The organism is [Lactobacillus] rogosae (assembly GCA_900112995.1).
Lineage (GTDB): Bacteria > Bacillota > Clostridia > Lachnospirales > Lachnospiraceae > Lachnospira > Lachnospira rogosae.
Window position 1 is genome coordinate 115,343 of sequence record FONU01000003.1, and the last position, 82,428, is coordinate 197,770.

The window sequence follows — 82,428 nt, forward strand, 5'->3', positions numbered from 1 at the left end:
ACGCTTCGGCTGTCAACGTCAAGATGTTCACCAAGCAGATATTTGAAACGGCCTGTATCAAGTACAGTTCCGGAACCAATTACCCTGTTAGATGGATAACCAGATTCTTTAAGTGCAATAAGTGTAAGAATATCTACAGGGTTAGATACAATAAGAAGAATTCCACCAAAATCACGTTTCTTGATTTCGCCAACAATTGATTTCATAATAGCCGCATTTTTCTTGATAAGGTCAAGTCTTGTTTCATCAGGCTTCTGGTTAGCGCCAGCAGTTATAACAATAATTGCGGCATCAGTAATATCATCATAATTACCAGCATATATCTGCATAGGTCTTGCAAATGATATGCCGTGGCTTATATCCATAGCTTCACCTTCGGCTCTTTTTGTATCTGCATCAATAAGAACCATTTCTGAGAACAGACCACTCTGCATAAGTGCAAATGCAGATGATGAACCAACAAAACCACAGCCAATTACAGCAACTTTTCTACTATTTACTTTCATAATTATACCTCATTTCTTATACAGCCGGATAATATAATGTCCAGTTAAGCTGGAATTATTGAACGGTATTCGTCTGTATATATTGTTATTTCTTTAACAAACATTATAGCACCACTTATAGTGTATGCAAGATTTATATTCAAAACATTTTTTTGTGCAAAATAATCATAAAATTATTATTAAAATTAACATATTCAGAAGATATGTTATTGACTAATTAGTGTAATATTAGTATTGTAATGAAATTGGTGGTAATTATATTTTGATATTCTGAGTTAATGTAAAATAAAGATTTAACATAAATGGGGGATTGCTATGAAGAATATAAAGAAGTTTGTAAAACGTAAAGGACATCACATAGCAGCAGTACTGGTAGTTGTATTGATATTAGTAACAGCCGGGGTATGTGTAAGCATACCTGTTATCAAGGTTACTAATAAAAGAAAGGCGAGCAAAGATGTTTTAGTGAGTAATACAATACAGGTAGCTGACAGCACTTATGGGATTCCTGGTAACAGTGCGGATGCAGATAATTCATATGTTGAATTAGCAGATGGTGACCCACAGTCGGATAATATGTCACAGGAATTAAGTGAGAATGGGATAGAGCTTAATATAACAACATTTTCTAATGATAATATGGCATATTCCAATGGCATTGATGTATCCAAATGGCAGGGAAAGATTGACTGGAATAAAGTCGCAGAAAGCGGAATTGATTACGCGATGATAAGAGTTGGATACCGTACAGATATATATGGAACTATATGCGAAGATGAATATGCGTCATACAATCTTGAGGGAGCACAGAAAGCGGGCATAGATATAGGTGTGTATTTCTTTTCGACAGCGGTTGACGAGGACGAAGCAATAGAGGAAGCATGCTGGGTCATAGATTATATATCAGCCTATGACATAACATACCCTGTTGTATACAATTGTGAAGATTATAATAATCCTTCAAGCAGAATGTATAATCTTAGTAATGAAGAAAGAACTAACAATGCACTTGCATTTATGGATACTGTGGACAGAGAAGGCTACGATGCCATGTTATATGCTGGCAAGGGTCAGATTGTTAATAATAAGGAATGGAATATACAGGATATAGAAGCCAGATATCCGATATGGGTGGCATCTTATAAAGATGGAACATATCCAGCAGTAGAACATCCTTCATACACAGGTGCGTGTGCTATGTGGCAGTATACTAATAATGCCAGAATAGATGGAATATCAGGATATGTTGACGTAAATGTTGCTTATTTTAATTACAATTCAAGCTTTAATTATAATTATGGCACACAGGCATCAGTGTCGGGACAGACACAGCAGAGCCTTAATACAGCTGAATTGGGAATTATCTTTAACAGTGTTAATGAGGAGGTAACTGCTAAAGAGCCGGTTAATCTAAGAAGTATCCCAGAAGTATCAGGTGATATTGTAGATGTGCTTGATAATGGAGATATAGCATTGCGAACAGGAATAGGTGATACCGGCTGGTCAAGGCTTATATATAATGGAAATGTTGTATATGCGGTTACGAGTTATCTTACAACAGATTATTAAATATCTATAATACCAGTGTAGAATTGTATGTGTGCAGTACGGAACAATCCGTAGGTATCATAAGCTGGAGGCTTTTCACCCAAGCATTATATATACAATATTTAAGAACGGAGATTTAATTAATGACAAAAAGAAAAATAACTAACAAAATACAAAGGTTAATATCACTTGCACTTGTTGTAGTTATGGTGTTTGCTTTTGTAGGCTGTGGAACTGCAACAGAAGATGTTAATGTAGATAATTCTGGTTATAATGCCGGTGCAGGTGCTTCAGCTGACAATCCATATACGTTTATAGATGATTATGGAAGAACAGTTACAGTAACTTCTTATAAAAGAACAGCAACACTTATAGGAAGTTTTGCAGATGTATGGATGTCTGCTGGTGGAAGTGTAGTGGCAACAGCTAATGATACATGGACTAATTTTGATTTAGGGCTTTCAAGTGATGTTGTCAATATTGGAAGTATACTAAATCCTAATGTGGAACTTCTTATAGCTTCAAGACCAGATTTTGTTATTGCAAGCTGTAATACAGATTCTAATATAGCACTTATGCAGACACTTGAAAATGCAGGAATAACAGTAGCATATTTTGATGTATCTAATTTTGAGCAGTATCTTAATATGCTTGACAAATGTACTATGATAACAGGCAGGAGAGATCTGTATAAGACTAATGGAACAGATGTTAAAGAGCAGATAGATACTATAAAATCAAGAGTTGATGGCAGCAATCCAAAGATATTATTTATAAGAACTTCGTCAAGCAGTGTCAAGGCAAAGCAGAGCGAAGGCTCAGTAGGCGGTGAGATATTAAAGGATTTGGGCTGTGTTAATATAGCAGACTCAGATACATCACTGCTTGATGATTTAAGCCTTGAGGCAATTGTAGTAGCCGACCCTGATTACATATTTGTTACAACACAGGGCAACGATACAGATGCGGCTATCCGTAATATAGATAAGCTTCTTACATCTAATCCGGCGTGGTCGTCATTAACTGCTGTAAAGCAGGGACGTTACTATGTTCTTGATAAGAAGCTTTATAACTTAAAACCTAATGCGAAGTGGGGTGAAGCCTACAAGCAGTTAGCGGATATATTGTACATTGATAGGTAAAATATTCAGGAGGAATTACTATGGGTTATTTTCCGTTTTTTATTGACATTAAAGGAAAGAAAGGTCTTGTTATCGGAGGAGGCAGAATAGCAGAGCATAAAATAAGCAAGCTTCTTGCATATGAGCCGGAACTTACAGTTGTTGCAAGAAAGGTAAGCGATAGCATAAAGAGCATTGAAGGCATTAATATTATTGAAAGAGAATTTGTTAATTCAGATCTGGACGGATGTTCATTCTGTATAGCTGCTACAGATGATGCAAAATTTAACGCATATGTTGCAGGCGTATGCCGCAAATACCACATTTTTATAAATGCGGTAGACGATAAGGATAATTGTGATTTTCTGTTTCCGTCTGTATACAAAGCAGGAGATTTATCTATAGGAATATCTACCCAGGGAGCAAGTCCTTATGTTGCGGCAGATATTAAGAATAGAATAGCACAGGAGCTTCCTGCGGATATTGAAGATATACTTATGTATCTTGGTTCAATTAGGGATAGTATTAAAGAGAATGTAGATGATGCCTCTATGAGAGCTGATATATTCAAGGAAGCTGCAAGAAAATGTATGGTGCTTGGCAGAGAGCTTGACAAGGACGAATTACAGGATGTTATTAATAAAGTAAGTGAGAGGATTACTGGTAAAGATAATACAAATGCTGAAACAAAGGCAGATGGGAAATATTCTTACAGCAAGGGCAAGGTTGTAATTGCTGGTGCAGGCTGTGGAACTTATGATCTTATAACTGTAAGGGCGTTAAATGCCATAAAGAAGGCACAGGTGCTTGTATATGATGACCTGATTGATAACCGCCTTATGGAATTCTGTGTTGAAAGCTGTGAAAAGATATATGTTGGCAAGAGAAATGGAAGACACAGTATGGCACAGGAAGAAATTAACGAACTCCTTTTAAAGAAAGCCAATGAAGGAAAGCTTGTTGTCAGATTAAAGGGTGGTGACCCATATGTATTCGGACGTGGTGGAGAAGAAATGCTCTATCTTAAGTCAAATGGCATAGAAACAGAAGAAATACCAGGAGTAACATCAGCAATAGCAGTTCCTGCAATGGCAGGCATACCAGTTACACATAGGGATGTAAGCAGAAGCTTTAGTGTTGTCACAGGACATACCAAAGATATGGACTCACTTTATGAAGAAATAAGAAATTCGGCTTCTATGAATGGAACTTGTGTATACCTTATGGGACTTACACATCTTGCACAGATAACTGAGGCACTCGTAAGCGGAGGTAAGCCTAAGAACACTCCAGCGGCAGTTATTACAGGTGGATTTGATGATACATACAGAATAGTCAAAGGTACACTTGCTGATATTGAATTAAAGGTAAGAGAAGCAGGCATAACATCACCGGCAGTCATAGTGACAGGAGAGGCTGTAAACATCAATTTAAAATAATTTTAAAATAAACACATAAACATATTGACTTTATAGGAAATAAGGTTTATTATATCAATAATTTCCAAGGGTTGCCAGACAGCAGCAAAGGTGTCTGGCAATATTTTTTAAGTAATAAACATACTAACACACTATGTATGTATGAATGGTGGGTATATAATAAATTTAAAGCCCATAAGAAAGGAGCAGACCTATGAAATATCTTGAACATAACGGACATTCTAATAAAAAAAGGTATAAATTATGTATGCTTCTTATTATGTGTATTACGATGACATATATAGCGGCAGGCTGTGGCAGTAAGAGAGATGGACTTACAATAACTAATGTTTCTTATGACCCTACAAGAGAGTTCTATGAGGAATATAACAAAGTCTTTGCCGATTACTATATGGCTGAATACGGAAAGCAGATAAAGGTTATACAATCTCACGGAGGTTCAGGAAGTCAGGCACGCTCAGTAGTTGAAGGCTGTAATGCAGATGTTGTTACACTTGCACTTGAACACGATATATCCCTTATAGAGAATACAGGTCTTATTGATGCAGGCTGGAAGGACGAATATGATAAAGACTCATCTCCGTATACTTCAACGATTGTATTTCTTGTAAGAAAGGGCAATCCGCTTAATATATCAGACTGGGATGATTTAATTAAAGATGGTGTTGAGGTTATAACACCAGATCCTAAGAGCAGTGGTGGAGCGTGCTGGAATTTCCTTGCGGCATTAAGCTATGCAAGAGATAAGAATAACAGTGAAGATAAGCAGAAGGAATTCTTAGGAAAGCTGTATGCTAATGTATCAGTGCTGGATTCCGGAGCAAGGGGCTCAACAACAACATTTGTTGAGAATAAAAAAGGCGATGTGCTTATTGCATGGGAGAATGAGGCACTTACATCATTAGCTTCATATCCTGATGAATATGAGATTGTCACACCATCTGTAAGTATTCTCGCACAGCCAAGTGTGGCAGTTGTAGATGATAATGTTAAAGTCAACAAGACAGAGGAGCTTGCAAGCGAATATTTATCATTCCTGTATTCAAAGCAGGCACAAAGAATAGCCGCAGATTATGGATACAGACCAACAGATGAAGAGGTATTGAATGAATATAGTGGTAAATTCAATCTTACAATAAAGCTTGATACAATAGCTGATTACGGCGGCTGGACTCAGGCATACAAGATATATTTTGATGATGGAGGCTGGTTTGATGAAATCTATAACAACTGATAGAACAATTGATAATAATAAACAGCCAGACTATGATACAGCGTTTGATGAAATAAAGAATAGCAGAAAATTCGGTAAAGATAAAAAAGTACGTGTTATACCGGGATTTCATTTAACACTTGGAATTACAGTTACTATGTTATCACTTATAGTATTAATTCCACTTGCTTCGGTTATGGTATATTCACTTAAGCTTCCACCAGCCGAATTTATAAGGCTGGTTACTAAGCAGAATGTCGTCAATGCTTTTGTTACAAGCATTGGATGTTCATTCATAGCGGCAGTAATCAACTGCGTGTTTGGAACAATAATTGCATGGACGTTTGTTAAATACGATTTTGCTGGAAAAAGAGTGCTTGACGGACTTATAGAACTTCCATTTGCACTTCCAACAGCGGTAGCTGGTATTACATTATCGAAAATGTATTCTGAAACCGGAATACTTGGCAAACCGCTTGCTTCAATAGGTATAAAGGTATCTTACACACATCTTGGACTTATTACAGCACTTGTGTTTGTAGGAATTCCATTTGTTGTAAGAGCGGTAATGCCTGTTCTTGAAAAGATGGATTCTCAATATGAGGAAGCGGCATATATGTTAGGTGCAAGCCCATCAAAGACATTTTTTAAAGTAATCCTTCCAGAAATCAGCCCGGCACTTCTTACAGGCTTCGGACTTGCATTTGCAAGGGGAATAGGAGAATATGGAAGCGTTATATACATATCAGGCAACAGTGCCAAAGAACATACACAGGTTGTATCCTATGTAATAATGCAGAAGCTTAATTATATTGATTATGCTTCGGCGACAGCGATTGCACTTGTTATGCTTATAATATCTTTTCTGATACTTCTTATCATTAATATAATACAGATGAGGCAGGCAAAGCGTACAATGTAGAGAAAATGGAGGTTAAATATGAGCGAGAATGATAAGCTTGAAAAAAGAAAAAGAAGAACAAGAAGCATATGTATTCTTATCACTGTTTTGTTTATAACAGTTATGCTGATTATGCCTCTATTATCAATAATAGCAAGTTCATTAAAAGAGGGCTTTAGTTTTTACATTAAATCAATAACAACTCCATATGTATTGAGTGCGTTGAAGGTAACAATTATTGCTACTGTTGCTGCAGTTGTTATTAATACATTATTTGGAATTATAGCGGCATGGTTACTTACAAGATTTGATTTTAAAGGCAAGCAGGTGCTTGCAACACTTATTGATATACCATTTTCTATATCACCGGTTATTGTAGGTCTTGCGTTTCTTATGACATTTGGACGACTTGGTTTTTTCTATCCTGTTATAAGATGGTTTAATGAGTTTACAGGAAGCAATATAAGAATAGCCTTTGCGATACCGGGAGTTGTGCTTGCTACAATATTTGTTACATTTCCATATGTATCAAGAGAGATAATACCAGTGCTTAACTCACTCGGAAAGGACGAGGAGGAAGCGGCGGCTTTAATGGGTGCTAATGGTTTTACAATATTTTTTAAGATAACTCTTCCTAATATAAAATGGTCGTTGATATACGGAATAATTCTATGTACATCAAGAGCATTAGGAGAGTTCGGTGCGGTTAATGCATTATCAAAGACAAGAGGAGAGACATTCACGCTTCCACTTGAGATAGATGCACTGTATATGTCGGGTACAGATACATCAATAACATCGGCATTTGCAGTATCATCAATATTAGTAATTATAGCGATTATAGTTCTTGTATTAAGGAATATATTTGAACACAGACAAAGTGATTATAAGAAAGGAGGGCAAAAGTAATGTACGTTGAGATGAAGAATATTTTTAAGCAGTATGGAAACTTTCGTGCATCTGATAATGTGAATTTCGGAATAGAAAAGGGAAAGCTTGTTGCATTGCTTGGTCCTTCGGGAAGCGGTAAGACAACAATATTAAGAATGATTGCAGGTCTTGAAACACCAAGCTTTGGAGATATATATATTGATGGAAAGAGAGTTAATGATGTACCAGCTAATCAAAGAGAGATTGGTTTCGTATTTCAGAACTATGCTCTTTTTCGACATATGACAGTTTATGATAATATAGCATTTGGACTTAAGCTTAAGAAAGTTCCAAAAGATGAGATTAAGAAAAGAGTTACAGAGCTTCTTGATATAACAGGGCTTGCAGGTCTTGAGAAAAGGTATCCTAACCAGTTATCAGGTGGACAAAGACAGAGAGTAGCTTTTGCAAGAGCGTTAGCACCTAATCCATCAGTGCTTCTGTTAGATGAACCATTTGCGGCGATTGATGCAAAGGTAAGGACAGAACTTAGAACGTGGCTTCGCAGTATGGTTACCAGGCTTGGAATAACAAGTATATTCGTCACACACGATCAGGACGAAGCTGTTGAAGTGGCTGACGAGATTATAATTACTAACCACGGAAAGATAGAGCAGATGGGAAGTCCGATAGAGATATACAAATCTCCAGCAACACCATTTGTTGTTGAATTCATTGGAAAAGCTTCAGAGGTTAATGATTATTCAAAATTAAAAGGTTTTGATGAGATACAGGGAGCTAAAAGAGCAATAATAAGACCTGAATTTGTGAAGCTTTCTAAGTATGGAAAGCTCCAGCAGTACAACAGTGCTGCTGAGGAAGGTTATGTTGAGGATATTCTTTTCAGAGGCAATCATCTTGATGTAACTGTTAATATTGGAGGAACAATGATAACAGGAGAGTGGTCACTTGAGAAAGAGCCGCTACAGGTTGGGGAAAAGGTTCACGTTCTTATATATAGAATATACGCAGTTGATGATGAAAAGACATATCTTTGCGAGAACAAGGGTATGAGGGATGATGACGTATTCTATATTTAACCAGATTAAAGTTATGTTTCTGCCAGGTTAAATGCTTTGTGTGTATACGCACAGCTTCAGATTAGTATATATCTGATAAAGACCTGTGGACAAGTTTTACAATGAGAAAGGAAAGTTTATGCAGATTAATGGTTTAAACAGATTAACAACAGATGTGCTTATTATAGGTGGTGGAACAGCAGGCTGTTATGCGGCACTTACAATAAGGGAAAAGTCAGATGCTTCAATTATAATTGCAGAAAAGGCGAATATAAAGAGAAGCGGCTGTCTTGCGGCTGGTGTTAATGCGATAAATGCTTACATAGTTGAAGGCAGAAAGCCAGAGGATTATGTTGAATATGCAAAGAAAGATGCTGACGATATTGTGAGGGAAGATTTACTTCTTACAATGTCAGAAAGACTTAACGAAGTAACAGCCAAGATGGAAAAGCTTGGACTTGTAATTCTTAAAGATGAGAATGGCAGATATGTTGCAAGAGGCAACCGTAATATTAAGATTAACGGTGAGAATATTAAGCCAATACTTGCAGATGCAGTAAATAGTCTTGAAAATGTAATTGTAATTAACAGACTTAATATAACTGATTACATAGTAAAGGATAATACAATTCTTGGTGCTGTTGGTTTTAATATTGATACTGGTGAAGCTTATGAGATAAGAGCTAAGAAGGTATTATGTGCGACTGGTGGAGCGGCTGGATTGTACAAGCCTAACAATCCAGGATTTTCAAGACATAAAATGTGGTATCCTCCATTTAATACAGGTGCTGGTTTTGCTATGGGTATTAATGCAGGTGCAGAGATGACAACGTTTGAAATGCGTTTTATAGCTTTAAGATGTAAAGATACAATAGCTCCTACAGGAACAATAGCACAGGGAGTTGGTGCAAAGCAGGTGAATTCTTTAGGTGAGGTATACGAGAACCGGTATGGACTTACAACTTCACAGAGAGTATACGGAACTGTAAGGGAGAACATTGAGGGCAGAGGTCCTTGTTACTTAAGAACAGAAGGAATAAGCAGTGAGCAGGATGAGTCATTAAAGAAAGCATACCTTAATATGGCACCAAGCCAGACACTTAAATGGATAGAGTCTGGAAAGAACCCAAGTGAGCAGAATGTTGAGATAGAAGGAACAGAGCCTTATATTGTAGGCGGACATACGGCGAGTGGTTACTGGGTTGATACTAATAGAAGGACAACAATCAATGGTCTTTATGCGGCAGGAGATGTTGCAGGAGGCTGTCCTCAGAAGTATGTGACAGGTGCTATGGCAGAAGGTGAAATTGCGGCAGAAGATATTGTTAAGGAATTGAATAGATCGGACATCACAGAGAATGCATTTTCACAGAGTACAGCTGATGAATATGCAGACAAGCTTACTGATGAAAGAATAAAAGAATATAACGAATATCTTAGGCGTGAGGATAAAGATACCATTTTCTCGACAGAAGAACTTGAGGAAGCTATGCAGAAGGTTATGGATACATATGCTGGTGGTATAGGAAGTCATTACCAGTTCAATGAAAAGCAGCTTAAGCTTGCCAAAGAAAAGATTGAACAGATAGAAACTCTTTCAGAAAAAGCTAACGCTAAAGATTATCATGAGCTTATGTTTGTATATGAATTAAAGGAAAGACTTACAGTCTGTCAGGTGCTTATAGAACATTTGAAAGCAAGAAAAGAAACAAGATGGCACAGCTTTGCGGAGAACCTTGATTACCCAGAGAAGTCAGATGAATGGCTTAAGTATGTTAATACAAGAAAGGTAGACGGAAGGATAGAAGTGAAATATAGAAATCTTGTGGGAAGAGGTGAGACATATGAGCATAGTAATTAATAAGGAGAAATGTGCTGGCTGCGGACAATGCAGTATCGTCTGTCCGGGAAGTCTTATTAAGATGGGAGAAGATAAGAAAGCATATATGAAGTATCCTAAGGACTGCTGGGGATGTTCATCTTGTATCAAGGAATGTAAGTTTGAAGCTATCGCACTTTATCTTGGAGCAGATATGGGAGGTATGGGAAGTAAGATGAGCGTTATTTCCAAAGGCGACTTCCTTAACTGGAATATAGATAAGACAGACGGAAGCAGGGAAACGATAGTAATTAATAAGAAGGAATCTAATAAATACTAGAAAGGACGGATAAAAGAATGGCAGAGTTATCACATCTTGATCAGCTTGAAGCTGAGGCAATATATATAATAAGAGAGGTGGCGGCTGAGTGTGAAAAGCCGGTTATGCTTTACTCAATAGGAAAGGATAGTTCAGTAATGCTTCATCTTGCAATGAAAGCATTCTATCCGGAGAAGCCACCATTTCCATTTCTTCATGTTAACACAACATGGAAGTTCAAGGAAATGATTAAGTTCAGAGATGAAACAGCTAAGAAGCTTGGCATTGAAATGTTAGAATATATCAATGAAGATGGTGTTAAGAAAGGAATTAATCCTTTTGACTATGGTTCAGTGTATACAGATATTATGAAGACACAGGCATTAAAGCAGGCACTTAATAAATATGGTTTCACAGCAGCTTTTGGTGGTGGACGTAGAGATGAAGAAAAGTCGAGAGCCAAAGAAAGAATATTCTCTTTCCGTAATGAAAACCACGCATGGGATCCTAAGAACCAGAGACCAGAAATGTGGAAGTTATACAATTCACGTATTAACAAGGGTGAAAGCATAAGAGTATTCCCAATCTCTAACTGGACAGAGACTGATATATGGCAGTACATAAAGAGAGAAAATATAGATATCGTACCTCTTTACTTTGCGGATAAAAGACCAGTTGTTGAAAGAGACGGAATGTTAATTATGGTTGATGATGATCGTTTCAAGTTAAGAGAAGGCGAAAAGATTGAATACAAGAATGTAAGATTCAGAACACTTGGCTGCTACCCTCTTACTGGTGGTGTTGAGTCTAATGCAACAACACTTGATGAAATTATTGATGAAACTCTTAGTGCAGTATCTTCTGAGAGAACAACAAGAGTAATTGATAATGAAGCAGCAGGTAGTATGGAAAGAAGAAAGAGAGAGGGGTATTTCTAAGATGATAGGATTATTAAAATTTATTACATGCGGAAGCGTGGATGATGGAAAGTCTACATTAATAGGACATATATTATATGATTCAAAGCTTTTATATGCCGATCAGGAAAAGGCTTTAGAGCTTGACAGTAAAGTAGGAAGCCGAGGTGGTGCTATTGATTACTCGCTTCTTCTTGACGGACTTATGGCAGAACGTGAACAGGGTATCACAATCGATGTTGCTTACAGATATTTTACAACAGATAAGAGAAGCTTTATCGTAGCTGATACACCAGGTCACGAAGAATATACAAGAAATATGGCGGTTGGTGCTTCATTTGCTGACCTTGCAATAATTCTTATTGATGCTAAGCAGGGTGTTCTTGTGCAGACTAAAAGACACGCAAGAATATGTGCCCTTATGGGAATTAAATATTTCGTATTTGCAGTAAATAAGATGGATTTAGTTGGTTACTCAGAAGAAAGATTTAACGAGATAACTAAGCAGATTGATGAATTATCTAAAGAACTTGGACTTGCAAGTGTAAAGATTATCCCTGTATCAGCAACAGAGGGTGACAATATTACAGTTAAATCTGATAATACACCTTGGTATACAGGCGAAGCACTTCTTACTTACCTTGAAAATGTGGATGTAAGCGAAAAGAAGAAGGAAGAAGGTTTTTATATGCCTGTTCAGAGAGTATGCCGTCCAGACCATACTTTCAGAGGATTTCAGGGGCAGATTGAATCAGGTGTTGTATCAGTTGGAGATGATATAATCACACTTCCTAGTGGGGAGTCAGCTAAGGTTAAGAGTATTCTTATTGGAGATAAGGACAGTCAGTCAGCACAGGAAGGACAGCCAGCTACAATCCAGCTTGACAAAGAAGTTGACGTATCAAGAGGTTGTGTACTTTCAAGCGGAACAACACTTCCAGTAAGCAAGTCACTTACAGCAACAATACTCTGGATGGACGATGCAGAACTTACAGTTGGTAAGGATTACATTGTTAAGATTGGCACTAAGCAGGTTCTTGGTGTATTAAAGAACATTCAGTACAAGATAGACGTCAATACAGGAAATTTCCTTCCAGCTAATGGACTTAGCAAGAATGAGATAGCAGTGTGCGATATTGGACTTCAGGAAGCAGTTGTTATTGATGAATTTGCAAAACATAAGACGCTTGGCGAACTTATTCTTATAGATAGAATAAGCAATATGACATCTGCCTGCGGTGTTGTCACAGATTCGAGTGCATATGATAACAAAGAAGTAAAATGTGCATTTGTAAATGGAAGCCTTAAAGGAAATGCAGATATATTTGAAGAATATTATTATAACCTTGAAAGTGCTACAGTTACAAAGGTAAGCCCATCAGGCAAGACATACAAGGTCGGAGATGTAATTAACGTAAGCGGTGAGACATACAGCTATCCAGATAACTTTGATGTAATCGTTCTTCGTGATAAAGTAGCAGTTACAGTAAGAGATAAGAAGATAGAAGCAATCACAAAGCTAGAAGAATATACATACACAGGAACACCAGTAGTCAACAGCCGTGGCTTTGAAATCAGGCTCAATGGTGAGGATGACTACAACAACCTTATAAATGACTTAAATGCCATCGAAACGGCTAACAAACCACTCAATGATGAATTCTTCAACAAGTGGACAAAATTCGATACTTACAGAAAAATCATCTTCAAGGATGAAGTATGGGAATATGTAATATAATGAGCCGTGCCTGACTTAACAGCAAAGTGATGCTTGTGCTTGCACAAAGCAGCACTTTGAAGCTAAGTCAGATAGGGCGAAGCCCGACAGTTCCAGAAGCCAGAGGCTTCTGGAACTTGCACGGTGTAAGCATCTTCTCCCACCCACCAGCCTATGAACAGTGCGTTAGCACGCCTTCATGGGCACAAATATTAAATACAAACATATATACTAACAATATCCTCTCGTCCAGAGAGAAAAAACTACCATATATGCCCCGGTAAGTCATTATCAGACTATCATTGCAATTATTACAATATTCTCCACCCCACATTATTGCGAACCAACCTAAGATTATGTATAATATTATCTATTATGATATGCATGCAGAAAGTAATTTTGCTACTCACATCATTATATTATTAATGTACGAAAGCAGGCGGATAATTATGGAGTTTGTTATATGTGATGATGATAGATTGTACGCATCCCAGTTTATTGAACAGCTTAAAGTGTTGGAAAGCCAATACGATGAGCTGTTCAATTGCGTTTATTATGACCATTATGAGAACTTTATGGAGAGCCTTAGAAATAAGGAATGTGATAAAGCCGATATATATTTTTTAGACATAGAATTTGGCGAAGTGTATGGTATGGACGTGGCAAAGATTATAACAAGAATGAACAGGAATGCCGGTATTGTGTACATTACGAATTATGAAGAATATGCAATCAAGGCATTTGTGTGCAGACCATTAGGATTTATAAGAAAAAAGCACGATGCAGAGGATATAAAAGTTACAATGGATAAGATAATATCATATATGAATGATAAAAATGTGTTGTATACCTTTAAGAATAACAGGAATACGCTTGTGTTAAATCTTTCGACAGTATTATACATAGAAATGTCCAATCATGATATGAACATATATATGACAGATGACTGCCGGGTTGTAAGGGATAAGATTTCAAGAGTAGAGAAGGAATTGGCGGCTAAAGGCTTCGTTAAGATTAACAGGTCAAGTCTTGTTAATATGGAGCATATTGTAAATATTAAAGATGATGTGGTAATAATTGATAATGGTACAAAGCTGTATATAACTGGCAATAAGCAGGAAATGATTATACGTGACTGGCAGGCGTATATTATGGGATATAGTGAGCAGTAAGAGTAAGTGATAGAAAAAGCTGAAAGAATATGCAGATATATTAAGCGTTACAGGTACATACAGTTTAGCGAATGCTGGATAGAATATACATAGTAAATGATAAAAAAGATTGGAGAAAATATGGATAAAGTTTCGTTTATAGTTGAAACACTTGCAAATATTAATCAGAGCATTTTGCTTATATATTTTTTATGCGGTACATTGAACGTTAATAAAAAGATTAATTCCAAGATTGCAGTAATATCAGGTGTTTCGATAATATTTGCATATCTGGAAATCCAGTATATGGTTGTTCCGTTTGAGGGACTTGGTGTTGGCATATTGTGGGCAATGCTTGTTATATATGCGTGCCTTTTTATGGATGGCAATATATTTCAGAAAATGTATGCTTCAATGTTTATTATAGCAACGATAATATTTGTTACGGTACTTTTGGGCAGTATAATGGGAGCATTGTATAATGTGCATTTTATAGAATTCACAGGAACAGCTTCTATGGAAAAGTGCCTGCTGGTTATTCTTATACAGATAACAATATGGATTGTTGCGGTAATACTTGTAAGAATATTAAGAAGATACAGCTATGGAGTGAATATTAAGGACACGGTAATAATTATGGCGGCTATGATAATGTCAGTTATTATCACCAATGAAGTGCAGATGATGTCAACAGACAGTTATGCTGAGAAAATGATAGTGCGCTCAATTATAATAATGATATGTGTAACAATAATGTTTATCCTGTGTGTGGCATTGTATGAGATTATACAACGCAGTACATACGCTCTTATGGAGCAGACAATAATGGAACAGGCATATAAAAGCAGATTAGAAAATGTCGAGGATATAGAAACGAATGTCGAGCGTATATCAAGAATAAAACACGAACTTAATAAGACACTGATTGCTGCTAATCTTATGCTTAAGGATGGACGTACTGAGGAGGCAAGAGAATTCTTAAGCCAGTTTGATGGAGATCTGGATAAAATAATTGTTGAGAAAATGTATACTAATAATATAATTATCAACGAGTTCCTTACAAAGAAATCTAAAGATTGCAGACAGAAAAACATAGATTTTGTGGCTGTTGTCAACGGAGAGTTAAAGCTCATTAAAAATGTAGATATATTCTGTGTGCTTTCTAATCTGCTTGATAATGCAATTGAGGCTCAGACATTTGTTGATAATAAGAGAGTTGAGGTATTTATAGATGAGAATGAGGATGTATGTTCCTTAAAAATATATAACAGCATATCAGATGATATGGTAAAAGCCTTCAAAGAAGATACTTTATTTAATACACACAAAAAGGATAAATTAATGCATGGATATGGTCTTAAAAATGTAAATGATGTTGTAAAGAAATATAATGGCAGAATTAATTATTCAATAATAGGTACTTGTGTTCTTTGCTGTAGTGTAATTCTTTACAGGGAAAAATAAATTCACGACATATAAGATATAATTCACGACACGCTTATTGAAATGATGGAAATAAATGTTAATATTAAATCAGCTTTTGTGCTAACTCGAATAAGGGATGAGAGTTGAGGATAGAATGAGAGCTGATTTATCAGCATCAGATATATTAATACTTGTAACGTCAGACGTCAGGTAGGAAAGGAGTTGGAAGATATGAAGAAGAGCAATGTATTATTAAATTGTGTTGCTAAGGCGGCACAGCATTCTGCTAAGAAGGCTGTAAACAGTGCTTCAATATGGAGCTGCTATCAGCCAAAAGAACCACAGACAGCAGCTAAGTTAAAGAAGAACAGATAATACCAATGTATTACTGAGAGGTAAGGGGATAGGGATAATGCTAGGAAGAATAGCAGATAGTATTGCAGTTCTTTTTTTGAAGAAGAACATAATTAATGAAGATGAGCTCCCTGTATACCAATATGGTATGCAGGTGCTTATCTGCAATATAGCAGGAATGTTGACAGTCCTTATTGTTGGCATATTAATATCAAGACTGGTTGAAAGCATAATATTTATTACAATCTATGCTACATTAAGAATATATACAGGAGGGTATCATGCAAGAACTCCATTAGTATGTAATATAGTATTTCTTGGGACATATTTAGTTACAGTTATGCTTGAAGCTTTAAAAGTCAATAATTCGGTTGTATGGATAATGTATTTATTATCCTGCCTTATAATATTAAGATTTTCACCAATAGAGAATGTTAATAAAGAATTAGATGAGAAAGACAAAGAAATATATCGTAATAAAAGTTTGATAATTAGTACATTATTATTGATGATATTATTAGCGGGTGACATTACAGACAGATATAGTAATGGTGCAGTTAATAATATTATGATGAATATGTATAGTGATATAAGCCTTTATATGAAGCTTGTTATAATAAGCATAGCAGTGCTTATGTTATATGCACTTTTTAAAGATAAATAGTTAATATAATAATATCTATTATAATTCCCATAGGTTATATGCTTAAAAGAGTACAAACCTATGGGATTTTTGCGTGTATAATAGATATGTGAAATTTAAGCAGAAAAGTAGTATAATGACATTTATGATGGAAATTTCAACAGGCAACTTCCATTTAGAATTTGGTATTGGTACGATACTTGCAATCATTAGTGTTGATAGGGTTATTGCTTTGTTTAATAATTTGTTTATGGAGAAGATGAACAAAGCAGTATTTGATTATTTCAAACAATAATATAAAATAAGGGTCATAATATTATGTATCTGTATTACAATTGGGAATGGAGTTATAATGAGAAAAAAGATAGTTGTGTCAGCAATAACAATCTTGGCTATATTAAATTCATTAGTTATAGTATTAATAAAATGTAATGAGCCACAGAATTCGCCTGTGATACCACAGATTATACTTGTGTATGCGGAAAATCAGGTTGAAGATTATCCTACTACAAAAGGTGCTTACGAATTTGCACGTCTTGTAAGTGAGAAGACTAATGGAAGAATTAAGATAGTTGTTAAATGTAATGGTGAACTGGGTGATGAAAAGTCGATTATCGAACAGCTTAAATTCGGTGGAATAGATTTTTCAAGAGTTTCTATATCTTCAATATCTGATGATATTCCAGAATTAAAAGTTATCCAGATGCCGTTTTTATATTCAGATGCACAGGAGATGTGGGATGTATTAAATGGCGATGATGGAAAGCAGTTTATAGATGCAGTTGGGAAAAGCAATCTTGGGGTAAGGACTTTATCCTGGTATGATGCAGGTGCAAGAAGCTTTTATTCGGTTAAACCTGTTACGACAATACAAGATTTGTATGGTTTAAATTTAAGAGTACAGGAGTCAGAGCTTATGTCTGAAACGGTAGAATTACTTGGAGCCAATCCTGTGAAGATGATATATTCAGAAGTCTATAAGGGGCTTAAGACAAGAAAAATAGACGGAGCAGAAAATAGTCTTGTATCATATATATATTCAAAGCACTATGAACAGGCGAAATACTGCATACTTGATGAGCATACAAGAATTCCAGAAGTACAGCTTGTATCAGAGTATACATGGAATAAATTAACAGAAGAAGACAGGGCAGTAATATCGGAATGTGCCAAAGAGTCAGCCATATATGAAAGGTATATATGGAAGGACACAGAAGAAGAGGCTGTAAGGACAATTGAAGATAAAGATATAACAGTAATTGAAGTCAGTGAGGAAGAAAGACGAGACTTAAGAGAAAAGTTACAGCCAATATATGACAGATATTGTTTAGATTATATGGATATAATTGAGAAAATTGAAAAAAATCAGGAGTAAATATGTCTTTAAAAAGAAAAATCCAGTATGTATACACGATAAGCAGTGCAGTTGTTGCATTTGCACTTGTGCTTGGAATATTACTTTCCATAAAAGGAATGAGTATGCTGACAGATACATTGGACAATAATGATAAAGCTTTAAAATTATATAAGGCTGTAACTAAGGAACGTAATGCTTTAAAATTATATTTTGAAGATGAGCAGGCAGAATTACCGGAACAGATTGATGAAGTAAGAAATAATACTAAAGATATTCTTGGACAGATTCCAGCTGACTATAGTTATATGAATGAGGAACAATATATTATTATCCAGTCAATACATAATATATACGATAGTTATGACAATATATATAATAGTATTGTTAATTCCAATCTAAATGACAAAGATTATAGAAGTGCGATAGACAACTGTTATAAGGTCCAGAATTATCTGGAAGATTATGCCAAAAGGTATGAAAGCATAACAGTATCTTTAGGAAATGAGCAGTATAACAGCCAGAAAAAGCTATTTTATATAATACCAGTTATATGTATTATTATTGCATTTGTAGTAATAATATTATCTATATGGATAAGGCTTTTTATGAATAGAAGCATTGTAAAACCGATATTAAAGCTTTCAGATGAGGCAAGAAGAATAAGTGTGAATGACTATTCCGGCGATGATATAATAATAGAAGGTGATGATGAAATTTCGCTTCTTATTAAAGAATTTACGCAGATGAAACATTCAACAAAGAATTATATTGTTACGCTTAAGGAAAAGCATAAGGTTGAACAACAGCTTGAGCATATGCGGTTTGAAATGCTTAAGAATCAGATTAACCCACATTTTCTTTTTAATACATTAAATCTTATTGCAGGGACAGCAGAGATTGAAGATGCCGTAACGACAGAGAAGATGATAAACACATTAAGCCGTCTTTTCAGATATAATCTTAAAACGCAGACTTCCATAATGCCATTGGAACAGGAAGTAAAGATAATGGACGATTATATGTATTTACAGCAGATGAGATTTGGACAGCGCATAAAGTATATGTGTGATGTTGATAACAGCAGTCTTGATGAGCTTGTGCCAGCATTTGTGTTACAGCCGCTTATTGAAAATGCAATTATACACGGATTATCATCTTTATCAGAAGGTGGTATTATATATGTAAGAGGTTTTAAGAAAGATGATAAAATGTGGTTATCAATTGCAGATACAGGTGTTGGAATTGAAAAAGATAAACTCGACAGCATAAGAAAATATCTTGATAATATATTTGCACTGCCTGATACTGAAACAGCTGCATCTTCTGAGAATGATAGTAATTATGCTGACAGTGAAATAAATAGAAAAACTGTAGGAGTTGGCATTGGAAATATTGCATACAGAGTAAAAGGTATGTACAATAACAGTGGTATGAAGATTTATAGCAGAAAAAATCACGGAACGGTTATACAGATATATTTTGGCAATAATAGTAAATAATGTTGGTGCAGGTGAAAGACTTATGTACAGAGTATTATTAGTTGATGATGAGCAGATTGAGCGTATGGCACTGGCTAAGAAAATAGACAGGTATTACGGAGATAAAGTGAATATATATCAGGCTGTGAATGGAAGAGAAGCGGTTGCTATGTGCAGTGAGCAGAAGAATGATATTATTATTATGGACATATCTATGCCTGAAATGAATGGCGTAATGGCAGCTAAATATATAAGACAGATGGATGATAAATGTTCAATTGTATTTTTAAGTGCGTATGATGACTTTGAATATGCAAGAAATGCAATTAAAGTAAAGGCTTTAGATTATCTGTTAAAGCCTTGTGATATTAATGATCTGCTGGCAGTTATGGATATGGCAATACAAAAGCTTGATAAAGAAAATGCTGTTAAGGAAAATACTGCTACAGATGGTAAAGGCAATATTTTTAAAGAAAATGCACGGTCTGGGAAAGAGAATGTTAAAGATACAGACATATATGCAGACAATAATAATATCAGAGATAACAGACACAAAAGAATGATAGATAATTTAAGAAATTCTGATGAGCAGACAACAGTTAAATACTTAAAGGAATATGTAGAAAATAATTATATATATGATATAACAATGCAGGAAGCCGCAGAAGAGATGGGATATTCTGATGCGTATTTCAGCAAGCTGTTTAAACAATATTTCAATCAGAATTTTACAGCATATCTTACAGAATATAGAATAAAGAAAGCAAAGGAACTGCTGGGTAATACCAATAACAGCATTAAGGATATAAGCAGAATGGTAGGGTATACTGACTCTAATTATTTTGCCAAAATATTCAAACGTATAGTTGGTGAAATTCCTTCAAAATACCGGGAGAATTTATAACATTAAGTATAAAATAGTTTTATGATTTTTAAAAATATATACTATATATAGAAGAAAATGTTAATTTATTATAAATTATAAATAAAAATAGCGGCTTCTGCCGGATATCATTACATTAATATGATATCTGACAGAAGCCGTTTTTATTTTGCTGCTTATATAGTAAAGTTGCACAATGTAATTATGTATAAACTGTGAAATATATCATATTATAACAAAAAAGTCTTCTTCTATGACAAACATTTACTGTATAAAAAGGAGGATATTACTTTTATTATATAGATAAAGAATGATGACAGGGAATTATCTGAACTGCAAATCAAAGGAATAATAAAGGGATAATTCGTGTGCATCAGTTATGGGCAAATGCCAGTTAACTCTGATAAATAGGGAGGCAATTAAATAATTAAGTTTAAAAAGTTGAAAACAAAAGGAGGAAACAGATGATTAAAAAAGTAATTAAACGCTGTACTATACTTATGTTATGTATAGTTATGACGGCAGGATTATTAGGCTGCAATCTGTCAGTAAATAACGGAAAACGTATAGTAAGAATAGCGATAGCACAGTCAGAAACACATCCAGAATATCTTGGACTTGTAGCTTTCAAGGAATATGTTGAGGAAAGACTTGGTGATAAATACGAAGTACAGATATTCCCAAATGAATTATTAGGTTCAATACAGAAAACAATAGAGCTTACACAGACAGGAGCTATTGATTTCGCAGTTGCAGGTACAGCTAATCTTGAAACATTTGCAGATGTATATGAAGTGTTCAGTATGCCATATCTTTTTGATTCGATTGAAAGCTATAAGGCGGTAATGCAGGATACAGATTATATGGAAAATATATATGAATCAACAGATTCTTCTGGTTTCAGGGTTCTTACATGGTATAATGCCGGAACAAGAAATTTCTATGGCAAGAAAGCAATAAATACACCGGCAGACCTTTCTGGAATGAAGATAAGAGTACAGCAGAGTCCTGCAAGTGTAGCGATGATGCAGGCATTCGGAGCAGCTGCCTCTCCTATGAGTTTTGGTGAAGTATATACAGCTATCCAGCAGGGTGTAATAGATGGTGCTGAGAATAATGAGCTTGCATTAACTAACAATAAGCACGGTGAAGTTGCCAAGTATTACACTTACAATATGCACCAGATTATACCAGATATGCTTGTTGGTAATCTTAAGTTTATTCAGGGGCTTGATGAAGAAGAATTACAGGTGTTTAAGGAAGCTGCTTTAAAGTCTACGGAGGTTGAACTTGTAGAGTGGGACAAGTGTGTTGAGGAAGCTAAGAATATTGCCCAGAATGAAATGGGAGTTGAGTTTATATATCCAGATATCACACCTTTTAAAGAAAAGGTTAAAAATATGCAGCAGGATATGATTAAGAAAAATCCTTCAATAGTTGATATATATAATCATATTCAGGAAGTAAATAAAAGAGTAGGGGAGGAAAAGTAATGGCTATATTAGATAATATAAGAAATGTTATGAATAAAGTAATAAGAATTGTATGTATATTACTTTTTGCATTTATGGTTATTATTGGAACTTACCAGATACTTGTAAGATACATTTTCAATAGTCCAAGTACAGTTTCAGAAGAGCTTCTGACATATTCATTTACATGGATGTCCTTGTTTGCAGCTGCCTATGTGTTTGGTAAAAGAGAGCATATGAGAATGGGATTTCTTGCAGATAAGTTAAACAAAAAGAAGTTAACAATACTTAATGCTATAATTGAAATTATAATAATAGCATTTGCACTTATAGTAATGGTTTATGGTGGCATATCTATTACAAGCCTTTCAATGACACAAAAAACTGCATCGCTTGGAATTCCAATGGGATATGTATATATCGTTATTCCAATAACGGGAGTGGTTATTGCAGTATATGGAGTATTGAATGTTATATGTCTTATAAGGAAAGGAGAAGAAGCATGAGCATAGCATGGTTATCAGGTCTTATTATATTGGTTATTCTTATTATAATGCTAATAGCAGGAGCACCAATTGCGATTTCTCTTGCAGTTTCATCAATATGTGCAATCCTTCCGGTATTGTCAACAGAACCAGCACTTGTAACGGGTGCACAAAGAATATTTTCAGGAATATCAGTATTTAATCTGATTGCTATTCCATTTTTTATTCTTGCTGGTAACATAATGAATAAAGGTGGAATTGCCATAAAACTTATTAATTTTGCAAAGATATTTACAGGAAGAATACCTGGTTCTCTTGCACATACAAATGTTGTAGCTAATATGCTTTTTGGTGCAATATCAGGTTCAGGTACAGCGGCAGCTTCAGCTATGGGGGCTATTATAGGACCAGTTGAGGAGGAAGAAGGATATGATAAAAACTTTTCTGCAGCTGTTAATATAGCAACAGCACCCACTGGTCTGCTTATACCACCTAGTAATGTAATGATTACGTTTGCAATGGTGAGTGGTGGAACTTCAATAGCCGCATTATTTATGGCAGGTTATATCCCTGGAATTCTTTGGGGACTTGCGTGTATGGTAGTAATCTACATATATGCAAAGAAAAGAGGATATACTAGCAGCAAACGTTATTTAATCAAGGAAAAGACTAAGATAATACTTGAAGCATTACCTTGCCTTCTTATGATTATTATCGTTATCGGTGGTATTATTGGTGGCATATTTACAGCAACAGAGGGTGCAATCGTTGCGGTTGTATATAGTCTTATACTTTCGCTTGTATTTTATAAGTCTATTAAAGTAAATGAACTTCCAAAGCTTCTTATGGACAGTGCTGAAATGACAGGAATAATTATTTTCCTTATCGGTGTATCAAGTATAATGTCGTGGGTAATGGCATTTACAGGAATTCCAGCAGCTATATCAGGAGTAATGCTTAGTATCAGCAGCAACAAGTATGTTATTCTTCTTATAATAAATGTTATTCTTCTGATTGTCGGAACATTTATGGATATGACACCAGCCTGCCTTATATTTACACCTATATTTCTTCCAATATGTCAGGCAGTTGGTATGAATACAATTCATTTCGGTATTATGATGATATTTAACTTATGTATCGGAACAATCACACCTCCGGTGGGAACAACCCTTTTCGTAGGTGTTAAGGTAGGTAAGACAAAGATAGAAGATGTTATAAAGCCTTTACTTTATTATTTCGCAGCAATATTTATTGTACTTTTACTTGTAACTTATATACCGGCTATTTCGTTATGGCTTCCGGGATTATTAGGATATGTAAAGTAGAAGATTGTTATATAAAATGGTACTTGAAAAATAGTAAAGAAGTTATGTAAAATATATCAGTCCACAGAGGAAATGTAATCTGTGGGCTGGTATATTTTTTATTTGTAATTAGATATTTTATATAAAGAAATGATTATGTATTGAAGTAATATTATAACTTGCAGTCGCAAATTGGTATATATTATGTATATTAGGTGCTTTAGAATAATGTATTGTGGTAATGTTGAGTTGTATTATATAATAATATATTTATAAAGAAGTGCAGGATTATAAGAAGTATATTTGAAATGTAGAAGAATGTAGTGGTGGAGAAAAATGGGTAATAAAGAGAATAGTAATATAGACGATAATATAAATAACAACTTAAATGATATTAAAAATAATAATACCAATAGCAGTACAAATAATAACATAAATTATATTAGTAGTAACAGGAAAGCTTACTTTCACCTTCCCGGTCTGTTTGAATTCTATGAGTTTTATAAAGTATTCCTGTCATTGTTTTATGAGCACAGGGAGTATTTTTATGACTGGTGTGATATAGGTTCTATATATGGTGCACCAGCGGATTGCATATGGGGCGGCGGGCGTGCCGGCTTTGGAGACGGTGAGGCAGAAAAAGTATTTTCACTTATGGCACAATATGGAATATCGGCAAGACTTACATTCAGCAATTCGCTTATCAGGAAGGAACATCTGGCAGATGTGAAATGTAATAAGTTGTGTGAATTATTAAAGGCGGCTTCGAAATTGCATAGTGATTATAAGGTTACATCTGAATATGCGTCTAAAGATTATTCTATAGATAATTCGATAAGAGATACTGCATTTAAAAATGGAATTATAGTTCACTCAGATATTCTGCTTGACTATATAAAAAATAAATATCCAGAGTTTTGTTTCGTTTCATCTACAACCAAGGTACTAACAGATTATAATGATTTGCTGAACGAGGTAAACAGAGATGATTTTAGTTATGTTGTGCCAGATTTCAGGTTGAATAAATGCTTTGATAAGCTGGGGACGATGACACAGGAACAGAAAGATAAGATTGAATTTTTATGTAACGAGTGCTGCTGGATTGGCTGTTATGACCGTAAAGCCTGTTATGAGACTGTAAGCCGTATGAATCTTGGCGAAAATTGTAACGGGCATATATGTGTGTCGCCTGAGGCAGGCGAGGGATATAGATTTTCCAAGGCAATGCACAACCCGGCATTTATAAGTGTAGATGATATCAGGAATATATATATGCCTATGGGATTTACTAATTTTAAAATAGAGGGCAGAAGCCTTGGAAGTGCACTGGTGCTGGAATTTCTTCTTTATTATATGACTAAGCCGGAATACCAGATAAATGTAAGGGAAGAGATATATCTTGATAATATGCTTGATATATTTTAATACGAATATTGCGAGTATAATTTTAATAATATTTAGGATATTAAAAATATTGAAAATAAATAATAATATACAATATTTATCAAAAAAAGGAGAATAATACTATGAAAAACTCAGCTGTTCAAAGTGCTGTTACACAGAATATTAATATGTTAAATAAGTTACATATGGCTATGATTGAATTATATAAGGGGGATTCCAGGAGAATACAGCATTTCTGTAAAGTTCACAGTTATGCCAGGTTGATTGCCCAGATGGAAAATGTAGATTACAAGACTTTGTTTATTATTGAAACAGCGGCACTGACACACGACATAGGGATTCATACATGTGAAGAAAAATATGGAGAGTGTGGCGGCAGATTGCAGGAAAAGGAAGGACCTGCACTTGCTAAAGAGCTTCTTGAAAGACTTGGATTTGAAACAGACATTTCAGAAAGAGTGCAGTATCTGATTGCACATCATCATACATATAGTAATATTGACGGGATTGATTACCAGATACTTGTTGAGGCTGATTTTCTTGTAAATATGTATGAAGATGGTGTGTCAAAAGATGCAGTGTTAAAGGCTTACAATAATATTTTTAAGACAAAATATGGGAAATATATATGTAAGGATATGTTCTTAATTGATTGAAAAAATGTTGATAAAAATATAAGTATGTAAGGTATATGATTATGAGAATCAACACATAATACATATGTATAAGAGATTGCAATGTAAATTAACAATCCTAATTCATAGTGGTGGCAGAATTGATTTCTGATATGCACATCGCAAAATAACCAGATTAAGAAAAGAGGCATATGTATGTTGTTGACTGAAAAAGAAATGTCGGTATTAAAGGATCTTCAGACACAGGAAAAGAATTGTATTGATAAGTACGAGAAGTATGCAGGACTTGCAAAGGACGATGAGTTAAAACAGCTTTTTGAAGAGCTTAAGAAAAAGGAGCAGGAACATTATAAGACGATAGGTCAGATTTTAAATGGTGAAGTGCCATCCTGCGATTGTAATGATACAGCAGGAAAGGACTATCAGCCAAAGGGCGGTTATTCAAAGAGTGAAGAGTCAGAGGATAAAAAGAATGACTGTTTTCTTGCAACAGACAGCATAGGAACAGAAAAGCTTGTATCAGGTGAATATAATTCCAATGTATTTGCGTGTACTTTAACATCTATAAGAAAAGTGCTTGCAGATATAGAGATAGAAGAACAAAATCACGCTGAAATGCTTTATAAGTATAAAATGGCGAATGGTATGCAGTAGATAGTTTGATAACTACATTAAAAACAAAGAAAATAAGTAAATACTCAGAAAAAAATAATCAAAATATAAAACGCTATGTTATCATTGTGTGATTTCATAGCGTTTTATTAAATACCACGGTTATTTAACGGCTGAATTATTTTTCTCGTCAGCTTCTTTAGTAGCCTGATGGTCTATTCGGCATCCGAATATAATACCGCCAACAATTAATAAAACAACAATTCCTACAGTTATATTTCCAACCATATAATACTCCTTTTCTGATTTAATTAAGTTAATATTTCAATTCGTTAAATTTAATGTTTAGCAAAATTATATTGTACTGTCAGCTAACTGTATATTTAGCTGACTGCACAGTTAGTCTGTTCAGATTAGTCAAATAAAGAGATTTTATATTTAACTGCTCTGAATATTTTATAGATTATGGTTACTACAATGCCTAAAGTTATGCCTAAAGTAGAACCAACAGCTATAAGACCGCCTATAGCTATGCCTATATATGTTAAAATGTTCATAATATCTCCGTTTCTTATAAAATGTATTAAATTGTTACAATATACATCGAGGCTGGTTTATTACAAATATACACATTTTATACATAATTATTTATTGCATATTATATGAATTCATTTTGAGATAATTATTTTGAACCATCCTTTTTATGGATATAATCAACAATAATCGTTGAATAAGATGGATTGATATCCAAAGAATAATTAAATGAATATATATGATAGAAATTGTCAATATTAAAGTTATTATGTAAAATAACAGCGGCAATTGAGCGTATTAATAGACGTGTTCCCATTCTTGGCAACACATTTTCTGAAGTAATAGCTGTCTGATTACCAAGCATCTCTGATGTACATGGTCTGTAATCATTTATAGAAGATTTTGGCGTAGTAATAAGCTGGAAATCGTGGAAATCAGCTTCTGTTTCATACGATATCTCAGTGAGAGCAGTCTGCACATTGTAGAAACACAGTCCGCCAAAGAACATTGCTATTATAAATATGCAGCTTAATAAGCGTAAACATCGTTTCTTCATAACAATACCGCCAATCCTTTCTATAGTCTGTTAATATGAAGATAATAGCATATTAAGAAAATTTTGTTAATAGTCAATTAGCAGGATAATAGATTAATTGCTGTTAGTTTATATCAAAAAATATGTCATACAATACGGTATATAAAATATAGTAAAAAAATGCTGGACAAATGGCATACAATAATGTAATATTAATCAAGTCGGGTGACCGATATAACAAATAAGCAGTCGTGGCGGAATTGGCATACGCGCTAGACTAAGGATCTAGTCCATATTGCTTGGGTGCGGGTTCAAGTCCCGCCGACTGCACTTGATTAAGGAACTCAGCGAGAGTTCCTTTTTTGTTGCATAATAGTATATGTTCCATATTGGATAAAGCTATGAATAAAACATTTAAAGTAGTATTCTTTTAGTATATTAATTATAAAAACACTTGCATATTATAAATTTATATGATATTCTTTATATAAAGTATACTTAATGAATTAATTCTATACACCAATACAATATATGTCCCAGTTAATCCCAATATTTAATAATAATAATCCCGAAATATTAATTATATAATAAATATTATAACAATGTGAAAATTGAGAAGAAACACCGTTATCCTAATAATATAAGAAATAACATAGTTATAATGTAAGAATAATAAAAAATAGCGTAACAGCCATAATTAATTACAGTAATGATATTTGCTGTTACAATAAATGTTTAACTATAGTTTAGTGAATGATGCGGAAAGGAAATAGAATTTGCAAAAAAGAACGAAAAGATATAATTATAGGATTTTTTTACTTAATACATATATGAATAATAATAAATTACGTTTAATAATATTAAAATGTAAGCCGTTAAAGACTGCATTTATAAGAATTACAGCAATAATGCTGTTTATTATATGCGGCGTAACAGAGTGTATGGCGGACGTTAATACATCAGCATTTTTACATAAAAAAGATGTTATTGATTTGAATAATAATAGTATTGAATTTACATACTGGGACGGCTGCGATCACAAGATTAAGACAAAGAATTATACAATATCATCAGACTGGCGCAATGCTATGCTTATATGGAGTGAGGATTTAACAGGGACAATAGGCACTAATACGACAATATATGGACCATATACATGGCTTCCGGCGGGAGATTACAGAGTAAGCTTTAAGCTTACTGCATATGGGTGGAATACTTTGAAATATTGGGATATAGGAGTTAATTTTGGACAGCAGAATACGGGATACCACAACAAGTATGACAGGTCAAATTGTCAGATTAATGCTGACACAACAGTGAGCGACATAGTGTGTGGAGGTAATGATACAGGAGGTAATTTAGATTATACTATTCATACTAATGGTGACAGTGCAGATTATGAGTTAAGGACATATTTTAACAGGGATGTTGATTTTGGGATTGGTGCACCTGAACACGAACTTGGTAAGATAGGACAATTTATAAGAGAGATTACGATATGTTCTCTGGATAGTAATACCATATATTATGATGCAGATGGTGGATTGCTTGATAAGGAGGAAGCAGGGACACTTACTGATACGAACTGGGGAGCTGACAGAGGAGATGTATCAATTCCGGCTAAGGAAGGATATATATTTGAGGGGTGGTATGGTTATAGTAAAGCATCTAATACAACTTCTAACAGGGACGAGCTTACATTTGATACAGACAGTGAATATGTTATGCTGTGGGATAGCAAGGGCAAGGCTTGCAGTAATGTATTAAAAGAAGCCAGCTACAGTGATTATACGGTATATGCCAGGTGGAAGCCGAAGGATAAAGTTATAAAATATATATCTAATACATCGTCAGTGGTAAGCAATATGCCACAGGATATTAATACGGTGTACGGTTCGGAGGTTTCATTATCGGGGCAGAGTCCGTCAAGAAAGCTGTTTAAGTTTGATGGGTGGAATACTGAGGCTGATGGGAGTGGTGATATGTATTATCCGCTGGAAGCTGTAACTGAACTTACAAAGCTTTCAGAGGACACAGTTAATCTATATGCACAGTGGCAGCAGCAAAGATTTATGTATATTAAAGCTTCATCAACGACCTATTGTGATACTCTTATTAAGAGGACACCTGATGATGAACTCTGGTATACAGGCATAGGCAGTAATACAATCCGCAGTCTGCCAGATAGTATGAATAGCTGGCAGGTGCAGAAATGGTACATTGATAAGAATGGCAGTATATATAAGGATAATTATATAAATGTATAATTACATAAAAATATAATAGTCACCCTCATCATCAGAGAATTTTTTATAGGTTGTGTGGAATACATCTTCAATAATATGTGTTTTAAGGCAGTTGGCGGGTGTGTCACTTATTGCAATCTTACGGTCGTTCATTATAACAAGATTATCAGATATTCTTATTGCATCAGATAAATCGTGTAGTACAAGAATGATTGTTTTGCCTGATTTTTTAAGTTTATTGACCATAGAGAAGAAAGTCCTCTTGCCCTCAAGGTCAAGATAAGTGACAGGTTCGTCCATAATTATAATCCGGCTGTCCTGTGCGAGTATCATAGAGAAGAATACACGCTGCCTTATTCCGCCAGAAAGTGTGTCGGTATTATCTTCAGAATAAGGCATTACATTAGTGAATTCCATTGAATTATTGACTATTTCATTATCTTTATCTGTTTTACGTCTTGTAAAGCCAAGATAAGGAAATCTGCCGTGTTCTACTAATGTTCTTACAGGAAGTACAGGGATAACGGTTCTTATTTGCGGAAGAAATGCTATTCTTTTGGCTCTTTCTTTTAATGGCAGTGACAGGATATTTTCATTATCTACTGTAATAGTGCCTGCTGTAACTTTAGAACAGCCATTAAGGCACTGAAGAAGGGTTGTTTTGCCGCATCCATTAGGACCGATTATCGTTGTTATCTGTCCTTTTGGAAATGTTATATTAATATCATTTAATATATTGGTTCTGGATACGGCTACATTAACGTGTTCATATTTAAGCATTTATTCGTCTGCCTCCTTTTTTCTTTAATAAAAGGTACATAAAGAATGGACCTCCGATAAAAGCCATAATTATTCCAGCAGGAAGTTCATATGGAGCAGCTATAAGACGACCAATGATATCACATATAAGTACAAATGAAGCACCAAGCAAAGCACTTGTTGGCAGGAGGTATCTTGCATCACTTCCGAATAAAGTCCTGCATATATGAGGAACAATAAGACCTATGAAGCTTAATAGGCCAGCAAAGCTTACAACAAGACCTGCCATTATGCTTGATAATACAAGAAGAAAGAATCTTGTAAGTGGAACATTCAATCCTAAAGAGCGGGCATAGTCATCACCTAATGAAAGTATATTAAGCGGCTTGGCCAGAATGAAGGATACAAGTACAGCAGCTATAATTCCAATTGCTGGCAGTGCTATTTTGTTAAATGTAAGTCCGGATAAAGTACCCATAAGAAAAGAAGTGATATTAAGGGTTATATCTGTATTTATTAATTTGATAGTGTTAATACCTGCATTAAGAAAGGAAGATACAGTTATTCCAGCAAGTATAATGGTTGTTCGTGAGCTGTCAGCCATATATGCAAGTGCATATATGGCAAGTGTTGTTAAAAGTGCACCTACAAATGAAGCTATAGATGTGGCATATACTGAATGAGGGAATAACATCATAGCAAGCATTACAAAGAAGCCTGCACCGGAATTGACACCTATTGTATTAGGACTTGCAAGTGCATTATTCATAACGCCCTGAAGGATAACACCAGCAACAGAAAGTCCCATACCGGCAATAATGGCACCAAGCATACGAGGAAGACGTATGTTCATTATTAATATGTAAGTCACAGAAGTCTTGTCGGGGGTAAAGAAGCATTTTAGTATATCTGCTGGATTGATATATACGCTTCCTAGCATAACGCTTAGAAAAGAAGCTGTTATTAAAAGTCCAAAGAGCAATATATATATGTATATATGTCTTGAACGGCTGTTTGATTTTGAGTTGGTTTTATTGGTCATAGTTGTTATTTTCCTTATAATAAATATATGTGAATAGAGTATCATAAACCGCTAATTTATTCAATTCATATTTACATACCGAATTTATATGAAATAACTATTGACAAATATTAACATAAGGGTTAAAATTCAATTCATATTAAACAAGTAGGTTTGTAGTTTATACGAAATGGAGATAATGATATGAGATTTAATACAGCTTTACTTCATGGCGATTTCAGAGGAGATAAGAATACTGGTGCGACACAGACACCTATATATCAGTCAAGTGCATTTGAGCATGCGAGTGCTGAGACACTCGAGAAGATATTTAATAATATGGCACCTGGATTTTCATACAGTAGAATTAGCAATCCAACAATAGAAGCATTTGAGAAAAGAATGACAGTTCTTGAGGGCGGTGTTGCGAGTGTTGCCTGTTCATCAGGTATGGCAGCAATAACGAATGCCTTTACTAATATATTACAAAGTGGTGACGAGATTGTATGCAGTGCAAGCTTATATGGCGGAAGCATTGATTTATTCAGGGATTTAGAAAGCTTTGGAATTAAGACACATTATGTTAATAATAATGATGTGGAACAGTTCAGGGCAGCTACGAATGAGAATACTAGGCTTTATTTTGCAGAGACAATTGGTAACCCAAGACTTGATGTAACAGATATCAGATTAATAGCTGATGAAGCTCATAGGGCAGGCGTTCCATTTATCGTTGATAACACAGTTGCTACAGCATATCTTATTAAGCCAATAGAGTATGGTGCGGATATAGTTGTTAATTCAACATCGAAGTATGTTAATGGCAATAGTAATTCAATCAGTGGTGTCATAACTGATTCTGGTAATTTTAAATGGGATATTATAAAATATCCTGGTATGAAAGATTTTAAGAAATATGGTCCATATGCGTATACAGCCAAGTTAAGAAATGGAATATATCGTAATACAGGGGCTTGCTTATCACCACAGAATGCATTTTATAACATTCTTGGAATGGAGACACTTGGAATAAGAATGGAACGTGTCTGTAGTAATGCAATGACATTAGCCAAGTATCTTAATGATAATTATGGTAATCTTAGTGTTAATTATCCTGGACTTGAGAATAGCGAATTCTATAATATTGCTAAGAAAGAACTTAACAATGGGTTTGGTGGCATAATAACAATCCGTACAGGAAGCAAGGAGAAAGCATTTAAGTTTATTAATGCATTACAGATTCCTCTTAACGTATCTAATATAGGTGATACTAAGACATTGGTTATACATCCAAGCTCAACAATCAGTGCTCATAGTACAGAGGGAGAGAAGAAGATTGCTGGTGTATATGATGATCTGGTGAGAATAAGCGTAGGAATAGAAGATGTGCAGGACCTTATAGAAGATTTCACACAGGCGTTAAAAGCAGCTAATTAAATATCAAAAAACGACTAAGAAAAGAATAGAAATGAGGTAGAATTATGGCTAAGATTGATTATGCAGCACTTAAAAAGGGCGGATTTATGAGACAGAAGCAGAAAGGATATTTTTCATTAAGAATACAGGTAGTTGGTGGTAATCTTACATCTGAGAATATCAGAGCTGTAGCTGACGTAGCTGATAAATATGGAAAAGGTTATGTACATATGACATCAAGACAGGGTGTTGAAATTCCATTTATTAATTTTGAAAATATTGAAGAAGTTAGAGCAGCTTTAGCAGATGGTGGTGTTAAGCCGGGTGTATGTGGACCAAGAGTTCGTACAGTTACTGCTTGTCAGGGTAATGAAGTCTGTCCAAGCGGCTGTATTAATACATATGAACTTGCTAAGAAGCTTGATGAACATTACTTCGGAAGAGAACTTCCACATAAGTTCAAGTTTGGCGTAACAGGTTGTCAGAATAACTGTCTTAAGGCAGAGGAGAATGATATCGGTGTTAAAGGTGGTATGGACGTAACCTGGGTAGAAGATAAATGTATCAATTGTGGCGTGTGTGAGAAAGCTTGTAGAATGGGTGCTATAAGCTGTGCTAATAATACAGTTACTATTGATAGAACTAAGTGTAATAACTGTGGACGTTGTGTAAAGGCTTGTCCTACAGAAGCTTGGGAAGGCCAGAGTGGTTATATTGTATCATTTGGTGGATTATTTGGTAACCAGATATACAAAGGCGAACAGCTTCTTCCACTTATTAAAGATGAAGAGACACTTTTCAGAGTAACAGATGCAGCAATCGGCTTCTTTGAAAAGAATGCTAACCCAGGAGAGAGATTCAGACTTACATTACAAAGAGTAGGTGAGGATGAATTTAGAAAAGCTATTAAAGCTGCTTACGAGGGTAAATAATAAAATTTATAGTCAAAAGATTATAAATTCGTATATGCTTACACGATAAGGCTTTTGAACTTATACGGTTTAAGAAAAAGGAGGACTAATATGGAGATTGAAGGAATTAAGATTGACGATACAGTAGATATTACAGATAAGGTTTGCCCACTTACATTTGTAAAGGCAAAGGTTGCTATCGATGAATTAGATGATGGTGAAGTTATTGCAATCCGTATGAATGACGGAGAGCCGGTAGCTAATGTTCCAAGAAGTATTAAAGATGAGGGACATCAAATCCTTAAACTTGTTAATAATAATGATGAGACATATACACTCATTGTTAAAAAAGTTGAAGAATAAGGAGAAGATTTATGGCTGAGAGAATAAAGTTATCAGATTTTGAAGAGAAGGTATTAAATAGTTCAGTTCCGGTTCTTGTTGATTTTTATTCAGACAGTTGTGTTCCTTGCAAAAGGCTTGCACCAGTTGTTGGAACAGTGGAAGATGAGAGGGCAGGAAGCCTTTCGGTATACAAGGTTAATATTAACTTTGATGCAGATGCAGCTTCTGAATATGAAGTAACAGCAGCACCTACACTTGTTCTTTTTAAAGATGGAAAGGAAACTGCAAGACATACAGGCGTATTCAGAAAAGATGAACTTACAAGCTGGATAGATGCTAATATTTAATTGATTTTAATAAAAAATAATTATGCCTAAGAGGCAGGAAAGAGGTTTAATATGCAGTTAACAGTATCAGGAGTAAAGAAAGAATATGAAGAGGGAATTACACTTCCAAAGCTTTTTGAAATTGAAAATGTTGAAACACCAGAATATGTTACAGTTTCAATCAACGAAGAATTCATTCCAGGAGACCAGAAAGAAACATACCAGTTAAAAGATGGTGATAATGTTGAATTCTTATACTTTATGGGTGGCGGACAGAGATAATTATAATAGTGTAATTAACTATAATGTCACAAGATAGTATTAAAATATCAGATTCAAGTAAGAATTACTTTAAAAGGAGTAAGATCTACTTTAAAAGGAGGTATATATGGCTTTAACAGATGAGCAGATAGAACGTTATTCACGTCATATCATTTTAAAAGAAGTTGGTGCTAAGGGACAGAAGAAGCTTCTTAATGCCAAAGTGCTTATAATAGGTGCAGGTGGACTTGGAGCACCAGCAGCTATGTATTTAGCAGCAGCAGGTGTTGGAACAATAGGAATTGCAGATGCGGATGAGGTAGATCTTAGTAATCTTCAGAGACAGATAATACATCAGACAGCAGATGTAGGCAAAGCAAAGGTTCAGTCAGCTAAAGAGACAATTAATGCTATGAATCCAGATGTAACAGTTAACACATATAGAGAATTCATTACAAGTGATAACATAATGGATATTATCAAGGACTATGATTTCGTAATCGATGGAACAGATAATTTCCCAGCTAAGTTCCTTATTAATGATGCCTGTGTAATGGCTAAGAAGCCATTCTCTCACGCAGGAATAATCAGATTTAAGGGTCAGCTTATGACTTATGTTCCGGGAGAAGGACCTTGCTACAGATGTGTATTTAAAAATCCACCACCAAAGGATGCAGTACCTACATGCAAGCAGGCTGGTGTTATCGGAGCTATGGGTGGTGTTATCGGAAGCCTTCAGGCTATGGAAGCAATCAAGTATATACTTGGTGTAGGGGATTTACTTACAGGTCATCTCCTTACATATGATGCTATAACACAGGAATTCCATAAGATTAAGTTGCCATCTGATACTGATGGCTGTGCTGTATGTGGAAAGCATCCAACTATCACAGAACTTATTGATTATGAGCAGGTAGTTTGTGAAGACCACTAATAATTATATCCAATCATAAGGACAATAAGGAGGCGTCACAAAGTGATTACATTTAATAAGAGTGATTTTGATACAATACTTGAATATGCTAAGAAGAATCTTCCAGAGGAGGCTTGTGGTCTTATTGGAGGAACAATAGAAAATGGAGATAAGCACATAAAAAAGATATATCTTCTTACTAATATTGACCATTCCAATGAGCATTTTTCAATGGATCCTAAGGAACAGTTAGCGGCAGTTAAAGATATGAGAGCTAATGGTTTAGTTCCTCTTGGCAACTGGCATTCACATCCAGAGTCACCATCAAGACCATCTGATGAGGATAAGAGACTTGCATATGACAGCAAAGCAAGTTATATGATACTTTCACTTATGAATATAGATGAACCAGTGCTTAATTCATTCCATATTGAAGGCAATGTATCAAATAAAGAAGATCTGAGAATAATATGATAAAGCATTGAGCCGTGCCGTAATAAACTATTAACCATTGCTGTGCTTGCACAAAGCGATGGTTAATAGTTTATTACGATAGGGCGAAAGCCCGGCAGTTCCATAAAGCTTTGCTTTATGGAACGTGCACGGCGAAAAAGGCGTTGTGCACGGCGAAAAGCCGGCGTGCATGGCGAAGAAGGCATTGTGCACGGCGAAGAAGCGAATAAATAGTAGTTCAGTGCGATAGGAATGGAGATTTATTATGAGTAATCTAACGGATATTTCAGATGTTATTATTATAGGAAGTGGTCCGGCAGGACTATCTGCTGCTATATATGTTGTCAGGGCTGGATTATCAGTTACTGTTATAGAGAAAGAATTTATGGGAACAGGACAGATAGCTGACAGCAGTAAAGTAGACAATTATCTTGGTATTCCAGCAATAAGCGGTTATGACCTGGGCGAAAGTTTCAGGGAACACGCACTTTCGCTTGGAGTAACAATAGAAGATAATAATGTTACTAGACTTACCCCTGTTGATGACATATGGGAATTAGAGTTATCAGACGGAAGCACTAGGAAAGCCCGATGCGTAATATATGCGGCTGGCTGTAGCCATAAAAAGTTACAGGCAGAGAATGAAGAACAGTATACAGGCAAAGGAATATCATATTGTGCCGTATGTGACGGAGCATTTTATAAGGATAAAGATGTCGCAGTAGTAGGTGGCGGTGACACAGCACTTTCTGATGCACTTTATCTTTCAGATATATGTGCCAACGTATATATTATACACAGAAGGGAAGAATTCCGTGGAGCGGCTTCACTTCTTGCAAAGTTAAAGGAACGTACGAATGTGCACATATGCACTAACAGAACAGTAAAGAAAGTGGAAGGCAGTAATAATCTTGAGAGGATAATACTTGATAATGATACAGGCATTGACGTTAATGGATTATTTGTTGCCGTTGGAATGAGCCCACAGACAGAGCTTCTTAAGGGTATTGCAGAACTTGATAATTCAGGACATGTAATAGCAGGTGAAGATTGTGTTACATCAGCCAGAGGTTTATTCGTGGCAGGTGATGTCAGAACGAAAATATTAAGACAAGTAATAACAGCCGCAGCAGATGGTGCTATGGCAGCAACACAGGCAGTACAGTACCTTAGATAAAAGGTATGTACTGCCTGCTGGCATTTATATATGTATAGCCTGGCTGTGTATATTTATATAATATGTATTTATTGTATACTTATTATGTGTTTGCTATAAATATTACTAAATATATTTAACACAATATACATTTATTATATATCTAATATATTGCTATAGATATTACTGCGTATATTTATACAATATGTATTTATTATATATATTTATTGTATCTATTATATCTAGTTATTTAGTGCGTTATAGCTTCATATATATAATCAAGAACCTTGATGTTATCTTTTTCGTGTAAAATATCGTGGCGCATATTATTAAATATCACGATATCTTTTATATTAAATCCCTGTTTAGTCATTAAATTTACGGTAGTTTTAATATTTTTTCCATATTCACTTACAGCATCATCACTGCCGCTAAGAATATATACAGGTGCCAAGCTTGCTGTCTTAGCCTTTTTAGATACACAGTTAATCATTCCTGATAATAGTTCATACATAAGGCTTGCTGTAATCTGTGCTGGAATATGAGGGTCGTTAAGATATTTATCACGTTCTTCTTCATTATAGAGAAGCCAGTCTGCACGCGATGTAGCATTTTTAATCTTATTATTGTACATTCCAAATGCAATGAACTGTATAAGCGGACTGCAATTCTGTCCGTTAGCCTGCATACAGGCGTGGTCGATATAACTTCTTATTGCTTTGAGAATAAAACGTGGCTGAGAACCAGTTCCGATAAGGAAACATCCGTCAATCTTAGTCCTTAAGTGAGGAGATAAAAGCATATCCCTTACGATGAATGAGCCCATAGAGAAACCAACAATATAATAAGGAAGTTTAGGGTAGCGTTTCTTCATTTCGGTGTAGCAGGTATGAACGTCTTTAACCACATATTCCCAGCTTCCTTTCTTGCCAAGATATGCTTTCCTGCTGCCATTCTGTAGTGAGTGGCCGTGTCCTATAATGTCAATACCGCATACAACGTATCCTTTGCTTGTAAAATACTGGGCAACTTTGTCATATCTTCCCATATATTCTGTTATTCCGTGTACAAGCTGTATTACGCCGATTGGTTTGCTTTCAGCTTTCCATACAGCTGCCTGTATAGTTGTCTTATTATCAGATGATTTAAAATTAAACATATATAACCTCAATTCTTAGCCAGTAGGCCTTTGGTACTAAAAAGCATTATACGACAAAATATTTAATAAAACTACATAAAAATTACTAATTAAAGCATATAATTATTTATTGAAAAAGAATTATAAATGTGTTATAGTCAGTATCCGTCTGAAGGGCTTGATTTGCTTAATAAAATAAAGAATATCGAGGTATATATGGGTAACGATAATACAAAAGCACTAAGCGGTATGGATATGACTACAGGTTCGATACCGGTTAAAATACTAAAGTTCAGTATTCCACTTATGCTGGCACAGATTTTGGAAGTTCTGTTTAATATGTCAGATGTGGCAGTTGTTGGTAAATTTTCAAGTTACGAGGCACTTGGAGCAGTTGGCTCTACATCATTGCTTGTAACATTATTTACAGGATTTCTTATAGGTATGGGCTGTGGTGTGAATGTAAGAGTTGCACAGCAGCTTGGTGCAGGTCAGAAAGAAAATGTACGAAAGACTATTCATACATCATTTCTTCTCTGTCTTATTGTAGGACTTACAGCGCTGGTTCTTTGTATATTGGGTGCTGAATTCTTCCTGTCACTTATGAATACTAAGACAGAGCTTATAGATGGGGCGGTACTTTATTTTAGAATATACGCACTTGGTATGCCGGCGATGGCTATATATAACTTTGGTAATGCGGTTATGAGTGCGAGCGGAGATACTAAGAAGCCTCTTATATATCTTACGTTTGCAGGCGTTGTGAATGTATGCCTTAACCTTATACTTGTTATAGGGATAGGTATGGCTGAGGATGGTGTCGCATTTGCTAGTATAACAGCCCAGTACATATCAGCAATATTTGTAGTGGTTAATCTGTTAAGAAGAAGTGACACAGACAGATGCCGGTTAAGAGTAAGAGAATTAAAGCTTTATCCAGGTGTGTCAAAGGTAATACTTATGCTTGGAATTCCAGCAGGTATCCAGAATGCTATATTTGCTATGGCTAATCTATTTATCCAGACAGGTGTTAATTCATTCAGTGCGGTTATGGTGTCAGGAAATGCCGCCGCCGCTAATGCAGATATGCTTATATATAATGTTATGATGGCTTTTTATACTGCATGCTCAAGCTTTATGGGACAGAATATGGGAGCGTGTAACAAGAAACGAATGTTAAAAAGCTACCTTATAAGTATGGCTTATGCTTTTTTAGCGGCGGCGGTACTTGGAGGACTTCTTATAATATTTGGAAGACAGTTCCTGTCATTATTTACAAGTGAACCAGAAGTTATAGATGCAGGTATGCAGAGGATTATGATTATGGGCTTATCGTATGCTGTATCCTCATTTATGGATTGTACGATAGCGGCATCAAGAGGACTTGGCAAGACTATAGTTCCAACAATAGTGGTTATTATAGGTTCGTGTGTGTTCAGAGTAGCATGGGTGTATACAATATTTGCACATTTCCACACTATACCATCATTGTTCCTGTTATATCCCTGCTCCTGGATAATTACAGCTGCCGCAGAGATAACCTATTTCGTGCATATATTTAAGAAAGTGACATTTTAAGGATAGTTACATTATGATTGCCACATAATATGTGTTAATAATATCTATATTCAGGTTCATCATCTGTAAGTTATAGCAATAACAATGCAGGACAGATTCGTTTCTTTGTTGCTGACAGCAAGGATTCGTTAATGGATACTGAAAAAGTAACTAACAAGTATGGCAGCTATACAGATTATGACTGCTATAATGTATTCAATGATGATGTAGTAAATGGTATTATTTCAAATAATAATGGTTATACATATTATAGCAGTGCATACTATGCAGGTGATAAGATTAGCTTATCAAAAGAAGCAGCAGAAAAGCTTATATCAGCAAGACGTAGAATTTCTGTGACAGCTTTTGATAAAGCTAGTAAGATATCTGGAATGACTGTTGAATTCGATGGCTATTTCCTTAATAATGAAGCTGTTTCTGTAGATATACCTAAGATTACATTAAGTAAAGATGCAAGCACATTATCAACTACATTTGCAGGCGGAACACCTGAATATGTATATAAGGTAGGAACTATACCATCAATTAAGGGCGTAAGCTTTAGAAGCATATTTTACAATTCAGGTGATGGAAGATTTAACGTATATGCTGTAGATGATGGAAGCTGTATTCCAGTGGTACAGAGAACATACGGATATACAAGGAACTTTACAGAAAGTGATTCTAATAGTGAATACTTCACAATATCTTTAGATAATGATAACTTTATAAAGACTGCAACAGTATCAGGTGGAGATTATGATGGTACAGAATATTCATATATTGCTAATCCTGATGTTCAGACAATAAAGAATATCGTTAAATACAATGCTAAGAAAAATATATCATCATCAATTAATGTATGCACAGATAAGGTTACATTTGATGCTGAGACAATTAATATGATTAAGAATGCTGAGGATGCAGGCATAACAGTTAACTTCTATGATTCTAACATCGGAAGAAGTGCAGGTTCAGCTACAACTTCAACATACAAGCTTGAAAATGTTGAAGCTAAGGATGTTACTATAGAAAGACCAGCAGTTGAAATTACATCAAACAATGCTGATTTTGAAAAGGTTATGGATCCAACATTAGCAGTAAGATATGTATCAGCAAGCAGTGCATTAGCAGATGGATTTACATATAGATTTACTGATCCAACTGTATTAAATGCTAAGTTTGATAATGAACAGACTTATGTAAAGCTTTCATTAGTAGATGGTAAATTAGTGAGAAGCGGATCTTTAGTTCCAAGCAGAACTATCGTTGTAGAAAAGAATACATATGCTTTAGTTCGCTCGGCAGATTACTCAACACCAGGTGATACACCAAGTACACCTAGTGACACACCAAGTACACCTAGTGACACACCAAGCGAACCAGAACAGCCAAGTGAGCCAGAGCAGCCAAGCCAGCCAGAACATCCTGCTCAGCCAGAGCAGCCATCTGATAATGGCGATACAACAGGCAAGAATGTTGAAGCAGAAGTTATCTCTGCGGATAAGCTTACTAATGTAGAAAATGTAAACAACGAACTTACAGAGCGTTTAACTAATTCATCTCTTTCAGAGGTAAGCATTGTAAGTGCCAAAGCAGCTCCTACACTCAGCTCTAATGTATTCTCTAAGATGAAGGAAAACCAGAAAGACATTACAGTTGGTGTAACAGATGAGAATAACAGACTCCAGTATCAGTGGAAGTTCAACAGTGATACAATTACACAGCCAGATATGGATATTGATTTAACAATTTCATTCGATACAGATAGAGAAAATGAGGTTAAGGAAATTACAGGACGTGATGATCTTATGTATCTTTCATTCAGTCATCACGGAGCATTACCTGGACCAGCTACAATCAAGACATATGTTGGTAACAAATATAAGGATGGAGATATAGTATACCTCTACTACTTCAATGAAGAACAGAACAGAGTTGAATCAGTAGGCGGTGTTAATAAGGGACTCGTTGTTAAGGACGGATATGTTGAGTATACAATTACCTACTGCTCATTATACTTCTTATCACAGGATACAGCAGAAATAATAAAGGCTGTTGACCCGGATACAGCAGATAATAATGGACAGGTAGCAGATGTGGCTGATACAGCAAAGGATTCAGCTGCAACAGGAGATACAACAAGAGTATTCTTATATGTTCTTGAAACATTAATGGCTGCAGTATTAGTTGCAGGACTTGTAGTTGCTGATGTGAAGAAGAACAGAATTAACAGGTAATTAAACAGCTATAATATAAAACAGCCGGTATAATGATAGATTAAATAGCTATCATTAACCGGCTGTTTTATATTAGCATCATATATTACTTAATGGCTTCTGCCAGATTGTACATATTGGCAATATCTTCATCTTTCATAGTAGACTTGATAGTTACTGTATCGCCACATATAGTTATGTTCTTCATTCCCTCAAATGCTGTCTTCATACATTTGCCGGCAGTAGGTGCCCACGAGCCATTTTCGATGATTCCGACTTTACGGTTCTGATAAGCTTTGTGGGAAAGACGGTTAAGGAAGTCTTCCATAGGTGGGAATACACCACCATCATAAGATGCTGCAGCAACAATAAGCCTGCTGTATCTGAAAGCATCTTCAATAGCTTCTGCCATATCATTTCTTGTAAGATCAATAAATGCAACTTTGGCAAATCCCTTTTCTTTAAGAATATCAACCATCTTTTCAGCGGCTGTCTTAGTATTGCCATGTATTGAAGCACATGCTACAAGTACGCCGTCATCTTCAGGTTCGTAACTGCTCCATGTAAGATATTTTCCAATGTAGAATTCAAGGTTCTCTTTAAGTACAGGACCATGCAGAGGGCATATAGTCCTTATATCAAGTGCGGCGGCTTTCTTGAGTAAAGTCTGTACAGGTGCACCATATTTTCCTACTATATTAAAATAGTATCTTCTTGCTTCGCAAGTCCAGTCATCAGAAGCACTTAATGCACCAAATTTGCCGAAAGCATCAGCAGAGAAGAGTACTTTTTCAGTTGTTTCATATTCAAGCATAACCTCTGGCCAGTGAACCATAGGAGCCATAATAAATTTCAGGTTGTGAGTTCCTAATGATAATTCCTGTCCCTCTGCAACTGTAATGCATTTGTCATCAAGATTATCTATAGCAAAGAACTGAGGAAGCATAGCTTTTGCTTTAGCACTAAGTACAAGCTTAGCATCTGGATATTTGTCTGAAAGTGCTTTGATATTAGCGGCATGGTCAGGCTCAAGGTGTGAGATTACAATGTAATCAACATTTCTTCCGGCAAGAACATTAGAAAGGTTATTAAACCATTCCTCTGACTTTCTTGCATCTATTGTATCCATAACGGCTACCTTTTCATCAAGAATTACATATGAATTATAGGAAATGCCGTTAGGAATGATATATTGGCTTTCAAATAAATCCAAAGTAGTATCATCAGCTCCTATATATTTAATTGACTCAGAAATTGTAACATTACTCATAATTAAATCCTCCTTATTAATGTTTAGTAATACTTGTTAGTTGTTAATTATTTAATCTATTATTTAGTGTATTAATTAATTCATCTTCTGTATTAATATTTTCATCAGCAAGATTAATACAGGCTGTTGAAATCTCAAAAGGTATCTTATTACTTTTGAATAGAATATGTTCTGGAATGGCTGCGGCTATAAGATTATTAATTCTATTTTCAAAATCTGTGTACTTAAGATTAGTGTCTAATATAAAGAATAAATCTTTGTCGTAGCGAACAAGCATCAATTCGCCATCAGATATATCTTTAAAAGTATGTGTAATTAAATTGTACAGACAGCATACAATTCCATTAGAAGCGATATCACCATATTCGGCTATTGTGTCAGCAAGATTGGTAATCTTTACAAATGCTGCATTAGACTGGTGGTTATTCTCTGCCTTATATAATTCATAAGGAAGATGTTCTGAAAGATAAGAACGGTTGTAAGCACCAGTTTCCTCGTCAAGCAGAAGGCTCCTGTTGGCATTTTGTATCAGAGATATTAAAGCGTTGTTAGTATTGTCGGTTTCAAGCTGTCGGTAAGTGTATGAGAAATGCTGGACGGTTTCAAGAACAAGCAGGGAGTTATTGACTCTTAATGGCCGCGAAGTGACATGGTATACAGTATCATCGCTTACATCAAGTTTGGATTGTATATTACCGGTAAGAAGTGTTCTTGCAGAAGTGCAGTTAATACATTGAAATATACATTTCCAAGAGTCATAACAGGAAATCGGTGTATCAGATGGTGTAAGACAAGTATCATTAATATCAATAATCTCACATTTGAATGGATTGACAAGTCGCACTACATCATATAGTGGTGATAGCAGCTCCATTTCTTTCTTTAATTCTTCAAAAGTATATTCAACAATTTCGCTCATACTTAAACCTCGTTTCCTATGTTAAAGTACATAAAGTAATATATATCATGGTGTGTTATATATATTATTCTGCATAACTTTATCTATGATATAGTGATATGAACAATGTTTTATATAGTTATATTCATATAATATGGCTGTACATATATAATTATAATAATTGATATGTGATGCAGCAATATAATAATATAACTCCATATGTATAATTGTGTTAATATATCCGTATTCATACATAACATAGATTGTATAAATTCTAACACATTTAATTAAACTTGCCAATTGAAAATTTGCATAAATAATAGATGATTAAACAAATTATTCGGCTTTATAGATACATTTATTGACATTTAATTATCAAAAATGTACTATCAATATAATAAGCGAAAGGACGTGGGTATATGATTGATAATGTGTTGCAGATATCAAGAGAACAGATAGAAAAAGCAATTGCGATATTAAATCCGTGTATGAATGATTATATTTATGTGTATGATTTGATAGATGATTATTATGTGATTTCGGAACATGCTGTGGAAAGGTTTATTCTTCCAGAAGACAAATTCTACGATGCAGCGGCAAAGCATAAAGAGTTCGTATATGAAGATGATTACGAAATGCTTAGTAAGGAACTTCAGGATATAAAGGATGGCAAGAAAGTATTTCATAATATGAAATACCGCTGGTTAGATAAGAACCACAATCCAATATGGATTAATTGCAGGGGAAGCGTGCTGTTTAAAGATGGAAGACCACATTATCTTATGGGCTGTATTAATGAGATTGGTGTTAAGCCTGAGGCAGATAACGTCAGTGGTCTGTTAGGGGATGTGGGACTTGCTGATTATATCAGGGAAGCATATGCGGCTTTAACACCTAAAGGTTTTATAATAAGGATAGGAATAGATAATTTCAGTGCCATTAATACCAATTATGGTATGGCTTACGGAGACTACATATTAAAGAAGACGGCAGATTGCATAGCAAATACACTTAATTCTAATCAGAAACTTTTTAAGCTTGTATCAGATGAGTTTATGATTGTTGATTTTAGCGGCAGCAATATAACAGAAGCAATTAAAATCTATATGAATTGTAAAAAGAATGTCAATAAATTTATAGAGGACAATAATTACAAAATAATGTATACATTATCTGCGGGAGTTATTGATGCATCACACATAAAAGATGAGGACGATTCATATATAAAATTATCTGAATTCGCCTTAAAGCAGGCGAAGGACAGTGGAAAGAATACATATTATATATATAGGAATGAAGATTTTGAGCATTACAATAGAAGAAGGGTTATTAATACAGCACTTCATAATGCCGTAGATGATGATTTTGCAGGTTTTGAAGTATATTACCAGCCTATAGTTGATACAAAGACTTACAGGCTTATAGGTGCAGAAGCACTTATGAGATTTTTCATGCCTGACCCAGATGGTGGAAGCCCACAATTTATATCACCGGTTGAGTTCATTCCGCTGTTAGAAGAAAGCGGACTTATTATACCGGTAGGCAAATGGATATTAGAACAGTCAGCCAGACAATGTGCTATATGGACAAAGCAGATAGAAAGTTTCCGTATAAATGTCAATGTATCGTATATTCAGGTCATTAAAAGTGATGTGTTCACAGATATTATGGCAGCTATCAATGACAACGGAATAAAGCCATATAATATAGGAATAGAGCTTACAGAGAGTGGTTATTTAGACTCCAATCCACATTTTAATGAATTGTGGTCAAAGCTTAAGGATAATGGTGTTGTGGTTGTTCTTGATGACTTTGGTACAGGATATTCTAATCTGCACTGCCTTAGTGATTTAAAGCCGGATTACATTAAGATTGACCGTTCATTTACAGTAAAAGCTCTTAAGAACCATTATGATTATGAATTGCTTACATATATAATTCAGATGACACACAGTCTGTCGCTTTCATTATGTATAGAAGGTGTAGAGACACCGGAGGAGCTTGATGAGTTAAGAAGAATAAATCCCGACTATATACAGGGATATTTATTTGGAAAGCCTTATCCGGCAAATGAATTCGATGAAAGATTTATGTAGTGTATCACGGGTCTTAATGAGATGTGAATATTTATGCAACGTAAAGAAAATGGTTGATTTTAGAGGTTGATATAGTGCATTTTGTCAAAAATCAGTGTATAATATCTAAAATATAGTGATACAGGGTTAGGAGAGGCTCTGCATTAGAAAAGGAGGCACTAATATAATGAAAGATAATAATTTTATAAAAAAGCTTATACTTGCGGCAGCAGCTTTTATAGCACAAATATTAATCGTTATGATTATAATATTTATATTGCTTAATAAGAATATTATTAATGTATTGACTGCTTTTGTATTAATTACAGTTGTATTTGCGATATTTGTTGTGTTAATTCTTAATATTTTAAGAAGCATAGTTGTTCTATTAAGGGGAGCAATAGCAGGTACTGCATCAAGTGATGATAAGACTGCTGAAAAGATTAAGAAGGTTTCAGCAAGAAATGATGAAGTTGGAGAAATCGTCCGCAATGTAACAGTTGCATTTGAGGGTATTACAGGAACAGTTGCTGCAATAAGAAATGCTACAGTTGAACTTGAACAGGTTTCAGAAGAATTTGTTGCAATGTTTGATACAATGCACACAGTTGCCGACAGCACCAATGCAGCGGTAACAACAATTACAGATAATACTACAGTACAGGCTGATAAGGTAGCCGATATTAAGGTAAAGACTGACTCAATAAGCAAGGCTGTTGATAATATACAGACTAATATTGAAGGGCTTAAGGAAAGCATAGATACACTTAATGAGTGTAACAACAGAGCTGCTGATATTATGAAAGAGCTTATTACAATAAGTGAAGAAAGCGGACACGCTATGGACGAGGTAAGTAATGAAACAGAGCGTACTAATGCCTCAGCCCAGGAGATTAGAAAGGTAACTGAGATTATTGCCGGTATATCTAACCAGACTAACCTTCTGGCTCTTAACGCAAGTATTGAGGCGGCAAGAGCAGGTGAGAATGGCAAGGGCTTCGCAGTTGTAGCAGAGCAGATAAGAGAGCTTGCAGATCAGTCAAGAGAGTCTACAGAGCATATTAACCAGATTGTCAATGGACTTATTGAGAATTCTAATATCAGTGTGGAAACAGCTAAGAAGGTATCGGAAGCATTTGAAAAGCAGGATGCCAAGATTAAAGATACAGAAGCTATATTTGCAACTCTTAATTCAGAGATTAACAGAGTTGGAAGTGCTGTAAGCGGCATAGCGGCAGAAGCCTCTGACTTAGAGCAGCATAAGAACACAATAGCTTATGGTGTTGATAATCTTGCACAGTTTGCAGAAGAAAATGCAAGCAGTGGACAGATTACCAAGGAGAATATGAATAATCTTGAGCAGGTTATGGAACAGTGTAAAGGTTCTACAGATAAGATTGCTAATGTATCCGCAGAGCTTGTTACACAGATAAAGAAATTCAGCGGTAACGGGTTAAAGAAGAGATAATATAATTAATATTATTTGATGAATAGGTTAAATATGCAGGTGAAATATGTTTTCGCCTGCGTATTCATTTGTATGGTTGACATATTGTACGAAAAATGGTAAAACATACAATAATGATATGAATTTTAAAATGCCTTATTTTGTCGTTAAGGTACAAAGGTTAGTAAAGGAGATATTAGAATATGCAGTATTCAGATAAAGTTATAGAGCATTTCAGCAATCCTCATAATGTAGGTGAGATAGAGAATGCAAGTGGTGTCGGTACAGTTGGTAACGCTAAGTGCGGAGATATTATGAGAATATATCTTGATATAGATGAGGATACTAAGATAATCAAGGATTGCAAGTTCAAGACATTTGGCTGTGGTGCAGCTATTGCAACAAGCAGTATGGCTACAGATATGGTTATTGGCAAGACAATATACGAAGCTATGGAAGTAACTAACAAGGCAGTTATGGAAGCACTTGATGGACTTCCACCAGTAAAGGTACACTGTTCGCTTCTTGCTGAGGAATCAATCCACGCAGCTCTCTGGGATTATTGCAAGAAGCATAATGTTGATATTCCTGGTCTTAAAGAGCCTAAGAAAGATGTTCACGATGGCGAGGAAGAAATAGAGGATGAAGAATAATATTATCAATGGATATGATAATTTACAGCACAATCTTATTGATTTAATCAGGGAAGAAGAAGCTAAGCTTGGTTACAGAAAAGAGAATATAAGATTATATTATCCTTTAAGCTCATTATGTCATATGTTTGGGTGCGATGTTAGGGATACAAGCTATAGTGATATGGTAAAGCTTCTTGAAGGCGATGATGAGGATTTCAGGCAATATACTGATATTCTTGGCGGTGTCACATTCAGTAATAAAAAAGACAGGTTCTGCTTTGAGATTAATGAAAATGGAGTGGAATATATTCACAATAATACTGACGAGAATGAGTTTATAAGAAAGCTTGTTGAACTTATTAGAAGCCATAGTACATCTATGAAAGATATAATTGAATTTTTTAATGACAGTTATGATGGAGTTATTATTGAGTATATCAAAGATGGTGAGTTTGATGTTCTTATAAAGTTTGCAGATAAAGCTGATGACAGATATTATTACTGCTTTAAAGATGAAGGATGTCATATTATATATCATAGATTTCTTCCAGAAGATTACGAAGATTTACAGTTATAATTAACTATCAATATAATAATTCAGAATTATGAGAAATATCAGAAGCCTGACAGGATTACATTGGATAATCTTGTCAGGTTTTTTTGTAGATAAATTTGGAGTAAAATAGCTGATTGAGAAAAATTAAACAATAACTTATTGAGAAAATTGTAACAATAACTTATTGGAAAATAAGTAAAAGCTATTGACAAACAATTAAACATTTGTTTAAATGTTTATATGAAGTAAAGCATAATATATAAGTGCTTCACATAATATTAAATTTATAAGCAAAGCGGGCTGGATAACAGGTCTGCAGTGTCGGTTAAGACACAGAAAGGTGGTTTGTTATGAAGAAAACATATGGTATTGAGGTTGATTGTGCTAACTGTGCATTAAAGATGGAAGATGCAGCTAAGAAGACAGCAGGTGTTAAAGATGCAACAGTTTCTTTTATGACACAGAAGATGAAGGTTGAATTCGATGAGGGAGCAGATGTGGCTTCTGTAATGCAGGACGTATTAAAGAACTGTAAGAAGGTTGAATCTGATTGCGAGATATTTCTTTAATTAATAATTAGTTAATGTTAATTAGGAGAATGCTTCGCAGGAATGGAGGATAATATGACTAAGAAGCAGAAAAAAGTATTAATAAGAATTATTATATCAGCCGTTCTTTTAGTAGCATTTAAGCTTATATGCTATCTTGCTCCGGTTAATAAATATGTGGAACTGGTGCTTTTCCTTATTCCATATCTTGTAATAGGATATGACATTTTAAAGAAGGCTGTTCACGGAATATTCCATGGTGAAGTATTTGATGAGAATTTTCTTATGGCAATAGCTACTGTCGGTGCAATAGCACTTGGTGAATATGTAGAAGGTGCAGCAGTTATGCTTTTCTACCAGATAGGTGAGCTTTTTCAGAGTTACGCTGTCGGCAAGAGCAGAAAGAATATCACAGCGCTTATGGATATAAGGCCTGACTATGCAAATATCGAGCAGGAAGGTGGGTTAGAACAGGTTGATCCGGATGATGTGGAAATCGGGACAATAATAGTAGTAAAACCTGGTGAGAAAATCCCAATCGATGGCATTGTTGTAAGTGGTGAATCTACACTTAACACAAGTGCACTTACAGGTGAGAGCCTTCCAAGAAGTGTAAAGGTCAAAGATGAGGTGATAAGCGGCTGTGTCAATCTGACAGGCCTTTTAAAGATAGAGACAACTAAAGAATTTGGCGAGTCTACAGTATCTAAGATATTGGATCTTGTTGAGAATTCAAGTATGAAAAAATCCCGTTCAGAGAATTTTATCACAAGATTTTCAAAGGTGTATACACCAGCGGTATGTATAGGAGCTTTGGTGCTTGCGGTTATTCCACCAGTAGTAAGTCTTATTATGGGCAATCCTGCTGAATGGTCAAAATGGCTTATAAGAGCTCTTACAACACTTGTTATAAGTTGCCCTTGTGCCCTTGTAATATCTATTCCTCTCAGCTTCTTTGGTGGAATAGGCGGAGCTTCTTCTAGAGGTATCCTTATCAAAGGTTCTAACTATCTTGAGAATTTATCTAAAGCCAAATATGTTGTATGCGATAAGACAGGAACACTTACTAAAGGTGTATTTGAAGTTACAGATGTTATAACTGCCAATGGATTTACTAAGGAAGATATTATTAAATCGGCAGCATATGCAGAAAGCTATTCAAGTCACCCAATCAGTAAGAGTATACGTGATGCTTATGGTATGGAAGTTGAAACCGGACAGGTTACAGATATAGAGGAGATAAGCGGACACGGCGTAAAAGCTGATATAGGCGGTAAAAAAGTATTAGCTGGTAACTTAAAGCTTATGAATAAGTACAACATTGACAGCAGTGCCGGGAAAGATAGCATAGAAAATGCTCTTGGCACACTTGTATATGTAGCTATCGGTGGCATATATGCTGGTTGTATTGTAATATCAGATGTTATCAAGCCTACATCACAACAGGCGATTGCAGCACTTAAGAAAGCGGGCGTTAAAAAGGTTATTATGCTTACAGGCGATGCTAAGAAAGTTGCAGAACAGGTTGCAGGAAAGCTTGGTGTTGATGAAGTTAAGAGTGAGCTTTTGCCGGCAGATAAAGTTATTGAGGTTGAGAAGCTTCTTAACAGCAAGGGTAAAGATGAAATGCTTGCGTTTGTCGGTGATGGAATTAATGATGCACCAGTACTTTCAAGAGCAGATATTGGTATAGCAATGGGTGCACTTGGTTCAGATGCGGCAATTGAGGCGGCTGATATTGTTCTTATGGATGACGACCCTGCAAAGATTGCTACAGCAATGAATATTTCGAGAAAGACATTAAGAATAGTTCACCAGAATATAGTATTTGCACTTGCAATAAAGATAGCCTGCCTTGCACTTGGAGCAGCAGGTGTTGCTAATATGTGGATGGCTATATTTGCAGATGTAGGTGTTATGGTGCTTGCAGTTCTTAATGCAACAAGATGTCTTTCATATAAAGATTAGCCTGCGAATAAGACAGACAGATTACAGTATGCAGATTAGGAGGAATGGGAAATGTCAGAAGTAAATCTTCCACACGACCACGGACAGAATATTGAAAAAGTTCTTGAAAGAATGCCAGACACAGATGAATGTGTAGTAGTGGCAGAAGTATTCAAGCAGATAAGTGATGGAAGCAGAATCAGGATATTATGGCTTTTATGTCATTGCGAGGAATGTGTAAGTAATATCGCGGCAGCTATGAATATGAGTGACCCTGCGGTTTCACATCATCTTAAGCTGTTGAAAAAGAGCGGGCTTATAACAAGCAGAAGAGAAGGTAAAGAGATATATTATAAACTTGCGGATAGTGAGACGGCACAGCTGCTTCATCATATAATAGAGGAGATGTTCAGGATTACTTGTCCGTTGAATTAATAATCTTCAATGGCTCTGCCAGGAGGTGTGTGGCGGACGGATGTTGTGAAGGCTGTTTATTGCCGCTGGGCACGTTCGCACTGCTTGCAGCCGTAGCGGACACGTAAGCGGCTAAAGGACAGCCGCTAAGTGCCGACGGCTGCAAAAGCACCCAGCTTGTAATATAACACGCCTGCACAACTGGGGTGCGACAGACGGCGGGATGCGATCGGGAGATTATTAATTTAACGAGGGGGCGGTGTTTGGCTGGAGTAGTGTAATGAGAGATGGTTGTAATAATTAGCGGTGGCTTTTTGGCTGCCGCTTTTTTGTGTGTTGGGTTATAGGTAAAAACTATAATAGGTTATATTTATTAGGAATAATATCTACTATTGACTTGGTAGGTTAATGGCTGTAATATAATGACAACGATAACAAACACATATATGAATTATATGCTAAGACTTATTAGACAATAGATATGGAGGATATTATTATGGCAAAGAAACATTACGAAGACAGAAATCTTAAGTTTGAAACATTACAGTTACATGTAGGACAGGAACAGCCTGATCCAGTTACAGATGCAAGAGCAGTTCCAATCTACCTTACATCATCATATGTATTCCATAACAGCCAGCACGCTGCTGACAGATTCGGTCTTAAAGATGCAGGTAACATTTACGGACGTCTTACTAACCCAACAGAAGATGTATTTGAAAAGAGAATTGCAGCACTTGAAGGTGGTGTAGCAGCACTTGCAGTTGGTTCAGGAGCAGCAGCACTTGCATATGCTTTCCAGGCACTTGCACACGCAGGTGACCATATCGTAGCAGCTAAGAATATTTATGGTGGTACATACAACCTTTTAGCACATACATTTCCAGATTACGGAATTGAAGCTACATTCGTAGATCCATTTGATTATGATGCTATCGAAGCAGCTATCAGACCTAACACAAAGGCAGTACAGATTGAAACACTTGGCAATCCTAACTCAGAAGTAGTAGATATTGAAAGAATAGCTAAGATTGCACACGCACACAACATTCCGCTTGTAGTTGATAATACATTTGCAACACCTTATCTTGTAAGACCTATCGAATATGGTGCTGATATTGTAGTTCATTCAGCAACTAAGTTCATCGGTGGACATGGTACAACACTTGGTGGTGTAATTATAGACAGTGGTAAGTTTGACTGGGTTTCAGCAGCAGATAAGTTCCCTTGGTTAGTTGAACCAAATGTATCATATCACGGCGTAAGCTTTGCAAAGGATACAGCTCCAGCAGCATTTGTTACATACATCAGAGCTATCCTTCTTCGTGATACAGGTGCTACAATTTCACCTATACATTCATTCATTTTCCTTCAGGGACTTGAAACATTATCACTTCGTGTAGAAAGACACGTTGAGAATGCATTAAAGGTAGTTCAGTACTTAAAGAATCAGCCATTAGTAGAAAAGGTTAACCATCCATCTATCTCAACTAATGCTGAGCAGCAGGAACTTTACAAGAAGTACTTCCCTAACGGTGGTGGTTCTATCTTCACATTTGAAATCAAGGGTGGAGCAGCAGAAGCACAGAAGTTCATCGATAACCTTGAGTTATTCTCACTTCTTGCAAATGTAGCTGATGTTAAGTCACTTGCTATACATCCAGCAAGCACAACTCATTCAGAGTGCAACGAAGCAGAACTTCTCGACCAGGGAATTAAGCCTAACACAATCAGGCTTTCAATCGGTACAGAGAATATTGATGATATTATCGAAGACCTTGATGAGGCATTTAAGGCTATTCAGGAATAATAATTAATAATAAAATCTTCTGATTAGATAAGTAGAATAGGACACGGGTATTATGCTGTAGTTCAATCTCAGGATTGGATATGGCGGATATCCGTGTTTTGTTGTGTAAGGTTGGAAAGTTGTTAGAAAAGTGTTGAAACTTGTATCATATAGTGCTACAGTTTATATAAGAAATTTTTTAAAAGACACGAAAGGGGTTTTTAACAATGATTTATGCATCACTTAATGCCAAGAAAGGCAATTATCAGTATCCAGCAGCTATTGCTACAGCTTTAGAGTTTCTTGCTAAGCCAGAAACAGCAGAGCTTCCAGTGGGAAGATATGAGCTTGACGGAGATAATATTTTTGTACTTATTCAGGACCAGACAACAGCTCCAGTAGAGAATAAGAGAGCAGAAAGCCATAGAAATTATATCGATATCCAGTATCTTTTCACAGGAAAGGAAGTACAGGGCTATGCACCACTTCTTCCAGGTGTTACAGGTGAAGAACCAGCAGGCAAGGATAATATTTTCTATGATACTGTAGAGAATGAGCAGTTCATAACATTACATCCGGGTGAATTCACAGTATTCTTTACTAATGATATTCATCGTCCTAACTGCACAATGGATGAACCAGTTAACATTCATAAGGCAGTTGTTAAGATTAAAGAAAGCCTCATTAAGTAATTGACAGATTATATACAGAATATATAGCTTTTTATATGAGTATTGTGACCTTTTGGTTGCAGTACTCATTTTTTGTACTTTTCTTAATAAATAATTGAAATTTTATTAAGAATGAATTAGAATATATTAAAATTAGAATAGTGATAATATAGTAAGGAGAGATATGTATGTTTAGTCAGTTATTTGGAAAATATCTTGTGGACAATAAAGTTATTACTAAGGAACAGTTGGATGAAGTTATTAGCAAGATGGAAAATGTAAGGGCAAAGCTTGGCTTTATTGCTGTATCAGAAGGTATTCTTACTAAGGAAAAGGCTGAGGAGATTAATATTCTCCAGACACAAAAGGATGCTAAGTTCGGTGATATAGCGGTTGAAGAAGGCTATATAACTAAGGAACAGCTAGAGGATATGCTTAATAAGCAGGGAAGCACTTATATCAAATTTATGCAGGTGCTTGAAGAGGTAAGTGGCCTTTCACAGAACGATATTGAAACACACATTGAAGAATTCAGAAAGAGCATTGGTTTTGCACCTGAAGAACTTGAGGCTTTAAAGAATGATGATATTGATAAGATTGTGCCTATGTTTGCATATGCTTCAAAGCCATATATAACAGATATTGCGGCACTTGCATTAAGAAATATTACAAGATTTGTTACAAGCAATTATTATATTGGAAAGATTGAGCATGTAAATAATTTTGAATATAGGGCATTTGCTGGACAGAGATGTGAAGGTGATGTTAATTCAGTGATAGGTTTTGCTGTAAAGAATGCCCCACAGGCATTTATTGATATTGCAAAAGGATATTCTAAGTCAGATGATTTCCAATTCGGACTTGAAAGCTACGATGCAGTAGGTGAATTCATTAATTGTATAGATGGACTTTTCTCATCAGCATTATCTAATGAGAATATTGATATCGAAATTCTTCCTCAGTTCGCATATGAGAATCAGATTGCCAAGGGTAATGCTTATGTTCTTCCTATATATATCAATGGCTGTGAAGTATCATTATATATTGCTGTAGATAGTGATGTTACTATAGGGCAGATGCCGGTAACAAGAAAGCTTGCTGTTAAGGCAGGTTCGGTAGATGAGGGTGATAAGCACACAGTTCTTATCGTAGATGATTCAGGTATGTCAAGAATGATGTTAAGAAATATTCTTGAAGATGCTGGATATTGTATAGTTGCAGAAGCCTCTGATGGTCTTGAAGGTGAGCTTGCTTATAAGCAGTATGCTCCGGATGTTGTTACGCTTGATATTACAATGCCTAATATGGATGGTATAGAGTGCCTTGAGAAGATTATGGACTATGATCCGGATGCTAATGTTATTATGATAACAGCCGCAGGACAGCAGAATAAGGTTATTAAGGCACTTAAAGAAGGTGCTAAGAAGTTCATTACTAAGCCTTATAATGTTGAAGATGTATTAAAGAACATTGGAGATATGGTTGAATAATATTAAACTTTCTATTAAAGTCTGTTAAATAATTATAAAAATAGACTGGTCAAAGTTAATAAATGTATGTTATAATCGAGTGTAAACGCTATATAAGCATACGTAATAATTTAAGAAACGGAGACTTAATAATGGAAAAGTTTTTTAAGGTAAAAGAACACGGCTCAACAGTAAGGGTTGAAGTTCTTGCCGGTATCACAACGTTTATGGCAATGTCGTATATCCTTATGGTTAATGCAGGTATGTTTTCTGCACTTCCAGAAGTATCCTACAATGCTATATACATTGCTACAGCTCTTTCAGCAGTTGTTGGAACATTTGCAATGGCATTTCTTGCTAACCTTCCGCTAGGTCTGGCATCAGGTATGGGACTTAATGCTTTTTTCGTGTATACAGCCTGCTTTAATTTTGGGTTAAGCTATGCTAACGCACTTGTATTAGTTCTTTTAGATGGTATTGTATTTATTATTCTTACAATAACAGGAATAAGAGCAAAGCTTTTTGCTGCTATACCTGACGCAGTAAGAATGGCTATACCAGCTGGTATCGGTCTTTTTATTGCATTTCTTGGTTTACAGAATGCAGGACTTATTGTTAATGATGAGTCAACACTTGTAAATCTTGCTTCATTTAATGTACTTAATGGTAATGCAAGCTGGGCAACAATTATGCCAAAGATTGTAACTATAGCTGCTCTTGTTATAATAGCAGTTCTTACAGTAAGAAAGATTAAAGGTTCAGTACTCTGGGGTATTCTTGGTGGAACGGTTATTTACTATGTATTAGGATTTACTATACCAGGCTTTTATGATGGATTTTTTGAGGGAATGACTCTTAATCCATTTGCTGCATTTGGTGATTGGGCTTCAATGTCATTTGGCAAGGTATTTACACAGGGATTTGATTTCTCACATTATCTTGCTAATCATACAACAGCAGACCTTGTACTTATAATTGCTACAACAGCTCTTGCTTTCTGTATGGTAGATATGTTTGATACTCTTGGAACACTTTATGGTGCATGCTCAAGAGGTGATATGCTTGATGAGAATGGACAGGTTCCTAATTTTGAGAAGGCTATGTTATCAGATGCCCTTGCAACTTGTGTAGGTGCTGTATGTGGTACATCTACAGTTACAACATTCGTTGAGTCATCATCAGGTGTTGCAGAAGGTGGAAGGACAGGTTTATCATCATTCACAACAGGATGTTTGTTCTTTGTGGCAATGTTCTTAAGCCCTATAGCAGCATTAATTCCAGGTAGTGCTACAGCAGCAGCTCTTATATACGTTGGTGTACTTATGATGGGTGGTGTAGCTAAGATTGACTGGAATGATATATCAGTTGCAGTTCCAGCATTCCTTACAATTGCATTTATGTCATTTGCATATAATATAAGTTATGGTATTGCATTTGGTCTTATATCATATATTCTTATAAAAGTATTTTCTGGCAAGTCTAAGGAAGTTAAAGCATTTACATGGGTAATAGCTATATTATTTACCCTAATGTTCTTCCTTACACATTAATCAGATGTAGAATATAAAAAATATATTAATATATGCCAGATTGGTGTCGGTTATTCACTTAAAGTGTGACCGGCACCAATGTAGCAATATGGGATTTACTAATTAACAATATTATATATGAATAAGATGTGATTTTAATTGAAATATATTAATAACAGAAGTATCGGTTGATTAATTAAGGTTTAATTGAAATGGTATTTATAAGGAATACCGATTGATTAAGAATTGAAAAGAACGTAGAGAGGAATAGAGAGTTGTATGGAAAAGCTTAAAACCTATTTAGAAGCACATAAGTTAATAACGGACGGAGCATTTGGTACATATTACTCAAGAGTTTATGATACTAATGAACTGCCAGAGTCTGTTAATATTACTATGGGCAGACGTGTCACAGATATTCACAAAGAATATATTAATGCAGGGGCAAAGCTTATAAGAACCAATACATTTGCGGCTAATACTGTTAATCTTGAATGCAATTTTGATGAGGTTAAAGCTAATATAAAAGCAGCTGTTGCCAATGCAAGACAGGCAGTTAAGGAATGTGGCAGGGAAGTATATATTGCCGCAGATATAGGTCCTATACCTAATGATAATCTTTTTGACAAGCAGACAGTAGTAGATGAATATGTAGATATTGCGAAGGTATTTCTTGAAGAAGGAATTAATGTATTCGTGTTCGAGACATTTGCAGATTTATCTAATATATCTGATGCCATAGATTATATAGGAAGTGCTGCGACTGGTGGAATTAATATAGCAGATAGTGTTTTGACAGACAGACCATTTGTTATAACACAGTTTGCAATCAACCAGTTTGGATATAGTAATTGTGGACTTAGTTCGTCTAAGCTAGTTAAGCTTGCAGATGATAATCCGTATATCGATGCTCTAGGATTTAACTGCGGAATTGGACCGGGACATATGGAACAGTTCATATTAAAGGAACGCCGTCATACTGACAAGTATTTAAGTGCACTTCCTAATGCAGGTTATCCTCAGGCAGTCAGCGGACGTATGATATTCTCTGACAAGAATATGGATTATTATTCTGATAAAATGTGTGAATTGTTAAATGCAGGTGCTGATATAATCGGCGGCTGCTGTGGAACAACACCTGACTATATTGACAGAATAGCTTCCAAAGCAGATTTTACACAGAACAGACAGGGTGAAGGCTGTGATTGGGAGACTGATAATTCAGTACAGGCAGTAAACACAGCATTTTATCACAATAAGGAGGGGAAGAAGCTTATCGCAGTTGAGCTTGCACCTCCATTTGACAGTAATGCTGATAAGCTCTTAGATGCGGCACATTATCTTAAAAGCAAGGGTGTAGATGTATTGACATTTCCTGACTCACCATCAGGAAGAACAAGAGCAGACTCTATTCTTATGGCAGAAAAAGTGTCAAGGCAGACGGGAATGTGTGTTATGCCACATCTTTGCTGTAGGGATAAAAATGCCATCGCAATCAGGTCACAGATATTAGGTGCTGATATTAATGGCATTAATAATTTTCTTGTCATTACAGGTGATCCAATACCTTCGGTAATGAGAAGCAGTGTTAAGAGCGTATTTAACTTTGACTCTGTAGGCTTTATGAATATATTAGATGATATGAATTCAGAACAGTTTGCAGACCAGCCTGTTACATATGGCGGAGCTATTAATCAGGGCAGAAAAAGACTGGATATAGAGATTGGACGAGTAAAGAAGAAAATGGAAGCAGGAGCTACATTTTTTATGACACAGCCAGCATTCTGTGATGAGGATATAGAAAGAATTGCCACAATAAAAAAAGAAACAGGTGCAAGAATTCTATGTGGAATAATGCCGTTAGTGAGCTTTAAGAATGCTTCATTTATGAAGAATGAGATGACAGGCATTAATGTAACTGATGAGGTTCTGTTAAGATACAGACCGGATATGACTAAAGAAGAAGGAGAACAGGCAGGAATTGATTTGGCTGTTGAAATTATTAATAAATCCATCGATATAGTTGACGGATATTACTTCTCTTTCCCATTTATAAGAGTACATATGCTTGATAAAATAATTAAACAGTCAGAACTATATGTTAATAACTAGATACATAAGACATATGGAGGTGGGGAATTATGAATGAGGCACAAGTTAAACATTTTATAGTTATGGAAAGACAAAAAGGTACAACAATAGAAGAATTAATATTCATTCTTCACGATAATGGTGTGCCAGAATATGAGATATCTAATTATCTTGAAATTTCAATTAAATATGTTGAGGAAATCTTAAGTGATTATTAATAAATGAAGCGGTATTAATGGTTGCAAATAAGGCATTTTGGGGATATAATCTATTAAAAGCACAGTTAATGGAGGAGTCTTATGGAAGTATATGAGATGCCTATTACGGTTGAAGAGTCAAGGAATTATCACAAGCTGTTATATCAGTTAAAAGCACTTAATCTTGTTGAATGGATTAAGACTTACATATTTACGGTTATATTTAATATGATATTTGCATTTGTTATATTTACATTTTCAACAAATTTAGCATTATATATCTGGAATAATGTACCAATGGGTATTAAGCTTCTGTTATTTGTTGTTGTATTCTTTCTTGTAGCATTGCAGAGATCTAAGAATATGCAGTTAAAAGCTATGTTACAGAAGTATTTTATTAATAATATTCCTCAGGAATTCTTATCAGGTGGAATACAGTTAAAGAAGATTAAAGTATCAAAGAATTCTTTAAAGGTGTATTATAGAAGATTTCACACACAGGATTTCCAATGATATTTCAGAATTGTAAAAGCTCCTTTTTGAATAAGAAAGGGGCTTTTAATATGCACAAGAATGGAGATAATATATGAGTTTATTAAATGTTGAACATCTTACACACGGATTTGGTGACAGAGCGATATTTGATGATGTATCGTTTAGATTATTAAAGGGTGAACATATCGGACTTGTTGGAGCTAATGGTGAGGGAAAGTCCACATTTATGAATATAATTACAGGAAAGCTTATGCCTGATGAGGGCAGGATTGAATGGGCTAAGAATATTAAGGTGGGATATCTTGACCAGCATTCTGTACTTGAAAAAGGAATGACTATAGGTTCTGTAATGCGGCAGGCATTTGATGATTTATTTGTTATGGAAGAACGAATGAATGAAATCTGTGACAAGATGATGGATGCAGATGACGAGCAGATGACTGAATATATGGAAGAATTAGGTACAATTCAGGATATGCTTACTAATCACGATTTCTATATGATAGATGCTAAGGTTGAAGAAGTTGCAAGGGCATTGGGGCTTTTGGAGCTGGGACTTGATAAAGATGTAACAGATCTTAGTGGTGGACAGAGAACTAAGGTTTTATTAGGAAAGCTGCTTCTTGAAAAGCCTGATATTCTGCTTCTGGATGAGCCTACTAACTATCTTGACAAGGAGCATATTGACTGGCTTAAAAGATACCTTTTAGATTATGAGAACGCGTTTATATTAATATCACACGATATTCCATTTCTTAACAGCGTTATTAATATAATATACCATATGGATAATCAGCAGCTTAACAGATATGTTGGTGATTATTATAAGTTCCAGGAAGTGTATGAGATGAAGCAGGCACAGATGAAAGCAGCCTACGACAAACAGCAGAAAGAGATTGCTGATTTGAAGGATTTTGTTGCAAGAAATAAGGCCAGGGTTGCAACAAGAAATATGGCTATGTCAAGACAGAAAAAGCTTGATAATATGGAGATGATTGAGTTAGCCAAGGATAAACCAAAGCCAGAATTCAATTTTAAAGTTGCTAGAACTTCCGGCAAATATGTATTTACAACTAAAGATCTTGTAATCGGATATGATGAGCCTTTATCAAAGCCTCTTAATTTCGAGATGGAAAGAGGTAAGAAAATAGTACTTACAGGTGCTAACGGAATTGGTAAATCTACATTGTTAAAGAGCCTTTTAGGTTTAATTAAGCCTTTATCAGGTGAGGCAGTAATGGGTGATTATCTTGAGATAGGATATTTTGAACAGGAGATGCCACCTGATATTAACACAACCTGTCTTGAAGAGATATGGCAGGAATTTCCTGGTTTTACACAGTATGAGGTAAGGTCAGCATTAGCCAAATGCGGACTTACAACTAAGCATATTGAAAGCAAGGTAAGAGTGTTAAGTGGTGGTGAACAGGCAAAGGTAAGATTATGCAAGCTTGTAAATAGGGAGTCTAATATTCTTGTGTTAGATGAGCCTACTAACCACTTAGATGTAGATGCCAAGGAAGAACTAAAAAGAGCACTTATAGAATACAAAGGAAGTATACTTATGGTATGCCACGAGCCAGAGTTCTATGACGGACTTGCAACAGACGTGTGGGATTGCAGTGAGTGGACGACAAGACTTTAAGTATAAGGAAATGAGGTGTGGACCGTGAAGATAGGTATATTTGATTCAGGAATTGGCGGCTTATCACTGCTTCATCAGGCAATGATAACATTGCCTGAAGTTGATTATGTATTTTATGCAGATGTTGATAATGTGCCATATGGAGAAAAGACTACAGAACAGATAAGAGAGTATGTAGACAGGGCAGTTGATTTTCTTGTATCAAAGGGCTGTAAGGCAATAGTGTTAGCGTGCAACACAGCTACTAGTGCAGCCATTACATTTTTAAGAAATAAATACCAGATTCCAATAATCGGCATTGAACCTGCAGTTAAGCCAGCCTGTGCACATAACAGGGGTAAGAGGATAATGGTTGTTGCAACTCCGGTTACGGCTAAGGGAGTGAAACTTAAAAATCTTATTATGAAGTATGATATAGACTCAAAGGTAGATGTTATTGCACTTCCTAAGCTAGTAAGATTTGCACAGCAGGATGAATTTAATTCAGCAGAGGTTATGAATTATCTTAACAATCAGTTTGCAGGACATAACTTTAATGATTATTCAGAACTTGTGCTTGGCTGTACACATTTTAATTATTTCAAAGATTCATTTGCGAAGCTGTTTCCGGATGATATTGAGATAATAGATGGTAATATCGGAGTATCTAATTACTTAAAAAATATACTTATAAAGAATGGTGTTCTTGATAATAATAATGATAAACTGTGTGGAACGGTGGAATACTATTATTCTGGAAGAGCAGTTGACGATAAGGAACTGGAACATATTAAAATGCTGCACCGCAGACTTGAGGTTATGCGTAAGATTTAATTGTGGGGAATGATTAATGCAGAATAACCATATGTATATAGCAATAGATCTAAAGACATTTTATGCATCTGTGGAGTGTGTCGAAAGAAATTTAGACCCACTTGATACCAATCTTGTAGTTGCTGATCCCCAAAGAACCGAAAAGACGATATGCCTTGCCGTGTCACCATCATTAAAGGCTTTCGGAATATCAGGGAGGGCAAGGCTTTTTGAGGTTGTACAGAAGGTCAAGGAGGTCAATGCACTAAGAAAGAGCAGGTTAAGAAACAGGCAGTTTACAGGAAGCTCATATAGTTCAGAAGAACTGAAGAATAATGAGTCTTACGAGCTTTCTTATATAATTGCACCTCCAAGAATGTCTTTATATATGAAATATAGTACACAGATATATAACATTTACCTTAAATATGTTGCACCTGAGGATATTCATATATATTCGGTTGATGAAGTATTTATTGATGTCGGGGCATATCTTAATACCTATAAGATGACACCGCACCAGCTGGCTATGACTATGATTAAAGATGTGCTTGAGTCGACAGGAATTACAGCAACGGCAGGCATAGGAACGAATCTATATCTATGTAAGATTGCTATGGATATAGTTGCCAAGCATATTCCAGCAGATAAAGATGGTGTGAGAATAGCTGAGTTAGACGAACGAAGCTATAGGGAAAAGTTATGGGGACATAAGCCTATTACAGATTTCTGGAGAGTGGGTACGGGATATGCTTCCAGACTAAAAGAGTATGGTATGTATACAATGGGCGATGTTGCGAGATGTTCGCTTGGCGGTGAGCAGGATTTCTATAATGAGGAACTGCTATATAAGCTGTTTGGGGTAAATGCAGAGCTCCTTATTGACCACGCATGGGGTTATGAGCCGTGTACAATAGCTGACATTAAGCAGTATAAGCCGGAAAGCAACAGCATATCATCGGGACAGGTACTTCACTGTGCATATGATTATGAAAAGACAAGACTAGTTGTATGTGAGATGGTAGATCTGCTTATGCTTGACCTTATAGATAAAGGACTTGTGACAGACCAGCTTGTGCTTACAGTTGGATATGATATAGATAATATATCTACAGGAAGAAGCACGGGTGAGTATAAAGGTGAGGTTGTAAAAGACAGATACGGCAGAAAGATACCAAAGCACGCTCACGGAACGGCTAATCTTTCTCGTTATACGGCTTCGGTTTCACTTGCTACGCAGGCAGTTACCAAGCTGTATGATGATATAGTAGATAAAAGGCTTTTATCAAGACGAATTAATATAACGGCTAATCATGTCATAACAGAAAAAGAAGCAGTTAATAAGAATTCTTCTTATCATCAGATGGATTTATTCACAGATTTTATTAATAAAGATGATAATGAGGAAGAAAGTGCTAAGCTTGAAAAAGAGAAGAAAGTCTTAAAGACTATGGTTGATATTAAGAAAAAATATGGTAAAAATGCAATTGTCAGAGGAATGAATCTTAAAGAAGGTGCGACAGCTATGGACAGAAACAGGCAGATTGGCGGTCATCACGAATAAAGCTGATAATTGGGAGATGAGAAATATTGTGAATGGATATGAAGATATAATTAATAAATCCCGCCCTGTAAATAACAGGCATAAAAGAATGTCTAATTATGAGCGTGCTGCTCAGTTTTCTCCATTTGCTGCACTTACCGGACTTGTAGCAGCTATATCAGAAACAGCAAGGCTTACAGATGAGAAAATAGAACAGGACGAGGAACAACTTAATATTCTTAATAATAAATTCGCCATATTACGAGCAAATATAGCCAGCCAGCCGGTTGTAACCATAACTTATTTTGTTAAAGATTTAAGAAAAGATGGCGGAGAATATGTTACAATAAGCGGCGTAATTAAAAAGATTGATGATTATCAGAAAATTATAGTTATGCAGGATAACATAATTATTAGTATTGATGATATCGCAGACATAAAATCAGATATATTTAACAGAATTATATAGAATATACTTTGAGGTAAAGATAATGAAACAGAGAGTACCATTTTATTATAACGAATTTGGATGTATAACAAGCAAATGTAAGGATAACTGCTGTATAGGCGGCTGGGAGATAGACATAGATGATGAAACCTATGAGCGTTATAATAATATGACAGGTGAGCTTAAAAGCAGGATTCTTGACAGCATAACACAGAATGAAGATGAGGAGTATTGCTTCAAATTATGTGACGGCAAATGTCCTATGCTTGATGATAATGGCTTATGTGAAATACATAAAAATCTTGGAGAAGATTATCTTGGTGTTGTATGTAAGCAGTTTCCAAGATATTCGGAATATTATGGTACAATAAAGGAATCAGGAATTGGTCTTGCCTGTGAAGAAGCAGCAAGGATTATATTGTCTGAAAATCGTCCTTTTAGTATGGAAACTGCTGCCTGTGATGAAGAATATGAACCGAGTTCAGAATATGACAGTTCATTTGCATTGCAGATATTCGCGGCAAGAGAGGCTGTATTTAAGATATTAGCCAAGGAAAGCCTGTCAATACACGAAAAGCTGATTGTCATACTTGATATGGGAAGTAAAATCCAGCAGTGTATTAACACTGATGAGTATGATAATATTAAATCTGTTGTTAATGATTACCTCAAAGAAGGAATTGCCCATACTTTAGATGAAACAAGAAATCTAAGCGATAGCGGACAATTTGAGGATATATCATTACAACAGGGTATAAGACAGATTTTGTATCCTTATGAAGAAATGGAAGTGCTTAATCCTGAGTGGGAGGTCATACTTAAGGATATTATTGACAGCCTTTTTGAGCAGATGAGTGATGAAGAATACAATATACTCAATGAGGAATTTGGAACTTATATGGTTTCAAGGGCATATGAATATAGACAGCTTTTGGAGTATTTGGTGTTCAGATATTTTGCAAAGTCAATATATGATTATGATTTCCTTGGCAAATGCCAGATGTTAGTAACTAATTTTTTTGTTATAAGACAGATGGATATTATAAGGTGGTTGGATAACCACAGAGAGTATTCTTTCAAGGATAGAATGGATGTAGTGCACATTTTTTCAAGACAGGTTGAATATTCAGAAGATAATATAGAGAACCTTTATGAAGACTTTATTTTTGATGATATTTTCAAAACTGACAGTTTAATTGCTATTTTATGGATTGACAGCGAAAACATATAGGACTAATATGTAAATAGATTTTTGAAAGGTTAGGGTTTTGGCGATGATTAAAGAAGCAATAGCTCAGTTAGTTAAAAGAGAAGATCTCACATCAGAAGTTATGGAACAGGTTATGGAAGAGATAATGACAGGAGAGGCTACAGATGCACAGAAAGCTTCATTCCTTACAGCATTATCAATGAAAGGTGAGACAATTGACGAGATTACATCAGCAGCTAAGGTATTACGTTCACACTGCGAGCGTTTCCTTAATGATATGGATGTGCTTGAGATCGTAGGAACAGGTGGAGATGGTTCTAATACTATCAATATATCTACACTCTCATCAGTTGTTGTATCTGCCGCAGGAATACCTGTTGCAAAGCATGGTAACAGAGCTGCTTCAAGTAAGTGTGGAACAGCCGATTGTCTTGAAGCACTTGGTGTAAAGATTGATTGTGCTCCAGCAAGAAGTGCCCAGATATTAAAAGATATTAATCTTTGTTTCTTATTTGCACAGAAGTATCACCCAGCAATGAGATTTGTTGGTGCTGTAAGAAAAGAGATGGGTATAAGAACATTATTTAATGTACTTGGACCATTAGCTAATCCAGCAGGTGCTACTATGCAGTTATTCGGTGTATATAGCGAAGAACTTGTTGAACCACTTGCACATGTATTAAGAAATCTTGGTGTTAAGAGAGCTATGGTTGTATATGGCAGAGATTCTATGGACGAGATTTCTCTTAGTGCAGAGACTAAGGTATGTGAATTCAAGAACGATGAATTCAAGTCATATGTTATTAAGCCAGAAGATTTAGGACTTACAAGATGCAATAAGGAAGATCTTGTTGGTGGAACACCACAGGAGAATGCAGCTATCGTTAATGATATATTAGGTGGTGCTAAAGGACCTAAGACAGATGTTGTATTACTTAACGCTGGTGCAGCTATATATCTTGCTTCAGACGGAATTACATTAAAGGATGGTATTGAGAAGGCAAGAGAGATTATTGTGTCAGGCAAGGCTAAGAAACAGCTCAAGGAGTTCATTGAAGAAACTAACAAATAATATTAAGTATTAATAAACAGACAGCCTCTTAAAGGATTGAAAATATCTTTTAAGAGGCTTTTTTAGTGATAATCAAGGCTGGCATAATATATAATTAGAAAAATGGGTTACAAAATATAGAAAATATAGTAAAATAATATAAAATAAAACCTGCAATATTCGGATAACAAACAGGGGCAGAATATATAAGCTGGTATATTTATTAAGGTATGTTAAATACAGGAAAAAGATTGGAGAATAAATGTATAATATATTAATTGTTGATGATGAGAGAATAGAGCGTAATGGAATAATAATGCTGTTAAAAAGGCTTTCAATTAATGCGGGCATAGTTGAGGCTGCTAATGGAAAGGAAGCATATGAATATTTATGCAGTGATGAAGCAGAGCATATTGATATTCTTCTCACAGATGTGAAGATGCCATTTATGGACGGAATAACACTTATTAAAAAGCTCAATGAAGATAATATAAAACTTAAAACAATAATATTTTCTGGATATAATGAATTTGAATATGCCAAGCTTGCGGTAAAGCTGGGAGTTAAAGATTACATTTTAAAGCCTGTTGACCCTGTGGAGTTTGAGAACACAATTAAGAAAGTGTGTGCAGAGCTTGATGAGGAACGTATTCATACAAGTAATTATAATAAACAGGCGGATTTTGTTAAGCAGTTCTATCTGTATTCGCTTCTTAATAAGGCTGATACCAAGGGAATATTAGAAAGCGATGATTTTCTTAGAAGCTATAACAGGCTTATTCTTATAGAATTCAATACCGATTTCTTTGGTAAATATGATGGTGGAGATGCCAATATATTAACCCTTGCGGATTGTATGGGAGATATTGAATATCAGTATCTTAATCTTAATACACAGCAGTCAGTTATACTTATTAAAGATGAAGCTAAGGCGTTAAGTATGGATTTATTAAAGAATATGCTTGAAAAGCTGCATAATTATATATTCGGTAAGACGGGACAGTTTATGTATGCAGCTGTGTCTGATATTATAGATGATTATCACAGGATATCTGATATGATGGACGAATTAGAAAACCTTATGAGCAATAAGTTCTACCAGACAAATAACTATATATTTACCAACGATATAAGTGATAAAATGCCTGTTTTCGTACAGATAGATGATGATGTTCTTATGAAGCAGATGAAGCAGGACATTAAGATGAAAGATGTAACATTTTTAAGAATACATTTTGATGCTTTATGCAAGAAATACAGAAGCCAGTCGAATTTTTCACATATATATATTAAGTTCGTATTCTCTAACCTGCTTAAAGATTTCTATGATGCACTTCCAGGGACCAATGAAGATGAATTTGCATCACAGATTGATAAGTTGTATACATCAGAAGATTTTAACTGCATAATGGATATTGTTAATCATAATATTGATATATTAGAGAAGAGTTTTATCAGTAATCCATTGACAATGCACAGAGAGATTGAAACGGTTAAGGAGTATATACATAATCATTATAGTGAGGAGTTAGGTGCACAGCAGTTAGCGGATATGGTATATCTTGCACCAAGTTATCTAAGTTCGCTTTTTAAGAAAGAGACAGGGCAGAACTTGAGCAAATATATAAAACAGTACAGAATGGAAAAGGCTAAGGAGTTGCTCACGGACACTAATATGAAGATTGTTAATATAAGTGAGAAGACAGGTTATCCGAATGTGTCATATTTCTGCCAGAGTTTCAGGGAATATTTCGGTGTAAGCCCTCAGAAGTTCAGGGATAAAGGTGAAGTGTTATGAGTGAACCATTAAAATTAAAGCAATGGGTGAATAATATAAAGCTTCAGAATAAGCTTGTTATAATATATGTCGTCACAGGTCTTCTGCCACTTATAATACTTTTTGTATTTGCGTATGGACAGATGCGCTCAATACTTATGGACAGGGATGTCCGTTCAATGGAAAGTGCATTAAGGCAGTCGGTTACAACAGTGGACGGACAGATAGAGGTATATGATAATCTGTCCAATTACATAACATTTAATGAAACTGTATCAGGAATACTTTCCTACAATTACAGCAACAAATATGAAATGTACAGCCAGATTGTTACGACATTTGACCCGCTTGTATCTTCATTGAAATATTTTCACAATGATATTAACAAGGTGACGATATACATTAATAACGGAATAAAGCACGACACTACACTTGCACCATTATCAGAGATTGAGAATGAAGCATTTTATAATTCAGCAGTTAATTCGACTAATATTAACTGGTATGTCGATAAAGATAAGAAAGAGCTTATATCAGCAAGGAAGATGTCTACGCTTGCCACTGCCGGCATTACTGGAATTATGTATATTAATGTAGATTATGACAGTATAATGGATATTTATGCAAAAGGACTTATAGATAACAGTGGCATTATAGTAACTGATGGCAATGGTAGTATTATAAGCAAAAAAGCAGCATTTTTGGATAATGCCGATAAATATATCCTTTCAGACAGCCGGTTTACTGAGTTTATAGAAAAAGCGGATTTTTCAGAAAATGTATGCAGTAATATAGCAGGTTATGTGCTTATTAAGCAGAACTCAGACGTTACAGGCTGGACAAGCTATGTGTATGCACCAAAGTCGCTTATGTTAAAATCAACTAATTCCATTATTACAATGATTGTGCTTGCATTAGTTGTTGCGTGTATTGGAATGGCTGCGGCTACAATATTTACATCTGATTTCATAACTAAGAGGATATATAAATTAAGAACAAGTATGGAAAAGGTTGAGAATGGAGATTTTGATGTTGTTATAAGGTCATCAGATAAGGATGAAATCGGTGCATTGATACACGGCTTTAATAGTATGACGGGTACGATTAATAATCTTATCAATGAGGTGTATGAGGGGAAATTAAGCCAGAAAGAGTCGGAGATGAGAGCATTAAGGGCACAGATTAACCCACATTTCCTCTATAATTCATTATCGCTTATAAACTGGAAGGCGATTGAGTACGGACAGGATGATATAAGCGGTATAACACTTGCCCTTTCTAACTATTACAGGACTTCACTTAATAAGGGTAAGAATACGCTGACTGTAAAGCAGGAATTAAGTAATATGGAGTCATATCTTAACATACAGCAGATAATGCACGATAATTCATTTGATGTTGTTATGGATATTGATGAAAATGTGCTTGAATATGAATCACTTAATCTTATATTACAGCCTCTTGTTGAAAATGCTATTGAGCATGGAATAGACCTTTTGACTGACAGAAGAGGAGTTATCACTGTTGCAGCAAAGCTTCATAACGGACTTATTCATATTGAGGTTAAGGATAATGGCATTGGTATGCCAAAAGAAACGGCTCATACATTCTTAACAAGTGAGTCTGGCGGATATGGAGCAAGAAATGTCAATGACCGTATAAGGCTGTTTTACGGTGAGCAGTATAATCTTAAAGTAAGCAGTGATGAGAATGGAACGGTTATAACAATAGAGTTCCCGGCAAGAAAGCCAGTCTGATATGCTGTATAGCTGATAAACTAAACATAATAATATACTAATTTAATTAACGGATATACTTAATGAAAAAGTATGATAAATAGTATGAGTATAAAAAAGAAATGTTGTCATTATTTGATAACATTTCTTTTTTGTTTATTTTTTATGTAAAAATTCCAATATGTTTCTAAAATTTCTTATATTTAATTTCTCATAAAATAAACATATAATTAAACTATCAAAAGAACTTGTAAATAAATTACAAAAAGATATGTACCGAATTAATTATATATAATATGTATTCCGGGTAATGGGTATTATATAAATAGATGGTACATATCAGCGGTTAAACGCATTAAGAAATGGAGGTATGTTTATGAGGTTTAAAAGATTAGCGGCTGCTGTTATGGCGGCAACAATGTGTGGCTCATTGCTTGTGGGCTGTGGAGGAAACGATAACAAATCAGCGGATAATAATGAGAATATCACAGCCACTATTAAGGTATGGGGCCCGGCAGAGGATCAGGCAGAAGAAAATGGCAAATGGCTTCAGACAATGTGCGAGCAGTTCAATTCAGAACATCCTGAATGGAATCTGACTTTTGAATACGGAGTATGTTCTGAGACAGATGCAGGTAAGACAGTTACACAGGATCCTGCGAATTCAGGCGATGTATATTTCTTCGCTAATGATCAGTTGCAGACACTTATTGATGCAAATGCTATAGCAAAGCTTGGTGGTGAAACAGCAGATTATGTTAAGAGTACTAATTCAAGTGCAATAGTTGATTCAGTATCAGTTGATGGCAGTGTATATGGTGTTCCATTTACTACTAATACATGGTTTATGTTCTATGATAAGAGCAAATTCTCAGAAAGCGATATAAAGAGTCTTGATACAATGCTTTCAAAGAACAAGGTAGCATTTAATATAACAGAAGGCTGGTATATGTCATCATTCTATCTTGCTAATGGCTGTACATATTTCGGAAAAGACGGCAAGGATAATTCAGCAGGCGTAGATATTAAGGGTGATAAAGGAACACAAGCAACCAAGGCTTTAGTTGCACTTGTTAATAATCCTAACTTTGTCAATGATTTACAGGGTGTAGGTATTGCTGGTTTAAGAGATGGAAGCGTTGGTGCTTACTTCTCAGGTTTATGGGATTATAAGAGTGTTAAGGAAATATTAGGAGATAACTTTGGTGCAGTATCATTACCAACTGTTAAGATTAACGGAACAGATAAGCAGCTTAAAGCATTTGCAGGTTCAAAGGCTATAGCAGTTAACCCTAATTGCAAGTATCAGCAGGTAGCAGTTGCACTTGCTAAATATCTTGGAGGCAAGGATGCACAGGCTAAGCATTATGAGTTAAGAAATGTTATTCCTTGTAATACAGAGTTACTTGCAACAGATGTAATTAAGAAAGATGCTCTTGTATCAGCACAGAATGATACATTTAATAAGACATCTGTAATTCAGCCTACAGTTACAGGTATGAATGATTACTGGACACCAGCTCAGAATTTTGCTAAAGCAATTGTTAACGGTGAGGTTACTGCTGATAATGCAGAAGCCAAGACATTAGATTTCTATAATCAGATTAATACATCACATCATATAATGGTCAGGAGGTGTGGTCAATGAAAGACATTACATTTCGTAATTCTATGAAATATGGCGATTTGACGACAAAACTCAGTTTATTAATACTCGGACTTGGTAATTTCAGGGGCAGACAGATAATAAAAGGAATATTATATATAGCTTTAGAGGCAGCATTTATAATATTTATGATAATAAAAGGAATCAGCTGTCTTGCAGGACTTCCTGGTCTTGGCAGCAGGGAACAGGAAGAGATATGGAATGAAAAGCTTGGAATATATGAGTATGTACAGGGTGATAATTCGCTGCTTATTCTGCTTTATGGAATAACTGTAATATTTATTATATGTGCCTATATTATTCTTGCAGTTAGTTCGTTAAAAAGTGCTTATAATGTAGAGTTAAGAATGAAACAGGGTAAGCATATTAATACATTTGTGGAAGATATTAAAGCATTGTTCAATGAAAATCTTCATAAGCTTTTACTTGTACTCCCAGTTACAGGAATACTTGTATTCACAATACTTCCGCTTGTATTTATGATTTCAATGGCATTTACAAGTTACAGCAAGGTAGACAGTCATCTTGTATTATTTGACTGGGTAGGGCTTGAGAACTTTAAGCTTATATTTAATTCAGGAAGTTCAATAGGACAGTCATTCTGGTCAGTGTTTGGCTGGACTATTATATGGGCAGTATTAGCTACATTTCTTAATTATATACTTGGAATTCTTGTGGCACTGCTTATTAATAGAAAAGGAACTAAGTTTAAGTCATTCTGGAGATTTATATTCATATTATCAATTGCAATTCCGCAGTTCGTATCACTTCTTATAATAAGAAGTATGCTGGCACAGGATGGTATTATAAATGTTGTATTAAAAAATGCTGGCTGGATAAGCAAGTCACTTCCATTCTTTACTAATGCAACATGGGCAAGAATGACAGTTATAATAGTCAATCTATGGATTGGTATTCCATACACAATATTGCAGGTAACAGGAATATTGCAGAATATTCCAATGGAATTATATGAGGCGGCAGATGTGGACGGAGCTAATGGCTTTGTCAAATTCTTTAAAATAACTATGCCTTATATGTTATTTGTAACAACACCTTACCTGATAACTACATTTACTGCTAATGTTAATAACTTTAATATCGTGTATCTGCTTACAAAGGGCGACCCAGTGCTTGCGGGACATACAGCAGGAAAGACAGATCTGCTTGTAACGTGGCTTTATAAGATGACGGTAGATTACCAGTATTATAATCTTGGAGCTGTTATAGGTATTATGACATTCGTATTTCTTGCACTCGGTTCACTTCTTGTATACAGGAGAACCAAATCTTATAAAGATGAGGAGGGATTCCAATGAAAAAGAAGAAGACTATAAAAAATATACTTGCACATACAGTGCTTACATTGCTTGCGATTGTGTGGGTAAGTCCGCTTGTATGGATAATTCTTACAAGCTTCAGGGCACAGAAGGGAGCATATACAAGCTCATTCTTCCCTAAAAGCTATTCACTTGATAATTATATTAAGTTATTTACAGATACGGGAATACTTAATTTCCCACGAATGTTTACCAATACATTGATTGTGGCTGTATTTTCTTGTATTATATCTACATTTTTTGTATTATCAGTAGCTTATTGTATGTCACGACTTAAGTTCAAGATGAGAAAAGCTATGATGAATGTTGCAATGATACTTGGTTTATTTCCGGCATTTATGGCAATGATAGCTGTGTATTACATATTAAAGGCTATCGGTTTGTCAGAGGGAAGTATGATAAGAGTGGCATTGGTGCTTGTGTATTCGGCTTCGGCTGGTATTCAGTTCTATATTGCCAAAGGCTTCTTTGACACAATACCTAAGACTATTGATGAAGCCGCATTAATTGATGGTGCTACCAAATGGCAGGTATTTACCAAGATTACAATTCCATTAAGTAAACCTATTATTGTATACACGGTTCTGACATCATTTATAGCACCTTGGGTGGATTTTATATTTGCAAGAGTAATATGCCGTGCCAATGCAGATTATTACACAGTTGCCATTGGTCTTTGGCAGATGCTTGAGAAGGAATATGTTGATGTGTGGTATACAAGATTTGCTGCTGGTGCAGTACTTATATCAATTCCAATTGCCGCCTTGTTTATGATTATGCAAAAGTGCTATAATGAGTCTATGTCAGGAGCAGTTAAAGGCTGACAGGAATAGGTGGAAAAATATTATGTTTGTGCATCATCAGATAAATAATAATTCTGGTATTAATATAATATATAAGCAAAGCAGTACCATATGTATTGCAAAGCTTTTATATACCATTATGATGTTAACAGTAATAACGCTTTTAGCCGGGTGTAACAGCCCGGCTAAAGGTGTTTATAATGACAGTGATTATAATGAAGCAGTTAGTACTGCTAAGACAACGCCATTTGGGGCTTATCCTGATACGATTGAATATACTCTTGGAAAGATGACAAGTGTCAATAATTCGAATATGCCAGCTATGGATACATATACTGATAATGCGTATACGAGATATATAAAGTCGGTTCTTAATGTGCAGAATGTAGATGTATTTGAGGCTAATGACAGTCAGTATAATACTAATGTATCAATGGCTGTTTCAATGAATAGGCTTCCTGATATTATGGTTGTGTCAAGCCAGAGTGAGCTGGAACAGCTTATAGAAAATGGAATGATAGAGGATTTGACAGACAGCTACAATAATTGTCTTACAGATAGAATAAAGAGTATGTATGCAAGTTATGGCAGTGCACTTATGGATATGGTAACATATGATGGAAAGATAATGGCACTTCCTGAGACTAATATTACTGACGGACCTAATCTTGTATGGCTCCGCAAAGACTGGATGGATATATTAGGACTTTCAGAACCGCGTACTGTAGACGATGTTGTTAATATTGTAAGGCATTTCATAACCTATGATCCTGGCAATAATGGTGTGGCAGAGGATGGCAGCAGTAATACAGTTGGACTTGTTGTAGATACATCGGTGGCAGGAGAATGTGGATATAGCAGTGAGTTCCTGCTTGATATAATATTTGCCAGCTTCAATGCTTATCCTAAGCAATGGATAGAGAATGATGACGGACAGATTGTATATGGTTCTGTAACTGATGAAGCTAAAAATGCACTTGAATATATCAACCAGTTATATAATGAGAAGATAATAGATAATGATTTCTTATTAAGGACATCAACTAATATATGTGAACTTATAGAAAATGGCTTGTGTGGCTCATTTTTTGGACCTTGGTGGGCACCTAACAATCCACTTGCCAATGCTGTCAGCATTAATCCTGATTCTAACTGGCAGCCATATCTGATATCAACAGGCGATAATGTAACAGAATACCATAGTCAAAATCCCTGCTACAAATATGTAGTTGTCAGAAAAGGCTATGAATATCCAGAGATTGCGGCTAAGATGATAAGTGTTATGTTTGATAAGATAAGATTTGATTGTGCAGACTCAGAAGAATTTGATAATTATTATCAGTTAAATGTTGAGCCAACAGCCAGACCGTTATCAATTAATGTTGACTATAATAATGCTTTATCAATATGCTATAGAAATATATCAGATGCAATTGAGGGACGAAAAGATAGTGATAATCTGGAATTGCTGGAACGCTCATATTATAATGCCTGCAAATCATACCTTAACAATACAGGTCTTGCCAATACATCTTATGAATATAATACAGATGATTCATATAAGGAATATTCACAGTCAGGAAGAAAAGGTGCAACAAGCACGCAGTGGGCGGCGTATATGTCGCGAATTAAAGCCTGCCGGCTTTTAGACGAAGGCAATATAGTGATTAAGCAGTCGTTATATTTTAAGACGACAGACACTATGAAGAATAGATGGTGGAAGCTTAAAAGTCTTGAAAAAGAAGCATACCTTAAGATTATAAGTGGGGAAGCAGACATTGATTATTTTGATACATTTGTTAGCGAATGGAACGCACAAGGTGGTATAATAATTACGGAAGAAGTTCGGGAGAATATTGTAAGGTGAATTTTGTAAGAATTATAACATTGTGAATTTAGATTAGTTATTTCATATATAATATTATGGTTCCAGCAAGGCAATATTATATATAATATGTAATAAACAGGAGGTAAAAGTTATGGAAGACATATTTAATGGAAGCAAGAAGTTAGGATTTGGTCTTATGAGACTTCCACTTCTTAATCAGAATGAAGCTTCTAGCATTGACATTGAATTAACTAAGAAAATGGTTGATACATTTATTGAAAAAGGTTTTACATATTTTGATACAGCGTGGATGTATTGTGGCTTTAAGAGTGAAAATGCAGCTAAAGAGGCACTTGTAGACAGACATAACAGAGATGAATATACACTTGCAACTAAGCTGCACGCAGGTTTTATAAAGACATTTGAAGATAGAGATAAAGTGTTTAACGAACAGCTGAGTAAAACAGGTGTTACATATTTTGATTATTATTTACTGCACGATGTTGGAGTTGACCATTATGAAGTGTATAAAAAGCTTGACTGTTTTAACTGGCTTGTTGATAAGAAGGAAAAAGGCTTAGTTAAGCATATTGGATTTTCTTTCCATGATAATGCAGATTTGCTTGATAAGGTACTTACAGAGCATCCAGAGATGGAATTCGTGCAGTTACAGATTAATTATCTTGACTGGGAAAGTGAGGCTATTCAGTCAAGAAAATGCTATGAGGTTGCAACAAAGCATAACAAACCAGTAATAGTTATGGAGCCAGTTAAAGGTGGCACACTTGCCAAAGTACCAGAAAAGGTTGAAAATGAATTCAAAGGATATAATAAAGATATGTCAGTACCATCCTGGGCTATCAGATTTGTTGCGAGTCTGCCAAATGTAAGAATGGTTCTTAGCGGTATGAGTAATATGGAACAGCTTCTTGACAATACAAGTTATATGCAGGATTTTGTACCTCTTAATGATGAAGAAATCAGGCTTGTACATAATGCGGCGGATATGATAAATGAAAGTATTGCAATACCTTGTACAGGATGTTCATATTGTACAGATGGATGTCCAATGCACATAGCAATTCCTAAATATTTCTCATTATATAATGCTGATAAACAGGAAATTGAGGACAAGGGCTGGACACCTCAGGGTGAATATTATGACAGACTTACTAATAATTTCGGTAAAGCAAGTGATTGTATTGAGTGTGGCCAGTGCGAAGGAGTCTGTCCACAGCATTTGCCAATTATTAATAATCTTAAAGAGGTTGCAAAGCATTTTGGCAAATAATCAGGTTGCTAAGCTGCAGAAAAAGTGGTAGTATAAAGATATGATAACATAACGCCGATAAATCCTGCTTTATCGGCGTTATACTATATTAAATGTATTATGTTGAATAAATTAATTATGACCACAAAGGTAAGGAAATATAAAGTATGGGAATTGATTCAGATTATTATAAGGAAAAGAATAAAAAACAGCTTACAAAGCTTCGTATGCTTGAAGCTAAGCTTCCGCCATATGTGACTTCTTATCTTGATGATAAGGAGTTGTCATCACAGGTTAATACGGTAATTGCGTATGCGTATGATTTGCAGACATTTTTCAGATTTCTTACAGAGAAAAACACTATGTTAAAAAATACCGTAATTAAGGATATAACAATAGATTTTCTTGAAAATCTTACATTTGAAGATATTAATGAGTATCAGAGATATTTAAGATTTAATAATGATGATGGAAGCACACATCAAAATCAGGATAAAGGAATAGCCCGCAGAATGGCGGCTTTAAGGGGATTTTTTGAATTTGCCTGCACACATCAGTATATGAAGAATAATCCAACAGTCGGGGCTGCCAAGCGAATTAAAATGCCTCAGAAAGACATAATAAGGCTTAATGATGAAGAAGTTAATGACCTCTTAAATGTTGTGTCCAATACGAATATTAAAGGCAATAAGCTTCAGATACAGAAGTGTCAGAAGACACAACTCAGGGATACAGCTCTTATCACATTGCTTCTTAACACAGGAATACGAGTATCTGAATGTGCAGGTCTTGATATTGATGATATTAATTTTAATTACAGAACAATCAATATTGTAAGAAAGGGTGGTTCTGATGCACATCTGTATTTCAATGAGATTACAGAAAATGCATTAAAAGACTATATTGATAATGAACGTCCGTTGCTTCTTGGTAATCCAGAGTCAGAGGAACAGGCAGTATTTATCTCAATGAAAAAAAGCCGTATGAGTGTAAGTGCAATTGAACGTATGGTAAAAAAATATGCAAAAAATGCAACACCTGATAAAAAAATCTCTCCACATAAAATGCGAAGCACATATGGTACAGCACTTTATAAAGACACAGGCGACATAAGACTTGTAAGTGATGTACTTGGGCATAAAGATATTAACACAACTGCGAAGCATTATGCGGCTATGGAAGAAGAACACAGAAGAATTGCTGCTACTATCCCACTCTATCAGGTCGATGAAGGGGCTGGGGAATAGTTATGTGTATTTAATATATGTTTCTAAAATATATTTTATATTTATGTATTTTTTAAGCTTATATATTTATATGATTTTGTATTTTGGAAGCGTATATTATTTTTATTTGTGTTATAGAAAATGTTTTGTTTATATTGATAGTTTTGTCTATATTGATATTGCTGTTTGTATGTCTGTTTATATTGTGTTCTATTTGATTATGTTAATTTATAATTCTTTATTTATATTTATAGTATAATAATGCTTGCATTTATATTTATTATGTGATATATATAATATATATTTACGCGTAATAATTTATTATAACAATAACAATTTAATTGCAATTTAACTTATGAATTGGGGTTCATAATATTTTGTTATAATACTCTTCTGCTATAGCTTTTATCTTATAGCATAATTAACAATATCTAACGGTTTAACACACTTGTCATAACAATTCCCTGATGATAATATATACATATAGTTCTTCAATTTAGTAATGTATAAATTGAATGTATATTAATAGGATAATTAATTATATTTTTTGCACAATGTGTATGATTATAATTTTATATGAAATTTTTATATGACATAGTCATATGTTTAATTGTTTATTTGTTAATTATGCAGTCAAATATTATACATATGATTGGAGAATATATGAGAACAATAGATAATGACAATACTAAACAGACGACATTTTCTGAATTCAATAATAAAAATGTCGTAAATGCAGCTATTTCTGGACATCAGCCAACAACAATAAGACAATATAAGGATAATGTATTCTGTCTTTTGTACAGGGATAAGAATAATCTTCTGGACCTTTATAATGGGTTGAATGACACTAATTATACTAATGTAGATGATTTAACTGTTACTACTCTTAAGGGTGGTGTGTATATGAAATATAAGAATGATGCTTCATTTGTGTTTGGGCAGGATTTGTATATGTTTGAACAGCAATCCAGCCGCAATCCGAATATGCCGTTGCGATTTCTGCACTATTTATCTGATGTATATAGGCAGATGTATAACAATAGTGATTTGCACAGAAGTACAATGCTTAAAATTCCAGTACCACATTTTGTTACTTTTTATAATGGTAAACAGCCGCTTGAAGTGGAAAGTACTCTTCGATTATCGGATATGTATGAGAAGAAAATGGATTGTCCGGAGTTGGAACTTATTGTAAGAGTTATTAACATTAATACTGGAGCTATTATTAATAAAAAATCATTGGATAACGAGAAGAATGATATTATTAATGGTATTAATCAATCATATGATTTTGATAAATCCAATAAGAATATCAATGCAGGTAATACCATCAATTCACGGACATACAGCTCTGAATTTCTTTCTAAATGTGAAACACTTAAGGACTATATGACATTTGTTAATAAAGTTCGAGTTAAGACTGATATTGAGAAGATTGATATCCGTACTGCTGTTATAGAAGCGGTTGATGAGTGTATAGCTGAAAATGTATTGTCGGAATTTCTAAAAAATCACAGGGAGGAAGTGATTACTGTGAGTATTTATGAATATGACGAGGAAGGACATCTTGAAATAGTTAAGGAGGAAGGACGCCAGTTAGGTATCGCTGAGGGTGAAAAACTAGGCATAATTAAAGGAGAAGAAAAGGAGCGTTCTAACGGAATAAAAGTGTTTATTAAATTATGTAAAGATATGAACCTATCAGATGAAGATACGATAAATAAACTTGTTGAAGATTACCAGCTATCCAGAGATGAAGCTATCAATGCTATAAAGAATTATTAATGAAAAACAACCCCACAATATGTGCATGGAATATAGTGTGGGGTTGTTTTTATATAATTTTTTAATAATCTGACTTAGCTGTTTTGATTATTTATTGTTATATCAGTTACTTAATAATCTAGTAGTAATATTCTAACTGATTACTGAAGAAGTGTAAGAACACCCTGATTAGACTGATTAGCCTGTGCAAGCATAGACTGTCCAGCCTGAGCTAAGATGTTGTTCTTGCTGTAGTTAACCATCTCTTCTGCCATATCTGTATCACGGATACGTGACTCAGCTGTCTGAAGGTTCTCAGAAGCTGTATCAAGGTTATTGATTGTATGCTCAAGTCTGTTCTGAACAGCACCCATCTTACCTCTTGAAGCAGATACCTTCTTGATAGCTGCATCAATAGCTGTTGTAGCTGTCTTAGCTGAATCCTGAGTACTTAAGTCTACTGACTTTCCACCAACACCAAGTGCATCAGCACTCATATCATCAAGTGTAAAGCTCATTGTCTGACCTTCATTAGCACCAATCTGAAGTTCAATTCCCTTACCAGTATTAGCTGTACCAGCCTTTAAATTAATTGTAGTTTTTGCTCCATTATCTGGCTCAGCATCAATACCTGTCTTAGCTTTAATTAAAGCTGCCATAGTAGCTACATCTGCCTCTTCTACTTTACCAGCCGCAGCAACCTTTACATAGTTAACATCTTTATAATCGTCACCTAAGCTTGCTGGATCATCTACATATGCGAACTTTTCACCATTAACTGTAAATATCTTATCTTCAATATTACCAGTACCTGTATATGAGCCTATTTCCTTTGTAATCTGTGAATAAGCATCTACGCCGATTGTTGATTCATCTGTCTTAACTGCTGCTGCATTATCCTGTGATAAAAGAATAGAATTAGCTGTCTTTCCTGCTTCCTTTGCTGTAAATTTCAGTTTACCATTTCCATCTGTACTAAAATCATATGAATCACCAAGGCTTGATTCCTTTAAAGCATCTGCAAATGCCTGTGCTGTATTTTCGGCACCATTCGCATTATCTGCTGTCTTAGTATCTCCTGTAATTGTTACTTTAACTGTAGATGAATTACCATTCTTATCTATTACTGTAACTGCAAGTGTAGAGTCCTTTCCGCTTGCTAATGCATCAAAAGCATCAGCTGCTGTATTAACCTGTGTTGTAGCATCCACTTTAGTAAGTGCACTAGCAGCACTCTTGCTTACTGAAGCACTAACAGCACTACCTGAACGTGAACCATCAAGTAACTTCATAGTATTGAACTCTGTTGTTTCAGAGATTCTTGTCAATTCGCTCTGAAGCTGTTCAATTTCGTTCTGAACTGCTTCTCTATCGTCATCTGTCTCTGTACCATTTGAAGCCTGTACTGAAAGCTCTCTCATTCTCTGAAGAATTGAATGTGATTCATTTAAAGCACCTTCAGCTGTCTGGATAAGTGAGATACCATCCTGAGCATTAGTTGAAGCCTGATTAAGACCTCTGATCTGTCCTCTCATCTTCTCTGAGATAGAAAGTCCTGCTGCATCATCTGCTGCACGGTTAATTCTGTAACCTGATGATAACTTCTCTGTTGATTTTGACTGTGCAGATGAAACTCCGCTTAACATTCTGTTAGCATTCATAGCTGACATATTGTGTTGTACTACCATAGTGTGTACCTCCGTGTAAATATAATATTTGTTCGGGAATCCGTTCCCATCTCCCTTACCGGGAATGTATTAGAACTGCTGGCATCAGCCTTAACAGTTAATACGCATATATAATAAACAGTGTTACCATGCTAACCCTGTATATTATCCTGACTGATGTCC

The 82,428-nt window shown here is 35.3% G+C and carries 75 protein-coding genes and 1 tRNA gene (1 of these 76 running past the window's edge); 66 read left to right on the plus strand and 10 right to left on the minus strand.

All coding sequences use genetic code 11. The annotated features are described in order from the left end of the window. Positions 1-506, minus strand: partial view of an L-lactate dehydrogenase gene (locus tag BM157_RS00505; RefSeq protein ID WP_172678507.1) — the 5' portion only. Its footprint begins 439 nt before the window's first position; 506 of the gene's 945 nt are visible here — the first part of the coding sequence; it begins with the start codon at positions 504-506; the stop codon falls past the left edge of the window. A 315-nt stretch (positions 507-821) separates the two neighbouring features. Here BM157_RS00505 and BM157_RS00510 point away from each other — a divergent pair, with 315 nt between their 5' ends. The 25 genes from BM157_RS00510 to BM157_RS00625 all read left to right on the plus strand — a co-directional run bounded on the left by BM157_RS00510 (position 822) and on the right by BM157_RS00625 (position 26,697). After that, positions 822-2,075 (plus strand): GH25 family lysozyme, encoded by a 1,254-nt coding sequence (locus BM157_RS00510; protein ID WP_055175498.1) that lies wholly within the window; start codon positions 822-824, stop codon positions 2,073-2,075. A 122-nt stretch (positions 2,076-2,197) separates the two neighbouring features. Continuing rightward, complete coding sequence (locus BM157_RS00515) at positions 2,198-3,196, plus strand: ABC transporter substrate-binding protein (RefSeq protein WP_022502860.1); 999 nt, start codon at positions 2,198-2,200, stop codon at positions 3,194-3,196. Positions 3,197-3,216: 20 nt separating this feature from the next. Further along, positions 3,217-4,614, plus strand: a complete 1,398-nt coding sequence (gene cobA / locus BM157_RS00520) for a uroporphyrinogen-III C-methyltransferase (RefSeq protein ID WP_022502859.1) — start codon at positions 3,217-3,219, stop codon at positions 4,612-4,614. A gap of 193 nt (positions 4,615-4,807) precedes the next feature. Beyond that, positions 4,808-5,848 carry a sulfate ABC transporter substrate-binding protein gene (locus BM157_RS00525; RefSeq protein WP_022502858.1) on the plus strand — a complete coding sequence of 347 codons (1,041 nt, stop codon included), beginning with the start codon at positions 4,808-4,810 and terminating at the stop codon, positions 5,846-5,848. After that, positions 5,829-6,749 (plus strand): sulfate ABC transporter permease subunit CysT, encoded by a 921-nt coding sequence (cysT, locus tag BM157_RS00530; RefSeq protein WP_082421596.1) that lies wholly within the window; start codon positions 5,829-5,831, stop codon positions 6,747-6,749. The genes BM157_RS00525 and cysT overlap by 20 nt, the downstream gene beginning before the upstream one ends. An 18-nt stretch (positions 6,750-6,767) precedes the next feature. After that, positions 6,768-7,637, plus strand: coding sequence for a sulfate ABC transporter permease (locus BM157_RS00535; RefSeq protein WP_022502856.1), 870 nt, complete (start codon positions 6,768-6,770; stop codon positions 7,635-7,637). Then, positions 7,637-8,698: an ABC transporter ATP-binding protein gene (locus BM157_RS00540; protein ID WP_022502855.1), complete on the plus strand. Its 1,062-nt coding sequence runs from the start codon at positions 7,637-7,639 to the stop codon at positions 8,696-8,698. Before BM157_RS00535 ends, BM157_RS00540 begins: the two co-directional genes overlap by 1 nt. Positions 8,699-8,816: 118 nt before the next feature. Then, positions 8,817-10,538, plus strand: a complete 1,722-nt coding sequence (locus BM157_RS00545) for an adenylyl-sulfate reductase subunit alpha (protein ID WP_090139495.1) — start codon at positions 8,817-8,819, stop codon at positions 10,536-10,538. Then, entirely contained in the window at positions 10,522-10,836 is a 315-nt protein-coding gene (locus BM157_RS00550) for a 4Fe-4S dicluster domain-containing protein (RefSeq protein WP_022502852.1), read from the plus strand. Before BM157_RS00545 ends, BM157_RS00550 begins: the two co-directional genes overlap by 17 nt. A 17-nt stretch (positions 10,837-10,853) precedes the next feature. After that, positions 10,854-11,753: a sulfate adenylyltransferase subunit CysD gene (gene cysD / locus BM157_RS00555; protein ID WP_090139497.1), complete on the plus strand. Its 900-nt coding sequence runs from the start codon at positions 10,854-10,856 to the stop codon at positions 11,751-11,753. Between the two features lies 1 nt (position 11,754). Then, complete coding sequence (locus BM157_RS00560) at positions 11,755-13,470, plus strand: GTP-binding protein (RefSeq protein WP_090139565.1); 1,716 nt, start codon at positions 11,755-11,757, stop codon at positions 13,468-13,470. Between the two features lie 428 nt (positions 13,471-13,898). Continuing rightward, the gene (locus BM157_RS00565; protein ID WP_318255702.1) at positions 13,899-14,621 is read left to right on the plus strand and encodes a LytR/AlgR family response regulator transcription factor; all 723 of its coding nucleotides are present in this window, start codon (positions 13,899-13,901) and stop codon (positions 14,619-14,621) included. Positions 14,622-14,741: 120 nt separating this feature from the next. Further along, the gene (locus tag BM157_RS00570; RefSeq protein ID WP_318255703.1) at positions 14,742-16,064 is read left to right on the plus strand and encodes a sensor histidine kinase; all 1,323 of its coding nucleotides are present in this window, start codon (positions 14,742-14,744) and stop codon (positions 16,062-16,064) included. A 192-nt stretch (positions 16,065-16,256) separates the two neighbouring features. Next, entirely contained in the window at positions 16,257-16,400 is a 144-nt protein-coding gene (locus BM157_RS00575; protein WP_022502847.1) for a cyclic lactone autoinducer peptide, read from the plus strand. Between the two features lie 37 nt (positions 16,401-16,437). Beyond that, entirely contained in the window at positions 16,438-17,043 is a 606-nt protein-coding gene (locus tag BM157_RS00580) for an accessory gene regulator ArgB-like protein (protein WP_055175483.1), read from the plus strand. Between the two features lie 115 nt (positions 17,044-17,158). Further along, positions 17,159-17,317 (plus strand): hypothetical protein, encoded by a 159-nt coding sequence (locus tag BM157_RS12855; protein ID WP_318255704.1) that lies wholly within the window; start codon positions 17,159-17,161, stop codon positions 17,315-17,317. A 57-nt stretch (positions 17,318-17,374) separates the two neighbouring features. Continuing rightward, entirely contained in the window at positions 17,375-18,397 is a 1,023-nt protein-coding gene (locus BM157_RS00585; protein WP_070101463.1) for a TRAP transporter substrate-binding protein, read from the plus strand. A 2-nt stretch (positions 18,398-18,399) separates the two neighbouring features. Then, a complete protein-coding gene (locus BM157_RS00590; RefSeq protein WP_090139501.1) occupies positions 18,400-19,878 on the plus strand; it encodes a sensor histidine kinase in 1,479 nt (492 codons plus the stop codon). Next, positions 19,859-20,761, plus strand: a complete 903-nt coding sequence (locus BM157_RS00595) for a response regulator (RefSeq protein WP_055175477.1) — start codon at positions 19,859-19,861, stop codon at positions 20,759-20,761. Before BM157_RS00590 ends, BM157_RS00595 begins: the two co-directional genes overlap by 20 nt. 479 nt (positions 20,762-21,240) lie before the next feature. Then, a complete protein-coding gene (locus BM157_RS00600) occupies positions 21,241-22,233 on the plus strand; it encodes a TRAP transporter substrate-binding protein (protein WP_242854141.1) in 993 nt (330 codons plus the stop codon). Then, positions 22,233-22,718, plus strand: coding sequence for a TRAP transporter small permease (locus tag BM157_RS00605; RefSeq protein ID WP_022205341.1), 486 nt, complete (start codon positions 22,233-22,235; stop codon positions 22,716-22,718). The genes BM157_RS00600 and BM157_RS00605 overlap by 1 nt, the downstream gene beginning before the upstream one ends. After that, positions 22,715-24,025 carry a TRAP transporter large permease gene (locus BM157_RS00610; RefSeq protein WP_090139503.1) on the plus strand — a complete coding sequence of 437 codons (1,311 nt, stop codon included), beginning with the start codon at positions 22,715-22,717 and terminating at the stop codon, positions 24,023-24,025. Before BM157_RS00605 ends, BM157_RS00610 begins: the two co-directional genes overlap by 4 nt. Positions 24,026-24,340: 315 nt before the next feature. Further along, positions 24,341-25,429 (plus strand): hypothetical protein, encoded by a 1,089-nt coding sequence (locus tag BM157_RS00615; protein WP_318255706.1) that lies wholly within the window; start codon positions 24,341-24,343, stop codon positions 25,427-25,429. 146 nt (positions 25,430-25,575) lie between these two features. Continuing rightward, positions 25,576-26,064, plus strand: a complete 489-nt coding sequence (locus BM157_RS00620) for an HD domain-containing protein (RefSeq protein WP_055175887.1) — start codon at positions 25,576-25,578, stop codon at positions 26,062-26,064. A 174-nt stretch (positions 26,065-26,238) separates the two neighbouring features. Then, complete coding sequence (locus BM157_RS00625; protein WP_090139505.1) at positions 26,239-26,697, plus strand: ferritin-like domain-containing protein; 459 nt, start codon at positions 26,239-26,241, stop codon at positions 26,695-26,697. A gap of 120 nt (positions 26,698-26,817) precedes the next feature. Here BM157_RS00625 and BM157_RS12860 read toward each other — a convergent pair whose 3' ends face one another. From BM157_RS12860 to BM157_RS00630, 3 genes are all read right to left on the minus strand, one after another. Beyond that, entirely contained in the window at positions 26,818-26,943 is a 126-nt protein-coding gene (locus tag BM157_RS12860; RefSeq protein ID WP_022502842.1) for a hypothetical protein, read from the minus strand. A gap of 125 nt (positions 26,944-27,068) precedes the next feature. Next, positions 27,069-27,212: a hypothetical protein gene (locus tag BM157_RS12865; protein ID WP_318255708.1), complete on the minus strand. Its 144-nt coding sequence runs from the start codon at positions 27,210-27,212 to the stop codon at positions 27,069-27,071. Positions 27,213-27,337: 125 nt separating this feature from the next. Beyond that, positions 27,338-27,745, minus strand: a complete 408-nt coding sequence (locus BM157_RS00630) for a hypothetical protein (RefSeq protein WP_090139507.1) — start codon at positions 27,743-27,745, stop codon at positions 27,338-27,340. A gap of 224 nt (positions 27,746-27,969) precedes the next feature. Between BM157_RS00630 and BM157_RS00635 the strand changes: the two genes are divergently transcribed. Next, positions 27,970-28,054 (plus strand) — tRNA-Leu (locus tag BM157_RS00635). Positions 28,055-28,554: 500 nt separating this feature from the next. Continuing rightward, the gene (locus BM157_RS00640; protein ID WP_090139509.1) at positions 28,555-29,991 is read left to right on the plus strand and encodes an InlB B-repeat-containing protein; all 1,437 of its coding nucleotides are present in this window, start codon (positions 28,555-28,557) and stop codon (positions 29,989-29,991) included. Here BM157_RS00640 and BM157_RS00645 read toward each other — a convergent pair whose 3' ends face one another. Then, the gene (locus tag BM157_RS00645) at positions 29,992-30,750 is read right to left on the minus strand and encodes an ABC transporter ATP-binding protein (RefSeq protein ID WP_022502838.1); all 759 of its coding nucleotides are present in this window, start codon (positions 30,748-30,750) and stop codon (positions 29,992-29,994) included. Beyond that, complete coding sequence (locus tag BM157_RS00650) at positions 30,743-31,771, minus strand: FecCD family ABC transporter permease (protein WP_055175458.1); 1,029 nt, start codon at positions 31,769-31,771, stop codon at positions 30,743-30,745. Before BM157_RS00650 ends, BM157_RS00645 begins: the two co-directional genes overlap by 8 nt. Before the next feature lie 183 nt (positions 31,772-31,954). Here BM157_RS00650 and BM157_RS00655 point away from each other — a divergent pair, with 183 nt between their 5' ends. The 8 genes from BM157_RS00655 to BM157_RS00690 all read left to right on the plus strand — a co-directional run bounded on the left by BM157_RS00655 (position 31,955) and on the right by BM157_RS00690 (position 37,552). Continuing rightward, positions 31,955-33,187 (plus strand): O-acetylhomoserine aminocarboxypropyltransferase/cysteine synthase family protein, encoded by a 1,233-nt coding sequence (locus tag BM157_RS00655; RefSeq protein WP_022502836.1) that lies wholly within the window; start codon positions 31,955-31,957, stop codon positions 33,185-33,187. A 44-nt stretch (positions 33,188-33,231) separates the two neighbouring features. Further along, positions 33,232-34,098 carry a 4Fe-4S binding protein gene (locus tag BM157_RS00660; RefSeq protein ID WP_022502835.1) on the plus strand — a complete coding sequence of 289 codons (867 nt, stop codon included), beginning with the start codon at positions 33,232-33,234 and terminating at the stop codon, positions 34,096-34,098. Between the two features lie 90 nt (positions 34,099-34,188). Beyond that, positions 34,189-34,440, plus strand: a complete 252-nt coding sequence (locus BM157_RS00665) for a sulfurtransferase TusA family protein (RefSeq protein WP_022502834.1) — start codon at positions 34,189-34,191, stop codon at positions 34,438-34,440. An 11-nt stretch (positions 34,441-34,451) separates the two neighbouring features. Beyond that, positions 34,452-34,769: a thioredoxin family protein gene (locus tag BM157_RS00670; protein WP_090139511.1), complete on the plus strand. Its 318-nt coding sequence runs from the start codon at positions 34,452-34,454 to the stop codon at positions 34,767-34,769. Between the two features lie 51 nt (positions 34,770-34,820). Continuing rightward, entirely contained in the window at positions 34,821-35,030 is a 210-nt protein-coding gene (thiS, locus tag BM157_RS00675) for a sulfur carrier protein ThiS (RefSeq protein WP_090139513.1), read from the plus strand. A 106-nt stretch (positions 35,031-35,136) separates the two neighbouring features. Further along, positions 35,137-35,943 (plus strand): thiazole biosynthesis adenylyltransferase ThiF, encoded by an 807-nt coding sequence (gene thiF / locus BM157_RS00680; protein ID WP_022502831.1) that lies wholly within the window; start codon positions 35,137-35,139, stop codon positions 35,941-35,943. 42 nt (positions 35,944-35,985) lie between these two features. Further along, positions 35,986-36,396: a M67 family metallopeptidase gene (locus BM157_RS00685; RefSeq protein WP_022502830.1), complete on the plus strand. Its 411-nt coding sequence runs from the start codon at positions 35,986-35,988 to the stop codon at positions 36,394-36,396. Between the two features lie 244 nt (positions 36,397-36,640). After that, positions 36,641-37,552, plus strand: coding sequence for an NAD(P)/FAD-dependent oxidoreductase (locus BM157_RS00690; protein WP_070101464.1), 912 nt, complete (start codon positions 36,641-36,643; stop codon positions 37,550-37,552). Between the two features lie 229 nt (positions 37,553-37,781). Here the strand turns inward: BM157_RS00690 and BM157_RS00695 are convergent, their stop codons facing one another. Beyond that, a complete protein-coding gene (locus tag BM157_RS00695; RefSeq protein WP_090139515.1) occupies positions 37,782-38,690 on the minus strand; it encodes an alpha/beta fold hydrolase in 909 nt (302 codons plus the stop codon). A 195-nt stretch (positions 38,691-38,885) separates the two neighbouring features. On the opposite strand from BM157_RS00695, the gene BM157_RS00700 reads away from it, so the two are divergent. Further along, the gene (locus tag BM157_RS00700; RefSeq protein WP_090139569.1) at positions 38,886-40,247 is read left to right on the plus strand and encodes an MATE family efflux transporter; all 1,362 of its coding nucleotides are present in this window, start codon (positions 38,886-38,888) and stop codon (positions 40,245-40,247) included. Between the two features lie 131 nt (positions 40,248-40,378). Beyond that, positions 40,379-42,466, plus strand: a complete 2,088-nt coding sequence (locus BM157_RS00705) for a hypothetical protein (RefSeq protein WP_090139518.1) — start codon at positions 40,379-40,381, stop codon at positions 42,464-42,466. 85 nt (positions 42,467-42,551) lie between these two features. Here BM157_RS00705 and BM157_RS00710 read toward each other — a convergent pair whose 3' ends face one another. Together BM157_RS00710 and BM157_RS00715 are read right to left on the minus strand one after the other, a co-directional pair. Further along, on the minus strand, positions 42,552-43,715 hold the full coding sequence (locus BM157_RS00710; RefSeq protein ID WP_090139519.1) for an FprA family A-type flavoprotein: 1,164 nt from the start codon (positions 43,713-43,715) through the stop codon (positions 42,552-42,554). 43 nt (positions 43,716-43,758) lie between these two features. Further along, entirely contained in the window at positions 43,759-44,634 is an 876-nt protein-coding gene (locus BM157_RS00715; RefSeq protein WP_090139521.1) for a diguanylate cyclase domain-containing protein, read from the minus strand. A gap of 398 nt (positions 44,635-45,032) precedes the next feature. Between BM157_RS00715 and BM157_RS00725 the strand changes: the two genes are divergently transcribed. The 29 genes from BM157_RS00725 (at position 45,033) to BM157_RS00860 (ending at position 80,599) form a co-directional block, all read left to right on the plus strand. Next, positions 45,033-46,709 (plus strand): bifunctional diguanylate cyclase/phosphodiesterase, encoded by a 1,677-nt coding sequence (locus BM157_RS00725; RefSeq protein ID WP_090139523.1) that lies wholly within the window; start codon positions 45,033-45,035, stop codon positions 46,707-46,709. A 166-nt stretch (positions 46,710-46,875) separates the two neighbouring features. After that, positions 46,876-48,156: a methyl-accepting chemotaxis protein gene (locus BM157_RS00730; RefSeq protein WP_055175420.1), complete on the plus strand. Its 1,281-nt coding sequence runs from the start codon at positions 46,876-46,878 to the stop codon at positions 48,154-48,156. Between the two features lie 182 nt (positions 48,157-48,338). Then, entirely contained in the window at positions 48,339-48,788 is a 450-nt protein-coding gene (gene nifU / locus BM157_RS00735; RefSeq protein WP_022502820.1) for a Fe-S cluster assembly scaffold protein NifU, read from the plus strand. After that, on the plus strand, positions 48,778-49,347 hold the full coding sequence (locus BM157_RS00740; protein WP_090139526.1) for a DUF3877 family protein: 570 nt from the start codon (positions 48,778-48,780) through the stop codon (positions 49,345-49,347). Before nifU ends, BM157_RS00740 begins: the two co-directional genes overlap by 11 nt. 329 nt (positions 49,348-49,676) lie before the next feature. Continuing rightward, the gene (locus BM157_RS13180; protein ID WP_055306460.1) at positions 49,677-49,895 is read left to right on the plus strand and encodes a cation transporter; all 219 of its coding nucleotides are present in this window, start codon (positions 49,677-49,679) and stop codon (positions 49,893-49,895) included. A gap of 54 nt (positions 49,896-49,949) precedes the next feature. After that, the gene (locus BM157_RS00750) at positions 49,950-51,842 is read left to right on the plus strand and encodes a heavy metal translocating P-type ATPase (protein WP_090139529.1); all 1,893 of its coding nucleotides are present in this window, start codon (positions 49,950-49,952) and stop codon (positions 51,840-51,842) included. A 51-nt stretch (positions 51,843-51,893) separates the two neighbouring features. Then, positions 51,894-52,256, plus strand: a complete 363-nt coding sequence (locus tag BM157_RS00755; protein ID WP_022502816.1) for an ArsR/SmtB family transcription factor — start codon at positions 51,894-51,896, stop codon at positions 52,254-52,256. 475 nt (positions 52,257-52,731) lie between these two features. Then, positions 52,732-54,045, plus strand: a complete 1,314-nt coding sequence (locus BM157_RS00760) for an O-acetylhomoserine aminocarboxypropyltransferase/cysteine synthase family protein (protein ID WP_090139531.1) — start codon at positions 52,732-52,734, stop codon at positions 54,043-54,045. Positions 54,046-54,251: 206 nt separating this feature from the next. Beyond that, positions 54,252-54,716 carry a YhcH/YjgK/YiaL family protein gene (locus BM157_RS00765; RefSeq protein WP_022502814.1) on the plus strand — a complete coding sequence of 155 codons (465 nt, stop codon included), beginning with the start codon at positions 54,252-54,254 and terminating at the stop codon, positions 54,714-54,716. A gap of 167 nt (positions 54,717-54,883) precedes the next feature. Then, positions 54,884-56,185: a response regulator gene (locus tag BM157_RS00770; protein ID WP_090139533.1), complete on the plus strand. Its 1,302-nt coding sequence runs from the start codon at positions 54,884-54,886 to the stop codon at positions 56,183-56,185. Between the two features lie 131 nt (positions 56,186-56,316). Further along, on the plus strand, positions 56,317-57,714 hold the full coding sequence (locus tag BM157_RS00775; protein WP_090139535.1) for an NCS2 family permease: 1,398 nt from the start codon (positions 56,317-56,319) through the stop codon (positions 57,712-57,714). A 258-nt stretch (positions 57,715-57,972) separates the two neighbouring features. After that, a complete protein-coding gene (locus BM157_RS00780; protein WP_055175404.1) occupies positions 57,973-59,805 on the plus strand; it encodes a bifunctional homocysteine S-methyltransferase/methylenetetrahydrofolate reductase in 1,833 nt (610 codons plus the stop codon). Between the two features lie 29 nt (positions 59,806-59,834). After that, positions 59,835-60,002, plus strand: coding sequence for a hypothetical protein (locus BM157_RS12870; RefSeq protein ID WP_022502810.1), 168 nt, complete (start codon positions 59,835-59,837; stop codon positions 60,000-60,002). 81 nt (positions 60,003-60,083) lie between these two features. Next, complete coding sequence (locus BM157_RS00785; protein ID WP_090139536.1) at positions 60,084-60,494, plus strand: hypothetical protein; 411 nt, start codon at positions 60,084-60,086, stop codon at positions 60,492-60,494. 73 nt (positions 60,495-60,567) lie between these two features. Then, on the plus strand, positions 60,568-62,121 hold the full coding sequence (locus BM157_RS00790; RefSeq protein WP_022502795.1) for an ABC-F family ATP-binding cassette domain-containing protein: 1,554 nt from the start codon (positions 60,568-60,570) through the stop codon (positions 62,119-62,121). Between the two features lie 24 nt (positions 62,122-62,145). Next, positions 62,146-62,934, plus strand: a complete 789-nt coding sequence (gene murI / locus BM157_RS00795) for a glutamate racemase (RefSeq protein WP_022502794.1) — start codon at positions 62,146-62,148, stop codon at positions 62,932-62,934. A 16-nt stretch (positions 62,935-62,950) separates the two neighbouring features. Continuing rightward, positions 62,951-64,477: a Y-family DNA polymerase gene (locus BM157_RS00800; RefSeq protein WP_090139539.1), complete on the plus strand. Its 1,527-nt coding sequence runs from the start codon at positions 62,951-62,953 to the stop codon at positions 64,475-64,477. 28 nt (positions 64,478-64,505) lie between these two features. After that, complete coding sequence (locus tag BM157_RS00805; RefSeq protein WP_318255710.1) at positions 64,506-64,925, plus strand: hypothetical protein; 420 nt, start codon at positions 64,506-64,508, stop codon at positions 64,923-64,925. A gap of 22 nt (positions 64,926-64,947) precedes the next feature. Further along, positions 64,948-66,135 (plus strand): flagellin lysine-N-methylase, encoded by a 1,188-nt coding sequence (gene fliB / locus BM157_RS00810; RefSeq protein WP_090139542.1) that lies wholly within the window; start codon positions 64,948-64,950, stop codon positions 66,133-66,135. A 43-nt stretch (positions 66,136-66,178) separates the two neighbouring features. After that, complete coding sequence (gene trpD, locus BM157_RS00815; RefSeq protein ID WP_022502790.1) at positions 66,179-67,186, plus strand: anthranilate phosphoribosyltransferase; 1,008 nt, start codon at positions 66,179-66,181, stop codon at positions 67,184-67,186. Between the two features lie 241 nt (positions 67,187-67,427). After that, positions 67,428-68,963: a response regulator transcription factor gene (locus BM157_RS00820; protein ID WP_055175392.1), complete on the plus strand. Its 1,536-nt coding sequence runs from the start codon at positions 67,428-67,430 to the stop codon at positions 68,961-68,963. Continuing rightward, entirely contained in the window at positions 68,960-70,699 is a 1,740-nt protein-coding gene (locus BM157_RS00825; protein ID WP_055306471.1) for a sensor histidine kinase, read from the plus strand. Before BM157_RS00820 ends, BM157_RS00825 begins: the two co-directional genes overlap by 4 nt. A 355-nt stretch (positions 70,700-71,054) precedes the next feature. Next, positions 71,055-72,326, plus strand: coding sequence for an extracellular solute-binding protein (locus BM157_RS00830; protein ID WP_090139545.1), 1,272 nt, complete (start codon positions 71,055-71,057; stop codon positions 72,324-72,326). Continuing rightward, the gene (locus BM157_RS00835; RefSeq protein ID WP_055175386.1) at positions 72,323-73,663 is read left to right on the plus strand and encodes a carbohydrate ABC transporter permease; all 1,341 of its coding nucleotides are present in this window, start codon (positions 72,323-72,325) and stop codon (positions 73,661-73,663) included. The genes BM157_RS00830 and BM157_RS00835 overlap by 4 nt, the downstream gene beginning before the upstream one ends. Next, complete coding sequence (locus BM157_RS00840) at positions 73,660-74,508, plus strand: sugar ABC transporter permease (RefSeq protein ID WP_022502785.1); 849 nt, start codon at positions 73,660-73,662, stop codon at positions 74,506-74,508. The genes BM157_RS00835 and BM157_RS00840 overlap by 4 nt, the downstream gene beginning before the upstream one ends. Further along, positions 74,477-76,354 carry a type 2 periplasmic-binding domain-containing protein gene (locus BM157_RS00845; RefSeq protein ID WP_242858625.1) on the plus strand — a complete coding sequence of 626 codons (1,878 nt, stop codon included), beginning with the start codon at positions 74,477-74,479 and terminating at the stop codon, positions 76,352-76,354. Before BM157_RS00840 ends, BM157_RS00845 begins: the two co-directional genes overlap by 32 nt. A 112-nt stretch (positions 76,355-76,466) precedes the next feature. After that, entirely contained in the window at positions 76,467-77,606 is a 1,140-nt protein-coding gene (locus BM157_RS00850; RefSeq protein ID WP_055175382.1) for an aldo/keto reductase, read from the plus strand. A gap of 146 nt (positions 77,607-77,752) precedes the next feature. Continuing rightward, positions 77,753-78,832: a tyrosine-type recombinase/integrase gene (locus BM157_RS00855; protein ID WP_090139547.1), complete on the plus strand. Its 1,080-nt coding sequence runs from the start codon at positions 77,753-77,755 to the stop codon at positions 78,830-78,832. A 642-nt stretch (positions 78,833-79,474) separates the two neighbouring features. Next, a complete protein-coding gene (locus BM157_RS00860) occupies positions 79,475-80,599 on the plus strand; it encodes an RpnC/YadD family protein (RefSeq protein ID WP_090139549.1) in 1,125 nt (374 codons plus the stop codon). A gap of 140 nt (positions 80,600-80,739) precedes the next feature. On the opposite strand, the gene BM157_RS00865 is transcribed toward BM157_RS00860, so the two are convergent. Further along, positions 80,740-82,266 carry a flagellin N-terminal helical domain-containing protein gene (locus tag BM157_RS00865; protein WP_090139551.1) on the minus strand — a complete coding sequence of 509 codons (1,527 nt, stop codon included), beginning with the start codon at positions 82,264-82,266 and terminating at the stop codon, positions 80,740-80,742. Positions 82,267-82,428: the final 162 nt, after the last annotated feature.

Excerpts from the sequence above, each read along its gene's own strand:
- BM157_RS00510 (WP_055175498.1), top strand. The coding sequence starts at position 822 with ATGAAGAATATAAAGAAGTTTGTAAAACGTAAAGGACATCACATAGCA.
- BM157_RS00515 (WP_022502860.1), top strand. The coding sequence starts at position 2,198 with ATGACAAAAAGAAAAATAACTAACAAAATACAAAGGTTAATATCACTT.
- cobA (WP_022502859.1), top strand. The coding sequence starts at position 3,217 with ATGGGTTATTTTCCGTTTTTTATTGACATTAAAGGAAAGAAAGGTCTT.
- BM157_RS00525 (WP_022502858.1), top strand. The coding sequence starts at position 4,808 with ATGAAATATCTTGAACATAACGGACATTCTAATAAAAAAAGGTATAAA.
- cysT (WP_082421596.1), top strand. The coding sequence starts at position 5,829 with ATGAAATCTATAACAACTGATAGAACAATTGATAATAATAAACAGCCA.
- BM157_RS00535 (WP_022502856.1), top strand. The coding sequence starts at position 6,768 with ATGAGCGAGAATGATAAGCTTGAAAAAAGAAAAAGAAGAACAAGAAGC.
- BM157_RS00540 (WP_022502855.1), top strand. The coding sequence starts at position 7,637 with ATGTACGTTGAGATGAAGAATATTTTTAAGCAGTATGGAAACTTTCGT.
- BM157_RS00545 (WP_090139495.1), top strand. The coding sequence starts at position 8,817 with ATGCAGATTAATGGTTTAAACAGATTAACAACAGATGTGCTTATTATA.
- BM157_RS00550 (WP_022502852.1), top strand. The coding sequence starts at position 10,522 with ATGAGCATAGTAATTAATAAGGAGAAATGTGCTGGCTGCGGACAATGC.
- cysD (WP_090139497.1), top strand. The coding sequence starts at position 10,854 with ATGGCAGAGTTATCACATCTTGATCAGCTTGAAGCTGAGGCAATATAT.
- BM157_RS00560 (WP_090139565.1), top strand. The coding sequence starts at position 11,755 with ATGATAGGATTATTAAAATTTATTACATGCGGAAGCGTGGATGATGGA.
- BM157_RS00565 (WP_318255702.1), top strand. The coding sequence starts at position 13,899 with ATGGAGTTTGTTATATGTGATGATGATAGATTGTACGCATCCCAGTTT.
- BM157_RS00570 (WP_318255703.1), top strand. The coding sequence starts at position 14,742 with ATGGATAAAGTTTCGTTTATAGTTGAAACACTTGCAAATATTAATCAG.
- BM157_RS00575 (WP_022502847.1), top strand. The coding sequence starts at position 16,257 with ATGAAGAAGAGCAATGTATTATTAAATTGTGTTGCTAAGGCGGCACAG.
- BM157_RS00580 (WP_055175483.1), top strand. The coding sequence starts at position 16,438 with ATGCTAGGAAGAATAGCAGATAGTATTGCAGTTCTTTTTTTGAAGAAG.
- BM157_RS12855 (WP_318255704.1), top strand. The coding sequence starts at position 17,159 with ATGACATTTATGATGGAAATTTCAACAGGCAACTTCCATTTAGAATTT.
- BM157_RS00585 (WP_070101463.1), top strand. The coding sequence starts at position 17,375 with ATGAGAAAAAAGATAGTTGTGTCAGCAATAACAATCTTGGCTATATTA.
- BM157_RS00590 (WP_090139501.1), top strand. The coding sequence starts at position 18,400 with ATGTCTTTAAAAAGAAAAATCCAGTATGTATACACGATAAGCAGTGCA.
- BM157_RS00600 (WP_242854141.1), top strand. The coding sequence starts at position 21,241 with ATGTTATGTATAGTTATGACGGCAGGATTATTAGGCTGCAATCTGTCA.
- BM157_RS00605 (WP_022205341.1), top strand. The coding sequence starts at position 22,233 with ATGGCTATATTAGATAATATAAGAAATGTTATGAATAAAGTAATAAGA.
- BM157_RS00610 (WP_090139503.1), top strand. The coding sequence starts at position 22,715 with ATGAGCATAGCATGGTTATCAGGTCTTATTATATTGGTTATTCTTATT.
- BM157_RS00615 (WP_318255706.1), top strand. The coding sequence starts at position 24,341 with ATGGGTAATAAAGAGAATAGTAATATAGACGATAATATAAATAACAAC.
- BM157_RS00620 (WP_055175887.1), top strand. The coding sequence starts at position 25,576 with ATGTTAAATAAGTTACATATGGCTATGATTGAATTATATAAGGGGGAT.
- BM157_RS00625 (WP_090139505.1), top strand. The coding sequence starts at position 26,239 with ATGTTGTTGACTGAAAAAGAAATGTCGGTATTAAAGGATCTTCAGACA.
- BM157_RS12860 (WP_022502842.1), bottom strand. The coding sequence starts at position 26,943 with ATGGTTGGAAATATAACTGTAGGAATTGTTGTTTTATTAATTGTTGGC.
- BM157_RS12865 (WP_318255708.1), bottom strand. The coding sequence starts at position 27,212 with ATGAACATTTTAACATATATAGGCATAGCTATAGGCGGTCTTATAGCT.
- BM157_RS00630 (WP_090139507.1), bottom strand. The coding sequence starts at position 27,745 with ATGAAGAAACGATGTTTACGCTTATTAAGCTGCATATTTATAATAGCA.
- BM157_RS00640 (WP_090139509.1), top strand. The coding sequence starts at position 28,555 with ATGAATAATAATAAATTACGTTTAATAATATTAAAATGTAAGCCGTTA.
- BM157_RS00645 (WP_022502838.1), bottom strand. The coding sequence starts at position 30,750 with ATGCTTAAATATGAACACGTTAATGTAGCCGTATCCAGAACCAATATA.
- BM157_RS00650 (WP_055175458.1), bottom strand. The coding sequence starts at position 31,771 with ATGACCAATAAAACCAACTCAAAATCAAACAGCCGTTCAAGACATATA.
- BM157_RS00655 (WP_022502836.1), top strand. The coding sequence starts at position 31,955 with ATGAGATTTAATACAGCTTTACTTCATGGCGATTTCAGAGGAGATAAG.
- BM157_RS00660 (WP_022502835.1), top strand. The coding sequence starts at position 33,232 with ATGGCTAAGATTGATTATGCAGCACTTAAAAAGGGCGGATTTATGAGA.
- BM157_RS00665 (WP_022502834.1), top strand. The coding sequence starts at position 34,189 with ATGGAGATTGAAGGAATTAAGATTGACGATACAGTAGATATTACAGAT.
- BM157_RS00670 (WP_090139511.1), top strand. The coding sequence starts at position 34,452 with ATGGCTGAGAGAATAAAGTTATCAGATTTTGAAGAGAAGGTATTAAAT.
- thiS (WP_090139513.1), top strand. The coding sequence starts at position 34,821 with ATGCAGTTAACAGTATCAGGAGTAAAGAAAGAATATGAAGAGGGAATT.
- thiF (WP_022502831.1), top strand. The coding sequence starts at position 35,137 with ATGGCTTTAACAGATGAGCAGATAGAACGTTATTCACGTCATATCATT.
- BM157_RS00690 (WP_070101464.1), top strand. The coding sequence starts at position 36,641 with ATGAGTAATCTAACGGATATTTCAGATGTTATTATTATAGGAAGTGGT.
- BM157_RS00695 (WP_090139515.1), bottom strand. The coding sequence starts at position 38,690 with ATGTTTAATTTTAAATCATCTGATAATAAGACAACTATACAGGCAGCT.
- BM157_RS00700 (WP_090139569.1), top strand. The coding sequence starts at position 38,886 with ATGGGTAACGATAATACAAAAGCACTAAGCGGTATGGATATGACTACA.
- BM157_RS00705 (WP_090139518.1), top strand. The coding sequence starts at position 40,379 with ATGGATACTGAAAAAGTAACTAACAAGTATGGCAGCTATACAGATTAT.
- BM157_RS00710 (WP_090139519.1), bottom strand. The coding sequence starts at position 43,715 with ATGAGTAATGTTACAATTTCTGAGTCAATTAAATATATAGGAGCTGAT.
- BM157_RS00715 (WP_090139521.1), bottom strand. The coding sequence starts at position 44,634 with ATGAGCGAAATTGTTGAATATACTTTTGAAGAATTAAAGAAAGAAATG.
- BM157_RS00725 (WP_090139523.1), top strand. The coding sequence starts at position 45,033 with ATGATTGATAATGTGTTGCAGATATCAAGAGAACAGATAGAAAAAGCA.
- BM157_RS00730 (WP_055175420.1), top strand. The coding sequence starts at position 46,876 with ATGAAAGATAATAATTTTATAAAAAAGCTTATACTTGCGGCAGCAGCT.
- nifU (WP_022502820.1), top strand. The coding sequence starts at position 48,339 with ATGCAGTATTCAGATAAAGTTATAGAGCATTTCAGCAATCCTCATAAT.
- BM157_RS00740 (WP_090139526.1), top strand. The coding sequence starts at position 48,778 with ATGAAGAATAATATTATCAATGGATATGATAATTTACAGCACAATCTT.
- BM157_RS13180 (WP_055306460.1), top strand. The coding sequence starts at position 49,677 with ATGAAGAAAACATATGGTATTGAGGTTGATTGTGCTAACTGTGCATTA.
- BM157_RS00750 (WP_090139529.1), top strand. The coding sequence starts at position 49,950 with ATGACTAAGAAGCAGAAAAAAGTATTAATAAGAATTATTATATCAGCC.
- BM157_RS00755 (WP_022502816.1), top strand. The coding sequence starts at position 51,894 with ATGTCAGAAGTAAATCTTCCACACGACCACGGACAGAATATTGAAAAA.
- BM157_RS00760 (WP_090139531.1), top strand. The coding sequence starts at position 52,732 with ATGGCAAAGAAACATTACGAAGACAGAAATCTTAAGTTTGAAACATTA.
- BM157_RS00765 (WP_022502814.1), top strand. The coding sequence starts at position 54,252 with ATGATTTATGCATCACTTAATGCCAAGAAAGGCAATTATCAGTATCCA.
- BM157_RS00770 (WP_090139533.1), top strand. The coding sequence starts at position 54,884 with ATGTTTAGTCAGTTATTTGGAAAATATCTTGTGGACAATAAAGTTATT.
- BM157_RS00775 (WP_090139535.1), top strand. The coding sequence starts at position 56,317 with ATGGAAAAGTTTTTTAAGGTAAAAGAACACGGCTCAACAGTAAGGGTT.
- BM157_RS00780 (WP_055175404.1), top strand. The coding sequence starts at position 57,973 with ATGGAAAAGCTTAAAACCTATTTAGAAGCACATAAGTTAATAACGGAC.
- BM157_RS12870 (WP_022502810.1), top strand. The coding sequence starts at position 59,835 with ATGAATGAGGCACAAGTTAAACATTTTATAGTTATGGAAAGACAAAAA.
- BM157_RS00785 (WP_090139536.1), top strand. The coding sequence starts at position 60,084 with ATGGAAGTATATGAGATGCCTATTACGGTTGAAGAGTCAAGGAATTAT.
- BM157_RS00790 (WP_022502795.1), top strand. The coding sequence starts at position 60,568 with ATGAGTTTATTAAATGTTGAACATCTTACACACGGATTTGGTGACAGA.
- BM157_RS00800 (WP_090139539.1), top strand. The coding sequence starts at position 62,951 with ATGCAGAATAACCATATGTATATAGCAATAGATCTAAAGACATTTTAT.
- fliB (WP_090139542.1), top strand. The coding sequence starts at position 64,948 with ATGAAACAGAGAGTACCATTTTATTATAACGAATTTGGATGTATAACA.
- trpD (WP_022502790.1), top strand. The coding sequence starts at position 66,179 with ATGATTAAAGAAGCAATAGCTCAGTTAGTTAAAAGAGAAGATCTCACA.
- BM157_RS00820 (WP_055175392.1), top strand. The coding sequence starts at position 67,428 with ATGTATAATATATTAATTGTTGATGATGAGAGAATAGAGCGTAATGGA.
- BM157_RS00825 (WP_055306471.1), top strand. The coding sequence starts at position 68,960 with ATGAGTGAACCATTAAAATTAAAGCAATGGGTGAATAATATAAAGCTT.
- BM157_RS00830 (WP_090139545.1), top strand. The coding sequence starts at position 71,055 with ATGAGGTTTAAAAGATTAGCGGCTGCTGTTATGGCGGCAACAATGTGT.
- BM157_RS00835 (WP_055175386.1), top strand. The coding sequence starts at position 72,323 with ATGAAAGACATTACATTTCGTAATTCTATGAAATATGGCGATTTGACG.
- BM157_RS00840 (WP_022502785.1), top strand. The coding sequence starts at position 73,660 with ATGAAAAAGAAGAAGACTATAAAAAATATACTTGCACATACAGTGCTT.
- BM157_RS00845 (WP_242858625.1), top strand. The coding sequence starts at position 74,477 with ATGAGTCTATGTCAGGAGCAGTTAAAGGCTGACAGGAATAGGTGGAAA.
- BM157_RS00850 (WP_055175382.1), top strand. The coding sequence starts at position 76,467 with ATGGAAGACATATTTAATGGAAGCAAGAAGTTAGGATTTGGTCTTATG.
- BM157_RS00855 (WP_090139547.1), top strand. The coding sequence starts at position 77,753 with ATGGGAATTGATTCAGATTATTATAAGGAAAAGAATAAAAAACAGCTT.
- BM157_RS00860 (WP_090139549.1), top strand. The coding sequence starts at position 79,475 with ATGAGAACAATAGATAATGACAATACTAAACAGACGACATTTTCTGAA.
- BM157_RS00865 (WP_090139551.1), bottom strand. The coding sequence starts at position 82,266 with ATGGTAGTACAACACAATATGTCAGCTATGAATGCTAACAGAATGTTA.